At 69.5% G+C, this 111,603-nt stretch carries 112 protein-coding genes, 2 tRNA genes and 1 pseudogene (1 of these 115 only partly in view); 67 read left to right on the top strand and 48 right to left on the bottom strand.

Features of this window, described 5'->3' with window-relative positions:
- From RM1_RS09665 to RM1_RS09650, 4 genes are all read left to right on the top strand, one after another.
- Window positions 1-399 carry the 3' portion of an acyl-CoA thioesterase gene (locus RM1_RS09665; protein ID WP_072751082.1) on the top strand. 24 nt of this gene lie to the left of the window's left edge, so only the last 399 of its 423 coding nucleotides appear in the window; its start codon lies beyond the left edge, outside the window; its stop codon occupies window positions 397-399.
- Window positions 400-495: 96 nt separating this feature from the next.
- Complete coding sequence (locus tag RM1_RS09660) at window positions 496-5,385, top strand: NAD-glutamate dehydrogenase (RefSeq protein WP_072751127.1); 4,890 nt, start codon at window positions 496-498, stop codon at window positions 5,383-5,385.
- 16 nt (window positions 5,386-5,401) lie between these two features.
- On the top strand, window positions 5,402-5,854 hold the full coding sequence (locus RM1_RS09655; protein ID WP_257017437.1) for an acyl-CoA thioesterase: 453 nt from the start codon (window positions 5,402-5,404) through the stop codon (window positions 5,852-5,854).
- Window positions 5,847-6,533: a DUF8010 domain-containing protein gene (locus RM1_RS09650; RefSeq protein WP_072751081.1), complete on the top strand. Its 687-nt coding sequence runs from the start codon at window positions 5,847-5,849 to the stop codon at window positions 6,531-6,533. Before RM1_RS09655 ends, RM1_RS09650 begins: the two co-directional genes overlap by 8 nt.
- Window positions 6,534-6,549: 16 nt before the next feature.
- On the opposite strand, the gene RM1_RS09645 is transcribed toward RM1_RS09650, so the two are convergent.
- Both RM1_RS09645 and RM1_RS09640 read right to left on the bottom strand, forming a co-directional pair.
- Entirely contained in the window at window positions 6,550-8,139 is a 1,590-nt protein-coding gene (locus RM1_RS09645) for a glycoside hydrolase family 13 protein (protein WP_072751080.1), read from the bottom strand.
- A gap of 68 nt (window positions 8,140-8,207) precedes the next feature.
- Entirely contained in the window at window positions 8,208-8,603 is a 396-nt protein-coding gene (locus RM1_RS09640) for a globin (RefSeq protein WP_092667846.1), read from the bottom strand.
- A gap of 153 nt (window positions 8,604-8,756) precedes the next feature.
- Here RM1_RS09640 and RM1_RS09635 point away from each other — a divergent pair, with 153 nt between their 5' ends.
- The 3 genes from RM1_RS09635 (at window position 8,757) to RM1_RS09625 (ending at window position 10,197) form a co-directional block, all read left to right on the top strand.
- Window positions 8,757-9,419, top strand: coding sequence for an HNH endonuclease (locus RM1_RS09635; protein ID WP_072751126.1), 663 nt, complete (start codon window positions 8,757-8,759; stop codon window positions 9,417-9,419).
- Window positions 9,420-9,482: 63 nt separating this feature from the next.
- Complete coding sequence (gene ctaJ / locus RM1_RS09630) at window positions 9,483-9,740, top strand: aa3-type cytochrome oxidase subunit CtaJ (protein ID WP_072751078.1); 258 nt, start codon at window positions 9,483-9,485, stop codon at window positions 9,738-9,740.
- A complete protein-coding gene (locus tag RM1_RS09625; protein WP_027499855.1) occupies window positions 9,727-10,197 on the top strand; it encodes a DUF5130 domain-containing protein in 471 nt (156 codons plus the stop codon). The genes ctaJ and RM1_RS09625 overlap by 14 nt, the downstream gene beginning before the upstream one ends.
- A 78-nt stretch (window positions 10,198-10,275) precedes the next feature.
- On the opposite strand, the gene pepN is transcribed toward RM1_RS09625, so the two are convergent.
- From pepN to RM1_RS09605, 4 genes are all read right to left on the bottom strand, one after another.
- Entirely contained in the window at window positions 10,276-12,852 is a 2,577-nt protein-coding gene (pepN, locus tag RM1_RS09620; protein WP_072751077.1) for an aminopeptidase N, read from the bottom strand.
- Between the two features lie 81 nt (window positions 12,853-12,933).
- Window positions 12,934-14,175, bottom strand: a complete 1,242-nt coding sequence (locus RM1_RS09615; RefSeq protein WP_072751125.1) for an RNA polymerase sigma factor — start codon at window positions 14,173-14,175, stop codon at window positions 12,934-12,936.
- Between the two features lie 2 nt (window positions 14,176-14,177).
- Window positions 14,178-14,579 carry a YciI family protein gene (locus tag RM1_RS09610; protein WP_072751076.1) on the bottom strand — a complete coding sequence of 134 codons (402 nt, stop codon included), beginning with the start codon at window positions 14,577-14,579 and terminating at the stop codon, window positions 14,178-14,180.
- A 104-nt stretch (window positions 14,580-14,683) separates the two neighbouring features.
- Window positions 14,684-15,916 (bottom strand): NAD(P)/FAD-dependent oxidoreductase, encoded by a 1,233-nt coding sequence (locus tag RM1_RS09605; RefSeq protein ID WP_072751075.1) that lies wholly within the window; start codon window positions 15,914-15,916, stop codon window positions 14,684-14,686.
- 174 nt (window positions 15,917-16,090) lie between these two features.
- On the opposite strand from RM1_RS09605, the gene RM1_RS09600 reads away from it, so the two are divergent.
- Entirely contained in the window at window positions 16,091-16,744 is a 654-nt protein-coding gene (locus RM1_RS09600; protein ID WP_072751074.1) for a DsbA family oxidoreductase, read from the top strand.
- 68 nt (window positions 16,745-16,812) lie between these two features.
- Here RM1_RS09600 and RM1_RS09595 read toward each other — a convergent pair whose 3' ends face one another.
- The 3 genes from RM1_RS09595 to RM1_RS09585 form a co-directional block, all read right to left on the bottom strand.
- The gene (locus RM1_RS09595) at window positions 16,813-17,874 is read right to left on the bottom strand and encodes an alcohol dehydrogenase catalytic domain-containing protein (protein ID WP_072751073.1); all 1,062 of its coding nucleotides are present in this window, start codon (window positions 17,872-17,874) and stop codon (window positions 16,813-16,815) included.
- Entirely contained in the window at window positions 17,871-19,073 is a 1,203-nt protein-coding gene (locus RM1_RS09590; protein ID WP_245816181.1) for an LLM class flavin-dependent oxidoreductase, read from the bottom strand. Before RM1_RS09590 ends, RM1_RS09595 begins: the two co-directional genes overlap by 4 nt.
- Window positions 19,074-19,251: 178 nt before the next feature.
- A complete protein-coding gene (locus tag RM1_RS09585) occupies window positions 19,252-19,890 on the bottom strand; it encodes a TetR/AcrR family transcriptional regulator (RefSeq protein WP_072751072.1) in 639 nt (212 codons plus the stop codon).
- Between the two features lie 116 nt (window positions 19,891-20,006).
- On the opposite strand from RM1_RS09585, the gene RM1_RS09580 reads away from it, so the two are divergent.
- Complete coding sequence (locus tag RM1_RS09580; RefSeq protein ID WP_072751071.1) at window positions 20,007-20,312, top strand: hypothetical protein; 306 nt, start codon at window positions 20,007-20,009, stop codon at window positions 20,310-20,312.
- Here RM1_RS09580 and RM1_RS09575 read toward each other — a convergent pair.
- A complete protein-coding gene (locus RM1_RS09575; protein ID WP_425528702.1) occupies window positions 20,309-21,181 on the bottom strand; it encodes a M48 family metallopeptidase in 873 nt (290 codons plus the stop codon). The two genes, RM1_RS09580 and RM1_RS09575, sit on opposite strands and share 4 nt — an antisense overlap.
- Before the next feature lie 62 nt (window positions 21,182-21,243).
- Between RM1_RS09575 and RM1_RS09570 the strand changes: the two genes are divergently transcribed.
- Window positions 21,244-21,717, top strand: a complete 474-nt coding sequence (locus tag RM1_RS09570; protein ID WP_072751070.1) for a ribose-5-phosphate isomerase — start codon at window positions 21,244-21,246, stop codon at window positions 21,715-21,717.
- Complete coding sequence (locus RM1_RS09565; RefSeq protein WP_072751069.1) at window positions 21,718-22,515, top strand: Fpg/Nei family DNA glycosylase; 798 nt, start codon at window positions 21,718-21,720, stop codon at window positions 22,513-22,515.
- 71 nt (window positions 22,516-22,586) lie between these two features.
- On the opposite strand, the gene RM1_RS09560 is transcribed toward RM1_RS09565, so the two are convergent.
- Together RM1_RS09560 and RM1_RS09555 are read right to left on the bottom strand one after the other, a co-directional pair.
- Complete coding sequence (locus RM1_RS09560; protein ID WP_072751068.1) at window positions 22,587-23,414, bottom strand: GA module-containing protein; 828 nt, start codon at window positions 23,412-23,414, stop codon at window positions 22,587-22,589.
- A 97-nt stretch (window positions 23,415-23,511) separates the two neighbouring features.
- Window positions 23,512-23,922, bottom strand: a complete 411-nt coding sequence (locus RM1_RS09555; RefSeq protein ID WP_072751067.1) for an SRPBCC family protein — start codon at window positions 23,920-23,922, stop codon at window positions 23,512-23,514.
- Between the two features lie 83 nt (window positions 23,923-24,005).
- Here RM1_RS09555 and RM1_RS09550 point away from each other — a divergent pair, with 83 nt between their 5' ends.
- From RM1_RS09550 to dinB, 3 genes are all read left to right on the top strand, one after another.
- Complete coding sequence (locus RM1_RS09550; protein WP_092667847.1) at window positions 24,006-24,815, top strand: helix-turn-helix domain-containing protein; 810 nt, start codon at window positions 24,006-24,008, stop codon at window positions 24,813-24,815.
- Window positions 24,816-24,900: 85 nt separating this feature from the next.
- Window positions 24,901-25,491, top strand: a complete 591-nt coding sequence (locus RM1_RS09545) for a GNAT family N-acetyltransferase (protein ID WP_072751065.1) — start codon at window positions 24,901-24,903, stop codon at window positions 25,489-25,491.
- Between the two features lie 96 nt (window positions 25,492-25,587).
- On the top strand, window positions 25,588-26,826 hold the full coding sequence (gene dinB, locus RM1_RS09540; protein WP_072751064.1) for a DNA polymerase IV: 1,239 nt from the start codon (window positions 25,588-25,590) through the stop codon (window positions 26,824-26,826).
- Between the two features lie 90 nt (window positions 26,827-26,916).
- Here dinB and RM1_RS09535 read toward each other — a convergent pair whose 3' ends face one another.
- The 5 genes from RM1_RS09535 to RM1_RS09515 form a co-directional block, all read right to left on the bottom strand.
- On the bottom strand, window positions 26,917-27,753 hold the full coding sequence (locus RM1_RS09535; RefSeq protein WP_072751063.1) for an ABC transporter permease: 837 nt from the start codon (window positions 27,751-27,753) through the stop codon (window positions 26,917-26,919).
- Window positions 27,750-28,550: an ABC transporter ATP-binding protein gene (locus tag RM1_RS09530; RefSeq protein ID WP_072751062.1), complete on the bottom strand. Its 801-nt coding sequence runs from the start codon at window positions 28,548-28,550 to the stop codon at window positions 27,750-27,752. The genes RM1_RS09535 and RM1_RS09530 overlap by 4 nt, the downstream gene beginning before the upstream one ends.
- A 36-nt stretch (window positions 28,551-28,586) precedes the next feature.
- Window positions 28,587-29,429 carry a DUF4097 family beta strand repeat-containing protein gene (locus RM1_RS09525; protein WP_072751061.1) on the bottom strand — a complete coding sequence of 281 codons (843 nt, stop codon included), beginning with the start codon at window positions 29,427-29,429 and terminating at the stop codon, window positions 28,587-28,589.
- A 66-nt stretch (window positions 29,430-29,495) separates the two neighbouring features.
- Window positions 29,496-30,008 carry a YlcI/YnfO family protein gene (locus RM1_RS09520; RefSeq protein WP_072751060.1) on the bottom strand — a complete coding sequence of 171 codons (513 nt, stop codon included), beginning with the start codon at window positions 30,006-30,008 and terminating at the stop codon, window positions 29,496-29,498.
- Between the two features lie 344 nt (window positions 30,009-30,352).
- Window positions 30,353-30,426, bottom strand: a tRNA-Gly gene (locus RM1_RS09515).
- 200 nt (window positions 30,427-30,626) lie between these two features.
- Here RM1_RS09515 and RM1_RS09510 point away from each other — a divergent pair.
- The 6 genes from RM1_RS09510 (at window position 30,627) to aroQ (ending at window position 35,725) form a co-directional block, all read left to right on the top strand.
- Window positions 30,627-30,703, top strand: a tRNA-Pro gene (locus tag RM1_RS09510).
- Between the two features lie 78 nt (window positions 30,704-30,781).
- Window positions 30,782-32,137: a trigger factor gene (gene tig, locus RM1_RS09505; protein ID WP_072751122.1), complete on the top strand. Its 1,356-nt coding sequence runs from the start codon at window positions 30,782-30,784 to the stop codon at window positions 32,135-32,137.
- Window positions 32,138-32,228: 91 nt separating this feature from the next.
- Window positions 32,229-32,873 (top strand): ATP-dependent Clp protease proteolytic subunit, encoded by a 645-nt coding sequence (locus RM1_RS09500; protein ID WP_072751059.1) that lies wholly within the window; start codon window positions 32,229-32,231, stop codon window positions 32,871-32,873.
- A 46-nt stretch (window positions 32,874-32,919) separates the two neighbouring features.
- Window positions 32,920-33,582, top strand: coding sequence for an ATP-dependent Clp protease proteolytic subunit (locus tag RM1_RS09495; protein ID WP_072751058.1), 663 nt, complete (start codon window positions 32,920-32,922; stop codon window positions 33,580-33,582).
- A 309-nt stretch (window positions 33,583-33,891) separates the two neighbouring features.
- Complete coding sequence (gene clpX, locus RM1_RS09490; RefSeq protein WP_027499881.1) at window positions 33,892-35,172, top strand: ATP-dependent Clp protease ATP-binding subunit ClpX; 1,281 nt, start codon at window positions 33,892-33,894, stop codon at window positions 35,170-35,172.
- Between the two features lie 88 nt (window positions 35,173-35,260).
- Complete coding sequence (gene aroQ, locus RM1_RS09485) at window positions 35,261-35,725, top strand: type II 3-dehydroquinate dehydratase (protein ID WP_072751057.1); 465 nt, start codon at window positions 35,261-35,263, stop codon at window positions 35,723-35,725.
- Here the strand turns inward: aroQ and RM1_RS09480 are convergent.
- From RM1_RS09480 to RM1_RS09460, 5 genes are all read right to left on the bottom strand, one after another.
- On the bottom strand, window positions 35,705-36,109 hold the full coding sequence (locus tag RM1_RS09480) for a DUF302 domain-containing protein (RefSeq protein ID WP_072751056.1): 405 nt from the start codon (window positions 36,107-36,109) through the stop codon (window positions 35,705-35,707). The two genes, aroQ and RM1_RS09480, sit on opposite strands and share 21 nt — an antisense overlap.
- Window positions 36,110-36,138: 29 nt before the next feature.
- Complete coding sequence (locus RM1_RS09475; RefSeq protein WP_072751055.1) at window positions 36,139-36,369, bottom strand: YgaP family membrane protein; 231 nt, start codon at window positions 36,367-36,369, stop codon at window positions 36,139-36,141.
- 26 nt (window positions 36,370-36,395) lie between these two features.
- Window positions 36,396-38,576, bottom strand: coding sequence for an MMPL family transporter (locus RM1_RS09470; RefSeq protein ID WP_072751054.1), 2,181 nt, complete (start codon window positions 38,574-38,576; stop codon window positions 36,396-36,398).
- 119 nt (window positions 38,577-38,695) lie between these two features.
- Window positions 38,696-39,541, bottom strand: coding sequence for a formate dehydrogenase accessory sulfurtransferase FdhD (gene fdhD / locus RM1_RS09465; RefSeq protein ID WP_072751053.1), 846 nt, complete (start codon window positions 39,539-39,541; stop codon window positions 38,696-38,698).
- On the bottom strand, window positions 39,541-41,853 hold the full coding sequence (locus RM1_RS09460; protein ID WP_072751052.1) for an FdhF/YdeP family oxidoreductase: 2,313 nt from the start codon (window positions 41,851-41,853) through the stop codon (window positions 39,541-39,543). The genes fdhD and RM1_RS09460 overlap by 1 nt, the downstream gene beginning before the upstream one ends.
- A gap of 105 nt (window positions 41,854-41,958) precedes the next feature.
- On the opposite strand from RM1_RS09460, the gene RM1_RS09455 reads away from it, so the two are divergent.
- Window positions 41,959-42,963 (top strand): iron-siderophore ABC transporter substrate-binding protein, encoded by a 1,005-nt coding sequence (locus RM1_RS09455; protein WP_072751051.1) that lies wholly within the window; start codon window positions 41,959-41,961, stop codon window positions 42,961-42,963.
- Between the two features lie 25 nt (window positions 42,964-42,988).
- On the opposite strand, the gene RM1_RS09450 is transcribed toward RM1_RS09455, so the two are convergent.
- Entirely contained in the window at window positions 42,989-43,990 is a 1,002-nt protein-coding gene (locus tag RM1_RS09450) for a zinc-binding dehydrogenase (protein WP_072751050.1), read from the bottom strand.
- A gap of 85 nt (window positions 43,991-44,075) precedes the next feature.
- On the opposite strand from RM1_RS09450, the gene RM1_RS09445 reads away from it, so the two are divergent.
- Entirely contained in the window at window positions 44,076-44,405 is a 330-nt protein-coding gene (locus RM1_RS09445; RefSeq protein WP_092667845.1) for a DUF6412 domain-containing protein, read from the top strand.
- 123 nt (window positions 44,406-44,528) lie between these two features.
- Window positions 44,529-45,476, top strand: a complete 948-nt coding sequence (yidC, locus tag RM1_RS09440; RefSeq protein ID WP_083576620.1) for a membrane protein insertase YidC — start codon at window positions 44,529-44,531, stop codon at window positions 45,474-45,476.
- Between the two features lie 27 nt (window positions 45,477-45,503).
- On the opposite strand, the gene RM1_RS25880 is transcribed toward yidC, so the two are convergent.
- A complete protein-coding gene (locus RM1_RS25880) occupies window positions 45,504-45,695 on the bottom strand; it encodes a hypothetical protein (RefSeq protein ID WP_169922297.1) in 192 nt (63 codons plus the stop codon).
- A 425-nt stretch (window positions 45,696-46,120) separates the two neighbouring features.
- Between RM1_RS25880 and RM1_RS09430 the strand changes: the two genes are divergently transcribed.
- Window positions 46,121-46,492: a TMEM165/GDT1 family protein gene (locus RM1_RS09430; protein WP_439958206.1), complete on the top strand. Its 372-nt coding sequence runs from the start codon at window positions 46,121-46,123 to the stop codon at window positions 46,490-46,492.
- A 784-nt stretch (window positions 46,493-47,276) separates the two neighbouring features.
- Window positions 47,277-47,845 (top strand): annotated as a pseudogene (locus tag RM1_RS09420) (ISL3 family transposase); the annotation flags it as partial.
- Between the two features lie 46 nt (window positions 47,846-47,891).
- On the opposite strand, the gene RM1_RS09415 reads toward RM1_RS09420, so the two are convergent.
- Window positions 47,892-48,269 carry a VOC family protein gene (locus RM1_RS09415; protein ID WP_072751047.1) on the bottom strand — a complete coding sequence of 126 codons (378 nt, stop codon included), beginning with the start codon at window positions 48,267-48,269 and terminating at the stop codon, window positions 47,892-47,894.
- 396 nt (window positions 48,270-48,665) lie between these two features.
- Between RM1_RS09415 and RM1_RS09405 the strand changes: the two genes are divergently transcribed.
- Complete coding sequence (locus RM1_RS09405) at window positions 48,666-50,306, top strand: HNH endonuclease signature motif containing protein (RefSeq protein ID WP_169922301.1); 1,641 nt, start codon at window positions 48,666-48,668, stop codon at window positions 50,304-50,306.
- Window positions 50,307-50,318: 12 nt separating this feature from the next.
- On the opposite strand, the gene RM1_RS09400 is transcribed toward RM1_RS09405, so the two are convergent.
- Complete coding sequence (locus RM1_RS09400) at window positions 50,319-50,660, bottom strand: DMT family transporter (protein WP_072751045.1); 342 nt, start codon at window positions 50,658-50,660, stop codon at window positions 50,319-50,321.
- Window positions 50,657-50,983 (bottom strand): DMT family transporter, encoded by a 327-nt coding sequence (locus tag RM1_RS09395; RefSeq protein ID WP_072751044.1) that lies wholly within the window; start codon window positions 50,981-50,983, stop codon window positions 50,657-50,659. The genes RM1_RS09400 and RM1_RS09395 overlap by 4 nt, the downstream gene beginning before the upstream one ends.
- 56 nt (window positions 50,984-51,039) lie before the next feature.
- On the opposite strand from RM1_RS09395, the gene RM1_RS09390 reads away from it, so the two are divergent.
- The 10 genes from RM1_RS09390 to proB all read left to right on the top strand — a co-directional run bounded on the left by RM1_RS09390 (window position 51,040) and on the right by proB (window position 63,694).
- Window positions 51,040-51,651, top strand: a complete 612-nt coding sequence (locus tag RM1_RS09390) for a GNAT family N-acetyltransferase (protein ID WP_072751043.1) — start codon at window positions 51,040-51,042, stop codon at window positions 51,649-51,651.
- Between the two features lie 74 nt (window positions 51,652-51,725).
- Window positions 51,726-54,398 (top strand): valine--tRNA ligase, encoded by a 2,673-nt coding sequence (locus tag RM1_RS09385; RefSeq protein ID WP_425528704.1) that lies wholly within the window; start codon window positions 51,726-51,728, stop codon window positions 54,396-54,398.
- A complete protein-coding gene (folC, locus tag RM1_RS09380) occupies window positions 54,395-55,831 on the top strand; it encodes a bifunctional tetrahydrofolate synthase/dihydrofolate synthase (RefSeq protein WP_072751041.1) in 1,437 nt (478 codons plus the stop codon). The genes RM1_RS09385 and folC overlap by 4 nt, the downstream gene beginning before the upstream one ends.
- A complete protein-coding gene (locus tag RM1_RS09375) occupies window positions 55,828-56,262 on the top strand; it encodes a DUF4233 domain-containing protein (protein ID WP_072751040.1) in 435 nt (144 codons plus the stop codon). Before folC ends, RM1_RS09375 begins: the two co-directional genes overlap by 4 nt.
- An 18-nt stretch (window positions 56,263-56,280) precedes the next feature.
- The gene (gene ndk / locus RM1_RS09370) at window positions 56,281-56,700 is read left to right on the top strand and encodes a nucleoside-diphosphate kinase (RefSeq protein WP_027499900.1); all 420 of its coding nucleotides are present in this window, start codon (window positions 56,281-56,283) and stop codon (window positions 56,698-56,700) included.
- Window positions 56,701-57,179: 479 nt separating this feature from the next.
- A complete protein-coding gene (locus tag RM1_RS09365) occupies window positions 57,180-60,149 on the top strand; it encodes a translation initiation factor IF-2 N-terminal domain-containing protein (protein ID WP_425528703.1) in 2,970 nt (989 codons plus the stop codon).
- A gap of 207 nt (window positions 60,150-60,356) precedes the next feature.
- Complete coding sequence (gene rplU, locus RM1_RS09360; protein WP_027499902.1) at window positions 60,357-60,668, top strand: 50S ribosomal protein L21; 312 nt, start codon at window positions 60,357-60,359, stop codon at window positions 60,666-60,668.
- 43 nt (window positions 60,669-60,711) lie between these two features.
- Window positions 60,712-60,975: a 50S ribosomal protein L27 gene (gene rpmA, locus RM1_RS09355; protein ID WP_027499903.1), complete on the top strand. Its 264-nt coding sequence runs from the start codon at window positions 60,712-60,714 to the stop codon at window positions 60,973-60,975.
- Between the two features lie 137 nt (window positions 60,976-61,112).
- The gene (gene obgE / locus RM1_RS09350; RefSeq protein WP_072751038.1) at window positions 61,113-62,573 is read left to right on the top strand and encodes a GTPase ObgE; all 1,461 of its coding nucleotides are present in this window, start codon (window positions 61,113-61,115) and stop codon (window positions 62,571-62,573) included.
- Entirely contained in the window at window positions 62,573-63,694 is a 1,122-nt protein-coding gene (gene proB / locus RM1_RS09345; RefSeq protein ID WP_072751037.1) for a glutamate 5-kinase, read from the top strand. The genes obgE and proB overlap by 1 nt, the downstream gene beginning before the upstream one ends.
- A gap of 4 nt (window positions 63,695-63,698) precedes the next feature.
- Here the strand turns inward: proB and RM1_RS26380 are convergent, their stop codons facing one another.
- Together RM1_RS26380 and RM1_RS09340 are read right to left on the bottom strand one after the other, a co-directional pair.
- Window positions 63,699-63,866, bottom strand: a complete 168-nt coding sequence (locus tag RM1_RS26380) for a hypothetical protein (RefSeq protein ID WP_169922300.1) — start codon at window positions 63,864-63,866, stop codon at window positions 63,699-63,701.
- A 9-nt stretch (window positions 63,867-63,875) separates the two neighbouring features.
- The gene (locus tag RM1_RS09340; protein WP_072751036.1) at window positions 63,876-64,724 is read right to left on the bottom strand and encodes a Sir2 family NAD-dependent protein deacetylase; all 849 of its coding nucleotides are present in this window, start codon (window positions 64,722-64,724) and stop codon (window positions 63,876-63,878) included.
- 68 nt (window positions 64,725-64,792) lie between these two features.
- Between RM1_RS09340 and RM1_RS09335 the strand changes: the two genes are divergently transcribed.
- Window positions 64,793-65,260: a VOC family protein gene (locus RM1_RS09335; protein ID WP_072751035.1), complete on the top strand. Its 468-nt coding sequence runs from the start codon at window positions 64,793-64,795 to the stop codon at window positions 65,258-65,260.
- Window positions 65,261-65,308: 48 nt separating this feature from the next.
- A complete protein-coding gene (locus RM1_RS26375) occupies window positions 65,309-65,482 on the top strand; it encodes a hypothetical protein (RefSeq protein ID WP_169922299.1) in 174 nt (57 codons plus the stop codon).
- Here the strand turns inward: RM1_RS26375 and RM1_RS09330 are convergent.
- Window positions 65,476-66,399 (bottom strand): D-isomer specific 2-hydroxyacid dehydrogenase family protein, encoded by a 924-nt coding sequence (locus RM1_RS09330; protein WP_072751120.1) that lies wholly within the window; start codon window positions 66,397-66,399, stop codon window positions 65,476-65,478. The two genes, RM1_RS26375 and RM1_RS09330, sit on opposite strands and share 7 nt — an antisense overlap.
- Window positions 66,400-66,501: 102 nt before the next feature.
- Here RM1_RS09330 and RM1_RS09325 point away from each other — a divergent pair, with 102 nt between their 5' ends.
- Window positions 66,502-66,930 (top strand): nuclear transport factor 2 family protein, encoded by a 429-nt coding sequence (locus RM1_RS09325; protein WP_072751034.1) that lies wholly within the window; start codon window positions 66,502-66,504, stop codon window positions 66,928-66,930.
- A 66-nt stretch (window positions 66,931-66,996) separates the two neighbouring features.
- Here the strand turns inward: RM1_RS09325 and RM1_RS09320 are convergent, their stop codons facing one another.
- From RM1_RS09320 to RM1_RS09295, 6 genes are all read right to left on the bottom strand, one after another.
- Window positions 66,997-67,395, bottom strand: a complete 399-nt coding sequence (locus tag RM1_RS09320; RefSeq protein WP_072751119.1) for an ectoine synthase — start codon at window positions 67,393-67,395, stop codon at window positions 66,997-66,999.
- Window positions 67,396-67,408: 13 nt separating this feature from the next.
- Entirely contained in the window at window positions 67,409-68,671 is a 1,263-nt protein-coding gene (ectB, locus tag RM1_RS09315) for a diaminobutyrate--2-oxoglutarate transaminase (RefSeq protein WP_072751033.1), read from the bottom strand.
- Complete coding sequence (gene ectA / locus RM1_RS09310; RefSeq protein WP_072751032.1) at window positions 68,668-69,204, bottom strand: diaminobutyrate acetyltransferase; 537 nt, start codon at window positions 69,202-69,204, stop codon at window positions 68,668-68,670. The genes ectB and ectA overlap by 4 nt, the downstream gene beginning before the upstream one ends.
- A gap of 121 nt (window positions 69,205-69,325) precedes the next feature.
- The gene (locus RM1_RS09305; protein WP_072751031.1) at window positions 69,326-71,434 is read right to left on the bottom strand and encodes a RecQ family ATP-dependent DNA helicase; all 2,109 of its coding nucleotides are present in this window, start codon (window positions 71,432-71,434) and stop codon (window positions 69,326-69,328) included.
- 34 nt (window positions 71,435-71,468) lie between these two features.
- Complete coding sequence (locus RM1_RS09300) at window positions 71,469-72,335, bottom strand: ribokinase (protein ID WP_072751030.1); 867 nt, start codon at window positions 72,333-72,335, stop codon at window positions 71,469-71,471.
- A 9-nt stretch (window positions 72,336-72,344) separates the two neighbouring features.
- Window positions 72,345-73,031 carry a helix-turn-helix transcriptional regulator gene (locus RM1_RS09295; RefSeq protein WP_072751118.1) on the bottom strand — a complete coding sequence of 229 codons (687 nt, stop codon included), beginning with the start codon at window positions 73,029-73,031 and terminating at the stop codon, window positions 72,345-72,347.
- Between the two features lie 88 nt (window positions 73,032-73,119).
- Between RM1_RS09295 and RM1_RS09290 the strand changes: the two genes are divergently transcribed.
- Complete coding sequence (locus tag RM1_RS09290) at window positions 73,120-73,554, top strand: DoxX family membrane protein (protein ID WP_072751029.1); 435 nt, start codon at window positions 73,120-73,122, stop codon at window positions 73,552-73,554.
- 29 nt (window positions 73,555-73,583) lie between these two features.
- Here RM1_RS09290 and RM1_RS09285 read toward each other — a convergent pair whose 3' ends face one another.
- Window positions 73,584-74,978, bottom strand: a complete 1,395-nt coding sequence (locus RM1_RS09285) for an amino acid permease (protein ID WP_072751028.1) — start codon at window positions 74,976-74,978, stop codon at window positions 73,584-73,586.
- 70 nt (window positions 74,979-75,048) lie between these two features.
- Between RM1_RS09285 and RM1_RS09280 the strand changes: the two genes are divergently transcribed.
- The 11 genes from RM1_RS09280 to RM1_RS09230 all read left to right on the top strand — a co-directional run bounded on the left by RM1_RS09280 (window position 75,049) and on the right by RM1_RS09230 (window position 86,371).
- Window positions 75,049-76,356, top strand: a complete 1,308-nt coding sequence (locus RM1_RS09280; RefSeq protein ID WP_083576618.1) for a glutamate-5-semialdehyde dehydrogenase — start codon at window positions 75,049-75,051, stop codon at window positions 76,354-76,356.
- Window positions 76,357-76,403: 47 nt separating this feature from the next.
- Entirely contained in the window at window positions 76,404-77,282 is an 879-nt protein-coding gene (locus RM1_RS09275) for an AAA family ATPase (RefSeq protein WP_072751027.1), read from the top strand.
- A 29-nt stretch (window positions 77,283-77,311) separates the two neighbouring features.
- Window positions 77,312-78,754 (top strand): vWA domain-containing protein, encoded by a 1,443-nt coding sequence (locus RM1_RS09270; protein WP_072751026.1) that lies wholly within the window; start codon window positions 77,312-77,314, stop codon window positions 78,752-78,754.
- Between the two features lie 101 nt (window positions 78,755-78,855).
- The gene (gene nadD, locus RM1_RS09265) at window positions 78,856-79,530 is read left to right on the top strand and encodes a nicotinate-nucleotide adenylyltransferase (RefSeq protein WP_027499922.1); all 675 of its coding nucleotides are present in this window, start codon (window positions 78,856-78,858) and stop codon (window positions 79,528-79,530) included.
- Window positions 79,530-79,964: a ribosome silencing factor gene (gene rsfS, locus RM1_RS09260; RefSeq protein ID WP_027499923.1), complete on the top strand. Its 435-nt coding sequence runs from the start codon at window positions 79,530-79,532 to the stop codon at window positions 79,962-79,964. Before nadD ends, rsfS begins: the two co-directional genes overlap by 1 nt.
- The gene (locus RM1_RS09255) at window positions 79,961-80,629 is read left to right on the top strand and encodes a histidine phosphatase family protein (RefSeq protein ID WP_072751024.1); all 669 of its coding nucleotides are present in this window, start codon (window positions 79,961-79,963) and stop codon (window positions 80,627-80,629) included. The genes rsfS and RM1_RS09255 overlap by 4 nt, the downstream gene beginning before the upstream one ends.
- On the top strand, window positions 80,619-81,392 hold the full coding sequence (gene octT, locus RM1_RS09250; RefSeq protein ID WP_027499925.1) for a diglucosylglycerate octanoyltransferase: 774 nt from the start codon (window positions 80,619-80,621) through the stop codon (window positions 81,390-81,392). Before RM1_RS09255 ends, octT begins: the two co-directional genes overlap by 11 nt.
- Before the next feature lie 4 nt (window positions 81,393-81,396).
- Window positions 81,397-82,299 carry a DegV family protein gene (locus RM1_RS09245; protein WP_072751023.1) on the top strand — a complete coding sequence of 301 codons (903 nt, stop codon included), beginning with the start codon at window positions 81,397-81,399 and terminating at the stop codon, window positions 82,297-82,299.
- A 69-nt stretch (window positions 82,300-82,368) separates the two neighbouring features.
- On the top strand, window positions 82,369-83,244 hold the full coding sequence (locus RM1_RS09240) for a ComEA family DNA-binding protein (protein WP_072751022.1): 876 nt from the start codon (window positions 82,369-82,371) through the stop codon (window positions 83,242-83,244).
- Window positions 83,245-85,602, top strand: coding sequence for a ComEC/Rec2 family competence protein (locus RM1_RS09235; protein WP_072751021.1), 2,358 nt, complete (start codon window positions 83,245-83,247; stop codon window positions 85,600-85,602).
- Window positions 85,603-85,633: 31 nt separating this feature from the next.
- The gene (locus tag RM1_RS09230; RefSeq protein ID WP_072751020.1) at window positions 85,634-86,371 is read left to right on the top strand and encodes a TetR/AcrR family transcriptional regulator; all 738 of its coding nucleotides are present in this window, start codon (window positions 85,634-85,636) and stop codon (window positions 86,369-86,371) included.
- Here the strand turns inward: RM1_RS09230 and RM1_RS09225 are convergent.
- Window positions 86,350-87,348, bottom strand: a complete 999-nt coding sequence (locus tag RM1_RS09225; protein ID WP_072751019.1) for an AurF N-oxygenase family protein — start codon at window positions 87,346-87,348, stop codon at window positions 86,350-86,352. The genes RM1_RS09230 and RM1_RS09225 overlap by 22 nt on opposite strands.
- Window positions 87,349-87,535: 187 nt before the next feature.
- On the opposite strand from RM1_RS09225, the gene holA reads away from it, so the two are divergent.
- Both holA and RM1_RS09215 read left to right on the top strand, forming a co-directional pair.
- On the top strand, window positions 87,536-88,510 hold the full coding sequence (holA, locus tag RM1_RS09220; RefSeq protein ID WP_072751018.1) for a DNA polymerase III subunit delta: 975 nt from the start codon (window positions 87,536-87,538) through the stop codon (window positions 88,508-88,510).
- Entirely contained in the window at window positions 88,507-89,280 is a 774-nt protein-coding gene (locus RM1_RS09215) for a class I SAM-dependent methyltransferase (RefSeq protein ID WP_072751017.1), read from the top strand. Before holA ends, RM1_RS09215 begins: the two co-directional genes overlap by 4 nt.
- Before the next feature lie 60 nt (window positions 89,281-89,340).
- Here the strand turns inward: RM1_RS09215 and rpsT are convergent, their stop codons facing one another.
- The gene (gene rpsT / locus RM1_RS09210) at window positions 89,341-89,601 is read right to left on the bottom strand and encodes a 30S ribosomal protein S20 (protein ID WP_027499933.1); all 261 of its coding nucleotides are present in this window, start codon (window positions 89,599-89,601) and stop codon (window positions 89,341-89,343) included.
- A gap of 218 nt (window positions 89,602-89,819) precedes the next feature.
- Between rpsT and RM1_RS09205 the strand changes: the two genes are divergently transcribed.
- Together RM1_RS09205 and RM1_RS09200 are read left to right on the top strand one after the other, a co-directional pair.
- Complete coding sequence (locus tag RM1_RS09205; protein WP_027499934.1) at window positions 89,820-90,596, top strand: aquaporin; 777 nt, start codon at window positions 89,820-89,822, stop codon at window positions 90,594-90,596.
- Between the two features lie 121 nt (window positions 90,597-90,717).
- Window positions 90,718-91,125, top strand: coding sequence for a DUF3224 domain-containing protein (locus tag RM1_RS09200; protein ID WP_072751016.1), 408 nt, complete (start codon window positions 90,718-90,720; stop codon window positions 91,123-91,125).
- 24 nt (window positions 91,126-91,149) lie between these two features.
- Here the strand turns inward: RM1_RS09200 and RM1_RS09195 are convergent, their stop codons facing one another.
- Complete coding sequence (locus RM1_RS09195) at window positions 91,150-91,707, bottom strand: type II toxin-antitoxin system PemK/MazF family toxin (protein WP_072751015.1); 558 nt, start codon at window positions 91,705-91,707, stop codon at window positions 91,150-91,152.
- 82 nt (window positions 91,708-91,789) lie between these two features.
- On the opposite strand from RM1_RS09195, the gene lepA reads away from it, so the two are divergent.
- The 3 genes from lepA (at window position 91,790) to RM1_RS09180 (ending at window position 95,705) form a co-directional block, all read left to right on the top strand.
- Window positions 91,790-93,673 carry a translation elongation factor 4 gene (gene lepA, locus RM1_RS09190; protein ID WP_281252132.1) on the top strand — a complete coding sequence of 628 codons (1,884 nt, stop codon included), beginning with the start codon at window positions 91,790-91,792 and terminating at the stop codon, window positions 93,671-93,673.
- A gap of 46 nt (window positions 93,674-93,719) precedes the next feature.
- A complete protein-coding gene (locus RM1_RS09185; RefSeq protein ID WP_072751014.1) occupies window positions 93,720-94,649 on the top strand; it encodes an NAD(P)H-dependent flavin oxidoreductase in 930 nt (309 codons plus the stop codon).
- A gap of 69 nt (window positions 94,650-94,718) precedes the next feature.
- Window positions 94,719-95,705 (top strand): ABC transporter substrate-binding protein, encoded by a 987-nt coding sequence (locus tag RM1_RS09180; protein ID WP_072751115.1) that lies wholly within the window; start codon window positions 94,719-94,721, stop codon window positions 95,703-95,705.
- Between the two features lie 22 nt (window positions 95,706-95,727).
- On the opposite strand, the gene RM1_RS09175 is transcribed toward RM1_RS09180, so the two are convergent.
- Complete coding sequence (locus RM1_RS09175) at window positions 95,728-97,671, bottom strand: glycoside hydrolase family 15 protein (RefSeq protein WP_072751114.1); 1,944 nt, start codon at window positions 97,669-97,671, stop codon at window positions 95,728-95,730.
- Window positions 97,672-97,796: 125 nt separating this feature from the next.
- Here RM1_RS09175 and RM1_RS09170 point away from each other — a divergent pair, with 125 nt between their 5' ends.
- From RM1_RS09170 to RM1_RS09135, 8 genes are all read left to right on the top strand, one after another.
- Complete coding sequence (locus RM1_RS09170; RefSeq protein WP_072751013.1) at window positions 97,797-98,003, top strand: hypothetical protein; 207 nt, start codon at window positions 97,797-97,799, stop codon at window positions 98,001-98,003.
- 84 nt (window positions 98,004-98,087) lie between these two features.
- Complete coding sequence (locus tag RM1_RS27165) at window positions 98,088-98,228, top strand: Ms4533A family Cys-rich leader peptide (protein ID WP_369693532.1); 141 nt, start codon at window positions 98,088-98,090, stop codon at window positions 98,226-98,228.
- Window positions 98,229-98,404: 176 nt separating this feature from the next.
- On the top strand, window positions 98,405-99,451 hold the full coding sequence (locus tag RM1_RS09160) for a sulfate ABC transporter substrate-binding protein (RefSeq protein ID WP_072751011.1): 1,047 nt from the start codon (window positions 98,405-98,407) through the stop codon (window positions 99,449-99,451).
- 16 nt (window positions 99,452-99,467) lie between these two features.
- Window positions 99,468-100,373 (top strand): sulfate ABC transporter permease subunit CysT, encoded by a 906-nt coding sequence (gene cysT, locus RM1_RS09155; protein WP_027499943.1) that lies wholly within the window; start codon window positions 99,468-99,470, stop codon window positions 100,371-100,373.
- A 26-nt stretch (window positions 100,374-100,399) separates the two neighbouring features.
- On the top strand, window positions 100,400-101,176 hold the full coding sequence (cysW, locus tag RM1_RS09150; RefSeq protein ID WP_425528705.1) for a sulfate ABC transporter permease subunit CysW: 777 nt from the start codon (window positions 100,400-100,402) through the stop codon (window positions 101,174-101,176).
- Complete coding sequence (locus RM1_RS09145) at window positions 101,173-102,165, top strand: sulfate/molybdate ABC transporter ATP-binding protein (RefSeq protein WP_027499945.1); 993 nt, start codon at window positions 101,173-101,175, stop codon at window positions 102,163-102,165. The genes cysW and RM1_RS09145 overlap by 4 nt, the downstream gene beginning before the upstream one ends.
- A 165-nt stretch (window positions 102,166-102,330) precedes the next feature.
- The gene (locus RM1_RS09140; protein ID WP_072751010.1) at window positions 102,331-102,675 is read left to right on the top strand and encodes a YciI family protein; all 345 of its coding nucleotides are present in this window, start codon (window positions 102,331-102,333) and stop codon (window positions 102,673-102,675) included.
- A 5-nt stretch (window positions 102,676-102,680) separates the two neighbouring features.
- Window positions 102,681-103,937 (top strand): RNA polymerase sigma factor, encoded by a 1,257-nt coding sequence (locus tag RM1_RS09135; protein ID WP_072751113.1) that lies wholly within the window; start codon window positions 102,681-102,683, stop codon window positions 103,935-103,937.
- Here the strand turns inward: RM1_RS09135 and RM1_RS09130 are convergent.
- From RM1_RS09130 to RM1_RS27160, 6 genes are all read right to left on the bottom strand, one after another.
- Entirely contained in the window at window positions 103,934-104,698 is a 765-nt protein-coding gene (locus RM1_RS09130) for a sirohydrochlorin chelatase (RefSeq protein ID WP_072751112.1), read from the bottom strand. The genes RM1_RS09135 and RM1_RS09130 overlap by 4 nt on opposite strands.
- 40 nt (window positions 104,699-104,738) lie before the next feature.
- Window positions 104,739-106,022, bottom strand: coding sequence for a sulfate adenylyltransferase subunit 1 (locus RM1_RS09125; protein WP_072751009.1), 1,284 nt, complete (start codon window positions 106,020-106,022; stop codon window positions 104,739-104,741).
- On the bottom strand, window positions 106,022-106,957 hold the full coding sequence (cysD, locus tag RM1_RS09120; RefSeq protein WP_027499950.1) for a sulfate adenylyltransferase subunit CysD: 936 nt from the start codon (window positions 106,955-106,957) through the stop codon (window positions 106,022-106,024). The genes RM1_RS09125 and cysD overlap by 1 nt, the downstream gene beginning before the upstream one ends.
- Window positions 106,954-107,676, bottom strand: a complete 723-nt coding sequence (locus RM1_RS09115) for a phosphoadenylyl-sulfate reductase (protein WP_072751008.1) — start codon at window positions 107,674-107,676, stop codon at window positions 106,954-106,956. Before RM1_RS09115 ends, cysD begins: the two co-directional genes overlap by 4 nt.
- The gene (locus tag RM1_RS09110; protein ID WP_027499952.1) at window positions 107,673-109,370 is read right to left on the bottom strand and encodes a nitrite/sulfite reductase; all 1,698 of its coding nucleotides are present in this window, start codon (window positions 109,368-109,370) and stop codon (window positions 107,673-107,675) included. Before RM1_RS09110 ends, RM1_RS09115 begins: the two co-directional genes overlap by 4 nt.
- A gap of 121 nt (window positions 109,371-109,491) precedes the next feature.
- Window positions 109,492-109,575 carry an Ms4527A family Cys-rich leader peptide gene (locus RM1_RS27160; protein WP_354581628.1) on the bottom strand — a complete coding sequence of 28 codons (84 nt, stop codon included), beginning with the start codon at window positions 109,573-109,575 and terminating at the stop codon, window positions 109,492-109,494.
- A 143-nt stretch (window positions 109,576-109,718) separates the two neighbouring features.
- Between RM1_RS27160 and hemW the strand changes: the two genes are divergently transcribed.
- Complete coding sequence (hemW, locus tag RM1_RS09105; protein ID WP_072751007.1) at window positions 109,719-110,915, top strand: radical SAM family heme chaperone HemW; 1,197 nt, start codon at window positions 109,719-109,721, stop codon at window positions 110,913-110,915.
- 87 nt (window positions 110,916-111,002) lie between these two features.
- On the opposite strand, the gene RM1_RS09100 is transcribed toward hemW, so the two are convergent.
- On the bottom strand, window positions 111,003-111,296 hold the full coding sequence (locus RM1_RS09100; RefSeq protein WP_072751006.1) for a hypothetical protein: 294 nt from the start codon (window positions 111,294-111,296) through the stop codon (window positions 111,003-111,005).
- Between the last annotated feature and the right edge of the window lie 307 nt (window positions 111,297-111,603).

Raw genomic sequence — 111,603 nt, 5'->3', positions numbered from 1 at the left:
GAGGTCGAGGTGCGCTGGGGCGATTCCGATCGCCTCGGCCACGTCAACAACACCCTCTTCCTCGAGTACGCACAGGAAGCGCGGGTGAAGTTCTTCCGCGACCGGGTCTTCCCCGCGGGCGTCCGCCCCACTGCGATGGTGGTGCGCAAGATGGAGATCGAGTTCCTCAAGCCCATCACCGACGAGTCGGGTCCGGTCACCGTCGACGTGTCCGTACTCGCGGTGGGGACCTCCTCGTTCGGGATCCGGCACGTGATCCGCGACGTCCACGGGGTCACCTGTGGCGTCGCGGACGCGGTCCTCGTGCGCTTCGACGTGAAGACCGAAACGTCGGTTCCGCTCCCGGAACTGGAGCGATCGGTGTTGTCGGAGTACGCGATCACGGAAACGGTGCGCTAGAAGGCGCCGTCAGTTCACCTCTCGTCCCGCTCCCCGCGGTTAGGCTCGGACGTGCACACCCGTCACGTCAGTTCGACCAGGGGAGTGGGCCGCGAGATGACCAGATCTGCCGATCGCTTCGACCACGGGGCCACGATGGGCCTGCCAGCGGACCTCGCATCCCATCTCGACGGGATCCGCGAGGTGTACTTCCGGAACATCGACTGGGCCGGGTCGTCGGGTCGCCCGAGTGCCGACGCCGAGACGGTGTTCGGCAGCCACCTCGAACTGGCCACACGCCGCCCTTCCGGGCAGGCGGTGTCGCGGGTGCTCGAGCCGCTGCCCGGCCAGCCCGCCGTCCAGATCGTCACCGACGACATGCCACTGCTCGTCGAGTCGGTCATGGCGCTGTTCGCCCGCCTCGGTATCACGGTCACGGAGCTGATCCATCCGGTCTTCCAGGTCCGCCGCGATGCGGACGGCAGCCTCCTCGACGTGCTCGCCAACGGCACGGCGACAGGAGAGGGGGTGCTGACCGAGTCCTGGATGCTCGTTCTGCTGCATCCGACCACCGAGCAGGAGGTGCTCGGCCAGGTCGGGGACGCGGTCAGGGACGTGCTGTCCGACGTGCGTCAGGTGATCGCCGACGCGGACGCGATGCGTTACGGCCAGTTGGTGCTCGCCGAGCAACTCGACGAGCTCGCGGACCGCGAACCGCAGGGGTACCGGGCGGTCGACATCAGGGACACCGCGGCGCTGCTGCGCTGGATGTCGGAGGGGCATTTCATGACCCTCGGCTACCGGCGCTATGAGTTCCGGGATCCCGGCGAACACGGGCGCCCGATCGCCCACATCGTGCCCGAGAGCGGGCTCGGGGTGCTCGGTGCGGCGTCGGTGGCCGACCACCGAATCGACCTGCCCGCACCCGAATTCAGTGTCGACCGGCCCATCCTGCTGCTCGCGCAGGGTGCGGCGCCCGCCACCGTGCACCGATCGGTGTACCCGTTCTTCGTCTCCGTCACCGGGCTCGACGGTGACGGCGCGATCACCGGCGAGCACCGCTTCGTCGGTGTGTTCACGGTGACCGCGCTGCACGAGAACGTGCTCGACATCCCGGTGATCGAGCGGCGAGCGCGCACCGTGATCGAACGGGCCGGATTCGACATCGGTTCCTTCTCCGGCCAGCGGATGCTCGAGGTCATCCAGTCCTTCCCGCGTACCGAACTGTTCTCCAGCGACACCGAGACCCTGTACGAGACCATCACCTCCGTGCTGGCCATCGGCATGCGCAGGCAGGTGCGGCTCTTCCTCCGGGACGATCAGTTCGGCGGATTCACCTCCGCGCTGGTCTACCTGCCCCGGGACCGCTACACCACCCGGGTCCGCCTGGCGATGCAGTCGATCCTGCTGCGGGAACTGGGCGGGGGCACGCTGGAGTACAGCGCGAGGGTCACCGAGTCGGACCTCGCCATGGTGCACTTCACCATCCGCAAGGAGCCGGGGGCGGCCCCGTCGTCGGCGCAGATCTCGGCCGGCGGCCGCGACCGGATCGAGGCGATGCTGGCGGCGGCGACCAGGGCGTGGGAGGACGACCTCCTCGACGCCGTCGCGACCGAGCCCTCGGTGACCTCGGTGACCGCGCAGCGCTTCGCCGCCGCGTTCCCCGAGGCATACAAGCAGGACTTCGACGCCGCGCGGGCGGTCAGGGACATCGCGCGTCTGGAGGCCCTTGCCGGCGAGGCAATCGATCTGAAGCTGTACCGGCACAAGGACGCCCGACCGGGGCAGTGGCGTTTCACGCTGTACATCAGCGGTGCCGGGGTCTCGCTCAGCCAGGTGCTGCCCGTGCTGCAGAGCCTTGGCGTCGAGGTGCTCGACGAGCGGCCGTACCGGGTGGTTCGTCCGGACGGGCTGCCGTGCTGGATCTACGATTTCGGGCTTTCCGCGGCTCGCGAACTGGTCGACGCGACGGTCGGGGAGAATCTGGACTCGGAGCTGGACGAGGTGGACAGGAGCATCGAGTCGACGAAGGCGATCGCCCTCCAGCACCGGTTCACCGATGCCTTCACGGCCGTCTGGTACGACCGGTCCGAACCAGACCGGTTCAACGAGCTGGTGCTACGGGCCGGGCTCGAGTGGCGACAGGCAACCGTGCTGCGCGCCTACTCGAAGTACCTGCGCCAGGCGGGATTTCCGTACAGCCAGTTCCACATCGAGGGTGTGCTGATCGAGCACGGTCAGACGACAGGGCTGCTGGTCGAGTTGTTCCACTCGATCTTCGACCCCGACCAGGCCTCGGCGCCGCGGGCGGAGGAACTCGCGGCCGAGCTGCGCGCGCGGATCAACGAGGTGGTCAGCCTCGACGCCGATCGGATCCTGCGCGGGATGCTCGGACTCGTCCTGGCCACGCTGCGGACGAACTACTACGTCACCGACGAGGACGGCAATCCCCGCGACATCCTGGTGTTCAAACTCAACCCCCAGCAGATCGTCGAATTGCCGAGACCGCGCCCTCGTTTCGAGGTGTTCGCCTACTCGCCGCGGGTCGAGGGCGTGCACCTGCGATTCGGTCCGGTGGCCAGGGGTGGGTTGCGCTGGTCGGACCGGCGGGAGGACTTCCGGACGGAGATCCTCGGCCTGGTGAAGGCGCAGGCGGTGAAGAACGCCGTGATCGTGCCGGTCGGCGCGAAGGGCGGGTTCGTGGTCAAGCGGGCGCCTGTGCCGACCGGGGACCCGGCGGTGGATCGACAGGCGCTCCTCGCGGAGGGACAGTCCTGCTACCAGCTGTTCGTCTCGGGTCTGCTCGACGTCACCGACAACGTCGAACCCGCGACCGGGGTCGTGCTGCCACCGGACCGCGTGGTTCGCCGGGACGGCGACGACACCTACCTCGTCGTGGCCGCGGACAAGGGCACCGCCCAGTTCTCCGACCTCGCCAACGACGTGGCGGCGCGGTACGGCTTCTGGCTCGGTGACGCCTTCGCGTCCGGCGGTTCGGTCGGCTACGACCACAAGGCCATGGGGATCACGGCCAAGGGCGCATGGGTGAGCGTGCGCAGGCATTTCAGGGAGATGGGGATCGACACCCAGACGGAGGACTTCACCGTCGCAGGCATCGGCGACATGAGCGGCGACGTGTTCGGGAACGGGATGCTCCTCAGTCCGCACATCCGGCTGGTCGCGGCGTTCGACCACCGGCACATCTTCCTCGACCCCGATCCGGTCGCCTCGAGGTCCTTCCTCGAACGGCAACGGCTCTTCGCGCTGCCGCGATCCTCGTGGGCGGACTACGACCCGGCACTCATCAGCGCGGGTGGCGGGGTGTGGGACCGCTCGCGCAAGTCGGTACCGCTGACCGCACAGGCGCGCGCGGCGCTCGGCCTCGACGAGGACGTCACCGAGCTGTCGCCGCCGGAGTTGGTGCGTGCGATCCTGCGCGCGCCGGTCGACCTGCTCTGGAACGGCGGGATCGGCACGTACATCAAGGCCACCACGGAGAGCCATGCGGATGTCGGCGACAAGTCGAACGATCCGGTGCGGGTCAACGGGAGCGAGGTGCGCGCCAAGGTGATCGGCGAGGGCGGCAACCTCGGGGTGACGCAGCGGGGCAGGATCGAGTACGACCTCGCGGGGGGCCGGATCAACACCGATGCCCTGGACAATTCGGCGGGCGTCGACTGTTCCGACCACGAGGTCAACATCAAGATCCTGCTGGACACCGCCGTCAGTGGTGGCGCTCTGCCCAAGGCCGAGCGCAACGGTCTGCTCGCCTCGATGACCGATGAGGTGTCGCGGCTGGTGCTGCGGGACAACATCGACCAGAACGACCTGATGGGCACCTCGCGCGCCGACGCCGTGGCGATGTTGGGGGTGCACGCGCGCCAGCTCGCCGACCTCGAGGCCCGTCGCGGGCTGGACCGGGAGATCGAGGCCCTGCCAGGACCCATGGAGATCGAGGAGCGACTGCAGGAGGGTGTCGGCCTCACCTCTCCTGAGCTGGCCACACTGCTCGCCCACGTCAAGCTCGCGGTCAAGGACGACCTGCTGGCCAGCGAGCTGCCCGACAGCGACACCTACGCGGTGCGGCTGCCCAGGTATTTCCCGCGGCCGCTGCGCGAGCGGTTCGCCGGGGAGATCAAGTCGCATCGCCTGCGTCGCCAGATCGTGGCCACCATCCTGGCCAACGAGGCCATCGACTTCGGCGGGATCAGTTTCGCGTACCGGCTCGCCGAGGAGGCAGGCGCGAGCAGCACCGACTCGATCAGGGCCTTCACCGCGGGGACCGAGATCTTCGACCTGCGCTCGGTGTGGAGCGACATCCGCGAGGCGCCGGTCGCCTCGTCGGTGGCCGACGAGCTGATGCTGGAATCGCGCCGGATGCTCGACCGCGCGGCGCGGTGGTTGCTGTCGAACCGTCCGCAGCCGGTCGCGGTGGGTGCGGAGATCAACAGGTACGCCGCGCGGGTCAGGGCGATGACCCCCAAACTCCCGAACTGGCTGCGCGGACATCACGTCACCGACCTCGTCACCCGGATGGCCCACGTGGTCGAGCACGGCTGCCCCGAGCCGCTCGCCCGGCGGGTGTACAGCCTGCTCGACGGGTTCCCGTCGCTCGACATCATCGACATCTCGGACATCAGCGATCGCGAGGTCGAGGAGGTCGGTGAGCTGTACTACGCGCTCGACGAGCGCCTCGGGATCGACGGATTCCTCACCGCCATCTCGGGTCTCGAACGCGGCGACCGGTGGCATTCGCTGGCCAGGCTCGCGTTGCGCGACGACCTGTACAGCTCGTTGCGCTCGCTCACGCTCGATGTGCTCGCGGGCGGTGAACCGGACGAGACGGCCGAGGAGAAGATCCTGGACTGGGAGTCGTCGAACTCGTCACGGCTGAGTAGGGCAAGGGCAGCGCTCGGTGAGATCGCGGAGTCTGGGACGCTTGACCTCGCGACGCTCTCGGTGGCGGCGCGTCAGGTTCGCAGCATGGTGCGCGGAGCGGGCACCTGATCGGAAGGGATCGAAGTTGAGCGTCGAAACGTCAGGGTCGGTGACCGCGGCCGCGGTCGGCTTCCACACGAAGGTGGGTGTGCGCTGGTCGGATATGGACGTCTTCCAGCACATCAACCACGCGAGGATGGTGACCCTGCTGGAGGAGGCGCGCATCCCGTGGCTGTTCGAGGACGGCAGGCCGACGGTCACGCTCCGGGACGGCGCGGTGATCGCCGACCTGCACGTGCGCTACCGCGGCCAGCTGCGGCACGACGACGGCCCCCTTGACGTGCTCATGTGGATCGAGTCGGTCCGTGCCGTGGACTTCACCATCGGGTACGAGGTGCGCGCGGGCGGCGCGGCGCCGGACTCGGCTCCGTCGATCGTGGCGTCGACGCAGATCGCCGCGTTCGACATCGACACCCAGCGACTGCGCAGGCTGACCGCGCCCGAGCGCGAGTACCTGGAGCAGTGGAAGCGTGCATGAGCGGGTCCTGACCATCCCGGACGCGGGCGAACGGGAGAACCTCGCCACCTTCCTCGCCAAGGCGATCCGGCTGGACGAGGCGGTGATCGTCCGGATGCGGCAGCGGGACGAGGGGCAGCTGGTCGCCTTCGTGCCGACGGGATTCGACGCGCTGGCCGCGCGGGTCGTCTCCGGGCGGATCAGCCCGGACGACACTTCCGCCGCGGGTGACGGACTGCTGAACGGCCTGACGGCCGCCGCAGGCGCCGACATCGACCCCGGCTTCTCGATGGACTCGGCGTGGCGGGGTGCCCTGCCGCCCGAGGCCGGGTTCGCGCACATCGACGACGTTCCGGCGCGGGTGCTGATCGACCTGGCTCAGCAGGGCGCGGCGCTGGCCAAGGAGCACGGCAGCAGCCACGGTCCGCCCGCCTCGCTGCTGGCGCAGGAGGTGCTGAGCGTCGAGGGCGCGGGCGAGGTCGTCGGGGTGTCGATGCGCACGGTGTTCGCTCTGGCCGCAATGGGATTCATTCCGCACGTCGGGTCGGATCCGATGACCGCGGCCGTCGATCTCGAGCGCATCGACGCGTCCGAGATGGTGCGGGTGCGCGCGACCAGGACCTGGCTGCGCCTGGACGCGCGCTTCGGCACCGTGTTCAGCAGGCGCGGCGGCGAGATCGGGCTGACCGTGCGCCGCTGACGCCCGTCGGCGGCGGTCAGACCAGCCAGGCCGCCGCGTTCGGGGGCAGCTCCCCGTTCACCAGCGGGGCGCTGGCCAGCAGCAGTTCCCCCGGCGGCAGCGGGATGGGCGCATCAGTGGCGTTGAGCGCGCACACCAGCCCGCCGCGCCGTCGGAATGCCAGGCAACCGGACGGGCTTCCGTACCAATCGATCTCGTCGCCGGAGAACTCCGGTCGCAGGGCCCGCAGCTCCAGCGCCGACCGGTACAGCGACAGCGTGGACGTCACGTCCTCGATCTGCGCCTCCACGGTGCGATCGGCCCATTCCGGCGGCATCGGCAGCCACGACGTCTCCGCCGAGCTGAAGCCGAACGGCGGGGCAGAGCCCTCCCACGGCACCGGGACCCGGCAGCCGTCGCGGCCGCGTTCGGTGTGGCCCGACCGCTCCCACACCGGATCCTGCAGCGCCTCGTCCGGGAGTTCGACGTTCGGCAGCCCGAGCTCGGCGCCGTTGTAGATGAAGACCGCCCCCGGCAGTGCGAACTCGACGATGGCCATGGCGCGGGCCCTGGCCAGGCCGATCTCGCCGCCGCCGTAGCGGGTGACCTCGCGCGCGACGTCGTGGTTCGACAGCGTCCAGGTGGGGGTGCCGCCGACAGCGGCCACCGCACCGAGCGAGTTCTCGATGGCCTCACGCAGGCTGTCGGCGCCGAACTCGGCCTCGGCGAGCCGGAAGTTGAAGCCCAGGTGCAGTTCGTCGGGCCGGATGTATTCGCCGAAGCGTTCGTTGTCGCGCACCCAGATCTCACCGACGGCCACCGTGTCGGGGTACTCGTTCATCACCTTGCGCAGGCCGCGATGGATCTCGTGCACGGCCGGGTTGTTGAACCTCGGGTCGTTGTCGTCGTTGCTCAGGAGCCGATTGGATTCCCAGTCGTAGTCCGGCAGGCCCTCCGGCTTGGCCATGCCGTGCGCGACATCGATCCGGAAACCGTCGACGCCGCGGTCCAGCCAAAACCGCAGCGTGGTCGCGAGGTCCTCGGCGACCTCGGGGTTGTCCCAGTTCAGGTCCGGCTGCTCGGGGGCGAAGATGTGCAGGTACCACTGGCCGGGGGAGCCGTCCGGCTCGGTGACCCGGGTCCAGGCCGGCCCGCCGAAGATGCTCGGCCAGTTGTTCGGCGGCTCGGCGCCGTCCGGGCCGAGACCGTCGCGGAAGTGGTAGCGAGCCCGCTCGGGGCTGCCCGGCTCGGCCGCGAGCGCGGCCGCGAACCACGGGTGCTCCTCGCTGGTGTGGTTCGGGACCAGGTCCATGGTGACCTTGATCCGCCGCGCGTGCGCCTGCGCGATCAGCGCGTCCATCACCTCGAGATCGCCGAACAGCGGATCGATGTCGCGCGGATCCGAGACGTCGTAGCCGTGGTCGGCCATCGGTGAGCGCATCACCGGGCTCAGCCATATGGCGTCGACGCCGAGCAGCTCGAGGTACCCGAGCCGGTCGCGGACGCCGCCCAGGTCGCCGACGCCGTCGCCGTTGGAGTCGGAGAACGAACGCGGATAGATCTGATAGAAGACCGCGTTCGTCCACCAGGGAACTGTTGTCTCCGGCCCGGCCTCGTCAGTGGTCACAGGGACACATAGTGCCAAACCCGTGCGGACAGCACGACTTCGAAGGGCATGTGTCCGGTTTGCGCCGATCAGACGGGCGAGTTCACCATCGAGGCGGCGGCCATGTCCATGTAGTCGATGAGGGCGCGGCGGTGCGGCTCGTCGAGGGTGGCCTCGTCGATCGACGCGATCGCGATGTGCATGCAGCGCAGCCACGCGTCGCGCTCGAGCGGACCGATACGGAACGGCTGGTGGCGCAGCCGCAGCCGGGGGTGTCCGCGCTCGTCGGAGTATGTTCGCGGGCCGCCCCAGTACTGCTCGAGGAACATCCGCATGCGGCGTTCGGCCGGCCCGAGGTCCTCCTCTGGGTAGAGGGGCCGGACGATCTCGTCCTTGGCCACTTCCTCGTAGAACCGCGCGGTCAGTTTGCGGAACGTCTCGGCTCCGCCCACTGCTTCGTAGAAGCTCACTTCGGCATCAGTCATGTCGGCGTCCATTGTGCCCGTACTCGCGCCGTGACGTCGACGCGCTCGTGTTGTCATCGGTTGTTCACCGAAAGTCCTGCATCTTTGTACCAAATGGACGTGCGCGAGCAGGCCATCCGTGGTCAACTTGGGAGCAATCTTCCCGGAGGTCGCATGAAGAACTCGCACACCGCCCGAGCGCACCGACAACTCCAGCCCACTGATGCCCGCCTGCCGCGGGGATCGGGGGCTTCTTCGCTGCAAGTGATAGACGAGGGTCTGAGACCCTCGACCCCAGGTGAGGACGACGCGGTTCCCTCCTGGGTCAAGCGCCGGGTGCTGCTTCTGAACGCCACCTACGAGCCACTGACCGCGCTTCCCGTCCGCCGGGCGGTCGTCCTGCTGGTGTGCGAGAAGGCCAGCGCCGTCCACGAGGACCCGGACGGGCAGGTCATCCATTCCGCCGACTGGTCCGTGCAGGTCCCCTCCGTGATCCGGCTCCGCAACTACGTGCGGGTGCCCTACCGGGCCAGGATCCCGATGACCAGGGCCGCGTTGATGCACAGGGACCGCTTCCGGTGTGCGTACTGCGGCGACAAGGCCGAGACCGTTGACCACGTCATCCCGCGCAGCCGGGGCGGCGGACATTCCTGGGAGAACTGCGTGGCCTGCTGCGCGCCCTGCAACCACCGCAAGGCCGACAAGCTGCTCAGCGAGTTGGGCTGGACGTTGCGGGCTGCTCTGGTGCCGCCAAAGGGGCAGCACTGGCGGCTGCTGGCCAGCACCAAGGAGCTCGACCCGGTGTGGTTGCGCTACCTCGGCGAGGGCGCTGCGTAAACGTCCGATCTCGACGTGGCCCCGACGGCACAATTTTCGGCGGTCTGGGCTACGGTTTGGGGCGTGAGCATTCTTGAGACATCGCTGATCTTCGTAGGGATCCCTGCGCTCATCACGGCGATCATCGCGGGGCTGTGCTACATGGCCAAGCCGGTGGCAGGAACCACCCCCGCGCACTACTCGCTGGACGAGGAATGGACCCACAAGCCGGTGCTGTGGTCCGCGGTCGACGAGGTGACGGTCGGTCACCACGGCGCGCACGCGGCCATCGAGTCCGGATCCGCAGATCTGATCGGAGGTTCGGCAAGTGGCAAGTGGTAACCGTTTCCCGGCGGTGATCGAGTCCGAGCTCCCGGTGGGCTCGGTGGTGACCGCGAGCGGCCGCGTCTCGAGCGTGCACCGTGTCGGCGATCCCTACGACGATCTGCCGTTCAGCGTCGACGAGCTGGTGGCCCTCGACGACGCGCTGACCGACGCGACGCGGTCGACCAAGGTGCGCTTCAACGCGTACATCGGTGACCTCGGCGAGGACACCGCGGCCGGCGTCGAGGCGCTTTTCCCGAAGACCCCCGAGGCCGAGCGTTCGGTGCTGATCGCGGTCTCCCCGAACCAGCGCGCCATCGAGATCCGTTCCGGACGCAAGGTGGCCGATCGGGTCACCGACCGGGTCGCACAGCTCGGTGTGACCGCTGCGGTGTCGTCCTTCGGTGAGGCCGACCTGATCGACGGCCTTGTCAGCGCGGTCCGCGTGATGAGCGCCGCCATCGCGGTGCGTTAGCCCGACTTCGCTTCAACTGGAGGTGCCCCTCCCGCGGTCCGCCGCGGGAGGGGCACCTCCAGTCGTCTGTTGGGCAGGTCAGCCTGCGTCGAAGGCCCGCGCATTCAGAGCGCGCACGATCCCGGCCTTGCCCTCGACCACCAGCCTGCGCAGCGCGGGCGGATGGTCACCGGCCAGGAAGTCGTCGGCGGCCGCGACCGAGGCCTCGGTGATCGACCACGCCGGGTACAGCCCGACGACCACGGTCTGCGCCACCTCGCTGGAGCGGCGCGCCCAGACGTCGGGGATCTCGGCGAAGTACCGGGCGACATACGGCTGGAGCAGCTCGCCCTGACCCGGCGCCGCGAAGCCGGCGATGATCGCGCGGGCGGTGATGTTCGGGACGGAGTCGTCGCCGACGACCGTCGCCCAGGCCGCCTCCTTGACGGCCGCCTGCGGTCGGATCGCACGCGCGGCCGCCGCCTGCCGGACGCCTGCCGCGGTCGGATCCCGCTGCGCCTCCGCTTCGATGAACGGCGACTCGGAGCCGTCCGCGTCGACCTCGCCCGCTGCCGCGAGCGCCTGCACCAGCCGCCAGCGCAGGTCGGTGTCGACCACCAGCCCCGGCAACCCGACGGTCGCCGGATCGGCGTCGAGCAGCTCCTGCAGCACCTCGGTGTGCCAGGGCTGCAGGCGCGCCGCGGTCAGCGAGTTGAGGAAGGCCAGCTGGTGATCAGACCCCGGCTCGGCCTCCCTGGCCAGCTCGAGCAGCCGGTTCGCGAAGCCGGGCCACCCGGTGTCGTTCGCCCAGCCGGGCTCGGCGTAGCTGCCGAGCGCGGCGTGCGCCTGCATCAGCAGCCGCGACGCGACCCCGACCTCGGTCTCCGCGCCGACGCCGCGCTGCACCAGCTCGACGAAGTCCCTGGCCTTGAGCTCGGCCTGCCGCGTCATCTCCCATGCCGCCGACCACGCCAGCGTCCTCGGCAACGGTTCGGCGATGTCGCCGATGCGCTCGATCAGCACCGCGAGCGAATCCGGGTCGAGCCGCACCGAGCAGTAGGTGAGGTCGTCGTCGTTGACGAGCACGAACTTGCCGCGGGCCACCCCGACCAGCTCGGGCACCTCGGTCCGCGGTCCGTCGACGTCGAGCTCGATGCGCTCGGTGCGCACCAGCTTGCCGTCCACGTCGTCGTAGATGCCGACGGCGAGGCGGTGCACGCGGTACTCGCCCGCGCCCGGCTCCGCGCGGCCCTGCAGCACGGCGAAGGACGAGAAGGTGCCGTCCTCGGCGACCGTGAACTCCGGCCGCAGGATGTTCAGCCCGGTGGTCTTGAGCCACTGTGCGCCCCAGTCGGACAGGTCCCGGCCGGACGAGTGCTCCAGCGCGGCGAGCAGGTCGTCGAAGGTGGCGTTGCCGAACGCGTGCTCCTTGAAGTAGGCGCGAAGGCCGGCCAGGAACGGATCGAGCCCGACATACGCGACGAGCTGCTTGAGCACGCTCGCGCCCTTGGCGTAGGTGATCCCGTCGAAGTTGACCTCGACCGCGGCGAGGTCAGGGATGTCGGCGGCGATGGGATGGGTGGACGGCAGCTGATCCTGTCGGTAGGCCCACGACTTCTCGGCGTTCGCGAACGTGGTCCAGGCGTTGACGTACTCGGTGGCCTCGGACTGGCACAGCACCGACGCGAAGGTCGCGAAGGACTCGTTGAGCCACAGGTCGTCCCACCACGTCATGGTGACGAGGTCGCCGAACCACATGTGCGCCATCTCGTGCAGCACCGTCTCGGCGCGGCGCTCGTAGGACGCCCGGGTCACCTTGGAACGGAACACGTAGTCCTCGAGGAAGGTCACCGCGCCCGCGTTCTCCATTGCGCCGGCGTTGAACTCGGGGACGAACAGCTGGTCGTACTTGCCGAAGGCGTAGGGCACCTCGAAGTTGCGGTGATAGAAACCGAAGCCCTGCTTGGTCTCGGTGAACAACCGCTCGGCGTCCATGTGCTCGGCGAGCGAGGCGCGGCAGTAGATGCCGAGCGGGATGTGGCCGTGCTCGTCGGTGTAGCTGTCGGTCCACCGCGCGTACGGCCCGGCGATCAGGGCAACGAGGTAGGTGCTCATCTTCGGGGTGGTGCGGAACTGGTGCAGTCCCGGTGTGGCGGCGAGGGTTTCGACCACGGCCGAGTTCGAGATGACCTGCCAGTCGGTTGGCGCGGTCACGGTGACATCGAAGGTGGCCTTGAGGTCGGGCTGGTCGAAGCAGGCGAACATCCGCTTGGCGTCGGCGGTTTCGAACTGCGAGTACAGGTAGACCGAGCCGTCGGTGGGATCGACGAAGCGGTGCAGGCCCTCGCCGGTGTGCGAGTACTCGCAGTCCGCCTCGATGATCAGCTCGTTGCGCTCGGCCAGGCCGGTCAGCGCGATGCCGGTGGACTCGTCGTACCCGGAGACGTCGAGGGCAGCGCCGTTGAGGGTGGCGCTGCGGATGGCGGTCGCGATCAGGTCGACGAAGGTGTCGCCGCCCGCCGTCGCGCCGAAGGTGACCGTGGTGCGGGAGGAGAAGGTGTGCTCGCCGGGCTTGCCGTCGCCGTCGGTCAGGTCCAGCTCGATGCGGTAGTTGTCGACGCTCAACAGCGCGGACCGCTGTGCTGCCTGCTCGCGGGTCAGGTTCGGTGGGGCCACGTCGGACGCTCCTCGTGATCGGGGACAGATGTGTGTCGAGGCTTGACCTCTCGGGTCCATCCCATCACGAGATGCGCGCGCTCACGACCGGTCAGCCCCGACTTCGCCGCGCAGGCGGGCAGCGCGCAGGATGAGGTAGTCCCGCTCGGCGACGCTGGGGGTGCCGTTCGCGGCGAGGGTGTAGTCGGCGACGGCACTGGTCGTGTCGCCGGCCATCTCGTGCAGGTGGGCGCGGACGGCGGCCAGCCGATGGGTGCCGGCCAGCTGGTCCTGGTGGGCGGCGATCAGGTCCAGGGCCGCCGCCGGTCCGTGCACCATGGCGGTGGCGACCCCGAGGTTCAGGGTGACAAGTGGATTCGGCGCGACGCGTGCGAGCAGGCGATAGAGCGACAGGATGCCGTCCCAGTCGGTGTCCTCGGTGCTGGCCGCCTGGGCGTGCAGCACGGCGATCGCGGCCTGGATTCGATATGGGCCCGTCAGCCCGTGCCCGATCGCCGCCGTGGTCAGCCGGACTCCCTCGGTGATCGCCTCGCGATCCCACAGGCTGCGATCCTGCTCGGCGAGGGGGACCAGTTCCCCGCGCGGGCCGGTGCGTGCGGCGCGGTGCGCATCGGTGAGCAGCATCAGCGCGAGCAGTCCGGTGACCTCGGGATCGTCGGGCAGCTGGCGGTGGATCGCCCGCGTCAGCCGGATCGCCTCCGCCGACAGGTCCGCACGACGCACCTCCGGACCGGATGTGCTGGCGTGGCCCTCGGTGAAGATCAGGTACAGCACGTGCAGGACCGCGCCGAGGCGGTCGTGCCACTGCCCGGACCCCGGCACCGCGAACGGGCGATCCAGGGCGGCGACACGCTTCTTGGCGCGGGTGATCCGCTGTGCCATGGTCGCTTCCGGCAGCAGGAAGGCCCGCGCGATCTCGGCGGTGGTCAGTCCGCCGACGGCCCGCAGCGTCAGCGCGATCGCCCCCGCGGGCGGCAACGCCGGGTGGCAGCAGAGGAAGAACAGGGTGAGTGTGTCGTCCCGGTCGGGCGTGGCGATGTCGGGCACGAGGGTCGGCTCCCGCCCGGCGGCGACGGCCTCACGGTTCCGGCGGGCCGCGTCGGCGCGGATGGCGTCGGTCATGCGGCGGTGGGCGACCTGGATGAGCCAGCCGCGTGGGTTGTCCGGCACGCCGTCGGTTGGCCAGTGGGTGGCGGCGGCGACGAGCGCCTCCTGTAGTGCGTCCTCGGCGGCGGCGAAGTCGCCGAACCTGCGGACGAGGGCACCGAGGACCTGCGGCCGGAGTTCGCGCAGCAGGTCCTCGGTGTCGTCGGAGGGCGGCAGGGTCACAGGTCGGTGGGCGGGGCACTCATGATCGCGCGCACCTCGATGTACTCGCCGATCGGCTTGCCGCCGGGTCCCGGCGCCGCCGAGGCCTGCGCGGCGATCTCGATGGCGCGCTCGGCGCTGTCGACGTCGACGATCCAGTACCCGGCCAGGAATTCCTTGCTCTCCGGGAACGGTCCGTCGGTCACCACCGGCGCGGAGCGGCCGTCGGAGCTGACGATGCGCGCCTGGTCCGGGCCTGCCAGCCCCTGCGCTTCGACCAGCTCGCCGGATGCGGCCAGTTGCTCACCGAGCACGCGCTGGAAGTCGATGTGTGCCGCGATGTCCTTCGGCTCCCACGCGGTCATCGGGGTGTCGCAGTACGCGGCCTCGCTGTAGGTCTTGACCAGCATGTACTTCATTGTCGGCTCCTTCGATCGGGTGCGCCCCCGGGGCGCTCTCATGGTTAGGACGGAGCCCGGCCGGCTCTCACTACACACTTGTCCGCATATCGATGTGATTCAGGTCACAGGATCTGGTCCAGTGGTGTCGACGGGTCGGCCAGTCGGGCCGGGTCGACGGGTTCGCCCGCGGTGATCAGCTGCTTGACGGCGTCGGTCACGTCCCAGACGTTGACGTTCATGCCTGCCAGCACCCTGTTGTCCCTGCCGAGCCAGAACGCGACGAACTCGCGCCGGGTCACGTCGCCGCGCACGACGAGGCTGTCGTACCCGCCGGTCGGTGCGTACCCGACGTACTCCATGCCCAGGTCGTACTGGTCGGTGAAGAAGTAGGGCAGGTTGGCGTACTCGGCCGGCTTGCCGAGCATCGTCGCCGCGGCGACGGCGGGCTGGTTGAGGGCGTTCGCCCAATGCTCGACGCGAATCCTGGTGCCCAGCACCGGGTGCTGCTGTGCCGCGATGTCGCCGACCGCGACGATGTCGGGGTCGCTCGTGGTCAGGGCGGCGTCCACGAGCACTCCGCCGTCCACCGCGAGCCCGGCCTGTTCGGCGAGTTCGACATTCGGTTGGGCCCCGACCGCGACCAGCACGGCGTCGGCGGGCAGCACATCGCCGATCGCGAGGCGGACCCCGGTGGCCCGCCCGGCGTCGGTGGTGATCTCCTCAACGGTGGCCTCGAAATGCAGGTCGACCCCGTGCTCGCGGTGCAGTTCCGCGAACACCGTGCCCATCTCGGGGCCGAGGGACCCGAGCAGCGGCAGCGGCGCGGCCTCGACGACGGTGACCACGACACCGCGCTCGCGGGCCTGCGCGGCGACCTCGAGCCCGATCCACCCGGCGCCGATCACGACCAGCCGAGAGCCCGCGGCGAGTGCGCCGATCAGGCCGTCGGACTCCTCGATGGTTCGCAGATAGTGCACGCCTGCGGCGTCGGAACCGGGGATCGGCGGTCGCCGTGAGCGCGAACCGGTGGCGAGCGCGAGCTTGTCGTAGCCGAGGGTCGAGCCGTCGGGCAGCCGCACCTCGTGGGCGTCGCGATCGAGGGCGGTGGCGGTGGTGCCGAGCCGCAGGTCGACGTGGTGGTCGCGATACCAGTCGCCGTGGTGGACGGTGAAGTCGGCGAGCGCCTTCTTGCCGGCCACGTGCTCCTTGGACAGTGGTGGCCGCTCGTAGGGGAGGTGGTCCTCCTCGCTGAGCAGGACGATCGAGCCGTCGAAGTCCTTCTCGCGCAGGGCTTCCGCGGTCTTTGCTCCGGCGAGCCCGCCGCCGACGATCACGAACGTACGGTTCGGTGACATGTCATCAACACTCCGTTCGAGACACTGCATGGTGACGAAAACGGTCCTGGATGTGGCTGCTGTCGACCCTACTGCCGAGCACCGGCCGGTAGGGGCCTTCTCGGCCGGGAAGCATTCGGTCCGGTCGGTGGTTGGCTACGAATGGACCCGTCGGTTGCGGGTCCCCACCAGACGATGCGCGCCGACAGCCGCGACGAGAAGACAAGGGAGCAGCCCGTGAGCGAAACCAGGGACACCGCCGATTTTTGGTTCGACCCGCTCTGCCCGTGGTGCTGGATCACCTCGCGCTGGATCCTCGAGGTCGAGAAGGTCCGTGACATCGAGGCGAATTTCCACGTCATGAGCCTTGCGGTCCTGAACGAGGGGCGCGATCTGCCCGAGCAGTACCAGGAGATGATGGAGAAGGCGTGGGGTCCGGTCCGGGTCGCGATCGCCGCGGCCAAGGAACACGGCGACGAGGTCCTGCTGCCGCTGTACACCGCGATGGGCACCCGGATCCACGATCAGGACAACAAGGACTTCCCGGTCGTGATCGCGGAGGCGCTCGCCGAGGTGGGCCTGCCGGCCGACTTGGCGTCCGCGGCCGACACCGACGCACACGACGAGGATCTGCGCCGCAGCCACAAAGCCGGCATGGATGCCGTCGGCCCCGATGTCGGCACCCCGACCATCCACGTCAACGGCGTGGCCTTCTTCGGCCCGGTGCTCTCCCGCATCCCGCGCGGCGAGGACGCGGGTCGGGTGTGGGACGGCACTGTCGCGCTGGCCTCCTATCCGCACTTCTTCGAGCTCAAGCGCACCAGGACCGAGGACCCCTCCTTCGAGTAGGCGCTACGCGCCTGTGCGCGGTTGACGAGTCTCTGCACTCGTCAACCGCGCACGGGCGGCGGAGCCGCCTAGGGCAGCACCAGGATCTTCACGTGCTCCTCGGGGTCACGCAGCGCGGTGAAGGCCTCCGCAACGCCGTCGAGGCCGACCCGGCCGGTGATGATGGACTCGGCGTCGATCTCGCCGTCGGCCAGCCGCTGGAGGGTGATGTCGTACGCGTTCTCATACGGGCCGTGACCGAAGTTGATCGCGATCCGGCGGAACTGCCCGACCACGGGGATGATCACCTCGTCGCCGAACGGCGCCGCCAGCACCTGGATCCGTGAGTTGAACGGCATCGTGTGCATCAGGGTGCCGAGGATTCCGGCCCGGCCGCTGCACTCGTAGGCGATGAGGATGCCCGCGCCCGCCTGGCCCACCAGGGTGTTGCCCTCCGCGACCATCTGGTTCCACAACGCGATGGGGTCCTGCTCATTCGGGTCGACGACGATGTCGGCGCCCATCTTCGCCGCGAGCTCGCGCCGTTTCGGCGACGGCTCGGACGCGATCACCAGCTGCGCCCCGCGGGCCTTCGCTGCGACGATGGCGCCCAGTCCGATGGTGCCGCAACCGATCACCAGTGCGGAGTCGGCAGGGGTGAGGCCGGACTGCTGCATGTGCATCTCGCCGACGTGCAACGGTTCGGCCAGGGTGGCGTGCTCGAGCGAGAGTCCATCGGGGACGTGCCGGACCCAGAACGCGTCTACGACGATCTGCTCGCCGAACGCGCCGTGGTACTCGTTGGAGTATCCGATGATCTTCGGGATGCCGGTCGCGGTGTCGGTGGCCAGCCCGATGCCCGCCACCCGGTCGCCGACGGCGAAATCGGTGACGGCCGAGCCGATCTCGGACACGATGCCCGCGTACTCGTGGCCGAGGACGACGGGCCGGTCGGTGTCGAAGGTGGCCAGCGGGTAGCCGGCGTTTTCGGCGACGTGCACGAACCGGCACGGGTCCTTCGACATGCTCAGGTCGCTGCCGCAGATGCCGCAGGCGGTGACGTCGATGCGGAGCTGAGCGGGCGCGAGCGAGGGTGCGTCCGGGACGTCGGCGACGGTGAACGCGCCGTTGCTGAACTGTGCTGCCTTCATGCCTGTGCTCCTGCGGTCTCGGCGGGCTGGCCGTAGTAGTCGGTGTGTGCCTTGGTGATCGCGCCGACCAGGCCGCCGATGAGGTAGTCGCGGTTGTCCTCGGCGAACTGGAGGCTGGCCTCGCGGCCGCGGTTGCGGTTCTTGAAGTGCGGGATCACCTCGGAGGCGAACAGGTCGTAGCTGCGCTTGGTGTCCTCCCAGTTCGCCATGTCGACGTGCAGGATCAGCATGGTTCCGAAGCCGCCGGTCTTCTCGATCAGGCGCTCGATCTGGGCGATCGCCTCCTCGGGCGTGCCGATGATCGCCTGGCCGAACTCACCGAGGGTGTCGTTGCGCCATTGGTCGATGATGCCCTTGGGCGTCTGCGCCCAGTCCGGGTTCTGCCCGGTCTGCCGGTTGACGTAGGCCGCCATCGAGTCGATTCGTCGGCTCACCGCGCGCTCTGCGTCCGCCCGCGTCTCGGCGAGGAACATCGGGTTGACCAGCCGCCAGGTGGACCGGTCGGCAATATGGCCGTGCTCGGCACAGACCTTCTCGTAGACGCCCCAGTTGCGGTCGAGGACGTCGAAGCCGCTGGGGGAGCTGGCGGCGAGCGACAGCAACGAGAGGCCGTGGGTGCCGGCCAGGACCGAGCCGTTGGGTGACATCGTCGATGCGGTCGCGATCTCGATGCCCGCCGGGTTGTAGGTGGGCAGCTGGGCGCGGGCGTCGCGCAGGGTGAACCAGTCCGTCTCCATGTTCACGACCTCGCCGCGCAGCAGCGGCAGGATCGCCTCGAGGGCCTCGCCCTGCATCCGGCGCTGGTCCGAGGGGTTGATCCCCATCATGTGCGCGTCGAGCGGGATCTTGCCGGGGCCGGTGCCGAAGATCAGCCGGCCGCGGGTCTGCAGGTCCAGCTGCGTGATCCGGTCCGCGGTGACCAGGGGATGGTGGTACGGCAGTGAGGTGACCCCGGTACCGAACCGGATCCGTTCGGTCCGCTCGGCGGCCGCCGCGATGAACATGTCAGGGGCCGGCACGATCTCGGCGCCGGTGGAGTGGTGTTCACCCATCCACGCCTCGTCGAATCCGAGGTGATCGAGGTGTTCCATGAGGTCGATGTCGCGGCGCAGTTGCAGCGCGGGATCGGCGTTCAGCGGGTGGTACGGCGCGAGGAAGGCGCCGAAGTTGATCGAATCGGTGGTCCACACGAGCGTCATCTCCTTGACAGGTGGTGCCGGCCCTCGGGAGAGGCATCGAGGGTGATCGGCGTTCGAAAGTGAGCGGCATCACATCCGCCTGTCGACAGTTCTATCACCGAACTGGATCAACTGATCCAAAAATCTCCCGCTGAGTGGACACTCTCGCGTGGGAGCGAATTTCCGGTTCCCGGCTGGGTCAGGAACCGAGCAGTCGGTCGACGCCGCCGACGACGAAGAGGACGAGGTCCTCGTAGAAGGCGGTCAGGTCCTCGGGGGAGAGGCGGCCCGCGCCGTGGCTCCACTCGTCGGCTCGGCTCAGAGCCTGGAGGAACCCCATCACGGAGATCGCCCAGCGCAGCGCGAGGCGGTCCTGGTCCGATTCCGGATACACGCGGCGAACCTGGTCGAGCAGGCTCTCCGACAGGTGCTGGCCCGCGGCCTCGAGGGCCGGGTGGCCCTCCTGGGAGATCTGCGCGATGATCTTGACCCATCGCATGCCCCGGACCCGTTGGCGCAGTAGGAGTTCGAGGTAGGGCCCCGTGACGGCGCGGACAAGGGTGTCCGCGGTGGGCGGGACGGGAGATGCGGCGAGCCGGTCGACGTTGACCCGGATCTGGTCGCGGACCGCGCCGCCGAGATCGAGGAGAACCGCCGCCAGCAGGTCGTCCTTGGTGCCGAAGTGATAGTGCACCGAGGCCGGCCCGAGCCCCGCGGCCGAGTTGACGGACCGGACCGACACGGCGTCAACGCCCTGGGCGGCGAAGAGCTTCTCGGCCGCCTTCACCAGGCGCATTCGGGTGGCGTTGCCCTGACGGTTCTGGATCGGGGTGGACATGTCGGAAGTTTCGCACACCCACCCTTGACGGGGCCGGGGTCATGGCATCAAATAGATCGAACGATTCAATCAACTGATCCGATTGTGGATCGGTCCCTGGAAGAGGCGGGTGCGAGATGCAGCTCGAGGTGGACCTTCGTGAGGCCGAGGCGACGGTGGAACTGACGGGTGTCGACGAGTTCACCAAGCTGGCGGTCACCGTGCGGGGCGAATGCGACCGAGAACGGGCCGCCGCCGCGCTCGACGGCGACCACGTCTGGCTCGACATCGGCGCCCTCGAGGGCGCGGTGCGCAGCCACCCCATGCGCAGCGAGGGTTGGCTGCCCCGGTTCGTGGCGATGATCGAGTACGCGGAGTCCAAGGGCTGGGTGGATTCGGATCACCGCAGGGTCCGCGCGCACTGCGAGCAGGTCGCCGGTTAGAACACCCGCCCGTGGCGGGAGCGGTCCCGCAGGGCGGCGGCACGCCAGGTCAGCACCGGGTGGCTGGACAGGATGTTCACCAGCCAGGGGAAGAAGCCGCGCTCGGTGCGGGCCCGGTCCGCCATCTCGTCGAACCCGACCAGGCTCATCAGGTACTTGCCCGCGGCGAGCACGCCGATCGCGCCCGGCGCCCCGTACGGTCGGTTGCACAGCCCGTGGTTGTCGGCGGTGTACTCCTGCGCACGCGAGAGCGAGGACCCGATCACCGGGATGTAGTTGGATGCGAACATGCCGAGCTGGCGCCAGTACGAGGCGTGGCCAGCCGCGATGTGCCCGACCTCGTGTCCGATGATGAATGCCAGCGCGTCGGGATTGCGTGCCTGGCCGCCGATCTCGAACATGTCGCTGTAGATCACCACGTACCGCCGGAATCCGTGACCGGAGGCGAACGCGTTGATCTGACCGTTGCCGAGGATGACATAGCCGTCGGGTACCTGCGGCATGCCGAACCGCGCGGCCGCCTCGACCAGCAACTGGTAGCCGTCGGGGAACTGGGTCGGCGTCATCTTCACGCCGTTGACGCGCTGCGCGGCGTACATCTGGCCGCGTGCGAAGAAGAGCAGGATCGGCGCGAGCAGCACGAGGACCACCCACGGCTCCAGCGCGCCCGAGGCGATCAGCGCGATCGACACCAGGTAGGTCACCACGGTGGTCGCGATCGACAGCACCAGCAACGGGATCTCGAAATGGTGCCGGATCGGCATGCCCCACGGGGAGAGTCCCCGCGGCGGGAGCATCTGCGGCGGCGCGAATCCGGGGGCCGGGTGGGCGGGCGAATCATGCGTGACCGTTGGTGGGAACTGCTCCATGTGGACAAACCCTATTCGTGGTCGGGTCCGGGGCCGCCGCGCCGACCTGTCAGAATCGACACATGCGCGTATACCTAGGTGCCGACCACGCAGGCTTCGAACTCAAGAATCAGATCAAGGACCATCTCACCGCGAACGGCCACGAGGTGGTGGACTGCGGCGCTCACGAGTACGACGCGCTCGACGACTACCCGGCCTTCTGCGTCGACGCCGCGCGCCGCGTGGTCGAGGACGAGGGCAGCCTGGGCATCGTGCTCGGCGGCAGCGGCAACGGCGAGCAGATCGCCGCGAACAAGGTGCCCGGCGCCCGCTGCGCCCTGGCCTGGAGCGTGGAGACCGCCCAGCTCGCGCGCCAGCACAACAAGGCCCAGCTCATCGGCATCGGCGGCCGCATGCACTCGAAGGAAGAGGCGCTCGCCATCGTCGACGCGTTCCTCGAGACCCCGTGGTCGGGCGAGGAGCGGCACCAGCGGCGCATCGACATCCTGTCGGAGTACGAGCGCACCGGCGTGCCGCCGGCCCTGCCCGAGGCCTGAGTGCCAGAGGGACACACTCTCCACCGCCTCGCACGGGAGCACCAGCGACACTTCGCCGGTGCTCCCGTTCATGTGTCCAGCCCGCAGGGCAGGTTCGAGTCCGGCGCCGCGCGCGTCGACGGCAGGGTCCTGCTCCGGGCCGAGGCCTGGGGCAAGCACCTGCTGCACCACTACGAGTCGGGCCTGATCGTGCACGTGCACCTCGGGCTGTACGGCAAGTTCACCGATCTCCCGCTGCCCATGGGCGCGCCGGTGGGGCAGGTTCGCATGCGAATGGTCGGGGCCGAGATCGGCACCGACCTGCGCGGGCCGACCGCCTGCGAGATCTATGACGAGCCCCAGCTGCGCTCGCTGGCCGACCGGCTGGGTCCCGACCCGCTGCGTCCCGATGCGGATCCCACCCGGGCGTGGCGTCGGATCTCCAAGTCGCAGACCGCGATCGGCGCACTGCTGATGGATCAGGCGGTGATCGCCGGGGTCGGCAATGTCTATCGGGCCGAGCTGCTGTTCCGGCACGGGATCAACCCGAACCGCCCCGGCGCGCGGCTGGGCGCGGCCGAATGGGATGCCATGTGGCTCGACCTCGTCGCGCTGATGAAGGTCGGTGTCCGGCGGGGAAAGATGCACGTGGTGCGCCCCGAGCACGACAACGGCGAACCGGCGTACGCCAAGGACCGCCCGCGGACCTACGTGTACCGGCGAACGGGATCGGCGTGCCGCGTGTGCGGTACGCCGGTCGCCCACTCGGTCATGAAGGCGCGCAACCTGTTCTGGTGCCCGACCTGTCAGCCGGTCTGAGGCGCAATACGAGTTCGGCAGGATCTCGCCCGGAAAGCGGGTGAAATCCTGCCGAAATTCGTCAACCGGGCCTAGAAGCCGCCGAAGTCGCCGCCACCGAAGTCGCCGCCGCCGAAATCGCCACCGCCCCAATCGCCACCACCGGCGTCGCCACCCCAGTCGCCGCCGCCCGCGTCGCCACCGCCGTCGGCGCCGGCATCTCCACCGGCGTCGCCGCCCGCATCGCCACCGCCGTCGCCGCCGGCGTCGCTGCCGTCGCCCGCGCCGCTCGCGAAGGCCTGGGCGTCATACGGCACCCCGGCCATGCCGCCGAACATCGCGGAGAACAGGAACATCGAGCCGACGCCCCACGCGCCCGCGACGAGCGCCGGCTTCCACCAGGGCTCGGAGTACCAGCCGGCCGGGACGGGCCGACCCGCGACGCGACCGCCCGGGTAGTAGTTGGGCGTGCGCGGGGACGGGCTGGGGGAAGCGGAGACCTGACGGCCCTCGAACTCGATGTCGCGGTTCTCGGTCACCTCGCCCGCGGCGCGCTGGCCGTCGATGCTGGGAACCTCGGGTCCCGGGTCCATTCCCATCGCCAAACGCGCGGCACGGATGTAGTAGAGGCCTTCCAGCGCAGTCTGTTTCGCGAGTCGGGCCTGCGCGGGGCTGTTTGCCTGGTCGATCTGCGAGCCGGCCGCGATGTGGCGCTCGGAGGCGTCGGCGAGGGCCTGCTTCGAGGCCGTGTCGGAGCCGGTCAGGTTGTAGACCTGGCCGCCGAGCCGCTCGATCGCCTGGCGAGCGTCTGCCTTGGCGTCCTCGAGTTGGGTGGCGGTGTGGCCGACGGAGCGCTTCTGGCTTTTCATCACCAGGAACACGACGACACCGATGACGGCGAGGATCAGGAGGAGTTCCACTGGGGGCCTTCCCATGGGGACAAATCGGACGACTCCCAGCCTACCGGCGATCCGGAGGTGCCCGCCGTCCGCGGAACCGCCGCCTCGACCCCGTCGGTTAGTCGCCGCGCACCCGGTCGCCCTCGAGGGTTCGGCGAATCGCGCTGGTGCCGAGCTCCATCATGGCCGCGGTGCGGTCCGCCAGTGCATCCGGCAGCACGTCCGCGATCCAGACGAATCGGGTGCGGCCATCGCTCTCGGCGAACACCTGGGCCGACCCGTTGTGATGCTCGTAGGGCCCGCCGACGATCGACCACGACAGGCGCCGGGTCGCCTCGTCCAGCGCGACCAGCCGTTCGCGGACGACCGAGCCGTCGCTGAACGTGACGATCCGGTCGGCCCCGTCGAGGGTGGTCTCCGTGACGAACCCGACGGCCAGGCGCTCGTGCAGGGCACCCCAGTCGCGGAGCGCATCCCATGCGCGCTCGGGGGTGGTGTCGACGAGTGTTTCGGTACGTATGTATGCCATGACCCGAGCGTGCCCCTCGCCTTGCCGCTGGTCTTGAACATTCTTGCGGACCCGTGTCGGTGGCCGCGCGTAGCGTTTTCCTCATGCAATCGGCGGCGCGGATCGCAGAACTGCCCCAGTTCAGTGCCTGGGCGGTGACCTGTGCGGGCGAGCACGCCCCATGGTCGGATCCGGAGTGCCATGACGATCACCGGCTGGTGCTCGTGCGGGCGGGACGGTTCATGCGACGGGCCGACGGGGTGGAATCGGTGCTGGACCGGACCACCGCCTACTTCGGCAGGCCGGGCCAGGAAGAGCGGTTCGCGCATCCGGTCGGCGGCGACGTCTGCACCTCGATCGACATCGGCGCCGAGCTGTGGCACTCGATCGCGGGGGACAAGGGCGCGCCACCCGCCACGGATCTCTACGTCGACGCCCGGGTGGAGCTGTGGCATCGGCGACTGCTCCTGGCTGCGGGAAGTGGCGATGTCGGGTTCGCGGTCGCGGAGGAATTGGTGGGCCTCGTGGGGGAGACGGTTCAGCGCGTGGTGGGCGACGCGGGACCGGCGCGGACCCGGTCCGGCCCGCGAAGCCGGGCGCTGGTGGCAACGGTCAGGGAGGCGATCCTCGAGGACGCCCCCGGATCCGACGGCTTGATCCCGCTGGCCGACGCGCTGGACGTGTCGCCGTTCCTGCTGAGTCGCACCTTCACCGCGGTGACCGGAGTCTCCCTCACCCGCTACCGCAACCGGGTCCGGCTGGGCCGGGCGCTGGCGCGGCTCGAGGAAGGGGAGCGGGACCTAGCCTTCCTCGCCGCGGACCTCGGGTTCGCCGACCAGGCCCACCTGACCAGGACGATGCGCGCACACCTGGGCCGGACGCCGGGTGCGGTGCGGGCGCTGCTGTCGGCCTGACGGGCACGCGGGCCGTGGCGCTCCGTCGCGCCTAATGTCCGAATAATCACTTTCGTCGGGACCGGGTGTCGTGATGAAGTGCCGTATGCACATCTCGATTCGGCCATTGGCTGCAGAAGATCTGGACCGCGCGGCGGCCGTACTCGGGGAGGCTTTCGCCGACTATCCGTGGACGAACTGGTGCGTCCAGGCTGACTCGCATCAGGAGCGGGTGACCGGGCTGCAACGGTTGTACCTCGAGCACATGGCCGTGCCGCACGGCCTCGCGTACACCGACGCCGATCAGAACGGTGTGGTCGCCTTCATTCCCCCCGACGTGCCTGCTCCGGCCGAATCGGTTTTCGCGACGATTGCCGAGCTGCATGGGGACCGGTTCGCGCGGATGGTGGAGGCGGAAGCGCAGCTGTCGACGATGGGCGCCTGGGATGACGCATGGCTTCTGGCGACGATCGGGGTGGCCCGCAGCGCGCAGGGGCGTGGGTTGGGCGGCGATCTGCTCGCCGCCGGGCTGGCCGAGGTGGACCGCAGGGGTCAAGCATGTTGGCTGGACACGGCGACCCGCCGAAACCTGCCGCTGTACGAGCGTCACGGGTTCTCGATCGCAGGACACATCGCCATCGATGACGGACCCGAGGTGTGGCGCATGCATCGCGAGGCCGGGTCGGCACGGCAGTGAGATGAGCCGGGCCCGAGCGGGGTGCGGGCGCTGCTGTCGGCCTGACGCGTATCGGGTGCCGTGGGGCTTCCGACTGTCGGCGTTCGATGCGAACATATGTTCGTGTCCGATCGTGCAGCGTTTTCATCCCCGCCCTCCGAACCGGCCAGGGCCGAGGCCACGATCCTGCATGCCGATCTCGACGCCTTCTATGCCTCGGTCGAGCAGCGGGACGATCCGTCGCTGCGGGGGCGGCCGGTGATCGTCGGCGGGGGAGTCGTCCTGGCCGCCAGCTACGAGGCCAAGGCCTTCGGTGTCCGCACGGCGGGCAGTGGGGCGCAGGCGCTGCGGCTGTGTCCGCAGGCGGTGGTCGTCCGGCCGCGGATGTCCGCGTACGCGGAGGCGAGCCGCGCCGTGTTCGAGGTGTTCCGGCAGACCACCCCGCTCGTTGAGGGGGTGTCGATCGATGAGGCGTTCCTCGACGTCGGGGGATTGCGGCGGGTCTCGGGAACCCCCGTCGAGATCGCCACCCGGCTCCGGGCGGAGGTGCGCGAGCGGGTCGGGCTGCCGATCACGGTCGGTGTCGCGAGGACCAAGTTCCTCGCCAAGGTGGCCAGCGCTGTGGGCAAGCCGGACGGGTTGCTGGTGGTGCCGCCCGACCGAGAATTGGCCTTCCTGCATCCGCTCCCGATCGAGAGGCTGTGGGGTGTCGGCGCCGTCACCTCACGCAAGCTGCGCGACTACGGGATCGGCACCGTCGGGCAGATCGCGGAGATCCCCGAACGCGAACTGATGTCGGTGGTCGGGCAGGCGGCGGGCAGGCACCTGCACGCGCTCGCCTGGGCCCGCGACCCTCGACGTGTCCAGGTCGGGCTTCGCAGGCGGTCGATCGGCGCGCAGCACGCGCTCGGGCGTAGGCCGAAGTCGCCGGAGGACATCGAGGCGTCGCTCGTCGCGCTGGTCGATCGGGTGGCGAAGCGGCTGAGGGCGGCGGACCGGGTCTGCCGGACCGTGGTGCTGCGGCTGCGTTTCGACGATTTCACCCGGGTGACCCGCTCGCACACCCTCGGCCAGGCCACGTCGCAGACCGCGGTGCTCCAGGCCGAGGCTCGTGGTCTCCTGGCCGCGGCGATGCCGACCATCCGCGATCGTGGCCTGAGCCTGGTCGGGGTTGCGCTCGCCAATCTGGAGGAGGGTGGGGCGGAGCAACTCGCGCTGCCGTTCGGCCCGCTCTCGAGCAGTTCCCTCGACACCACCCTGGACAGCCTGCGGGACCGGTTCGGTTCGGCCGCCGTCACCAGGGCGGTGCTGCTCGGCCGCGATCAGGGGGTCACGGTGCCGATCCTGCCCGACTAGGGGTGGGAGCAACCTTCTCGACCCACGGCCGTCAGGGCCACACCGGGGCATATACCGGTGTGGCCCTGAAAGCCGTGGGTCGATGGGCGCTCAGAGACGACGCTCGCGGCGGTAGAGCGAGCGCGCCCAGGCATATCCGCCGACGCCGATCGCCACGGTCCAGCCGACCGCCTGCGCAACCACCGCGGCCTCCAGGCCGGCGCCGCCGGCGAGCAGCCCGCGCACGGTCTCGATGATCGGCGTGAACGGCTGGTACTCCGCGAACCAGCGCACCGCCGTCGGCATGGTCTCGACCGGCACGAACCCGCTACCGAGGAACGGCAGCAGCAGCAGGATCATCGGGGTGTTGCTGGCCGTCTCCACGCTCCGCGCGTTCAGCCCCATCGCGACGCACAGCCAGCTGAGGGCGAGACCAAGCAGAACGAACAGGCCAAGCAGCGCGAGCCAGTCGAGCGCGCCCGCGTCGGGACGGTAGCCCATCGCGAGTGCCGCGCCGAGCACGAGCACGATTGCCGCCAGCGACTGGAGCACCGTGCCGAGCACCTGCCCGGAGAGCACGGACCCCGGCGAGATCGCCATGGTCTTGAACCGCGACATGATCCCGCTTGCGGCGTCCATGGCGGCGCTGATGGCCACGGACTGTCCCGCGCCGACGATGGTGAGGATGAACAGCGTCGGCGTGATGTAGTCCAGGTACGCCGCCCGCCCGTCGGCGCCGGGGGCGACCCCTGGCATGACGCCTGCGCCGAGGGCGCCGCCGAAGATGTACACGAACAGCACGAGCATCACCAGCGGGCCTGCGACGAGGAACATGGTGAGCCCCGGGTAGCGCACCGCGCGCAGGAGGTTGCGGCGCAGCATCGTGAGGACATCCGTCGCCGGGCGCGAGCGCACGGTGGCGGGAGCGGTGGTGGCGATGGCGGTCATCGGACGTTCTCCTTGGTGGTGGCGGGGCCGGTCTCGGTCTCGGTGGGCGGCTCGGTGAGGGCGAGGAACACGTCGTCGAGTGAGCCGGTGTCGTGCGCGGCCTTGAGCTCGGCGGGGGTGCCCTCGGCGACGATGCGGCCTTCGTTCAGGACGGCGACCGAGTCGGCGAGCTTGTCGGCCTCCTCGAGGTACTGCGTGGTGAGCAGGATCGTGGTGCCCGCGGCGACGAGCGTGCGCACCTCGTCCCACAGGACGCGACGGCTGCGCGGGTCGAGGCCCGTCGTTGGCTCGTCGAGGAACACGACGGATGGTGCACCGACGAGCGTCATCGCGAGGTCGAGCTTGCGCTTCATGCCGCCGGAGAAGGTCGCCACGGGCTTGCGCGCGGCGTCGGCGAGGCCGAAACGCTCGAGCAGTTCGGTGATCCGGCGGCGCCCCTCGGCGCGGCCGAGGTGATTGAGGTCGGCCATGAGCCGCAGGTTCTCGGTGGCGTTGAGCAGCTCGTCGACGGCGGTGATCTGGCCCGTCACGCCGATCGACGCGCGCACCGCCTCGGGCTCGCGGGCCACGTCGTGGCCCGCGACACGGACTGTGCCCGCGTCGGCGGCGAGCAGGGTGGACATGACGCCGACGGCAGTGGTCTTGCCTGCCCCGTTGGGGCCGAGCAGGGCGGTCACGGTGCCGGCGGGCACGACCAGGTCGACGCCGTCGAGCACGACTTGCTCGCCTGCCTTCGACCGGTACGACTTGCGCAGGCCGGCGACCTCGATCGCGGGACCGCGGACGGTGGTGGTCATGGGTTCTCCTTCGATGGTGGTGGGTCGGGCTCTTGGTCAGGCGTGCGGACGTCGGACGACGATGTCGCCGTAGCTGGAGCCGGCGCGAACCTCGGCGGTCCGGTCGCTCTCGTCGGGGCCCGCGGCGTCGTGCAGGAGGTTGCGGACCTTGCCGTGCTGCGTGGTGGCGTCGAGCCAGGCCGCGGTGCCCTCGGGCACCCCGATCTCGATCGCGCCGGTCGAGCTCTCGAGCTGGACCCGGCCGCTGGTGGCCTGCTCGATGCGGATGTTCCCGTGCGCGGTGCGAGCGGTGGTGTCACCGAGCGACCGGTCGATCGAGATGGGCCCGTGGGCTCCGTTCACGCGCAGGGTGCCGGTCGCCTCGCCGATCTCGGTCGGACCGTTCGGGTTCTTGATGCTGGCGTCCCCGGCGAGCTCGCGGATACGCACGCCGCCTGCGGTGACGACGATCTCGGTGGAGCCGAGGGCGCGTCCGACCACGACGGAGCCCGCGCTCGCGCGGAGGTCGAGCCTGCCGCCGACCTCGTCGACTCGAACGTCACCGGCACGGCTCGTGAACGAGCAGGTACCGAGCCTGCCCTGGGCGAAGAGGGGGCCGAGCGCACCGCCCTGCACGGAGGAACCCGTCGGCAGCTCGATCGTGAGGTCGACGGAGGACTTGGTGAGGTACTTCCACCTGGTGCCCGTCTGCACGGTGAGGGTGCCGTCGTGGAAGTCGACGCGGGTCTCGTCGGCGGCCTTCACGTCGCCGGACTTGTTCGGGTCGTTGGGGCGGACGGTGACCACGGTGTCGGAGCGATCGCTCGCGACGAGATTGACGGCGCCGACGGCGATGTCGACGGAGACGGTGATCGGCTCGGGGGTCGCGAAAGTAGGCATGGTGAGTCCTCGGTTCTGTGTCTGCCCCTCTTTGCGGGGCGCGGGTGTGTGATTCGGGGAGGTGGATCAGCGCACCCAGCCGGAGAGCCGGCCGGAGGTGCTGGATATGCGCGCTGTTGCGCTGGACGGTGTGGCGGGCCGGACGGCGGCAGCGACCGCGCGCACGAGCCAGGTGTTGAGGGAGACGCCCTCGCGGGCCGCCGCCGCCTCGACCTGCGCCTTGAGCTGGTCGGGCAGGCGGAGTGTGGTGCGGGAGGTGCTGACGTCGTCGGGGTCGAGAGCCGCGGGCGGCGCGGGCTCCACGGTCGCGGGCCCGGCGTCCTCGAACGCCGAGGATGGGGCGGGGGTGACGACGAACTCCGGGTCGCGGCCCTGGAGGCGCACATCGACGGAGCCGGGGGCGAGCTCGGCCGTGATCTCGTTCGCCGCGGCCGAGAGGGCCTCGAGCAGCATGAGTCGGACGGCGGCGTCGAGCGGGGCGGTCAGGCGCTCGGCCAGCTCACGTGCCTCGTTTCCGCCTGCTGCGGCTGCGGTGGCGAGCTGGTGCTGCAGCTCGTCGACGTATCTCGTAAGTTCCATGACACCACTATGACACCAAAGAGGTGTCAGCGCAAGAGGTGTGGCCACATTTCTGGTGGCATGGTGGTGTCAAAATGGTGCAAAATGGGTGAATCTGCAGGTCAGGGCGATGCTGTGTCCATGTGGCGAGCCCAAAGATGTGCCGCCACGGATCTCTTTCGGGGAGTGTCGGGCCGTGGCGACGTCGCCGGTGGCCACCGCGACACCATTGGTGGTCACGACGACACCACCGGTTGTGGGGTGGATCCCTGCGGGCACTCGACCTGTCGTGGGGGCCAGAGTGCAAACCGCACCCGGGCACGAAAAAACCCACCCGGCGAAGGCCTGGGTGGGCTGGTGGATCGTGGAGGGGATGACGGGAATCGAACCCGCATCATCTGCTTGGAAGGCAGAGGCTTTACCACTAAGCTACATCCCCGTGCACACGACAACTTGGGATCGCCATCGATGTCGTCTGCGTTGAGAGACTGTACCCAACCCAGTTCTGGATTCGCCAATCGGGTGGCGGGCGATCCGTCAAAAAGGGTGGCCGGGAATTTCACGAACGGGTGACCCGTAGGATTCAGCACGGCGGTAGCCACGCGGATCTTTCGCGCGGCCGCCGTGTCGCGGACCTAACGGGGTGTAGCGCAGCTTGGTAGCGCATCCGCTTTGGGAGCGGAGGGTCGCAGGTTCAAATCCTGTCACCCCGACCAGGGACAACGTCATAACAGCGCGGAACTGAAGACCAGGGCCGCGACGCAACGAGCAAGACCACACGAAGGAGCATGTCCGTGAAGAGCACCGTCGAGCAGCTGAGCCCGACGCGGGTCCGTATCAACGTTGAGGTGCCCTTCGAGGAGCTCAAGCCCGATTTCGACAAGGCGTACAAGGCCCTCGCGCAGCAGATCCGTCTCCCCGGCTTCCGTCCGGGCAAGGCCCCGGCCAAGCTCCTCGAGGCTCGCGTCGGCCGCGGCGCCGTGCTCGAGCAGGTCGTCAACGACACCCTTCCCGGGCGCTACTCGGAGGCCGTGACCACCGCGGGCGTCAAGGCGATCGGTCAGCCCGAGATCGACATCACCAAGATCGAAGACGGCGAGCTGCTCGCGTTCACCGCCGAGGTGGACGTCCGTCCCGAGATCGACCTGCCCGACTACAGCACCCTCGCGGTCACCGTCGACCCGGTCGAGATCACCGATGAGGCCGTCGAGGAGCAGCTGCTGTCGCTGCGTCAGCGTTTCGGCACCCTCACCGGTGTCGAGCGCGCGGTTCAGGACGGCGACTTCGTGTCGATCGACCTGTCGGCCGCCATCGACGGCGAGGCCGTCCCGGAGGCGACCGCGTCCGGCCTGTCCCACGAGGTGGGCTCCGGCCAGCTGATCGAGGGTCTCGACGAGGCGATCGTCGGACTCAAGGCCGGCGAGTCGAAGGACTTCACCACCAAGCTCGTCGCCGGTGAGCACGCCGACAAGGAGGCCGTCGTGACGGTCACCGTCGGCACCGTCAAGGAGCGCGAGCTGCCCGAGGCCGACGACGAGTTCGCCCAGCTGGCGAGCGAGTTCGACACCCTCGACGCGCTCAAGGACGACCTGCGCGAGCGGGTCGGCCGGGTGGCCAAGGTCGAGCAGGCCGGCCAGATCCGCGACAAGGTCCTCGAGACGCTGCTCGAGACCATCGAGGTCCCGCTGCCCGAGACCGTGGTCAAGGCCGAGGTCGACGCCCAGCTGCACGAGGCCGTGCACGGCCTCGACCACGACGAGGAGCAGCTCAACGCCCTCCTCGAGGCGCAGGGCACCAGCCGCGAGCAGTTCGACAAGGACGCCACCGAGGCTGCCGAGAAGTCGGTGAAGACCCAGCTGCTGCTCGACGCGATCGCGGACGAGGCGGGCACCGAGGTCGGCCAGCAGGAGCTGACCGAGCGGATCATCTTCCAGGCGCAGCGCTACGGCATCTCGCCGGACCAGTTCATCCAGCAGGTCCAGCAGGCCGGTCAGCTCGGCGCCGTGTTCGCCGATGTCCGTCGCGGCAAGGCGCTCGCGACCGTCGTCGACCAGGTGACCGTGACGGACACCTCCGGTGCGGCAGTCGACACCGCGGAGCTGTTCGGCACCCCGGAGTCGGACGAGGCCGAGGCCGCGGACGAGAGCTAGATTTCACGCCAATAGCGAACAGGGACGGCACCGGGACTCCGGGGCCGTCCCTGTTCGTTAGTGTCAGTGTCAAGAACCATCGAATTCAGTTATGGAGAAGGCAGGTACCGTGACTTCACAGAACCCGGGGGCTTCGTTGAGCCCCGCCATGACTTCAGCCACCTCTGGTCTGAATCTCAGCGACTCGGTGTTCGAGCGCCTGCTTCGGGAACGCATCATCTTCCTCGGTACCCAGGTCGACGACGACATCGCGAACAAGCTGTGCGCGCAGATCCTGCTGCTGTCGGCAGAGGACCCAACGCGGGACATCAACCTGTACATCAACTCGCCGGGTGGTTCGGTGACGGCGGGCATGGCGATCTTCGACACCATGCAGTTCGCCGAGTGCGACGTCGCGACGTTCGGCATGGGCCTGGCCGCGTCGATGGGGCAGTTCCTGCTCTCGGCAGGCACCAAGGGCAAGCGCTTCGCCCTGCCGCACGCGCGGATCATGATGCACCAGCCGTCTGCCGGTATCGGTGGAACCGCGTCCGACATCGCGATTATGGCCGAGCAGTTCGCGCACACCAAGCGCGAGATGGCCGAGCTCATCGCGGAGCACACCGGTCAGACCGTCGAGCAGATCACCGCCGACTCGGACCGTGACCGTTGGTTCACCGCCAAGGAAGCGCTCGACTACGGCTTCGTCGATCACGTCATCACCCGCGCACGGCAGGCCGGCGGCGCGGGCAACTGACCCGCCACCGCCTCCGACCTCTCGTCCACACCATCTTGGAGAACTGATGACCAACCTCTTCGATCCCCGTGCGCTCGGCGGCCAGGCGCCGGCCGGCGCTCAGTCGCGCTACATCCTGCCCTCGTTCATCGAGCACTCCAGCTACGGCGTCAAGGAGTCGAACCCGTACAACAAGCTGTTCGAGGAGCGCATCATCTTCCTCGGTGTGCAGGTGGATGACGCGTCGGCCAACGACGTGATGGCGCAGCTGCTCGTGCTCGAGTCGCTCGATCCGGACCGCGACATCACGATGTACATCAACTCGCCCGGCGGCTCGTTCACGTCGCTGATGGCGATCTACGACACCATGCAGTACGTGCGCGCCGACATCACCACGGTGTGCCTCGGCCAGGCGGCCTCGGCCGCGGCCGTGCTGCTGGCCGCGGGCACTCCCGGCAAGCGCCTCGCGCTGCCGAACGCGCGTGTGCTGATCCACCAGCCGGCTACGGGCGGCATCCAGGGCCAGGTCTCGGACCTCGAGATCCAGGCCGCCGAGATCGAGCGGATGCGCAGGCTCATGGAGTCGACGCTGAGCAAGCACACCGGCAAGGACGCCGAGGTGATCCGCAAGGACACCGATCGCGACAAGATCCTCACGGCCGCGGAGGCCAAGGAGTACGGGATCATCGACGACGTGCTGGAGTACCGGAAGCTCTCCGCTCAGAAGTAGCGGTCTGTCGGCCTCTTCGGGTCGACGGGAGACGGTCGGGCTCGCGACACGCCGCGTTCGTAGGGATGCGGCGTGTCCGGGTGCCGACCGGTCAGGCTGGGACCCCCGGTCGGAATCGGGGTACACGGTCGTCGGAGCTTCGCCTCGGCTGCGCGCCGGGTCGAATCATCGGCAACTGGTCGACCTCGTTCCGGAACTACGGGTACGGTCACATCAGGGGCTTTTGTCCGCCCAGGGATGTGGGTCGTGACGACTCACACGCGGGTGGGGATGGTCACCACGCTGAGAAGGAAGTAGGGACCTGACGAGATGGCACGCATCGGTGACGGCGGCGACCTGCTGAAGTGCTCTTTCTGCGGCAAGAGTCAGAAGCAGGTGAAGAAGCTCATCGCGGGACCAGGGGTCTATATCTGCGATGAGTGCATCGACCTGTGCAACGAGATCATCGAGGAAGAGCTGGCCGAGTCGAGCGAGGTCAAGCTCGACGAGCTGCCCAAGCCGGCCGAGATCCGCGACTTCCTCGAGAACTATGTGATCGGTCAGGACGCGGCCAAGCGCACGCTCGCCGTCGCGGTCTACAACCACTACAAGCGCATCCAGGCCGGCGACAAGGGTCGCGACGCCCGCGGCGAGACCGTGGAACTGGCCAAGTCGAACATCCTCATGCTCGGCCCGACCGGCTGCGGCAAGACCTACCTCGCGCAGACGCTCGCGAAGATGCTGAACGTGCCGTTCGCCATCGCCGACGCGACGGCGCTCACGGAGGCGGGCTATGTCGGCGAGGATGTCGAGAACATCCTGCTCAAGCTGATCCAGGCCGCGGACTACGACGTCAAGCGCGCCGAGACCGGCATCATCTACATCGACGAGGTCGACAAGATCGCCCGCAAGAGCGAGAACCCGTCGATCACCAGGGACGTGTCCGGCGAGGGTGTGCAGCAGGCACTGCTGAAGATCCTCGAGGGCACCCAGGCGAGCGTGCCCCCGCAGGGTGGGCGCAAGCACCCCCATCAGGAATTCATCCAGATCGACACGACCAACGTGCTGTTCATCGTGGCGGGTGCGTTCGCGGGGCTCGAGCGGATCGTCTCCGATCGGGTCGGCAAGCGTGGCATCGGTTTCGGGGCGGAGGTGCGTTCCAAGGCGGAGTTGGACACCCAGGACCACTTCGCCGAGGTGATGCCCGAGGATCTGATCAAGTTCGGCCTGATCCCGGAGTTCATCGGCCGTCTCCCGGTCGTGGCCTCGGTGACCAGTCTGGACAAGGACTCCCTCGTACAGATCCTGTCGGAGCCGAAGAACGCGCTGGTCAAGCAGTACACGCGGCTGTTCGACATGGACGGGGTGGAACTCGAGTTCTCGCCGGACGCGCTCGAGGCGGTGGCGGATCAGGCGATCCTTCGAGGCACCGGTGCCCGCGGCCTGCGCGCCATCATGGAAGAGGTCCTGCTGCCGGTGATGTACGACATCCCGAGCCGCGACGACGTCGCCAAGGTGGTCGTGACGGCCGAGACGGTCAACGACAACGTGCTGCCGACGATCGTCCCGCGTAAGCCCGAGCGGCCGGAACGACGCGACAAGTCGGCGTAGTCCGCACAACGACACAGGAGAACGGCCGGTGGGATTCCCACCGGCCGTTCTCCGTCTGTCGGGGTCGCCGCGAGCTAGCGTGTCCCGTATGGCGACCGCAGGCCCGATCCTCGTGCTCAACGGACCCAACCTGAACCTGCTCGGACAGCGGCAGCCCGAGGTGTACGGGCCCGCCACCCTCGACGATGTCGTGGCCCTGTGCCGCGAGGCGGCCGCCGGGTACGGCCGCGAGATCGATGCCCGCCAGTCCAATCACGAAGGCGTACTGATCGATTGGATCCACGAGGCCCGCGAGGGGGCCTCGGGGGTGGTGATCAACCCGGGCGGCTACTCGCACACCTCGGTCGCGCTGCGCGACGCACTCGCCACGCTCGGGGTGCCGGTGGTGGAGGTGCACGTCAGCAACATCCACGGTCGCGAGGTGTTCCGGCACCGGTCGCTCGTGTCGCCGGTCGCCGACGGTGTGATCTGCGGTCTCGGGGTGGACGGCTACCGCGCCGCCGTCGACTGGATCTGTCGACGGCAGCGGGGCTCAGGAAGCGTCGCCGAGTGAGGCGATCGCGGCCCGCAGGCGGGTGCCCGCCTCCTCGGCGACGGCCTCGAGCGCGGGTTCGCCCGTGACCTGCACCATCAGCTCGGGATTCATCGCCTCCACCGTGACGGTGCCGCCGGCGGCCGGATCCGAGCGAACGATCACGTTGCACGGCAGCAGCAATCCGATCTGCCGGTCGATGGTGACGGCGCGGTGCGCAAGCGGCGGGTTGCAGGCCCCGAGAATCAGGTAGTCCTCCATGTCCACGTCGAGCTTGGCCTTGAGGGTCGCGCGCATGTCGATCTCGGTGAGCACGCCGAAGCCCTGTTCCTGAAGGGCCTTTCGGGTCTTCTCGACCGCATCGGCGAAGGAGGTCTGCAGTGTCGTCGACAGTGCCAGGTTCATGAGTTGTCTCCGTTCTGGATCGGGGGTGTTCACATTCGGTTGTCGAGTCGCCGCACGCCCAGTCGCTGCATCAGCAGGCTGGCCGGGCACCAACCGACGGCCGCGTAGAGGAGCAGGTTCGCGGCGACGAACCCGGTGAGGATCAACCACCACGACGACAACGCGAGGGTGAGCGCGACGCTGAGCAGGACCATGGTGCCGCCCAGGAGCGGAACCAGTCGCTCGACCGTCCAGCCGCGGTGGCGGGGGAGTGTTGACATGTCGGGTTTCCTTCCGTGAAATCGGGTCAGCCGTGGGAGAAGCTGATATTGGGCAGCACCCTGCGCAGCCAGGCGGGGGACCACCAGGCGGCGTGCCCGGTCAGCCGCAGCAGCACCGGCAGCAGGACGAGGCGGATGAGGACCGCGTCGAGCAGGACGGCGACGCCGAGGATGATGCCCATCTCCTTCGGTGGGAGGGGGTCGGCGAGCGCGAAGGTGAAGAACACCGCCACCATCACCGCCGCGGCGGCGGCGATCACCCGGCCCGAGTGCGCGAGGCCGTCCACATGCGCGACCTTCGGATCGCCGGATCGCTCGTAGTGCTCCTTCGCGGTGGACAGCAGGAACACCGTGTAGTCCATCGCGATGGCGAAGATCATCGCGAAGAAGAACACCGGCCCCCAGCCGTCGAGGAACCCCTGCGGGGTGAAGCCGAGCAGGCCGGCCCCGTGCCCGTCCTGGAAGATCAGCTTGGCGACCCCGAACGCGGCGGCGGTCGAGAGCAGGCTCACCACCGTGCCGAGGACGGCGATCAGCGGGGCCTGCAGCGCGACCAGCAGCAGCAGGAAGCCGAGGGCCAGGATGATGCCGACGATCAGGGGCAGGTAGTCGTTCAGCGCCTGCTGCAGGTCGAGGTTCTCGGCAGGCGCGCCGCCGACCAGGGCCTGAGAGGGCAGCTCGGACCGCAACTGGGTGAGGATCGACCCCATCGCCTCGTCGGAGGGATCGACACCCGGGATCGCCTGCAGCATCACGTGATCGGAGCCGTCGATCGCCTGCTGCGGTGGGGTGACCATCGCGATCCCGTCGACGGCGGCCGCGGCACCCGCGGTGGCCTCGGCCTCGGACGCCGGGGCGATGATCTGCAGCATTCCCGGCGCGCCTTCGCCCAGCTGTGCCTGGACGAGTTCGTAGCCCTGGCGGACCGGCGCATCGGAGGGGACCACCTCGATCGACGGCATCGCGACCTTCAAGCCGAGTACCGGCAGGGACAGCGCGATCAGGATCAGGAGCGAGCCGATCGCGAACGGCCACGGGTGCCTGTGCAGGAGGTTGCCCCACGCGGCGAAGCGGGGGGAGCGGTGCTGCTGTCGCTTGGCGTAGGGGAGCGAGCCGGCGTTCACCTTGGTGCCGAGCTTGCCCAGCACCGCGGGCAGCAGGGTCAGGGTGGCCGCGAGGACGAAGGTGACGGCGAGCATGATGCCGACGGCCATCGTCCGGACCGCGGGCGCGGGGACCAGCAGCACAGCGGACAGGCTCACGAGCACGGTCAACCCCGACAGGACGACGGCCTTGCCCGCGGTGTCCATCGTCTCGGCGACCGCCGCGCGCGGGTCGCCGCTCTTGCTCAGCGCATCCCGGAATCGCGCCACGATGAACAGCGCGTAGTCGATGCCGAGAGCGAGGGCGAACATCATCGCGAAGTTCATGGCCCACACCGAGATCGGCGTGACCGTGTTGAGCAGGACCAGCCCGCCCGCGGAGGCGATCAGGCCCGCCATGGTCAGCAGCAGCGGCAGTCCCGCAGCGACCAGTGACCCGAAGGCCAGCACCATGATCGCGAGCGTCACCGGCCAGGAGAGCATCTCCGCCTGGATCATCGCGTCGTGATTGGCCTTGTTGAAGTCGCTCCAGAGCGCCGACGCGCCGGTGGGGTAGACCTCGATCTCGTCCGTTGACAGCGCGCCCAGTTCTCCCTTGAGCTCGTCGACGGCCTTGACCATGTCGTCGGTACTCGCGTTCGCACCCGCGATCAGGATGCCGGTGTGCCCGTCCGGGCTGATGGACATGCCGGGCTGCGGGGCGATGACCTCGCCGAAACGCTGATCGTCGGCGAACACCGCTGTCGCGTCGGCGAGGACCTGCTGCACCTGCGGATCGGCGACCGCGAGAGTGTCCGAGTGCACGACGACCTGCACCGCGGCGGAGGAGTTCCCGCCGAAGTGCTCCTCGGCGAGCTCGCGGACCTGCACGGATTCCGAGCCGTTGGCCTGCCAGCCTGCACCGGCCAGCGACGTGAACACCGACGGCGCGGCGGCGCCGAGCGCCACCAGTGCGATCAGCCAGATGCCGAACACCCAGCGTGCGCGCCCGACCATCGTGGCGCCCAGTCGGCCGAGGATTCCCCCAGTCGACGCCGGCGGCGGCGGGCCGTCGGCAGCCGCCACTGACCGGGTTTTGTCCACCTCGGCTGTGTTGCTCGTCATGCGTATCTCCTCGATATGCCCCAGGGGGTATCCGTTCGGTATGCAACGACCATACCCTAGGGGGTATATGAAAGGGTGCGAGAAGCGTCACAGGGGTGGTGCCTTGGCGGAGCTTGGCGTCAGGCCGGCGTGATCCGGGCCTCGCCGCTGTAGACGTTCATGGTCTCGCCGCGCAGGAAACCGACCAGGCTCAGCCCGGACTCGGTGGCGAGATCGACGGCGAGCGACGACGGGGCGGACACCGCGGCCAGTATCGGAACCCCCGCGACCACGGCCTTCTGCACGAGTTCGAAGGAGGCGCGCCCGCTGACCGCGAGGATCGCCTCGCGCAGCGGTACCCGGTCGGCGGTCAACGCCCAGCCGAGCACCTTGTCGACGGCGTTGTGCCTGCCCACATCCTCGCGAATCGCGAGCAGGGCGCCGTCGGGGGTGAACAGTCCGGCGGCGTGCAGGCCGCCCGTCGAGTCGAAGACCCGTTGGCGCGCGCGCAGGGTCGTCGGCATCGACGCCAGGGTCGACGCCGTCACCACCGGGTCGGGAGCCGTGAGGTCGTAGCGCGAGCGGACCCGGACCGCCTCGAGCGAGGCCTTGCCGCAGACGCCGCAGGCCGAGGTGGTCAGGAACTGGCGATCGGCGCCGGTCGGCGGTGAGACGCCGGGCGCGAGCGCGACGTCGAGGACGTTGTAGGTGTTGGCGCCGTCGCTGTCGACGCCGTCGCAGTACCGGATGACCGAGACGTCGGACGCCGAACCGATGATGCCCTCGCCCAGCAGGAACCCGTGCACCAGGTCGATGTCGTCCCCCGGGGTGCGCATGGTCACCGAGAGCGATCGGCCGCCGAGTCGGATCTCCAGCGGTTCCTCCACGGCCAGGCTGTCCGGCCTGCGCACGGTGGTGCCGCCGGTGGAATCCCCGCTCGGCCCGGTGATCCGCAGCACCGGACGGCGCGCGGTGACCCGACCCATCAGTGCGCCCCCGCCGGTTCGAGCCGCACCAGCACCGCCTTGGAAACCGGTGTATTCGATTTTGCGGCAACGTGATCGAGCGGGATGAGGGGGTTGGTCTCCGGGTAATAGGCGGCGGCGTTGCCCTTGGGTGTGCTGTACTCGACGGCCTTGAAGTCCCGCACCCGCCGCTCCTGGAGCACGCCGTCGGGGCCGGTCCACTCGGAGACGATGTCCACGGACGCGCCGTCGGCGATGCCCAGTTCCGCGAGGTCGGCCGCGGACACGAAGATCACCCGGCGGCCGCCCTTCACTCCGCGATAGCGATCGTCGAGCCCGTAGATGGTGGTGTTGTACTGGTCGTGACTGCGCAGGGTCTGCAGGATCAACCGGCCGGGGGGAGTGGGCAACCACTGCAGCGGACTCGCGGTGAAGTTGGCCTTGCCGGTGCGGGTGGGGAACTCACGCCGGTCGCGCGGCGGGTGCGGCAGCTGGAATCCGTCGGGCCTGCGGACCCGCTCGTTGTAGTTCTCGCAGCCGGGCACCACCCGCGAGATCGAGTCGCGGATGCGGTCGTAGTCCCCCTTGAATCGCGCCCACGGCACCGAGTGGTCGGCGCCGAGCAGGTTTTCCGCGAGCTCGCAGACGATCGCGACCTCGCTGCGCAACTGGTCGCTGACCGGTGTGAGGTTGCCCCGGGAGAGGTGCACCATGGACATCGAATCCTCCACGGACACCATCTGTTTCCCGCTCGCCTGGATGTCCTTGTCGGTACGGCCGAGGGTGGGCAGGATGACCGCGGTGGCGCCGGTGACCACGTGGGAGCGGTTGAGTTTGGTCGAGACCTGGACGGTCAGCGCGCACGAACGCAGCGCGGCCTCGGTCGCCTCGGTGTCCGGGGTGGCCCGGATGAAGTTGCCGCCCATCGCCATGAACACGGAGCCCTTGCCGTCACGCATGCCGCGGATGGCGGCGACGGTGTCCCAGCCGTGCTTTCGGGGGCTGACGATGGAGAACTCGCGGTCCAGAGCGTCGAGGAACGAGTCCGGCATCTTCTCCCAGATGCCCATCGTGCGGTCACCCTGGACGTTGGAGTGCCCGCGCACCGGGCAGACGCCCGCGCCGGGCTTGCCCATCATGCCGCGCATCAGCAGCAGGTTCGTGATCTCCTGGATGGTCGCGACCCCGTGGGACTGCTGGGTCAGGCCCATCGCCCAGCACGCGATCGTCCGTTCGGAACGGGCCAACGCGTCGGCGGTCTCGCGCAACTGCGTCATCGTGAGGCCGGTGGCCTCGAGGACGACGTCGAGATCCACAGCGCGCACGTTCTCCTCGTACTCGGCGAAGCCCGCGCAGTGTTGCTCGACGAACGCGCGGTCCACCACCGAGCCGGGGTCCGCGTCGTCGGCCTCGAGCAGCAGTCGCCCGAGCCCCTGGAACAGGGCCATGTCGCCGCCGAGGCGGATCTGCAGGAACTCGTCGGCGATGTCGACGCCGCGCCCGATCACACCGCCCACCTTCTGCGGGTCCTTGAACCGGCGAAGCCCGGCCTCGGGCAGCGGGTTCACCGCGATGATCTTGGCGCCGTTCGCCTTTGCCTTCTCCAGGGTGGAGAGCATGCGGGGGTGGTTGGTGCCGGGGTTCTGGCCTGCGATGAGGATCAGGTCGGCGTACTCGAGGTCCGGCACCGTCACCGAGCCCTTGCCGATCCCGATCGATTCGGTCAGTGCGCTGCCGGACGACTCGTGGCACATGTTGGAGCAGTCGGGCAGGTTGTTGGTGCCGAAGCTGCGGATCATCAGCTGGTAGAGGAAGGCGGCCTCGTTGCTGGTGCGACCGGAGGTGTAGAACACCGCCTGGTCGGGGCTGGGCAGCGCGCGCAGGTGGTCGGCGATCAGCCGGTAGGCTTCGTCCCATTCGATCGGCGTGTAGTGGGTCGCGCCCTCGCGGAGCACCATCGGGTGCGCCAGGCGCCCCTGCTGTCCGAGCCAGTAGTCGGTCTTCTCGGCCAGCTCCGCCACCGAGTGCTCGGCGAAGAACTCGGTGCCGACGCGGCGCAGCGTCGCCTCCTCGGCCACGGCCTTGGCGCCGTTCTCACAGAACTCCGCGGGCCTGCGGTGTCCAGGCGTCTCGGGCCAGGCGCAGCCGGGGCAGTCGAAACCGTGCCGCTGATTGAGTCGGGCCAGGGTCCGGGCGGTGCGGACGGCGCCCATCTGTTCGAGACCGCGTTGCAGGGACACCAGGACCGCGGGGACGCCCGCCGCGTGGTCCTTGCTGTGCGTGACGACCAGCTCGGATTCGTCGATGTCGCGTTCGGGTCCCTTGCGAGTCATGCCTACATAGTGGCCCTGCGACGGGCCCGCCGACAGCGGGGTGACCCACTCTGCCTACTATTTCGGCTAGCCTTACCTAGCTTTGGTGACGATGGAGGAGAGTCGATGGCAGACGTCGGGAAGTTGACGCGGCGGGGATTTCTGATCGGAACGTCGGGCGCACTGCTCGCGTTCGCCGCTGCCTGCAGCAGTGACGGTGACGGCGGATCGGCGTCGGCAGGCACCGGCGCGACCATCGGCAACAAGTACGGCGAGACCCAGGTGCCGCTCGACCCGCAGCGCGTGGTCAGCGTCGGGTACAACGACCAGGACGCGCTCCTGGCGCTCGGCTCCACCCCGGTCGGCGTCTTCGACTGGTACGGCAACTACCCGAACGCCGTGTGGCCATGGGCGCAGGGACTGCTCGCCGGGGCGACCCCCGCGATCATCGGCAGCGCGAACACCGGGATCGACGTCGAGAAGGTGGCCGCCACCGGTCCGGATCTGATCGTCGGCACCTACTCGGGCCTGACCAAGGACCAGTACAACAAGCTCAGCGCGCTCGCGCCGACCGTCGCGCAGCCCAAGGAGTTCGCCGACTACGGGGTGCCGTGGCAGGACCAGACGCGGATCATCGGCGAGGCGCTCGGCAAGCAGGACAAGGCGAAGGAGCTGGTGGCCTCCGTCGAGAAGCAGTTCACCGATGTCGCCGCCGCGAACCCCGCCTTCGCGGGCAAGACGGTGATCGTGGGCGCGCTCAAGGGCCCTGGCCAGTTCGGGGTCTACGGCCCGGAGGACCCGAAGGTTCGCTTCTTCACCGAGCTCGGCTTCGTCAATCCGCCTGTCACGCAGCAGATCACGACGACCAACTTCGCCCCGATCAGCACCGAGCAGCTCTCGCTCGCCGATGCCGACCTGCTGGTCTGGTACGCGGGTGGCGGCTACGGCGACAAGCTGCGGGCCGAGCTCGACAAGACGCCGGTCTACCAGGAGCTGAACGTCGTCAAGGACGGCCGCACGATCATCCTCGAGGACGAGGCCGCCGAGGCGATGACCTGGAGCACCGTCCTGTCGCTGCCGTACGCGCTGGAGAAGATCCCGCCGCGGATCGCTCCGCTGCTCACCAAGTAGTCCTAACGAGAGTTCGCCCGACGCGCTAGGGGACCAGCACGACCTTTCCGACGTTGCGACGTTCGGTCAGGATTCGATGGGCCTCTGGCGCGTTGGCGAACGGGACCGCGTCGGACACCACTGGCGCCACGACGCCGTTCTCGATCAGCTCGCGCAACGGGGTGATCCAGGGCTCGAGGGTGCCGCGGTCGTCCCACAGCCGCAGCATGTTGAGCCCGATCACCGCCTTGGACTCGCTCATCTGGTCGATGAGGTTGAAGCCCCGCATCATGCGCAGGGCCTGCGGCGCGGCCCTCAGCAGGTTTCGCTTGTCGCCCGCGACCACCGAGCTGGCCCCGAAGGCGACGAGCCTGCCGCCGGGACGCAACAGGCCATAGCTTCGTCGCAGCGACTCGCCGCCGATCGCATCCATGATCACGTCCATCGGCGGAAGTCCGCTGTCCCACCCGCGTTTCCGGTAGTCCAGCGCCACGTCGACGCCGAAGCCGCGGATGGCATCGTGCTTGCCCGGCGAGGCGGTGCCGTAGACCTCGGCGCCGCGGTGCTTGGCGATCTGCGTCGCCGCGATCCCGACGCCACCGGCCGCCGCCTGGATCAGGACCCGCTCTCCCTCAAGAAGGTTCGAGTAGCCGACCAGGCCGGCCCACGCCGTCGCGTAGTTGACCGGGATGGCGGCGCCCTGCTCGAAGCTCAGCGAATCCGGCAGCGCGATCACGTCTCGGGCATCGGCAACCACCTCCTCGGCATACCCGCCGAATCTCGTGCCCGCGACCACCCGGTCGCCGACGGTGAGGCCGACCACGTCCGGGGCGACCTCGCCGATCGTCCCCGCGACCTCGTAGCCGACGATGCTCGGCAGCGGCGGGGCGTCGGCGTACAGGCCGAGCCGGGCCATCACGTCCGCGAAATTGACGCCTGCGGCCCGGACGTCGATGCGGACCGCACCGGGGCGGAGCGGCGGCGAAGGGCGTTCCTGGACCTGGAGGACGTCGGCGTCCCCATGCTTGGTGATCACGACTGCGCGCATAGGGGGAAGGTTAGTACCGATCGGCGTGTGGCTCTCGGGATGCGACAAGCTGTATGCGCGGGGTTCACTCGGTACGCTTTGTCGCATGGCATGGATGTGGTCACTCCTCGCGCGGAGGCTGAACCTCGTTCAGCTCACGTGGGTGGCCATGCTGACGTTGGTGATTGCCACGGCAACAGCGATGGATGGGCCGACCGCGGTTGTCGGCGCGGCGATTGCGATCGTTCTTCTGCTCGCGGTGGCTGGACAAGGCTCGCTGTCCCAACTGCGCTCGCTGACCGAGCCGACCACGGGCCCATCACGGGACGAGCAGCGCCTGCGGGGCGCGTTCCGTCGTCAGAGCGCCCCGGACACCCCCGGTCGGCCCCGCCGACCTCGAGCACCCGGACAGGTCCTGGCCGCCGCGCTGCACTGACGCTGCGCGAGCGCCTCGGTCGACCGTCCTTCCACGCCGGAGCGATCCGCAGAGGATCCGGGCGTGAACTCCCACTCGCACGATGCCGTGTGACGCTGCGTCGTGCAGCAAAGAGGTACTCGAATGCTCGACTTCATCTACTACCCCGTATCCGCGATCTTGTGGTTCTGGCACAAGGCGTTCGGCTCGGTTCTCGGCCCCGACAACGGATTCGCTTGGGCGCTGGCCGTGGTGTTCCTGGTCTGCACCCTCCGTGTCTTGCTGCTCAAGCCCGCAATCAAACAGGTCCGTACGACCCGCCAGATGCAGGAGTTGCAACCGCAGATCAAGGCCCTACAGAAGAAGTACGCCGGCGACCGGCAACGCCAGGCGACCGAGATGCAGAAGCTGCAGAAGGAGCACGGGTTCAATCCGCTGATGGGGTGCCTGCCCGCACTGGTTCAGGCACCGGTGTTCCTCGGGCTCTACCACGTATTGCGTTCGTTCAATCGAACCGGAACCGGACTGGGCAACCTCGGGATGACTCCCGAGGCCGACGCAAACACTCCGAACTATGTCTTCAGCGCCGCTGATGTGCAGTCGTTTTTGAGTGCTCGCCTATTCGGTGCACCGATCTCCGTGGCGGTCACCAGTCCGCAGAGCACCTTGGCGTCGTTTGCTCCGTACGGCGGAGTCCCGACGGTGGCCACGATTGCCGCGGTGGCGATCCCCCTTATGGTGCTCGCGAGCCTTGCCACGCATTTCAACGCGCGGGCATCGGTGAAGAGGCAGAGTGCGGAAGCTGCAGCCAACCCGCAGTCGGCGATCATGAACAAGCTGATGCTGTGGGTTTTCCCACTCGGTGTCCTGGTCGGCGGGCCATTCCTGATGATCGCAATCTTGCTGTACTGGGTGAGCAACAACATCTGGACCTATGGCCAGCAGCACCTCGTGTTCACTCGCATCGACAGGGAAGAAGCCGCGAAACAGCGAGAGGTCGCCGAACAGCGCGTGATCACTGCGCCCAAACCAGGTGCTCGACCGGCCACCCGGCCGAAGCCTGCGCAACAGAAACGGAAGCGGCGGAAGTAGCGACCGATGCTGACCCCGTTGCCGCCCTCAAATAAACCTCGGCGGCAACGGGGTCACGATCGTCAACCGGGACGACGCTTTGTCGGCGGGAACGTCAGGTGTGATCTTCAGCAGGTCACCGATCCGGCCACGGAAGGACCGGACCTTGGTGACGCGCGAGCCGACGATGAACTTGAGCCCGGCCTCGTCCAGAGACTTGAGGTTGCTCGCGGAGAGCATGCCTGCGTCAGCCGTGGCCCGGACTTGGCCCGGACCTGCCTGCTGAACGTCACTTGACGAGGGTAAACCGGCCGCGTTAGTGCGTGAAACCGCCACATTCGAGACACGAATACCCAGGTCAAGTCGCCGGACCCCGATTTCTCACTCAGAGGTGAGTCAGGTTAGGTCGGATCACCAAACGTATTGGGCCACTTAGCTTTCTTGGCCGATCATGAATACTGTCGGATTCACGAAGGGGAGTAGCCCCCAATTGAGCAGTCGACTTACTGGCAAAACCCACCAGTCGTTCCACGAGCTGACGTCCGCCCGGCTGCCCGAACCGGTTCCCACCGGTGGGCGAGACCTTCGGTCGTCGACGCACCCGCGTCGGGGACCGGAGGACCGTACCCGGACATCCTCCGATCACCACGAACGGAGGACCGATCTTGCTCGCCGCCCTGCTGCTGAGCTTCGGCGTCATCTGCGTCGCCGAACTCGGCGACAAAACGATGCTCGCGACGATCACGCTCGCCGCGGACAACGACTGGGTCGGCGTGTGGATCGGCTCGACCCTGTTCCTGGTGTTCGGTGTGCTGCTGCTGCTCGACGGCATGTTCCCCGGCAACCCGGCCGGCCCGATCGCCGCCGGCGCGATCCTCGCGGTCGCGTTCGTCGCCGGTGTGGTGCACCGGGCGCGGTCCCGGCGGTCCGCGGCCCGTCGAGGGGCCGCGGACCCCTCGGCAGGTGAGCGGTCAGGAGCCCGAGTCAGCTACCGAACGGCTCCCCATAACTCGTGCTCCCGAAGGGTCCTTCCTTGAAGTCCCGGTACCCCTGCGTGTTCCCCGTCGCCACCCATCGCGCCGACGCGGAGTCGGTGCCGGTGAACGCAATCCGACTGGTGCTATCGCCATCCACATCGGTAACGGTGTAATCCAATTCGAAGACGAGGTAGCCGGACGAGGTGTTGTCCTTCGGTATCGTCCAGCCGCCATCGGGTGCCATGACCGTGACATTCCCGGTTGCGGGATCCACCACAACGCCCGGGTCCAGTTCCCTATTACCCCCGGTCTTCACGGTGGCTCCCGTGAACTCAAACCCACTCGGAACTTGGTGGGTGAGACTGGTGACGACCATGGGGTGCAAGACGTCGCGGGACCCAATGAAACTCACCCTGAAAGATGTTTCGTCACCGGGCGCGGCACGATCAGTTCCGGAGTAAGTCAATTCGGTGTCACCGACCCATGTAGTGGACCCGAAACGCTCACCGTCGCAGAGCACCCCCGAATCCACGTTCGAACAGAGCGGCTGGCCGTATTTGCTGCTTCCGAGGCCTGCCCCCGCGGTTCCCACCCCCAACCCCAGCCCACCCCCAGCAATCGTCAGCACCGCGAGCACCGCCCCACCCACACGCCCCACGTGTCCACCCATCGATCATGTCCCCTTCACCAGTTGACGGGACCGGCCCCTCGCCCGCCCCGACTACCGGCGACTGTAGACGGCAAAACAGACCGCCACTTCGAAACCGACGGGCTATTTTCCGCAGTTCAAAGCGTTAAATGGGCTCTTCCTGATCGGAACCGCACCTCCACCGCCGAAGCTCGACCTGCGGCGAGGGCGGTGATGGACCCGTTCCACGTGGTGCACCTGGCGGCGGAGAAGCTCACCCTCTGTCGGCAACGCGTCCAGCAGGCCACGCGCGGGCATCGCGGCCGGGTCGGTGATCCGCTCGACGGGATCCGCCGGATCCTGCTCACCCGGAACGGTCTGCTTACCGACAAGCAGAAGGACAAGCTCGCCACCGCACTCGACGGCGAGGACGGCATCTGCCGGTGGAGGTGACGGCGTGGTGCTATCAGGATCTGATCGTCGCCTACGGCGACACCGACAAGCGTGTGGGGAAGTTGACGATGTTCAAGTGTCTCAAGCGAATTCGAAATGGACTTGGGCCGGGGTTGGAGGAGTTGGCGCAGCTCGGCCGCAGCCTTTGGAAACGCCGCGCCGAGATCCTGGCCTACTTCGATGTCGGGGTGTCGAACGGTCCGGTGGAGGCGATCAACGGACGTCTCGAGCACCTGCGTGGCATCGCCCTCGGCTTCCGTAGCCTCGACCACTACATCGTGCGGTCATTGATCCACTCGGGTCAGCTTCAGGAACGAATCAACGCACTCTGAATGAGGAAGAGTCCGTTTCCCTTTGGTGTTTCGTCAATCCGTGGGGTTACCCGGTATCGCAGTTGTAGTACTGAACGATGCAGAACTCGTGATCCTCTGGATCGTGCATCACCATCACGGTTCCATCGTCGTAGTCGTGACGCACGCCGGCCCAGCGGCCGCCCAGGCTTTCGACACGGTGGCGGCCTGCGTCGATATCTTCGACCTGAACGTCGAGGTGAATGCGGACCTTGCCGGTTTTGGGTTCTGGAACTCGTTGGAAGGTCAGGCGCGGCTGGCCATCAAGGCGAGATCCCACGGTGGCCCATCCGCTGTCGTCACCGTGATCGTCGGACTCCGCAATGTCGAGCATTGCGCTCCAGAACGATGCCAGCCGTGCGGGGTCCGCGCAGTCGATCGTGATTCCAACCAACCGATTCGTCATGCCTACAGCATCTACGAGCCAGTCGAAAACTCAATGATGTTGACGTCCTTTCTCCGCTGTTGGCCGCGCAGCGGAACCGTTGGAGGTGTCAGTCCCAGTGACGGCGAACGCGCCGGTAGCGCTCGTAGATCGCGCGCGAGCCGTACGTCCTGATCTCGAGCAGGGTCGAGCGGCACGCTTTCGGCGACCGGCGGCAGGAACGGCGTGCCGCCACCGATGATGACCGGATTGCGGTCATGGGTCCCGAGGAAGTCGTATCCAAGCTATCGAGGCGTCGGCGCCATCATGCGATTCCAACAGTCCGGAGTTCCTCAAACCCCGTGCGCGCGGGCCGTTCTCGAGTAGAATCGTACATATGTTCTATTAACCCGGGGGGTGATGGACTTGGCTGACTCGATGGTGACCGATCATGAACGGTGCCTGCTCGACGCGATCGCCGAGACCTCGCGCGCCGAGAATGCGGCGGCGGCCCGGCTGATCGCGCAGATCATGGACTACACCAGCTCTCGTGGCACCTTCGACCATCGGGCTCCCGGTGCCGGATTCGATACCGAGCAAGCGGAGCGGTCCGCGATCGCGGAGGTCGCGCTGGCGTTGTCGAGCACCTTCAGGTCGGTGTCGTCGCTGATGCGCCTCGGGTTCACCCTCGAGCGGATGCCCGAGTTGCGGGAGGCCTTCGCCGCCGGGGAGGTGTCGCTGGCGAAGATCCGGGTGATCGACGAGCACACCCGTAAGGCCGCCACCGCTGCGGCGCTGCGCCTCGACGCCGGCATCCTCTCCGCCGCACGACGGCTCGCACCGACCCCGCTCGGAATCGAGATCGACAGGTTGCTGATCGAGGACGACGCCGCCTGGGCGCAACGCTCCCGCGACGAGGCCGAGGCCAAACGCAAGGTTCGCTCCCGTCGCCTACCTCACGGGATGGGTGTGCTGTCGGTGACGTTGACGGCGACTCAGTTGGCGGCGGCCACGGGCCTGATCGTGAAGGTTGCCAAGACGGCGTGCCGGGCCGATCCGCGCCCCCTCGATGTCCGGTGTGCGGACGCGTTCATGGTGCTGATGCGCGGCGGGAGCGTCCTGGCCTGCGAATGCGGCGACCGGAATTGCGCGGCCACCCGCAACTGTGAACCCGAAGGCGCACAGGTCAATCTGAGGATCTCGTGCGGGCTGGAGACGCTGCTCGGTCTCGCCGACAATCCCGCCTATCTCGAGGGATACGGATATCTCGATGCCGCGCAGGCCCGCGTCATCGCCGGGGACGCCACCTGGCAGGCGATCATCGACTGCGCCACACAGGCGCTCGACCGCCTGCAACACGAGTTCGGCGACGACGGCGATCGCACTGACGGCGCCGACGGCATGACCGAATCCGCCGAGGGGTCAGGCGTGGCGCCCGAGTCGGTCAACGCGGAATCGGACCACTCGCCAGCCGGCGACCGGGCGGCACCCGAAGCGCACGAACCGGACCCGCCAGATCCAACCGGCCCGCCGGACCCGCGCACTGCCGCGGACGCCGAGACCGAGCCGACTCTCGAAACCGGCCTGCTGGTGCGCGCGAGCCGGACCCTGTCCGCGGGCGCAATCGCCTTGCCCGCCCGCAGACTTCCACAGCCGGGGATCGTCTCGTCGGCCGACGCCATCGAAGGCCTGTGTCGCACCATCCAGAACGACCCCACACGGCTCGTCGCAGCGTTCCCGGACGGTCACGGCGGATTCACGCAGCCGCCACCGGGGGCCTTGACCTACCGACCCAGCGACCTCCTCGCCGCCGCCGTTCGGCTGCGGGATGGCACCTGCCGCCATCCCGACTGCCTGATCGCCGCCGCCGACTGCCAGATCGACCACGTCGTCCCGTTCAGCAGGGGTAACCCGATCCACGGTGGCTGGACCATCCTCACCAACCTGCAGTGCCTGTGCGTCCTGCACCACCAGCTCAAGACCGCCGGACTCTGGCGTCACGAGATGCTCGCCGGGGCGATCATGCACATCCACAACGCGATCGGACAGCACGCCCTTACGCTCCCCACGCGGAGGTAGGGCGGCGGATCGCTACTCGGGCGCCGGCTGCTTCATGTTCAGGATCACCACGCCCGCGATGATGAGCGCGAGCCCGAGGAACTTCGCCGCCGATGCCTGTTCGCCGAGGAACGCGATGCCGATCATCGCGACCGTTGCGGTCCCGATCCCGGACCAGAGCGCGTACGCCAGGCTCACCGGCAGCGACCGCAGCGCCTGGGCCAGGCAGGCGAACGAGATGGCGTAGCCGAGCAGAACGGCGATCGTCGGCAACGGCCGACTGAACTCCTCGGTGCTGCCGAGGGACACCGTGGCGAGGATCTCGCAGGTGATCGCCGCGGTGAGGAAGGCCCACGCCCGCCTGCGGTCGCTCATCCGACACCGCCCAGGTTGAGCGCGACCACGCCGGCCACCACGAGGGTGATGCCGAGTATTCGGCCTGCGGACCGGGGTTCGCGCAGGACCAGCATCCCGATGGCGGCGATCGCGGCGGTGCCGACACCTGCCCAGACGGCGTACGCCACACCGACGTCGAGGCTGCGCAGGGTCAGCGACAGGCAGTACAGCGCCACGCCGTACAGGCCGAGGACGACCGCGGTCGGGCCGGGCCTTCGGAAGCCCTCCGTCCGGGTCAGCAGACTCGTCGCGAGTACCTCCGCGCAGATGGCCACCGCCAGGAACATCCATGCCGCCGTCATGCCTACAACGTACGGACCGGCCGGACAGCCGCCGTCCGGGGCGGTAGCGTCACGGCATGGCCGCCGTTACGGTTCGACCCGCCACCCGCTCCGACGTCGCCGCTGCCGGGGACGTGCTGGCCGCGGCCTTCGAGGACGACCCGGTCATGGAATGGATGTGGCCGGATATCGGCTCGCGCCGGGCCGGGCTGCCGCGGCTGTTCGAGACGCTCATCCGGCACCATCACTTCCCGCTCGGCGGCGTCGAGGTGGCGCTCGCGCCGGACGGGTCGGTGGCCGGGGCCACCATGTGGGACCCGCCGGGACGCTGGCGGCAGTCGGCGCTGAGCCAGTTGCGCGCGCTACCCGGACTGATCCGCGCTTTCGGCAACCGGATCATGGTGGGGGCGGAGTTCGCCGGGACGGTCGAGAAGGCACACCCGGAGGAGCCGCACTGGTACCTCAGCACCATCGGTACAGACCCCTCGGCGCGTGGCGCTGGTCACGGCAAAGCGCTGATGAACTCCCGCTTGGCCCGGTGCGACGCGGAGCACGCACCCGCCTATCTGGAGTCGAGCAAGGAGTCCAACGTCCCCTATTACGAGCGATTCGGCTTCGAGGTGACGGGCGAGATCGTCATCCCGAACGGTGGCCCGACGCTGTGGGCGATGTGGCGGGCGCCGCGCTGACCGGACGGCGGTGTCGGGGGAGCCCGCGGGTTCTCTAGAATCACCGGGTGACCAGTGCCGTGCCGCAGGACCCCATGAACCCCGCCGACGCCCTCCCGAAGAGCTGGGACCCCAGCGCGGTAGAGCAGGAATTGTACGAGGGTTGGGTGGACGCCGGCTACTTCACGGCGGACCCGACCAGCGACAAGCCCGGCTACTCGATCGTGCTCCCGCCGCCGAACGTGACCGGCAGCCTGCACATGGGCCACGCCCTCGACCACACCCTGATGGACGTGCTCTCGCGTCGCAAGCGCATGCAGGGCTTCGAGGTGCTCTGGCTGCCCGGCATGGACCATGCGGGCATCGCCACCCAGAACGTGGTGGAGAAGCAGCTCGCGGCGGACGGCAAGACGAAGGAAGACTTCGGACGCGAGCTGTTCATCGACAAGGTCTGGGACTGGAAGCGCGAGTCGGGCGGCACCATCGGCGGCCAGATGCGCCGACTCGGCGACGGCGTCGACTGGAGCCGCGACCGGTTCACCATGGACGAGGGCCTCTCGCGCGCCGTCCAGACCATCTTCAAGCGGATGTACGACGCGGGCCTGATCTACCGGGCCGAGCGCCTGGTCAACTGGTCGCCGGTGCTGCAGACCGCCATCTCCGACATCGAGGTCAAGTTCGAGGACGTCGAGGGCGAGCTGGTCTCGCTGCGCTACGGCTCGCTCGACGACAACGAGCCGCACGTGATCGTGGCCACCACCCGCGTGGAGACGATGCTGGGCGACACCGCGGTCGCGGTGCACCCCGACGACGAGCGCTACCAGCACCTGCTGCGCACCACCCTCGAGCACCCCATCACCGGGCGGCAGATCCCGATCATCGCCGACGACTACGTCGACCCGGAGTTCGGCACCGGCGCGGTCAAGATCACCCCCGCGCACGACCCCAACGACTTCGAGATGGGCCTGCGGCACAACCTGCCGATGCCCACGATCATGGACAAGACCGGCAAGATCGCCGACACCGGAACGCAGTTCGACGGCATGGACCGGTTCGAGGCCCGCGTGAAGGTGCGTGAGGCACTGGCCGAGCAGGGCCGCGTGGTCGCCGAGAAGCGTCCCTACCTGCACAGCGTCGGACACTCCGAGCGCAGCGGCGAGTCCATCGAGCCGCGGCTCTCGCTGCAGTGGTGGGTCAAGGTCGAGGAGCTCGCCAAGGCGGCGGGCGACGCGGTCCGTAACGGCGACACCACGATTCACCCCGCCAGCCTGGAGCCGCGCTGGTTCGGCTGGGTCGACAACATGCACGACTGGTGCATCTCGCGTCAGCTGTGGTGGGGCCACCGCATCCCGATCTGGTACGGCCCCGAAGGGGAGGTCCGCTGCGTCGGACCCGACGAGACCGCGCCCGAGGGCTGGGAGCAGGACCCCGACGTCCTGGACACCTGGTTCTCGTCCGGGCTCTGGCCGTTCTCGACGATGGGCTGGCCGGAGAAGACCCCGGAACTCGAGAAGTTCTACCCCACAAGCGTTCTCGTCACCGGTTACGACATCCTGTTCTTCTGGGTGGCCCGGATGATGATGTTCGGCACCTTCGTCTCCGAGGACGACGCGATCACCTCGGGCGAGGGCAAGAGCGGTCCGCAGGTGCCGTTCAAGGACGTGTTCCTGCACGGCCTGGTCCGCGACGAGCACGGCAGGAAGATGTCGAAGTCCAAGGGCAACGGCATCGACCCGCTGGACTGGGTGCGCGAGTTCGGCGCCGACGCGCTGCGCTTCACGCTGGCCCGCGGCGCCAACCCCGGCAGCGACCTCTCCGTCGGTGAGGATCACGCGAAGGCCTCCCGCAGCTTCGCCACGAAGCTGTTCAACGCCACCAAGTTCGCCCTGATGAACGGTGCTGCACCCGCGCCGCTGCCCGCCGAGCTGAGCGATGCCGATCGCTGGATCCTGGACCGGCTCGAACAGGTTCGGGCTGAGGTCGACGCCGCGTTCGACCGCTACGACTTCGGCAAGGCCTGCGACGCGCTCTACCACTTCGCCTGGGACGAGGTGTGTGACTGGTACCTCGAGCTGGCCAAGGTGCAGTTCGCGGGCCCCGAGGCCGAGGGCACCAAGGCCGTGCTCGGCAACGTCCTCGACGCGCTGCTGCGCATGCTGCACCCGGTGATGCCGTTCGTCACCGAGACCCTCTGGAAGGTGCTGACCGGCGGGGAGTCGGTGGTGATCGCCCAGTGGCCGACCACAACCGGTGCGGGCGCCGATGCCGTTGCCGCGCAGCGCATCGCGGACGTCCAGCGACTCGTCACCGAGATCCGCAGGTTCCGCAGCGATCAGGGTCTGAACCCCGGTCAGAAGGTGGCGGCGAGGCTCGGCGGGATCGCGGAGGCCGACCTGGACGGTAAGCAGAACGCGGTCGCCTCCCTGGTCAAGCTGACGGACCCGGCCGACGACTTCGCGGCCACCGCGTCGCTGGAGGTCCGGCTCAGCCGCGGCACCGTCACCGTCGAGCTGGACACCTCGGGCACCGTCGACCTGGTCGCCGAGCGCAAGCGACTCGAGAAGGACCTGGCGGCGGCCGAGAAGGAGCTCGCGGGCACCGCGGCCAAGCTGTCGAACGAGGCGTTCCTCGGCAAGGCGCCGGACAACGTGGTCGACAAGATCCGTGCCAGGCAGACCCTGGCCGCCGAGGAGGTCGAGCGGATCACCGCCCGGCTCAACGCTGCTGACATGAAGGACGCGGATCTGAAGGGGCAGGCGCAGGCGTGAACGCCGAGACACCCGAGCGGTGGGACGGGGGATCGCAGCCCTCGCCCGTCGATCTGGCCGAGCTAGCGCTCGTCGAGGCAGAACTCGACAAGCGTTGGCCCGAGACCAAGATCGAGCCCTCCACGGCCCGCATCGCGGCCCTGATGGACCTGCTCGGCTCGCCGCAGCAGAGCTATCCGGCCATCCACGTCGCCGGCACCAACGGGAAGACCTCGGTCACCCGGATGATCGACGCGCTGATGACCCGCCTGCACCGTCGGGTCGGGCGGACCACCAGCCCGCATCTGCAGCTGGCCACCGAGCGGATCAGCATCGACGGCAAGCCGATCTCGCCGCGCCTGTACGTGGACACCTACCGCGAGCTGGCGCCGTACATCGAGATGATCGACACGCAGTCCCAGGCGGCGGGTGGCCCCGCGATGAGCAAGTTCGAGGTGCTCACCGCGATGGCGTTCGCGGCCTTCGCCGAGGCGCCGGTGGATGTCGCGGTCGTGGAGACCGGGCTCGGGGGCCGTTGGGACGCAACGAATGTCATCGACGGCCAGGTGGCGGTGATCACGCCCATCGGGCTCGACCACGTCGAGTTCCTCGGCAGTGACATCGCCGGGATCGCCGCCGAGAAGGCCGGGATCATCAAGAAGGCGCCCGAGTCGCTGGTGCCGCGCGACACCGTCGCGATCCTCGCGGAGCAGACCCCGGAGGTGACCGAGGTCCTGCTGCGCCGGGCCGTCGAGGCCGACGCAGCGGTGGCCCGCGAGGGCTCCGAGTTCAAGGTGCTGGCCCGTCGGATCGCCATCGGCGGACAGCAACTGGAACTGCAGGGTCTGTCCGGGGTCTACAGCGACATCTTCCTGCCGCTGCACGGCGAACATCAGGCCCGCAACGCCTCGCTCGCGCTCGCCGCGGTGGAAGCGTTCTTCGGGGCAGGCGCGGACCGCCAGCTCGACGTCGACGCGATCCGTGAGGGCTTCGCCTCGGTGACCAACCCCGGACGCCTCGAGCGGGTGCGCAGCGCGCCGACGGTCTTCCTGGACGCCGCGCACAACCCGCACGGGGCGAAGGCGCTGGCCGCCGCGCTCGTCGCGGAGTTCGACTTCCGCAAGCTGGTCGGCGTCGTCGCGGTGATGGGGGACAAGGACGTTGCCGGGATCCTGACCGCGCTGGAACCGGTGTTCGACGAGATCGTCGTGACGCACAACGGATCGCCGCGCGGCATGGATGTCGAGGAACTCGCCAACCTGGCGGTGGCCCGGTTCGGCGACGAACGCGTGGTGGTGGCGCAGACGCTCCCTGACGCGCTCGAGACCGCCATCGGGCTGGCCGAGGAGGTCGCCGAGCCCGGTGAGGCAGTATCGGGGGCGGGCGTCGTGGTCACCGGATCGGTGGTCACCGCGGGCGCGGCCCGCACCCTGTTCGGAAAGGACCCGGCGTGAGTACACCTGAGGGATCGAGCACACCCGAGGGCGACGCGGAAGGCGGCGCCCCGCGCTTCCGGCCGCCGGTCACCGACCCGTGGAAGGGTTTCAGGGGGGTGTGCGCAGGCACCCTGATCCTGGAGGCGATCGTGGTGCTGCTGGCGCTGCCGGTGGTGGCGACCGTCGGTGGCGGCGTCACCTGGCTGTCCGGCCTCTACCTGGTCGGACTCGCGGTGCTGATGGTTCTCGGCGGCGGTGTCCAGGGCAAGCCGTGGGCGATGGGGTACAACTTCGCGTTGCAGGCCGCACTGATCGCCGGCTTCGCGGTGCACCCCGCCATCGGCGCGGTGGGGCTGCTGTTCAGTGCCGTGTGGGCCTACCTGCTGTATCTCAAGCGGGACCTCACCGAGCGGATCGAACAGGGTCTGCTTCCGGGCCAGCGAGACTGACCCCTTAAGCTGTCCGCCGTGACTGAGCGGACCCTGGTACTGATCAAGCCCGATGGCGTCGCGCGCCGATTCGTAGGAGAGATCCTCTCCCGTGTCGAGCGCAAGGGGCTGTCCATCACGGCCCTCGAGATGAAGTCCGCGGACGAGGCGCTGGCCGGCCAGCATTACGCCGAGCACCTGGGCAGGCCCTTCTACCCGGGTCTGATCGAGTTCATCACGTCCGGGCCCCTCGTCGCAGCGGTGCTCGAGGGCCCGCGCGCGATCGCGGCGTTCCGGCAGCTCGCGGGCGGCACCGACCCGGTCGAGAAGGCCGTCCCCGGTTCCATCCGCGCCGATCTGGCGTTGGACGGCCAGCAGAACCTGGTGCACGGCTCCGACTCCGTCGAGTCGGCCGAGCGGGAGATCGCGCTCTGGTTCCCCGAGCTCGCCCGCGGCTAGTCCGCATCACCCACGACCACCCGTAAGAGGTCCGAACACGCCACGCTGGACCCACACCGGTGCGCCGTTGGCGTGGTCGGGCCCACCGGTGTGGGATACTGATGGCGGTCGACCCGCGATGTGTTCCATACGGGCCCGATCGGATGACACCACGGTTCGATGCCCGATCATCGCTGCCACGGCGCGCAGGAAATCCCTCGCGATCCCAGGCACGCTGGATGATCAGGCGCACGGACCACGGAGTACGGCCATCCAGCCAGGCGCCGTGCGAGCTGGCAGTGATTTAACGGGTCACTGCGAGACGTGCGGGGCGAGACCAGACAATCTCATGCCCACCGGTATGAGTACACAATCAGCGCCCTCGCGTGGCCGCTTCACACCCAGGACGACCTGGGTGGACGCGCCCGGGGGTCCGAGGAGACTACGTGGCCGATCAAGCGCCGCCCGAAAATTCACAGACTTCAGCCGCAGCGAATGCGGTGCCTACCTTCCCGGACAAGATTCGGGTGCACGCGCTCGCCAAGCTGCTGGGACTGACCAGCAAGCAGGTGCTCGCCCAGGTCGCCGAGTTCGGTGCCGAGGTGCGCAGCGCGCAGTCCAGCGTTGACCGCGCCCTCGCCGAGCGGGTGCACGCCGCACTGTCGCCCGCCGCCGAGGCGGAGCCCGAGGCCGTCACCCCTGCGCAGCCGGAGCCGGAGGCCGTCGCCCCGGTCGAGAAGGCCGCCGAGCAGGCCCCCGCATCGCTGTTCACCAACGTCGCCGAGCCCGAGGTGCACGTCGTTCCCGACGTCACCCCCGTGTTCCAGGCTCCGCTGTTCCTGCAGCCCGACGCGGCCGCCGCGGAGGCCGCACCCCGGCGTCGCCGCGCCCGCCGCGTGGCAGCGGCGCCGAGCGAGGACGCACCCATCGAGGTGACCACCGCCGCCCCGCACGAAGAGCGTCACGAGGAGCGTGCGGTCGAGGAGGCCGACACCTCGGTGACCGAGGAGGCCGCCGCGGCCGAGGTCGAGTCCGACGAGGACGGCGGCGAGTCGCAGAGCCGCCGCAGGCGTCGCGGTCGTCGTGGTCGCGGTCGCGGCCGGGGCGAGCAGGCTACCGACGAGGACCAGAACGAGCCCGAGGGTGGTGCGGCCGAGGCCGCCACCGAGGTCACCGAGCAGGCCGAGACCACCGAGCCGGAGGCCGAGGCGGCCGAGCCCGAGGAGTCGGAGGAGGCAGGCGAGGCCGGGGACGGATCGAGCCGTCGCCGTCGTCGTCGCCGCCGCCGCAAGGGCAGTGGCGATGGTGCGGAGGCAGCCACCGAGGACGACGGCGTCACCACCGTGGTGCACGAGCGCGAGCCGCGCACGAAGGCCCGCGTCAAGGACGAGGTCCAGGGCATCTCGGGCTCGACCCGGCTGGAGGCCAAGCGTCAGCGTCGCCGCGACGGGCGCGACGCCGGCCGCCGCCGCCCGCCGATCCTCACCGAATCGGAGTTCCTGGCGCGCCGCGAGGCCGTCGACCGCGTGATGGTGGTCCGCGAGAAGACCGGCGCGCACGCGGAGGGCCTGACGCAGGTCGCGGTGCTCGAGGACGGCATCCTCGTCGAGCACTTCGTCACCAGCTCGGCGTCCGCGTCGATGGTCGGCAACGTCTACCTCGGTCGCGTCCAGAACGTGCTGCCCTCGATGGAGGCCGCGTTCATCGACATCGGCCGCGGCCGCAACGGCGTGCTGTACGCGGGCGAGGTCAACTGGGAGGCCGCAGGCCTCGGCGGCAACAGCCGCAAGATCGAGCAGGCCCTCAAGCCGGGCGACCAGGTCCTGGTCCAGGTCAGCAAGGATCCGGTCGGGCACAAGGGTGCCCGCCTGACCACGCAGATCTCCCTGGCCGGGCGATTCCTGGTGTACGTGCCCGGTGGCAGCTCGACCGGCATCAGCCGCAAGCTGCCCGACACCGAGCGCAAGCGCCTCAAGGAGATCCTGCGCGAGATCGTGCCGCCGGAGGCGGGTGTCATCATCCGCACCGCGTCGGAGGGCGTGAGCGAGGAAGAGCTGGCCCGCGACGTCAAGCGTCTGCAGACCCAGTGGGACGACATCGAGAAGCAGGCCGCGGCCGCGGACAAGGGCAAGTCGGGCAACCCGAAGGCCCTGTACGAGGAGCCGGACCTGCTGGTCAAGGTCGTCCGTGACCTCTTCAACGAGGACTTCGCCAAGATCGTCATCGAGGGCGAGAAGTCCTGGTCGACGGTCGAGAACTACATCAAGACCGTCGCGCCCGACCTGCTGCCGCGGGTCGAGAAGTACGAGGGCAACGGCGGCCCCGACGTGTTCGAGGCGAAGCGGATCGACGAGCAGCTGGCCAAGGCGCTCGACCGCAAGGTGTGGCTGCCCTCGGGCGGCACCCTGGTGATCGACCGCACCGAGGCGATGACCGTCGTCGACGTCAACACCGGCAAGTTCACCGGCGCGGGCGGCAACCTCGAGGAGACCGTCACCAGGAACAACCTGGAGGCGGCCGAGGAGATCGTGCGTCAGATGCGGCTGCGCGACATCGGCGGCATGATCGTGGTCGACTTCATCGACATGGTGCTCGAGTCGAACCGGGACCTGGTCCTGCGTCGACTGACCGAGGCGCTCGGCCGCGATCGGACCCGCCACCAGGTTTCCGAGGTGACCTCGCTCGGCCTGGTCCAGATGACCCGCAAGAAGCTGGGCACCGGACTGGTCGAGGCGTTCTCCACCAACTGTGAGCACTGCCACGGCCGCGGCATCATCGTGCACGCGGAGCCGGTCGAGGTGCGCACCTCCGAGGACGCCGGACGTTCGGGCGCGCCGAAGGGCGAGTCCGGCGGCCGCAAGAAGCGGGGACGCGACAAGTCCGGCGCCGCGGAGCCCGCCGCACCCAAGAACGGACAGGCGCCGGCTGCCGAGGTCGACGCGACGGTCAAGCGCGCCCACCCGGTGGCGCTCGCGATGGCCGCGCATCACCACGACGACGAATCCGCCGAGCACCAGCCGGAGCCCGCCGAGGCCACTGCCGCCACGCCGGAGCCGACGGTGGCCGAGGTCGCCGCCCAGCCGGCCGTCGAGGTTGCCGTCGATGTCGTGGCGGAACCGGAGGCGCAGGCCACGCCTGAGCCCGCTGAGGCCCCCGCGAAGGGCAGGCGTCGTTCCCGGCGTGCGTCCCGGGCCACCGCCGCCCCCGCGACGGAGACCCAGGAGGCCGCTGAGGCCGCCGTGGTCGTGATCGAGGCAGCGCCCGAACCGGCCGAGCCGAAGGTCGTCGAGAAGAAGATCGTCGAGAAGAAGGTCGTCGAACCCAAGGTTGTCGAGCCGGCGAAGGCCGCGGAGACCACCGTGGCGCAGGAACCGGTCGAGGGGGACGGCGCACCCGCGGCACCGGCTCGTCGGCCGCGTCGCCGGGCCGCAGCCAGGCCCGCGGGACCGCCTGCGGACGTCGACGCCTGACCGACGGCCGGTCGAGGGGGATCGGAGACCGCCAGTTTGACCCTGCGGTTCTCCATCCCGTAACCTTGACCGGTCGCTACCCGGCGATATGGCTCAGCTGCGCCCGCGAGGGCGGCGGCGGGCCTGCCCGAGGTAGCAAGCACACCAGACCAGTCGCGCGGCTCAAGCCGCGCGAGCACGTTCGAAGAAGCAAGGGGTAGCCCTCCGATGGCAACGTACGCGATCGTCAAGACCGGCGGAAAGCAGTACAAGGTCGCTGTCGGCGACCTCGTCAAGGTCGAGAAGATCGAGGGTGAGCCCGGCACTGCTGTCTCGCTGGCCCCGGTTCTCGTCGTCGACGGTTCCGAGCTGACCACCGACGCCGCCAAGCTGGCCAAGATCACGGTCACCGGCGAGGTCGTCGAGCACACCAAGGGTCCGAAGATCCGCATCCACAAGTTCAAGAACAAGACCGGCTACCACAAGCGTCAGGGCCACAGGCAGAAGCTGACGGTCCTCAAGGTCACCGGCATCAAGTAACTAGCGCTTCTTCAGCTGATTTCACCCGAGGAGGGTCAACAACATGGCACATAAGAAGGGTGCATCCAGCTCCCGTAACGGTCGCGATTCGAACGCCCAGCGACTCGGCGTGAAGCGCTTCGGCGGCCAGTCCGTCAGCGCAGGCGAGATCCTGGTGCGTCAGCGCGGAACCCACTTCCACCCCGGCGTGAACGTCGGCCGTGGCGGCGACGACACCCTGTTCGCGCTCGCCGCCGGTGCGGTCGAGTTCGGCACCAAGCGTGGACGCAAGACCGTCAACATCGTCCCGGCCGCGGCAGAGGCCTGATTCTGCCGCGACTTTCGCCCGATCGTTTCTCGGTCGAGGCGTGACGCGTTCTAAGCTCCCCAATAGGGGCGGGCCAGGGTCTCATACCCGGCCCGCCCCTATTGCTTTTTTCCAGACTGAGGAAGGATCCGGCAGTCATGTCCCGATTCATTGACCGCGTGGTGCTGCACGTCAGCGCCGGAAAAGGCGGCAATGGTTGCGCCTCCGTTCACCGCGAGAAGTTCAAGCCGCTCGGCGGACCGGACGGCGGCAACGGCGGGCGTGGCGGTGACGTGGTGCTCGTCGTCGACGAGAACGTGCACACCCTGCTGGACTTCCACTTCCACCCGCACGCCAAGGCGGGCAACGGCAAGCAGGGCGCCGGCGGCAACCGCGAGGGCGCGAACGGCTCGGACCTGGTCCTGCGCGTGCCGGACGGCACCGTGGTCCTCGACTCCGACGGCAACATCCTCGCCGACCTGATCGGCACCGGGTCCCGCTTCGACGCGGCCCCCGGCGGCCGCGGCGGCCTCGGCAACGCGGCGCTGTCGTCGAAGGCCCGTAAGGCCCCCGGCTTCGCCCTGCTCGGCGAGGAGGGCGTCGAGCGCGACCTCGTCCTCGAGCTCAAGTCGGTCGCCGATGTCGGACTCGTCGGCTTCCCGTCCGCGGGCAAGTCGTCGCTGGTCTCGGTGCTCTCGGCCGCCAAGCCGAAGATCGCGGACTACCCGTTCACCACGCTGGTGCCGAACCTGGGCGTGGTCTCGAGCGGCGACACCACGTTCACCGTCGCCGACGTGCCGGGACTGATCCCGGGCGCCAGCGAGGGCCGAGGCCTCGGCCTGGACTTCCTGCGGCACATCGAGCGCACCGCCGTGCTTGCGCACGTCGTCGACTGCGCCACCCTCGAGCCGGGCCGTGACCCGGTCTCCGACGTCGACGCGCTCGAGGCCGAGCTCGCCGCGTACAAGCCCGCGCTGTCGGGCGACGCGAGCCTCGGCGACCTCGCCGACCGTCCCCGGATCGTCATCCTGAACAAGGCCGACGTCCCCGACGCGGCTGAGCTCGCGGAGATGATCACCCCCGAGTTCGAGGCTCGTGGCTGGCCCGTGTTCACGATCTCGGCGGTCAGCCGGGAAGGGCTGCGCCCGTTGACCTTTGCTCTGGCGAAGATGGTCGAGGAGTACCGTCTCGCGCACCCGAAGGCCGCGCCGAAGCGTCAGATCATCCGCCCGGTTGCCAAGGACGAGACCGGCTTCAGCGTCATCGCCGATCCGGAGACCCCCGGTGGCTTCATCGTCCGCGGTACCCGGCCGGAGCGTTGGATCCGTCAGACCGCGTTCGACAACGACGAGGCCGTCGGCTACCTCGCGGACCGGCTCGCCCGGCTCGGTGTCGAGGACGCGTTGGTCAAGCAGGGCGCCGAGCCCGGTTGCTACGTCACCATCGGCGATGTCAGCTTCGAGTGGGAGCCGCAGACCCCGGCGGGCATCGACCTGACCCGCACCGGCCGCGGCACTGATCCGCGACTCGACCAGGTGGACCGCATCGGTGCCGCCGAACGTAAGCACGCGCACCGGATCCGGCGTGGCCTCGAGGGCCTGGATCCCGAAGAACAGTGATGGACGACGCGGTCCGTTCGCTCTCGGAGACCCGCGCCACCATCGCGACCGCGCGCAGCGTGGTCGTGAAGATCGGGTCCTCCGCGCTCACCAGCATGGAGTCCGGCATCGACCTGCGGGCGCTGAACGCCCTCGCCGACGCGATCGAGGCCAGGATGCGCGCCGGCTCCGACGTCGTGGTGGTCTCCTCCGGCGCGGTCGGGGCCGGCATCGCCCCGCTCGGGCTGACCAAGCGGCCACGGGATCTCGCCACCAAGCAGGCGGCGGCCAGTGTCGGGCAGTTGGCGCTCGCGCATGCGTGGGGCACCTCGTTCGCGCGGTACGGGCGCACCGTCGGCCAGGTGCTGCTCACCGCCGACGACATCGCCCGGCGCACCCAGCACCGCAACGCGCAGAGCACCCTCGACCGGCTGCGTGCCCTCGGTGCCGTCGCGATCGTCAACGAGAACGACACCGTCGCGACCACCGAGCTGCGCTTCGGGGACAACGACCGGTTGGCCGCGATGGTCGCGCACCTCGTCGGGGCGGACGCGCTTGTCCTGCTCTCCGACGTCGACGGCCTGTACGACGGCGACCCCCGAAAGGGCGGCGCGACGTTGATCTCGGAGGTGACCAGCCCCGAGGATCTCGACGGCGTGGTCGCCGGATCCGGGGGAGCGCTCGGCACCGGCGGGATGGCCTCCAAGCTGTCCGCGGCCCGGCTCGCGGCCGACTCCGGCGTGCCGGTGCTGCTCGCCGCGGCCACCGATGCCGCCGATGCCCTCACCGGCGCAGGCGTCGGCACGGCTTTCGCGGCCCGGCCGACCCGGATGTCGGCGCGCAAGTTCTGGGTGCGGCATGCCGCCGACACCAGGGGCGGGCTGCATCTCGATGCGGGTGCGGTGCGGGCGGTGGTCGACCGGCGGCGGTCGTTGCTGCCCGCCGGGATCACCGGCGTCGACGGCCGGTTCTACGGCGGGGACGTGGTGTCGCTGTTCGGTCCCGACGGTTCGCCGGTCGCGCGCGGTGTGGTGGCGTACGACTCGACCGAGCTCGGTGAGATGCTGGGCCGTTCAACGGTCGAGCTGCCGTCCGAGCTGCAGCGGCCAGTGGTGCACGCCGACGACCTGGTCCGCCTCTGACGAGTCAGGGGGCCTTCGGCTTCTCCTGCGGATCGCCGATGACCTTGGGTGGTCCCTCGGGATGGAGTGCGCCGCCCTCGTTCACCCAGTCGGAGATGTCGGCGGCATCCTCCGGGGTGACGGGCTTGCGCCTGCTGAAGAGGGATTTCACCTTGTCGCTGAACTTCGACATGCCCGGAGTCTACCGATCCGGTGTCAGTGCGGTCAGGACCTCCGAGCAGCCGGCATCCAGTTTGAGTGTCGCGAACTCATCGCCCCTTGTCGGTCCTCGGTTGACGATGACAACCGGGATGTCGTCCTTGGCGGCGCGGCGGACGAAGCGCAGGCCGGACATGACGGTCAGCGAGGACCCGAGCACCAGCAGTAGTTCGCACTCGGCGACCATCGCGAACGCCGCCTCGACCCGGGGTTTGGGCACGCTCTCGCCGAAGTAGACGATGTCCGGTTTGAGGATCCCCCCGCAGTGCTCGCAGTCGACCATCACGAAGTGTGCGGTCTCCTCGATCACCGCGTCGGCATCGGGCGCGATCTCGACTCCCGTTGCCGCGGAGACGGATTCGGCGAACCCGGGATTCGCGGCATCGAGCCGCTGCGCGAGGGTGAACCGCGAGATCAGGGCTTCGCACCCCATGCACCGCACCTGTGCGTAGCTGCCGTGCAGGTCGATGACCCTCCTGCTGCCCGCCTTGGTGTGCAGCAGGTCCACGTTCTGGGTCAGCACGCCGCCGACCACGCCCGCCCGTTCCAGTCCGGCGAGCGCGCGGTGGCCGGCATTGGGGCGTGAGGCGTCCATGTGCCGCCAGCCGAGGTGGTTGCGGGCCCAGTAGTGCCTGCGGAACGCGGCGTCGCCCATGAACTGCTGGAAGGTCATCGGGGTGCGCGGCGGGGAGTCGGGACCCCGGTAGTCCGGGATGCCCGAGTCGGTGGACATCCCCGCGCCGGTCAGCGCGACCACCCGGCGGCCGCTCACCAGGTCGGCCAGGCGCGCACTGTCCTCGCTTGCCGGGGTCTCGAGTGGGGGAGCGGACATGGCTTCCAGGCTAACCGTGTCGCGAATGTTCAATCCCGCATCGGGTGCCTCGCTCGACACTGGTTGGCATGAGCACAGTGAACCCCATTCCCGCCGGATACCGGACCCTCACGCCCTACCTCGCCGTCAAGGACGGCCAGGTGGCGCTGGACTTCTATCGTCGCGGCCTCGGCGCCGAGGTCGTGGACGCGATGAACGCCCCCGACGGCGGCCTGATGCACGCCGAGCTGAGGATCGGCGACTCGATGCTGCAACTGTCCGACGACATGCCCGACTACGGACTCAAGGCGCCCGAGCAGGGCTGGGTGCACAGCTCGGTGGTGGTGTACGTCGAGGACACCGACGCGTTCGTGGACCGGGCGGTTCGCGAGGGCGCCACCCTCGTCAGCGCCGTCGCGGACACGTTCTCCGGCGACCGGCACGGGGTCTTCCTCGATCCGTTCGGGCATCGGTGGGCGGTCTGCACGAAGATCGAGGACGTACCCGCCGAGGAGGTGGCCCGGCGCGCCCGTGAGCTGTTCTACCCGGCGGAATGACCATGAGGATCCGGGCGGACCCGGAGCGCCGCGAGTACGGTCGATCGCATGGGAGTTATCGGTGAGCTGTTCCCGGGGAAGAAGCTCGAGGACGACGGAAGCCAGGACGGCGACGGGCAGACGTATCAGCCGCGCCTCGAACTCGACCTGGATGCGGGCGTGATCCGGGTGTCGCCTGCGAAGCCCGCCGTCACCCCGGACGAGGAGTCAGGGGCTCAGTAACCCGCGACCGGGTCGATCCGCGCCAGCAGCTCCTCGCCTGCCACGAAGCGCCGTACGTTCGTCGCGACGTGGTCGGCGAATGCGGGCGGCCGGACCGACGGCGGGTTCGAGCAGTGCGGGGTGATGATCGCGTTCGGCAGGCTCCACAGCGGATGCCCGTCCGGCAGTGGTTCGGGGTCGGTGACATCGAGCCCGGCGCCGCCGATCGCCTTGTCCCGGAGCGCCTTCACGAGGGCGTCGGTGTCGACGAGGGAGCCCCGTGCCACGTTGATCACCCACGAGTGGGCGCCGAGCCGGCCGAGTTGCTCGGCGCCGACCAGGTGCCGTGTCCTGGCCGTCGCGGGCGCCGCGACCACGACGTGATCGGTGCGGTCCCAGACCTCATCAGTGCGGTCGGCGGGCAGGGTCTCGGCGGCGCCGGGAACCGCCAGCCCCGAGCGGGTGACCGCGAGCACCTTCGCGCCGACCGAGCTGAGCATCGGGATCAGCGCTCGCCCGATGCCTCCCGCGCCGAGGATCGCCACCGTGCTCCCGCGCAGCGTTCCGACCTTGCCGAAGAACTCCTGCTGCCGCCAGCTGGTGGCAGCGAGTTGCTCGGGCAGTGCCCGGACCCCGGCCAGCAGCAGCGCGAAGGCGTGCTCGGCGACGGTCGCGGAGAACGCGCCCGCGGCCGAGGTGAACACGACCCGTGGGTGGCGCGCGATGATCCCGGCCGCGAACCAGTCCTCGACCCCGGCGGAGTACAGCTGCACCCACCGGACCGACTCCGGCAGTTCGTCGGGGAACCGGTCGGGGTCCGCCGCCCAGACCAGTGCCTGCGCGTCGACCATCGGCGCCCATTCGCCTCCGCCCGAGGCGATGGCCTCCATCAGCATGGGGTCGGCGTGCGGGCCGAGGGCGATGGGCACTGGCGTCATGTCGGTCTCCTCGGGCGCCGGTTCGGGCGGGGTGTTCACCCATAGTGGTCTGCGACCCGCCTATCTTCCAACGGGACAGTTTCTTCGAGCGAGGAGTGATCGATGGCAAGTGAGTGCTCGTCCGAGGCGATCCGATCGCTCGTCGCGCGGATTGCACATCTGGCCGACGAGGGAACGGTCGACGACTACGTACAGCTCTATGCGGAGGACGCGGTCTGGGAGATGAAGGGGGCGGGCCCGACCGTCGCGATCGCACCACAGATCGTCGAGGGCCGGAGGGCGATCGCAGACAGTGCCCGCCGTCGACGGGCCGACGGCATCGCCGGTCCCGGCTCGGCGACACGACACGTGAGCAGCTGCGTGTCCATAGCCTTCGATTCCGAGGACTCCGCCCGCGTGCAGTCGGTCTGGCAGTTCTTCGTCGACACCACCACCGCGCCGAGACTCTCCGGCATCGGGACCTACCGTGATGTCTTCCAGAAGGTCGACGGACAGTGGCTCCTGGCCAGGCGCTCGATCACGACGGGCTGAGCCGCCTGTGCGCGGTTCACGAGTCCCTGCACTCGTCAACCGCGCACGGGCGCGCAGCGCCTACGGCTAGCCGGGGATCTCGATCAGCGGATAGACGCCGTTCTCGTCATGGACCTCGCGACCGGTGACCGGGGGGTTGAACACGCACAGCATGCGCATCTCGGTGACCGGCTCGACCCGGTGCCGCTCGTGGCCGTCGAGCAGGTACATCGAGCCGGGGCCGAGCTGGTGCACGACGCCGTTGTCCAGGTCGGTGAGAATGCCGTCGCCCTCGATCAGCCAGACCGCCTCGATGTGATTGGCGTAGTGGAACTCGTTGACGGATCCGGCCCGAATCGTGGTCTCGTGGAACGAGAATCCGACGCGATCCGCGCCGAGCACGATGCGCTTGCTGCGCCAGTTCCCGTCGGCGCTGGTGATGTCGCGCTCGGTGCCGGTGATCTCTTCGGTGGTTCGGACGATCATCTTCGGTCCCTCCTCAGGCACAGACCTTGGCGGTGGCCTCGGCGAGAATGCTCAGGCCGTGGTCGAGTTCGGCGTCGGTCATCGTCAGCGGCGGCAGGAGCTTGACCACCTCGTCGGAGGGGCCGGAGGTCTCGGCCAGCAGGCCCTCGTCGAACGCGAGCCCGCACACCTTGACCGCCCTGCCAGGATCGTCGAACACCAGGCCCTGGACCATGCCGCGGCCGCGGGTGCTGACCCCGTCGAACTGGTCCGACAGGTTGGCGAAGATCTGCGCGATGCGCTTGCCCTTGGCGGCGGTGGAGCGCTCCAGCGTGTCGTCGGTCCAGTACTGCTCGATCGCGGCCGTCGCCGTCACGAATGCGGGGTTGTTCCCGCGGAAGGTGCCGTTGTGCTCGCCGGGCGCCCACACGTCGAGTTCGGGTCGCATCAGCGTCAGGGCCATCGGCAGGCCGTAGCCGCCGATCGACTTCGACAGCGTGACGATGTCCGGAGTGATCCCCGCGATCTCGAAGGAGAAGAACGGCCCGGTTCGCCCGCAGCCCATCTGGACGTCGTCCACGATGAGCAGGATGTCCCGGCTCCGGCAGAGTTCGGCGAGCGCACGCAGCCACTCGGGCCGCGCGACGTTCACCCCGCCCTCACCCTGCACGGTCTCCACGATGACCGCGGCGGGACGGTTCAGCCCACTGCCGGAATCGTCCAGCACGCGCTCGAACCAGTGGAAATCCTCGGTGGCGCCGTCGAAGTAGTTGTCGAAGGGCATCGGCGTGGCGTGTACCAGCGGAACCCCCGCACCCGCACGCTTCATCGAGTTGCCGGTGACCGACAGTGCGCCAAGGGTCATGCCGTGGAAGGCGTTGGTGAAGTTGATGATCGACTCTCGGCCGGTGACCTTCCTGGCCAGCTTGAGTGCCGCCTCGACGGTGTTCGCGCCGGTCGGCCCGGGGAACTGGACCTTGTAGTCGAGCCCGCGCGGTTCGAGGATGTGCCGCTGGAAGGTCTCGAGGAACTGCCGCTTCGCCACGGTGGACATGTCGAGGCTGTGGGTGATGCCGTCGCCGACGATGTAGTCGACGAGCGCCTGCTTGAGCACCGGGTTGTTGTGGCCGTAGTTCAGCGCGCCCGCGCCTGCGAAGAAGTCCAGGTAGTCGCGGCCGTCCTCGGCGCGCATCCAGGATCCGGACGCCGAGCTGAACACGGTCGGCCAGCTCCGGCTGTAGCTGCGGACCTCGGACTCGAGGGTGGCAAAGATGCTGTTGTCTTCCGGGGTGGTCATTGCTCTCCTCCGGTGGTGTCATCGCCGATGATGTAGAGCTCTTCGGATTCGTGCTGATCGGGAAAATGCTTGTTGGTGAACAGCTCTCGCTTGGTGAGGTCGGCGTATCGCATCCGAGCCACCGATGAGAACAGGGCTCGGGACGCCTCGTTGCCCGGACCGATCGTGGTCTCGAGCCTGGTCACGCCCTGGAGGGCGAGGTGATCGAGCAGGTTGTTCAGCATCGCCGCGGCCACTCCGCGGCCGCGCAGCGATTCGTCGACCGCCACCTGCCAGACGAAGACCGTCCGCGGGTCTTCCGGTCGGACGAAACCGGTGACGAAACCGCCGACGCGGCCGTCCTGCTCCGCGACCACGGAAGTGTCACGGAAATCCCTGCACCACAACAGGTATGCATAGCTTGAGTTCAGATCGAGCACCTGCGAATCGCGGGCAATCTCCCACATCCGCACGGCGTCATCGATATCGGGCTGCCTTGTCGTCACCGCTCCGGGAGCGGTGGTCGGGGTCGCACTCTCTGTAACGGGGCTCATCTGTCGAACGAACGTAACAATGGGCGCAACGGATTACAGCTACCCCGGGCGATTCCGCATGCGCTGACCCCGCTCCCGTACTGGTGAGCCCGACTGTGTGAGCCTGGTCACACAGGGGGTGTCAGCTGACGCTCGCCAGGGCAAACGGCAGGACGGCCGGGGCGCCCGCCATGCGGAGTTCGCGGGCCGCCATCGTGAGCGTCCAGCCGGTGTCGGCGAGGTCGTCGAGCAGCAGGATCGGCCCGTCGGCGCCACCCAGATCCGGCGCCAGCCAGGCCCCCGTCAGCCCCGCAACGCGGTAGGCGGAATTGGCCGCGGACACCGGCGGACGCTCGGGGTTCCTGGTGAGGGTGCCCAGGTTGCGGAGCCTGCCGACCTGCGCGAGCCGATCGGCGAGCGAGGCGATCAACTGGGGACGGGTCGCCGATTCGAGGGCCATCACCGCCGTCGGTCGCTGCTGCCAGTCCCATGCGGCCAGCACCTTGACGCAGGCGTCGACGATCGCGTCCGGCACCGGGCCGTCGGGCTCGTCGAACAGCGCGCGCAGGCGCTGGCCCCAGCCGAGGTCGGACAGGCGGCCGAGCACCCGGCCCGTCTCGGGTCCGTCGGTGATCTTGCCGGACAACGGCACGCCCAGCTTGGCGAGGCCGGTCGGCCACTGCTTGCGCGGGGCCAGGTCGACGCCGGGTCGGTCCAGCCTCGCCCGCGCCCGCGCGATGGCCTCCTCGTCCACCTCCGCGGAGTGGGCGGAGCCCGCGCAGTTGTCGCATCGACCGCACGGCTGGGGGTCGGCGGACAGGCCGGGGTCGTCCAGCTGTCGCCGCAGGAACTCCATGCGGCACATGGGGGTTCGCTGGTACTCGACCATCGCCTGCTGCTCGGACTCGCGGGCCTGCTCGAGCCTGCCGTATCGTTCCGCGTCGTACTCCCACGGCTGCCCGGTGCTGATCCAGCCACCGCGGACCCGCTTGACGGCGCCGTCCACGTCCAGGACCTTGAGCACCATCTCCAGGCGGTTCCTGCTGAGTTCGACCAGCGGTTCGAGGGCCTGGGTGGACTGCGGCCGTTCGGCGTCGAGCACCTCGATCACCCTGCGCACCAGGTGTTCGCGCGGGAATGCGATGCTGGCGAAGTAGCTCCAGATCTGCCGGTCCTCGAACCCGGGCAGCAGGACCACCTCGGCTCGGTCCGTGGAGCGGCCGGCGCGGCCGACCTGCTGGTAGTAGGAGATGGGGGAGGATGGGGCGCCGAGGTGGACGACGAACCCCAGGTCGGGCTTGTCGAATCCCATGCCGAGCGCCGACGTCGCGACCAGGGCCTTGACCCGGTTCTCCAGCAGGTCTGCCTCGAGGCTCTCGCGTTCGGCCGGGTCGGTCTGGCCGGTGTAGGCGGCCACCTCGTGGCCCTGCTCGGAGAGCAGCCCGGCCAGGTCGCGGGCGGCGGACACGGTGAGGGTGTAGATGATGCCGGACCCGGGCAGCCGGTCCAGCTGCTGGCCGAGCCAGGCGGCGCGCTTGCTGGCCTCGTCGATGTGCACCACCGACAGCCGCAGCGACTCCCGCTCGAGGCCGCCGCGCAGCACCAGGGTCTCGGAGCCGCCGACACCGAGTTGTGCGGACACGTCGGCCACCACCCGGTCGTTCGCGGTCGCGGTGGTGGCCAGCACGGGAATGCCCTCGCCCAGCTCGCCGATCAGCGTGCGGATCCGCCGGTAGTCGGGGCGGAAGTCGTGGCCCCAGTCGGAGACGCAGTGCGCCTCGTCGACCACGACCAGGCCCGCGTCCGCGGCGAGCGAGGGCAGTACCTGGTCGCGGAAGTCGGGATTGTTCAGCCGCTCCGGGCTGACCAGCAGCACGTCCACGGTCCCGTCGGCGATGGCGGCGTGGATCTCGTCCCATTCGGTGACGTTGCCGGAGTTGATCGTCGCGGCGCGGACCCCGGCCCGCTCGGCGGAGGCCACCTGGTTGCGCATCAGAGCGAGCAGGGGGGAGACGATCACGGTGGGTCCGTGCCCGCGCGCCCGCAGCAGCTTCGCGGAGATGAAGTAGACGGCGGACTTGCCCCAGCCGGTCCGCTGCACCACCAGCGCGCGCTTGCGCTGCACCACCAGCGCCTCGATCGCCGTCCACTGGTCCTCGCGCAGCGTGGCGTCGGGGCCGGCGAGCTCGCGCAGCAACCGTTCCGCGTCGGCACGGAGATCGAGGGTCGCGGGCTCGGTGGCTGTGGTCATGGCTCCCATGGTGCCCGACGGCTACGACATCGGGTCACCGCCGCCCGAGCGCGGCGTCGACCTCGGCGCTGGTCGGTGCCGAGGCCGCCCCCGCCCTGGTGGTGGCGAGGGCCCCGGCGGCGCACGCCCGCGCGAGCGCGACCTCCCGCCCGAGGTGCCAGCACGCGGCGAGGGTCCCGGCGAAGGCGTCGCCTGCGCCTGTGGTGTCCACCACCTCGACGGCGGGCGGCTCGCTGCGTAGCTCCACGCCGCCGGGACCGCGCAGGGTGGCGCCCCGCGCACCGAGGGTGGTGACCACGTCGGGTACCCGTGCCAGGGTCGATGCGCCCAGTTGCGCGGCCTCGGTCTCGTTCACGACGAGCACGTCCACGCACTCGAGCAGCTCGTCCGGGAGTGGCGCCGCCGGTGACGGGTTGAGGATCACCGTGGTCCCGTTGGCCCTGGCGTGGCGGGCGCCGGCGGTCACGGAGGCCAGCGGCAGCTCCAGCTGGGACAGCAGGAGGTCGGCGGCGGCGATCGCGCCGAGGTCGGCGGCCGTCGGTGCGCGCATGGCGGCGTTGGCTCCGCTCACGACGACGATGGAGTTCTCGCCGGAATCGTCGACCGAGATGACGGCGACCCCGCTCGGCCCCTCGGTCTCGCGCAGCAGGTCGGCGTCCACCCCCGCACCGACCAGCGCGGTCCGCAGTTCCGGCGCGAAGGCGTCGTCGCCGACCGCGCCGAGGAACCGCACCTCGGCGCCCGCGCGGGCCGCGGCGACGGCCTGGTTGGCGCCCTTGCCGCCCGGTCCGGTCGAGAAGCCGTGGCCGAGGATGGTCTCGCCGGGAGCGGGCAGCCTCGGGGTGGTGGTGACCAGGTCCATGTTGATGCTGCCGAGGACGGTGATCCGGGGAGCTGACATGTGCCGAGGCTAGCGGGATTCCCGGTCCGCGGCCGGTTCGATCCGGACGCAGCAGTGTCCCGCGGTGGGGGCCAGTCGGGCGCGGCGCCCCGAGCACTCGGCCCTGGTGAGCAGCCCGCCGATCAACGCGAGGTTCATCCCGCACACCATCTCGGTGTGCCGCTGGGCGAGGGCGTGGAAGGGGCAGTTCACCAGGGCGATGTCCGTGCCCTCCGTGCGCGGCTCGTAGCCGCACCGTTCGAGAACCGCGAGGACCTCGGCGTCGGTCGCGCCCGCGCCGGCGCCGAGGGCGAGCCCAAGGTCGGTCGCCCGCCTGCCGAGGGCGGCACGTGGCGACTCGCCCGTGCGCTCGGCGTCGTCGACGGCCTGGGCGAGCAACTGCCCGGCCAACTCGTAGGAGCGCTCGGGTAGTTGCACCGCCACCTCGCGGTCCGAACGCCGGTACAGCTTGGCCGGCCGGCCCGCGCCGGGGCCGGAGCGGCCGCTGCGCCGGGCGAACTCGACCGTCAGCAGGTCCGCGTCGACCAGCTTGTCGAGGTGGAAGGCGGCGGTCTGCCTGGCGAGCCCGAGTGCCTCCGCGGCCTGGTCGCGGCTGACCGGCTCTCGGTGCCTGCGGACGAAGTCGTACAGCCGTCGCCGGGCCGGTTCGTCGAGCGAGGAGACGGCCGAGATGTCCGAGTGCGGGGTCGGATCCATGATCGACATTGTAAAACCAATCATCGTTGACGAAATTCCGCGAACGGTTCTATAGTCAACTTACATTGATTTTAGAAAGGAGGGCGTCATGACGACCGACTCGAAGGGGCAGGTCAGCGGGGTCTCGGCCCGGCTCTCCGACCCCGGCTATCAGGCGTTCTTGGCGTTGCGGGCGGTCTTCACCGTGGCACCGATCCTGTTCGGTCTCGACAAGTTCACGAACCTGCTGACCGACTGGCCGCAGTACCTGGCGCCGTGGATCGACGACATCCTGCCCGGGACCGCGCAGCAAGGGATGTACGTCGTCGGTGTGATCGAGGTGGTGGCCGGCATCGCCGTAGCCGTGGCACCCAGGTTCGGCGCGTGGCTGGTCGCGGCCTGGCTGGCGGGGATCATCGTCAACCTGCTGACCCTGTCCGGGTTCTACGACATCGCCCTGCGGGACTTCGGGCTGATGGTCGCGGCGATCGCGCTCGCCCGGCTCGCCGTCACGTACACCGGCCCCGCGCGGGTGTCCGGATGAGCGCCTGATCCGCGTGAGGAGCGGGGCTTTCAGTTGGTGTCGGCGGGCACACGCGCGCGCAGCAGCGCGTATCCGCCGCACACCGCGGCCCCGAACACGACGCCGACGATCAGCGCGGTGCGACCGGTCGAGGTGAAGAAGAGCAGCACCACCACCATGGCCAGGAAGGCGAGGGCCAGCCAGTTGGTCACCGGCGCCCCTGGTAGGCGGTACTCCGCGGCAGGCAGCCGGCCGGCCCGGACCGCAGCCCGGAACTTGAGGTGGCAGACCAGGATGGTGCCCCATACGAAGATGATGCCCACCGTGGACACCGAGGTGATGTAGAGGAAGGCGCGATCGGGGGAGACGATGTTGACGATCACGCCGATCACCATCGCGCCCGCGGACAGCGCGATGCCCGCGAACGGGACCGATCGCTTGCTGAGCGCGCCGAGCGCGGCCGGGGCCTCGTGGCGCTGCGACAGGCTGCGCAGCATCCTGCCGGTGGAATAGATGCCCGAGTTGCACGAGGACAGCGCCGCGGTCAGCAGCACGAAATTCATGATGCCCGCCGCGGCCGGGATGCCGATCTGCTGCAGGACCTCCACGAACGGGCTCATGCCCGCGTGGAAATCGCGCCAGCTCGCCACCGAGAGGATCACCACCAGCGAGCCGATGTAGAACAGGCCGATCCGGAACGGCAGGGTGTTGATCGCCTTGCGCAGCGTCGGCCTCGGGTCCTTCGCCTCGCCCGCGGTCACGCCGACCAGCTCGACGCCGACGTACGCGAACATCACGATCTGCAGGCTCATCAGCGCGGCCCCGAACCCGTTGGGGAACACCCCGCCGTCCGCCCACAGGTTGGTCACCGTCGGGTTGGTGGCGTGACCGAAGCCGAGGGTGAGTACGCCGATGCCGATCAGGATCATGCCCAGGATCGCGGTGATCTTGATGGCGGAGAACCAGAACTCGGCCTCGCCGAACAGCTTGACCGAGATCAGGTTGGCGCCGAACAGCACGACCAGCACCACCAGCGCCGTCAACCACGTCGGCACGGACGGCCACCAGAACTCGACGTACTTGCCCGCCACCGTGATCTCGGCCATGCAGGTGGCCACCCACACCGCCCAGTAGGTCCAGCCGGTGACGAACCCGAAGAAGCGGCCGAGGAACTCCTCCGCGTACTCGCCGAAGCTGCCCGAGACCGGGCGGTAGCTGAGCAGCTCACCGAGCGCGCGCATGATCACGAAGATCACCAGCCCCGCCGCGAGGTAGGCCAGGATCAGCGACGGTCCGGCCTCCTCGATCGCGCCGCCCGCGCCGTAGAACAGGCCGGTTCCGATGGCGCCGCCGAGTGCGATCATCTGGATGGTCCGAGAACTGAGTCCGCGGCTGTAGCCCTCGGACGGTTCCTCGGTGAGCACCTCGGTATGGGTCTGGGTCATGGACCTGATTTCCTCTGTTAACTACTTGGGCTGAACGATTATGCGCCGGGCCGGTCGTTACCCTGTACTCATGACCGCGGTGAGCAAGACGGTGGAGACGAACGGCACTGCCAAGGGCGATGACGACGGGCGTGGGGACCCGGCCCGTGCGGCCGTCCACGAGGCCGCTCGCAACGCCCGCGTGGCGTCGCGGATCCTGGCCCAGCTGACGACGGCGCAGAAGAACGCGGCCCTGCACGCGGCGGCCGATGCCGTGCTCGCCGCCACCGATGCCGTGCTCGCCGCCAACGCCCTCGACATCGAGGCAGCCAAGGCCACCGGCACCGAGGAGAGCCTGCTCGACCGGCTGCGCCTGACCGCCGACCGCGTCGGGGGCATCGCGGCCGGCCTGCGCCAGGTCGCCGGGCTCGCGGATCCGGTCGGCGAGGTGGTGCTCGGCGCGACCCTGCCCAACGGCCTGGAGATCCGTCAGGTGCGGGTGCCCCTCGGCGTGATCGGCATGGTGTACGAGGCCCGCCCCAACGTCACCGTCGACGCGTTCGGACTCGCGCTCAAGTCCGGGAACGCCGCGCTGCTGCGGGGCTCTTCGTCCGCCGTGCACTCCAACGCCGCGCTCGTCGAGGTGCTGCGTACCTCCCTCGCCGCGCAGGACCTGCCCGCCGACGCCGTGCAGTTGCTCTCCAGCGAGGACCGCTCCAGCGTGACCCACCTGATCCAGGCCCGCGGCCTGGTGGACGTCGTCATCCCGCGCGGCGGCGCGGGGCTGATCAACGCCGTCGTCCGCGACGCGACCGTGCCGACGATCGAGACGGGCGTCGGCAACTGCCACGTCTACGTGCACGCCGCGGCCGACCTCCCGATGGCCGTCAAGATCGTGCTGAACTCCAAGACCCGCCGCCCGAGCGTGTGCAACACCGCCGAGACCGTGCTCATCGACAAGGCCATCGCCGAGACCGCGTTGCCCGCCGTGACCCAGGCACTGCAGTCGCAGGGCGTGATCATCCACGGCGACCTGCCCGGGCAGGTGCCTGCCACCGAGGCCGACTGGGCAGAGGAGTACCTCTCGCTCGACGTCGCGCTCAAGGTCGTCGACGGGATCGACGACGCGATCGACCACATCAACCGCTACGGCACCGGTCACACCGAGGCCATCGTGACCGCGGATCTGGCCGCGGCCCGCGAGTTCACCGCCCGGGTCGACGCGGCCGCCGTGATGGTCAACGCCTCCACCGCGTTCACCGACGGCGAGCAGTTCGGGTTCGGCGCGGAGATCGGCATCTCGACGCAGAAGCTGCACGCGCGCGGTCCGATGGGCCTGCCCGAGCTGACCTCCACCAAGTGGACCGTCTGGGGCGACGGGCACACCCGACCGGTGTAGTTCCGCCAAGCAGAACTGACAGACACCGACAAGCACAAGGAGCGAGTGTGGACCGCGCACTTCCGACGACGCCGCCGATCTTCGCGAGCGTCGATGAGGTGATCACCCGGCTCGCCGAGACCGGGTACCTCTCCGACAAGGCCACCGCGACGGCGGTGTTCCTCGCCGACCGGCTGGGCAAGCCGCTGCTCATCGAGGGGCCCGCAGGCGTCGGCAAGACCGAGCTGGCCCGGGCGGTCGCGCAGGTCTCGGACGCGGAACTGGTGCGCCTGCAGTGCTACGAGGGGGTCGACGAGTCCCGCGCGCTGTACGAGTGGAACCACGCCAAGCAGATCCTGCGCATCCAGGCGGGCAGTGACAACTGGGATTCGACCAAGCAGGACGTGTTCTCCGAGGAGTTCCTGCTGCCGCGTCCGCTGCTCACCGCGATCCGGCGCGAGGACCCGACCGTGCTGCTGATCGACGAGGTCGACAAGGCGGACGTCGAGATCGAGGGCCTGCTGCTCGAGGTGCTCAGCGACTTCGCGGTGACCGTTCCCGAGCTGGGCACCATCGTGGCCAGCCGCAAGCCGTTCGCGGTGCTGACCTCGAACGCGACCCGCGAGCTCTCCGAGGCGCTCAAGCGCCGCTGCCTGTTCCTGCACCTCGACTTCCCGGACGCCGACCTCGAGCGGCGCATCCTCGCCAGCCGCGTTCCCGAGCTGCCCGAGGCGGTGGCCGAGCAGCTCGTGCGGACGATCAGGGTGTTGCGCGGCATGCAGCTCAAGAAGCTGCCGTCGGTGGCCGAGACCATCGACTGGGGTCGCACGCTGCTGGCGCTCGGCATGGACACGCTCGACGACGATGCGGTCCGCGCCACGATGGGCGTCATCCTCAAGCACCAGTCCGATCAGGTGCGGGCCGCGGCCGAACTCCGTCTGAACTAGCTCGTCCGAACCGAGAGGACGGAACCGACATGGCCGCAACGCCCCACACACCCGGTGCCCTCGCGTCGCCGCACGGGCTGCCCGGCCACCTCGTCGAGTTCGTCGAGGCGCTGCGCAAGCGGGGGATCGCGGTCGGACCCTCGGAAACCGTCGACGCCGGTCGGGTGATGGCGGTGCTCGACCTGCTCGACCGCGAGTCACTGCGGGAGGGCCTGGCCTGTTCGCTCCTGCGCAGGCCCACCCACCGCGCGACCTTCGACGCGCTGTTCGACCTCTGGTTCCCCGCCGGGGTCGGGCTGCGCGCGGACGGCGGTGCCGAGGTGTCGATCCCGCGCACCCCCGAGGGCGAGGTGGACTTCGACGCCCTGCGGGAGCTGATCGCCGGACTGCTCGCCGACGGATCGCCGGAGTCGCTGGCGATGACCGAGCTGCTCACCGGGCAGCTCGTCGAGGAGCTCGGCAAGTACGAGTCGTCCAAGGGGCCCTCCTTCTCCGCCTACCAGGCGCTGCGCGACGTGGCGCCGGAGACGCTGCTCGCCCGGATCCTCGACGGGCTGATCGGCAACAGCGTCGACGGCGAGCACCCGGACGGCGACTACGCCACCGAGGTCGCGCGCAGGACCGCCGCTCAGCGGATCGCGGACTTCCGCAAGATGGTCGAGGTGGAGACGCGCCGCCGGTCCGCCGAACAGCTCGGCAAGGACCGGGTGGCGACCTACGGGGTACCCCGGCTCGCCGAGGAGGTCGACTTCCTCCGGGCCTCGGACTCCGAGCTCGTGGCGCTGCGCCGCAGCGTGAGCCCCCTGGCGCGCAAGCTGGCGAGCCGGCTCGCGGCCAGGCGCAAGCGCAGCAGGGCGGGGTCCATCGACCTGCGCAAGACGCTGCGCAAGTCGATGTCGACCGGCGGGGTGCCGATCGACCTCGTGCAGCGCAAGCCGCGGCCGGCCCGGCCGGAGCTGGTGGTGCTGTGCGACGTCTCCGGTTCGGTGGCGGGCTTCAGCAACTTCACGCTGCTGCTCGTGCACGCGCTGCGGGAGCAGTTCTCCCGGGTGCGGGTCTTCGCGTTCATCGACACCACCGACGAGGTCACCCGGTTCTTCGACGCGGGAGCCGACCTCGGCGCGGCGATGTCGCGGATGATCCGCGAGGCCGAGCTGATCACCTACGACGGCCACTCCGACTACGGCAATGCGCTCGGTGTCTTCGCCGAACGCTTCGCGCACAGTCTGACCAGCAAGAGCTCGCTGCTGATCCTCGGCGACGCGCGCAACAACTACCGCGACCCGAACATCGCCGCGCTCACCCACCTCGCCGCGGTCGCCAAGCACACGCACTGGCTCAACCCGGAGCCGCGCGGGCAGTGGGGCAGCGGCGACTCCGCGGCCTTCGTCTACGCGGACGCGGTGACCATGCACGAGTGCCGGTCGGCGCAGCAGCTCGCCGCGGTGGTCGAGGGTCTGCTCCCGGTGTGACGGCGCTCGGTCGGGTCGCGCCGCGGCAGCCAGTAAGCTCGACACTCGTGCAGCAGGAACCAGGAGCAGCCCCGAGACGGCGACCGCGCCGTCTCGGTGTGATGGGCGGCACCTTCGACCCGATCCACCACGGCCACCTGGTCGCGGCGAGCGAGGTCGCGGACCGGTTCGCGCTCGACGAGGTGATCTTCGTGCCGACCGGGCAGCCGTGGCAGAAGGCCGCGCGCACCGTCAGCCCGGCCGAGGACCGCTACCTGATGACCGTGATCGCGACAGCCTCGAACCCGAGCTTCTCGGTCAGCCGGGTGGACGTGGACCGCGAGAAGGCCACCTACACCGTGGACACCCTCCGCGATCTGCACCGCCAGCATCCCGATGCCGAACTGTTCTTCATCACCGGCGCGGACGCGCTGGAGAGCATCCTGTCGTGGCAGGACTGGGAGGAACTGTTCGAACTCGCGAAGTTCGTCGGCGTGAGCCGTCCTGGCTTCGAGCTCGGCGTCGGGCACCTGGCCGAGCATTTGGAGGGCCTGCCGGAGGACGCGGTCACGCTGATCGAGGTCCCCGCGCTGGCGATCTCCTCGACGGAGTGCCGACTCCGGGCCGCCGAGAACCGTCCCGTCTGGTACCTGGTGCCGGACGGGGTCGTGCAGTACATCTCGAAACGCAATCTGTACCGACCGCACGATTCCGAGCGCCTCGACGGCGCCGTCACCGTGTCGCAACCGGCACCGCACAAGATCAGTACCCATCCGCAGAACCGGGAGAACACGTAGTGAGCGCAACCGCCGAAGCCCTTGAAATGTCGCGAATCGCGGCGCTGGCAGCAGACGAGAAACTGGCGAGCGATGTGGTGGTGCTCGACGTCTCCGAGCAGCTCGTCATCACCGACTGCTTCGTCATCGCGTCGGCGGCGAACGAGCGCCAGGTCAACGCCATCGTCGACAACGTCGAGGAGAAGCTGCGCGAGGCAGGCCACAAGCCGGTCCGCAAGGAGGGCACCCGCGAGGGTCGCTGGGCGCTGCTCGACTACGTCGACATGGTCGTCCACGTCCAGCACGACGAGGAGCGCAACTTCTACGCCCTCGAGCGGCTGTGGAAGGACTGCCCGGTGGTCCCGGTCGACGGCATCGAGCCGCGTTCGAAGATCGCAGGCACCCCCGAGGACGAGGCCGTGGAGTCCCCCGACTACCCGGAGTCCGCTCAGTGACCGAAAGCCCCACCGCCGGCCCGTCCGTCCGGCGCTTGATCCTGCTCCGGCACGGCCAGACCGAGTACAACGCAGGCGACCGGATGCAGGGTCAGCTCGACACCGACCTCTCGGAACTCGGTCGGGTGCAGGCGAAGTCGGCGGCCAGGGTGCTGGCCGAGCGACGCCCGATCGAGATCGTCTCCTCGGACCTGCGGCGGGCCCACGACACGGCCACCGCGTTGGGCGAGCATGCGGGCCTCGAGGTCGCACTCGACGAGCGGCTGCGCGAGACCCATCTCGGCGAGTGGCAGGGACTGACCCATACGCAGGTCGACGAGCGCGACCCCGGTGCCCGGATGGCCTGGCGCGCCGACGCCGGGTGGGCGCCGCCCGGCGGCGAGAGCCGGATCGACGTGGCCCGACGCTCGAAGCCGGTGGTGACCGAACTGGTTGCCCGGCAGGAGAGCTGGGGAGACGAGCCGATCGTGCTGGTCGCGCACGGCGGGCTGATCGCCGCCCTCACGGCCGCGCTGCTGGACCTGCCCGTCGACCGGTGGTCGGTGTTCGGTGGCCTCGGCAACACCAGCTGGGTGCAGCTGAGCGGGCACGGGGACCCGGACGCGCCGAGCTGGCGGATGGACGTGTGGAACGCCTCGGCGACGGTGGCCAGCGATGTCCTCTGAGCTCGCGGTCGAACCGCCCGCCGAACCCGGCCGCCCGGTCCTGTTGGTGCTGGCCGATTCGTTGGCCTACTTCGGGCCCAAGGGCGGGCTGCCCGCCGATCACCCACGGATCTGGCCGAGCATCGTCGCCGCCGAGCTCGGCTGGGATGTCGAACTGGTCGCCCGGATCGGCTGGACCAGTCGAGATGCCTACTGGGCGTTGATCCAGGATCCGCGGGTGTGGGCCACCGTGCCGCGCGCGGGGGCCGTCGTCTTCGCCGTCGGCGGCATGGACTCGTTGCCCTCGCCGCTGCCGACCGCGCTGCGTGAGCAGATCCGGTACGTGCGGCCGCCCGCGCTGCGGCGCGTGGTCCGGTCCGCCTACGGCTGGCTGCAGCCGCGGTTGTCGCCGCTCGGCTGGCCGGTCGCGCTGCCCCCGAAGCTGAGCGTCGAGTACCTCGAGAGTGCAAGGAACGCATTGGAATACATGCGCCCCGAGCTCCCGGTGATCGGCACCCTTCCGTCCGTCCACGACTGCGACGCCTACGGCAAGGTGCATTCGGGGCGACCTGGAGCCGTCCGCGCGCTCGAGCAGTGGGGTGCGGAGAAGAACGTGCCGCTCGTCGACCTCGCCGAGGCGGTCAGGGAGAACGTCTTCTCGGAACACGGCAATCCGGACGGCATCCACTGGGGCTGGGAGGGGCACGAGCGGGTCGCTGCCGCCATGCTCAGCGCGATCCGCGCAGCGGTTCCCGGCCGGGAACCGCTGGAGGGCATACGGTAGGCCTGTGCCCGTCGTCGTCGTCACCGATTCCTCGGCCTGTATCGCTCCCGAAGTGGCCCAGCGGTACGGGATTCGCATCGTGCCCCTGCATGTCCTCGTCGACGGCAGCGATGTCAGGGAGGGTGTCGACGAGATGCCCCAATCGCTCCCGCAGGGCGCCGCGATCACCACGTCGGGGGCCTCTCCCGGCGAGCTGACCGAGGCGTACTCGCGGGCACTGGACGAGAGCGCGGGCGACGGCGTGCTCGCCGTGCACATCTCGCGTCAGCTCTCCGGTACCTGGGAGGCGGGACGGCAGGCCGCCGAGGAGTTCGGCGGGCACGTGCGCATCGTCGATTCACAGTCCACGGCAATGGGATTGGGCTACCCGGCACTGGCCGCCGCCCGGCTCGCGAAGGCAGGCGGCGATCTGCGGGCGGTCTACGAGCGCGCCGTGGACGTCGCGAACCGCGGCCGGCTGCTGATCATGGTCGATCGGCTCGATCACCTCCGCAAGGGCGGCCGGATCGGCACCGCCGCGGCGTTGCTCGGGACCGCGCTGGCCATGAAGCCGGTGCTGCACCTGGTGGACGGCAAGCTGGTGCTCAGGGAGAAGACCCGTACCGCGACCAAGGCGCTCGCCAAGATCGTCGAGAGCGCGGCCGAGTACGCGGGGGAGGGCCCAGCCGCGGTGGCCGTGCACCATCTGCAGGCACCGGAGCGGGCCGAGGAGGTCGCGGACGCGTTGCGGGAGCGGATCCCGTCGATCAGCGAGATGGTGGTCTCGGAGATCGGCACCGTGATCGGCACGCACGTCGGACCCGGTGCCATCGGCGTGCTGGTCTGCCCCGGCGGCGCCGACGCCGAGAACATCGCGACGGAGCCCGCGGCGCCGGGCGACGGCGCTCATCCACAGCCCGAGAACTGATCCACAGCAGGCCCGAACGCGGGGTCTGCCGGACTGATCCGGGCGGATCGCGGTCCTAGCGTCGCTGTCATGCGCAGCACCGACGAGACCCGTGACCGGATCAGGCAACGACTCGAGGCGATCGCTGCCGGCGGCCGGGTCGACAGGCCCGCGACCGCATGGGGCCGCGTCGAGCAGGCGGAACCCGTGCCGGATCCCGGTGACGACGATCCCGGCCTGCACGCACCCGAGTGGCTGACCGAGCAGGCGGCCCCGGCGCGCCCGCGGCTGTCGCCCGGCCGCGGCGGGGTCATGGCGTTGGCGGCGGTGGCGCTCGTCGCTGCGGTGATCGGTGGCCTGATGGCCTGGCGGGACCGGCCCGTCGCGCGGGCGGTCGAACCGGTGCCGGTGGTGTCCACCGAATCCCCTGGGCAGCAAGGGGACGCGCCGACTCCGGCGCCGACACCGGCGGAACCCGCGGCCGCGCCACCGCCAGCCGAGCTGGTGGTCAGCGTCGTCGGTCTGGTGCGGACCGCGGGTCTGGTGCACCTGCCTGCCGGCGCCCGGATCGCGGACGCGCTCGCGGCGGCGGGCGGCGCAAGGGACGGCGCCGACCTGCTGGGCCTGAACCTGGCACAGCGCCTCAGCGACGGCGACCAGGTCCTGGTCGGGCTGGCGCCCCGCGACGGGGAGCCCGTCACGGTGGGCAGCGCCACCATCGGAGCGGGCCCGGCCGCGGCGGGCACGGCCCGTCCGCCCGGCCAGGCGGCTCCCGGCAGGGTGAACCTCAACACGGCGACCGAGGCGGAGCTGGACGGGCTGCCGGGGGTCGGTCCGGTCACGGCGGCGGCCATCACCGCATGGCGGCAGGCCAACGGGCGGTTCACCGACGTCGAACAGCTCGGCGAGGTGGACGGGATCGGCCCGGCCCGGCTGGAGAAGTTGCGCGCGCTGGTGGCCGTGTAGATGGCGACACCTGGTGGCCCGGCTCCCGACGGGCGAGCGCTCGATCTACGGCTGCTGCCGTCGGCGGGGATGTGCTGGGGCGCAACGCTGGTCGGGATCGAGCTGGGATGGCGGGCCGCGCTGTGGACGGCGGTCGGCGCGCTGGCCGCGGCGGCCGTCGCCGTGGTCGTCGCGGTGGCGGGCATTCGCCGCGCGGCCGCGGGTGTGCTGATCGCCGCGCTGCTGATCGGCGCCGGCTTCGCGGTCGCCGTCGCGGCCCGCGAGCGCGCCGTGGCCGAGCACCCGCTGGCCGCGGTCGCGTCGCGGGGAGGGCACGTGAGCCTCACGGTCGTGCCGGTGGACGACCCAAGGCACGTGCGCTCTCCGGCCGGCGACACCGTGATGGTGCGGGCGTCGCTGCGGTCGATCGACGCGGGAGGATCCGGGGCGGGCGGATTCGCCGTCGGCGGTTCGGTGGTGATCTTCGCTCCTGCACACGGCTGGCAGGAACTGCTGCCGGGGCAGCGGGTGAGCCTGCGCGGCAAGGTCAGCCGCCCGATTCGCCGCGATCTCACGGTCGCGACGATCCGCGCGACCGGGGCGCCGCTGCGCGTCGAACCGGCGCCATCGACGCAGCGGGCGGCCGACGCGGTCCGCGACCGCTTCGCCGCGGCCGCGCGATCGGCGCTGCCGCCCGACGCCGCAGGCCTGTTGCCGGGACTGGTGGTGGGGGACACGTCCGCGCTGCCGGGCGGGGTACGGGACGATTTCAGAGCCGCCGGGCTGTCGCACCTGACCGCGGTCTCCGGGGCGAACATCTCGATCCTGATCGGCGCCGTGCTGCTGCTCATGCGGGCGTTGGCGCTCGGGCCGCGCGCGTCGGCGGTGCTGGCGGCATCGGCGTTGGCGGCCTTCGTGATCCTGGCCCGGCCGTCGCCGAGCGTGCTCAGGGCCGCGGTGATGGGCTCCATCGGGCTGCTCGCCCTGATGACGGGCAGGCGCAAGCAGGCGATGCCTGCGCTCGGGGCGGCGGTGATCGTGCTGTTGGCGTTGTTTCCCGCGTTGGCAGTCGATTTCGGGTTCGCCTTGTCCGTCGCGGCGACCGCGGCGCTGGTGCTGCTCGCGCCCGGGTGGGCGCGGTGGCTTCGGGAGCGCGGCTGGCCGCGTGCGCTGGCCGAGGCGGTGGCGGTGGCGACCGCCGCGTACATCGCGACGGTGCCGATCGTGGCGGCGATGTCCGGGACTCTCAGCACGGTGGCGGTCGTCGCCAACGTCGCGGTCGCCCCTGTGATCGCGCCGGTCACCGTGGTCGGCGCGATCGGGGCCGCGGGTGCCGCGGTGTGGCTCCCGCTCGGCGAACTGATCGTGCGGGCGACCGGGCCGCCGCTGTGGTGGTTGTTGCTGGTCGCCGAGTGGTCCGCGGGCGCACCCGGCGCCACGGTCGCGGTTCCCGCCGGCCTCGGTGGCGCCGTGGCGGTGGCGGGGATCGCGGTCGGCCTGCTGCTCGCGATCCGATCCCGCTGGCTGCGGCGGGTGCTCGCGGCCGCGGTGCTGGGGCTGGCGCTGGTGTGGGTGCCCGTCCGGGTCCTGTGGCCGGGCTGGCCGTTGCGGGACTGGGTGCTGGTCGCGTGCGCCGTCGGGCAGGGCGACGCGCTGGTGCTCGACGCGGGCGACGGCACGGCGGTGGTGATCGATGCGGGCCCGGAAGCGCGACTCGTCGACGGCTGCCTCGACAGGCTGGGCGTGCGGACGATCGTGGCGGTGGTGCTGACGCATCTGCATGCCGACCACATCGACGGCCTGCCAGGGGTGCTGCGGGGACGGCGGGTCGGTGCCGTGGTGCTCGGCCCGATGCACCAGCCGCAGAGCGGTTTTCGCCAGGTGAGCACGCAGACCGCGGCCGCGGGCGTTGCGATCAGGGAGGCGCGGGCGGGACAGCAGCTGCAGCTGGGGGCGCTGACCTTCCGGGTCCTCGGGCCGACGCTTCCTGTGCCACGCAGCCCGGCCGCGGGCGCGGAGATGGCGAACGACCAATCGCTTGTGCTGTCGGTGGACACCGTCGCTGGACGGATCCTGCTGACCGGGGACGTCGAGGCGGACGGTCAGCGGGATCTGCTGCGGGATCGGGTTCCGGTGGCCGCGGACATCCTCAAACTGCCGCACCACGGCTCGCGCACCACCACCGAGGAGTTCCTGCGGGCGGTCGGGGCGAACCTGGTCGTGGTCTCGGTCGGGGAGGGAAACACCTTCGGCCACCCCAACCCCGGCATCCTGCGTGCCCTGCAGGAGATGGGCGCGACGGTCGCCAGGACCGATAGGGGCGGCGACGTCGCGGTCGGCAGATCCGGTGGCGGGGCCATCGCCGTCGGACGACCATGATGACCTGGCCCCCGATCGTTAGACTCGGCCCATGTCGATCACCGCGAAGCGGTCCGAGGAGTCTCGCTCCGCCAGTGGGCACGAGGCCCGCTGGGAGCAACACAATCTCGAGCGGCAGACGCGGATCCTCGAGGCGGCGGTCGCGATGCTCGAGGAGAGCCCGGCGGGCGCGGAGATCCCGGTGCAGCAGATCGCGACTCGTGCCGGGCTCGCCAAGTCGGTGGTGTACCGACAGTTCGACGGCCGCGAGGACCTGGATTGCCGGGTACGGGCGTATCTCGTCGACGAGTTCTCCCGCACCCTGGATGCCCAACTCGACATCTCCACCGGGTCGGTCGAGGAGATCCTCGTCCGGACCATTCGCGCCGTGGCGGACTGGATGACCGACCACCCGCGCCTGAACGAGTTCGCCCGCACCGGGCCGATCGCCGTCGGTGCGGACATCGACGCGGTGAGCGGTCTGAAGGTGCGGATGTCGGACCGGGCCAGGGAGCTCATCTCGTCGATCGCCACGCTCATCGACGTCGACGACAGCGCCTTCGACGCCGTGCCGTTCGCGGTGGTGACCATGGTCGAGGGCACCCTGACGCAATGGGTCGGCGATCCCGAGCCCACGCGGGACCGGTCGGAGATCGTGGCCGACCTCGCGAGGCTGGCCTGGTTCGTGCTGGACGGCGCCGCGCGCTCGGCGGGCGTGACCGTCGACCCGACGGCGGAGCTGTCCGCGGTCATCGCGCAGCTGTCGGGTCAGGCGGCCTGCCGGGCCTGACGGTCGGGCTCGCTGCGGTAGCGAGAGGGCGGTCCGTCGATGTGCAGCCGCCGCCACAACCGCGTCGTGACCGCGTTCATCAGGCCCAGTTCCTCGGCGAGCGCGCGCATGTCGCCGAAGTAGCCCCGCAGGATGGCGCGGGAGTGCTCGCTGCGCCAGAACGCCTCCTTCATCACCGCGCGCGGGATCCCGAACTCCTTGGCGAATGCCTTTGGCGGGGTCATGATCTCGCCGGCGAGCCAGCGCATGGCGAGGGGGAAGCTCACCGCGCACACGGCCTTGGAGGCGGCGCTCATCGTGCCGACGTGGGCCTTGAGGAACTCGTTGGCGAAGGAGATGTGCCGCGCCTCCTCGGCGATGTGGATCTCCATGGTGCGCAGCATCGCGGGCGGGATGTTCGCCCCTTCGCGGATCAACGCCTTCTGGTAGTGGTCGATCGGCTCCTCGCCGCCGAGGATGCCGATGAAGAGGATCACGTGCGCGTAGCCGCCTGCCACCCCGATGAACGGGGACAGCGCGCGGAAGGGTCGCCGCATGCCGGGGACGTCGACCCCGATCCGGTTGACGAGCTCCTGGAACATCTGGATGTGGTTGCACTCCTCGGTCATCTCGTGGAGGCAGTAGCGGAACTCCGGCGACCGGTTGGGCAGCTTCATGATGTACTGCATCATTCCGCGGATCAGGATGCTCTCGAATGCCGCGCCGACCTTGACCGAGTTCGCCTGGCGCCACCTCCCGATCGCGATCTGTCGTTCCAGCGGCTGCTCCCGATACCAGCGGGTGGCGCCGAGCGGATCGATCTCGGGGGAGAGGACCCAGCGCGGATCTGCCGGGTCGATGGCGAATTCCGGTGCATCCCAATCGATATCGAGATAGGGATCGAAGCGGCGGTGGACGGATCCCTCGGAAAGCGTCTGCAGCAGTTCGCGATAGGCGGGATCGAGCAACTCGGCTGGGGGTGTCGTTGACGTCGCCATCGATGGTCTCCCTGGTCGTGGTTCGGTGCGGTTCGGCGAGTGCGTGCGTCCGGGCCTGACCGGCTCCGTGGTGCCGCCTCAATTTACTGAGACTCCGCGTCCCATGCAAGACCCGGGTCGGGTTCGCGGCAGGCGCAGGTACGACTCCGCGCCGCGCGGTGTCGGCGCATCGTGGGACCATCGTCGGGTGAGTCCCGCATCCCCCGCTCCCGCGCCGCTCCACCTGGTACTCGGTGACGAGGAACTGCTGATCGATCGCGCGGTCGCAGGCATCGTCTCCGCGGTCAGGGCGAACTCGGCGAACGCCGAGGAGCTGCCCGTGACCAGGCTCCGGGCGGGTGACGTGAGCGTCGCGGAGTTCGCCGAGCTGCTCAGCCCCTCGCTGTTCGCCGAGGACCGGGTGATCGTGCTCGAGGCCGCCGCCGAGGCGGGCAAGGACTCGGTCGCGCTGGTCCTCGATGCCGCGGCCGCACCCCCCGAGGGATTCGTACTGGTGATCCTGCATTCCGGTGGCGGCCGCGCCAAGGCGATGGTGGGGGCGTTGCAGAAGTCCGGCGCCGTCGTGCACGACTGCGCCAAGCTCAGCAAGCAGGGCGAGCGCGCCGATTTCGTGCGTGGCGAGTTCCGCGCCGCGGGCGTCCGGGTCTCGCCGGAGGTCATCCAGGCGGTGATCGACGCGGTCGGGTCCGACCTGCGCGAGCTGGCCGCGGCCTGCTCGCAGCTCGCCGCCGACACCGGCGGACTGATCGACGCGGCCGCCGTGCAGAAGTACTACACGGGCAAGGCCGAGGTCTCGGGCTTCGACGTGGCCGAGCTGGCGGTCTCGGGCGACCGGACCGGCGCGATGGAGGCGCTGCGGTGGGCCATGCTGCGGGGTGTCCCGCACGTGCTGCTCGCCGACGCCCTTGCCGACGCCGTCCACACCGTCGCCCGGGTGGGCTCCGCCGGCCGCGGCGACCCGTTCCGGATGGCATCCGAGCTGGGCATGCCGCCCTGGAAGATCAAGAAGGCGCAGGGGCAGGCGCGCGGCTGGGGTACCGAGTCCATCGGTGAGGCGCTCGGTGTCGTCGCCCAGCTCAATGCCGACGTCAAGGGCGCGGCCGCGGACCCGGACTACGCCGTGGAGTTCGCGGTTCGCCGCGTCGCCGAGCTGTACCGGTGAGTCCCGCGCCCGACGACGGCGAGCGTGCGCTCGAGCGGGCGCGCGCACTGCTCCGTCCGGACGAGCTACGTGCGTCCGCGCGCACCGACGCGGGCTATCTCGACCTGCTCCGGGACGAGGGCTCGCCGCGACCGACGGCGGCCCAGCATGCGATGAACAATCGACTCGTCGCCGCCGTGTACGAGCGGGCCTGGCGTCCGGTCTGGACCGCCGTGATGGGGGCCAACGGACTGTCGGCGGGCGGCGAGCGAGCGAAGGCGGCCGCCGACCTCGGCCTCGGCGGTGAGCAGCGGGTCCTCGATGTGGCGTGCGGGCCGGGCAACTTCACCCGCTACTTCGGCGAGCGACTCGCCGGGGAGGGCATCGCGGTCGGGTTCGACATCTCGCGGCACATGCTGGATCAGGCGGTGCGCACGGGCCGCGGCCCGCACGCCGCCTACGTTCGCGGAGATGCCAGGCGGTTGCCGTTCGACGACGGGACTTTCGATGCCGTCTGCTGCTACGCCGCGCTCTACCTCGTCCCGGAACCGATGACCGTCGTCGACGAGATGGTCCGTGTGCTCGCGCCTGGCGGCCGGATCGCGGTGATGACCAGCTACGGCCGCGAGCACCCGCTGCTGCGGTCGGCGCTCGGGTTGGCGGCGGGCACCCTCGGCGTGCGCATGTACGACCGCGCGACCCTGCCGGACGCGTTCGCCGCGGCGGGCCTGGTCGACGTGGCGCAGCAGATCCGCGGGGTCACCCAGTTCGTCAACGCCCGCAGGCCCTGACGCGGGAACGCGAAAAACCGCCCGGTCGTGGACCGGGCGGTTCTTGCGAGACGGTTTACGTCAGAGCTTGTTGGCGGCCAGCGCGAGGGCCGACTTCTTGTTGGCGGCCTGGTTGGCGTGGATGACGCCCTTGCTGGCTGCCTTGTCGAGCTTGCGGCTCGCGACCAGGAGGAGCTCGTCGGCCTTCGCCTTGTCGCCCGAGGACGCAGCCTCACGGAAGGAACGGATCGCGGTACGCAGCGAGGACTTCACCGACTGGTTGCGCAGTCGCTGGCGCTCGTTGGTAGCGATCCGCTTCACCTGGGACTTGATGTTGGCCACGCGTAGAATCCTGTCGTTTTCGCTCGGTTTCTTGTCTAAGAAGCTTTGGGCGCACTTGGGCGCCGACGGTCGAGATTACCAGGGATGCCGCTGTGAACCCAAACCGGCATGCGTTCCCCGAAACGGCCTCGATGTCGTTGTGCAGGGTACCGGCCTCGCGTAGCGTCCGGCCCGAGTCCTTGTGATACGCCCTGAACCGATCTAATCGAAGGTGGCACATGTCTCCAACTGCGCAGGAAATCGCCGAGAAGGAACCGATCTCGGACGCCAAGAAATACATCGCCGAGGGCATCGGCACGTTTGTCTTGGTGTTCGCCTCCGTTGGCACCGCGGTGATCGCGGGCGACAAGGTCGGCAACCTGGGCGTCGCCCTGGCGTTCGGCCTCACCCTGCTGTTCCTCGTCTACTCGATCGGACCCATCTCGGGTTGCCACGTGAACCCGGCCGTCACCTTCGGGCATTTCCTGCTCGGCCGGATCGCCGCAGCCAAGGCCGGTCTGTACGTGGTGGCCCAGTTGCTCGGCGGCGTGCTCGCGGGCGTCGTCCTCTATTCGGTGGCCAAGTCGCTGCCCTCCTACAACCGCGCCTCGGCGGGGCTCGGCGCGAACGGGTGGGGAGCGCACAGCCCGTCGGCGATCAAGGGGCCACTCGGCATCGGGGTGCTGGAGAACGGCTACGGCCTCGCCGCGATGATCGTCATCGAGGTGCTCCTCACCGCGCTGCTGGTGTTCGTGGTCATGGCCTCGACGGACCAGATCTCGGACGTGCCGCTGGCCGGCATCTCCATCGGTTTCACCCTTGCGGTGATCCACCTGGTGTCGATCCCGATCGACAACACCTCGGTGAACCCGGCCCGCAGCATCGCGGTGGCGCCCTACCAGGACGGCGCGCTCGGCCAGCTGTGGGCGTTCATCGTGTTCCCGCTGATCGGCGGCGCCCTCGGCGCGCTGGCCTACCGCGGGGTGTTCGGTCGATACGACCGGATCAACATCTAACGGTCCGGACAACACGGTCCGAGGGACCCCCGGCGCGGATCGCGCCGGGGGTCCTTTCGTCTGTGTCGTGACGTCGCGTTTGTTCAATCGCGGTGTCGGGGGCCGGTCCTACCCTCGTCTCATGCAGGCAGACAGCACCTTCTCCGTGACCTCGTTCGAGCCGACCGAGTACACCTCGCCGATCCAGACCGGACTCGACGTCGGGTACACCTACATGACCAAGACCTTCACCGGCGACATCGAGGGCACCTCGCGGACCCAGTTCACCTCCGCGTTCTCCCAGGAGGCCGGCGTGGGCACCTACCTCGCGATGGAGTCCTTCGAGGGGTCGATCGGCGGGCGCCTCGGCACCTTCAACTTCGCGCACATGGCGACAACGGACGGCACCGAGCGCACCCATCACCAGCTCGTGGTGGTCCCCACCAGCGGGACCGGAGAGCTGGCGGGGATCAACGGGACCGGCGAGCTGTTGGTCGACGCCGACGGAACCCATCGGCTGCGGCTGGACGTCGAGTTCGCCGGGAACTGATCCGCGTCGCGGGCCCGGCGGGCCTCAGCTCCAGCTGAAGTCGGACCGCAGGCGGCTCGCGACCTGCTCGAAGCGGCGCTGATCGAGGATGGCGCCCTCACGGCGGATGCCGGACTCGGGGACGTCGAGCACCCGGTCGAGGCGCACCCAGCTCGGGCGGCCCGCGCTGTCCCACGAACCGGAGCCGACACCCATCCAGTTCCGGTCGCCGTCGCGCTCGGCGTTCGAGGACAGCATCAGGCCGAGCAGGGTGTCGCCGTCGCGCCCGACGACCAGGACCGGCCGGTCCTTGCCCTGGTGGGCGTCCTCCTCGTAGGTCACCCAGGTCCACACGACCTCGCCCGGGTCGGCCCGGCCGTCGAGGTCGGGGGAGTACTCGACCCGGCGGGCGCGGTGCGCGGTCGGCACCGCGGTGGAGGACACCGGGCGGCCGGGGGTGATGGTCTGCCGCTGTGGTTTCGGCGCGGTGCGCGCCTTGCCGGAAAGGACGCCCGACTTCTGCAGTTCCTTCAGAAGTCGGGGTGCCTGGGTCATCGCCAGGGCGCCGAGTTGTTTGCCGATCGAGGTCCAGCTTCGTGCCATGTGTCCAACCTATCTGCCCGTCCGACGGAGCCCGGCGCCGCTTGGATATCCTCTGAGGTGACAGTGACCCGAATTCGGGTCGGTGCCAGTCCAGCTAAGGGGCCCCGAAATCAGCAGCTTCGCCGACACGACGTTCACGGATCCCGCACGGATCCGGAACTTCTGCATCATCGCGCACATCGACCACGGCAAGTCGACGCTCGCGGACCGGATGCTGCAGCTGACCGGAGTGGTCGATCCGCGGCAGATGCGCGCCCAGTACCTGGACCGGATGGACATCGAGCGCGAGCGCGGCATCACCATCAAGGCGCAGAACGTGCGGTTGCCCTGGGTCGTCGAGAACGAGGACGGCACCAAGGAAGAGATCGTCCTGCACCTGATCGACACACCTGGTCACGTCGACTTCACCTACGAGGTCTCCCGCGCGCTGGAGGCCTGCGAGGGTGCCGTGCTGCTGGTGGACGCCGCGCAGGGCATCGAGGCGCAGACGTTGGCGAACCTGTACCTGGCGATGGAGAAGGACCTCACCATCATCCCGGTGCTCAACAAGATCGACCTGCCCGCGGCCGACCCCGACCGCTACGCCGCGGAAATCGCGCACATCGTCGGCTGTGAGCCCGACGACGTGCTGCGGGTCTCGGGTAAGACCGGGGTCGGGGTCAAGGAACTGCTCGACGAGGTCGTCAAGCAGGTGCCCGCGCCGGTCGGCGACGCCGATGGCCCGGCGCGCGCGATGATCTTCGACTCGGTGTACGACGCGTACCGCGGCGTGGTCACCTACGTGCGAGTGGTGGACGGCAAGATCCGTCCCCGCGAGAAGATCACGATGATGTCGACCGGCACCACCCACGAACTGCTCGAGGTGGGCATCATCTCGCCCGAACCCAAGCCCACCGTCGGCCTTGGCGTCGGCGAGGTCGGCTACCTGATCACCGGCGTCAAGGACGTCCGCCAGTCGAGGGTCGGTGACACCGTCACCACCTTCCGTAACGGCGCGACCGAGCCGCTGGTCGGCTACCGCGACCCCAAGCCGATGGTGTACTCGGGCCTGTACCCCATGGACGGCTCCGACTACCCGGTGCTGCGCGATGCGCTCGACAAGCTGCGGCTCAACGACGCCGCGCTGGCCTACGAGCCGGAAACCTCTGTGGCCCTTGGCTTCGGCTTCCGCTGCGGTTTCCTCGGGCTGCTGCACATGGAGATCACCCGGGACCGGCTCGAGCGCGAGTTCGGCCTCGACCTGATCTCGACGGCGCCGAACGTGGTGTACCGCGTGACGATGGAGGACGGCACCGAGCACGAGGTGACCAACCCGTCGTACTGGCCGGAGGGCCGGGTGCGCGAGGTGTACGAGCCGATGGCCAAGTGCACCGTCATCGCGCCGAGCGAGTACACCGGCGCGATCATGGAACTGTGCCAGAGCCGTCGCGGTGAGCTCGGCGGCATGGACTACCTCTCCGAGACCCGGGTCGAGTTGCGCTACACGCTGCCGATGGGCGAGATCATGTTCGACTTCTTCGACGCCCTCAAGTCGCGGACCAAGGGCTACGCCAGCCTCGACTACGAGCCGACGGACGAGCAGCAGGCCGCGCTGGTGAAGGTGGACATCCTGCTGCAGGGCGAGGCCGTCGACGCGTTCAGTGCGATCGTGCACAAGGACGCGGCGTTCGCCTACGGCAACAAGATGACCACCAAGCTGCGCGAGCTGATCCCGCGCCAGCAGTTCGAGGTGCCGATCCAGGCCGCGATCGGCGCGAAGATCATTGCGCGCGAGAACATTCGCGCGATCCGCAAGGACGTGCTCGCCAAGTGCTACGGCGGCGACATCAGCCGTAAGCGCAAGCTGCTCGAGAAGCAGAAGGAGGGCAAGAAGCGGATGAAGACCATCGGTCGTGTCGAGGTCCCGCAGGAGGCCTTCGTGGCGGCGCTGTCGAACGAGTCGGTGGCGGACAAGCCGAAGAAGTAGGCGCCGCGCGCACAGTCGGCGTAGCCGCGACAGGAGAGGATTCGGCATGCTCGAGACCTGGCTGACCAGGGAACTGCGGATCGAGGTGCCGATCCTCGGCGCGCCGATGGGCGGCAGGGCCGGCGGCGAACTGACCGGCGAGGTGTCCAAGGCGGGCGGCCTCGGGCTGCTCGGCGCGGCGCGGTACGCGACCCCGCAGTGGGTGGCCGAGGAGGCGGCGGTGGCCCGCCGCATCGGCGGTCGGTTCGGCGTCGGGCTGATGACGTGGGCACTCGACGACGACGACACCCTGCTCGACGCGGCGCTGGCGGAGGAGCCGGTGCTGGTGTCGCTGTCCTTCGGCGACCCGGCAGCCTACGTGCCGCGGGTACACGCCGCGGGGATCCCGGTCGTGTCCCAGGTGAACACGCTCGACGACCTGCGGGTCGCCGAGCGGGCCGGGGTGGATCTGGTGATCGCCCAGGGCGGCGAGGCGGGCGGGCACACCGGCCAGATCGGCACCCTGCCGCTGCTGCAGGAACTGCTCGACGCGACGGACCTGCCGGTGGTCGCGGCAGGCGGCATCGGGACGGGGCGGGGGCTGGCGGCGGTGATCGCCGCGGGTGCGGAGGGCGCGCTGATCGGTACCGCCCTGCTGGCCAGCCCGGAGACCATCGGACCCGGCTACGCCCGCGAGCGGGTGGTCGAGGCGGGCAGCGCCGACACCGTGTACACCTCGGTCTTCGACCAGGCCCGCAGCCAGCCGTGGCCGAGCCGCTGGGGCGGCCGGGCGATCGCGAACGAGTTCACCGAGGCCTGGCACGGCGCCGAGGGGTCCGAGGAGACCCTCGCAGAGGCCTACGACCCGAGCGACCCCGACCTCGGCGTGGTGTACGCGGGTGAGGCGGTCGGCCTGGTGCACTCGGCCCGTCCCGCGGGCGAGGTGGTGCGGAACATCGCGGCCGACGCGGAGCGGCTGCTGCGCCGGTTCGCCTGACGAACCCCTGGCGCCACCCCTCGAAGTGTGTGAAGGTTAGCCTTCGCTAACTTCGAAGGGGTGATGTGGGTGCGCGCGGTGAGGCTGGTGGCGGCGACGCTGCTCGGGGTGGTGGCGATCGCAACCGCGGGTTGCGGCACGGACGCCGGTGCCGACGACGGCGCCGATCGGACGACGACGATCGAGCACAGATTCGGTTCCACCACGGTCGAGGGGACCCCGACCCGGATCGTGGCTGTGGGCAGCCAGTGGCTGGACGCGCTGCTCGAGTTCGGCGTGCAACCGGTGGCCTACCTGGCCGCGGGGGATCGGGGCGACGAGCGCGGCCTCTACCCATGGGAGGGCTCGCTTGACGCATCGGCGGTGGAGCTCGACCGGGCCGTCCTCGGCCAGCTGGGCGCCTCCCTCCCGGTGGAGGAGATCGCCGCGCAGGACCCGGACCTGATCCTCGGATCGTTCGTGGCCGGCCAGAGCGACTTCGACCGCGTCAGCAAGATCGCGCCCACCATCGGCGAGATCGGCGACGCGCAGGTCGACTCATGGGAGGACCAGGTGACGGCGCTCGGCCGGATCCTCGGCAGGCAGGACAGGGCCGAGGAGATCATCTCCGCCACCAACGGCGAGATCGACGCGCTCGCCGCGCGGCTGCCGGGATTGAAGGGCAAGACGGCGGTGCTGTCCCAGTTCGTCTTCAAGACCAACCAGCTGGTCGTCGTCGCCGACCCGAAGGACGGTGCCAGCCAGACGTTCGCCCGGCTCGGAATGACGGTGCCGCCGCGCCTCGTCGAGGAGGCGGGGGCGACGGGAGGTCGGCTGCTGCTCAGCCCCGAGCGGGTCGATGCCCTCACCGCGGACCTGGTGGTGATGCTGCCCAACGGCGGCACCCGAGACGACCTGATGAAGCTCCCAGGGTTCGCCGCGCTGCCGTCGGTCGGCAGCGGCGGCCTTGCCGTCGAGGACTACCCGACGGTGGTCGGCTTCAACACCCCGTCGAGCGCGTCGCTGCGGTACGCGCTCGGCCGGATCACCCCGCAACTGGAGGCGATCGGCCGCTGACGCGGGGGTGACCCGCGGCGCCTCAGGTGGGACCGTGCGCGGGCTGGAACGCGCCGGTGTCGCCCGCCTCCTCGGCCCGGATCACGTGCACCACGGCGTTGATCAGCGCCAGGTGGGTGAAGGCCTGGGGGAAGTTCCCCAGGTGCCTGCCGGTCCGCGGGTCGATCTCCTCGGCGTACAGCTTGAGGGGGCTGGCGAACCCGAGCAGCCGTTCGCACAGCCGCTTGGCGCGGGGCAGTTCGCCGATCTCGACCAGCGCCGACACCAGCCAGAACGAGCAGATGGTGAAGGTGCCCTCCTCGCCGGACAGCCCGTCGTCGGTGGTCTCCACCCGGTACCGCAGCACCAGGCCGTCCTCGGTCAGCTCGTCGGCGATGGCCAGCACGGTCGCTCGCACCCGATGGTCGTGCGGGGGCAGGAACCGCAGCAGCGGGACCAACAGCAGCGAGGCGTCCAGCGAATCGTCGCCGTAGCGCTGCGTGAAGACCCCCCGGTCGTCCACCCCGTGTTCGAGGATGTCGTTCTTGATCTCGTCGGCGATCCGCGCCCATTGCTCGGCATACGCCTTCTCGCCGTGCAGGATCGCCAACTTGCTACCGCGGTCGAGGGCCACCCAGCACATCACCTTCGAGGAGGTGAAGTGCTGCGGTTCGCCGCGCACCTCCCAGATCCCCCGGTCGGGCTGACGCCAGTGCTCGATCGCCTCCTCGACCTGCCGCTTGAGCAGCGGCCACAGCGATTCCGGGACCCGGTCGCGCGAGCGCACGTGCAGGTACACCGAGTCGAGCATGGTGCCCCAGATGTCGTGCTGGTTCTGGTTGTAGGCGCCGTTGCCGATGCGCACCGGTCGGGCCCCGTCGTATCCGGACAGGTGGCCGAGTTCCTCCTCCTCGAGGGTCTTCTCGCCGCCGATCCCGTACATCACCTGCAGCGGGTTCGGGTGACCGTCCTCGGACCTGGACACGTCGTAGATGAACGAGAAGAAGTCGTTGGCCTCGCGGTCGAGGCCGAGCGTGTACAGGCCCCACAGCGCGAAGGTGGAGTCGCGCACCCACGCGTACCGGTAATCCCAGTTGCGCTCGCCGCCAGGGGTTTCCGGCAGGGAGGTGGTACAGGCGGCGAGCAGGGCACCGGTCGGGCTGTAGGTCAGGCCCTTGAGGGCGAGCGCGCTGCGCTGCAGGTAGCCGCGCCACGGGTGGTCGGGGAAGCGCCCGATGGTGATCCACTGGCGCCAGCACTCCGCGGTCTGCCACATCTTGTCCGCGGCTTCCTCGAAGGTACCGGGCGGGGGCACGTCGGCCCATGACAGCGCGACGAAGCCGTTGTCGCCCTCCCGCATCCGGGTGCGGATCCGTGCCTCGCGGCCCTCGAGACCGAGCTTGAAGTTGGTGGTCAGCCGCAGGGTGGGGTGCGCGCCGAGAGCGCTCCCGTCGCAGGTGGCGGTGGCCTCCTCGTAGACCTTGCCGGTGTACTCCCAATTCGCGGCTGCGCGGTGGTAGTCGAAGGCGGGTTCGCAGCTCATCTCCAGTTCGATGGTCCCGCTGACGCATTTGATCGTGCGCAACAGGATGCCCTCGGCGTCCCAGTCGGTCGGGGTCCGACGATGGGTCTTCGAGCGTTCCTGGATGTTGTGCCACGGGCCCATCACCAGGGCGTCGCGGACGATCAGCCAGCCGGTCTCGGTCTGCCACGTGGTCTCGACGATCAGCCCGCCGGGCAGATAGCGGCGGGCGGCCGGGACGTTCTGGCCGTAGGGGCCGATCCGGAAGTGGCCGGCGCTGCGGTCCAGCACCGCGCCGAACACGCTCGGCGAGTCGGGCCGGGGGAGGCACATCCACTCGACGGAGCCGTTGCGGGCGATCAGGCAGGTGGTCTCACAGTCGGAGAGGAAGGCGTAGTCGTCGATGGGCGGGAAGGTGCTGCGGTGCTCCAGATCGATGAGCGCCGGCAGGTTCGCGGGCACCATCTCGCCATCGGTGAGCTGCTCGGTGTCATCGAGTGGGGCCGTCTGATCATCGAGTGGGGCCATCTCATCATCATCTGCCCGAAGGGCGTGGTCGTCCACCGGAGTGGGGGCGATAGGCTGACCGCGTGACGCAGATTGCCAGCTGGTGGGACGGACTCGAGCTCTGGGTGATCGGGCTGCCCTTCATTCCGCAGCTGATCCTCGTGATGGCGGTGATGATGCCGCTCGCGATCGGGATCGCCACCGGAGCCGATCTGCTGCTCGCCAGGATTTTCGTGCTGCTCGGCCGGGACTCGGCCGCGACCGTCGCAACCGAGGAAGGTGCCCGCTGATGCCCCGCTCCCGCGTCACCCTTGCGCTGATCGCGCTGATCCTCCTCGTCCTGATCGGCTGGCTGCTGACCAGGTAGTGGAACGGTGCTCGGCTCCGGTTCGATCCGGGCCGAGCGCTCTGCTACATTCGTGCGCGTGTCTGCAACAGCCGTGCACCAGGTCCGCCATGAACTGGCGTTGATCGCTGTCGGCATGCTTGCGGTCGCCGATATCGACTGTTGTTGATTGCGGTAGCCGCGCGAGCCATCGAGCCGCGGCCGGTCCGCCCCACGTAGCGGGCGACAACCCCCATTCTGTGTCACCGTGAGACCGCGCCGTCGCCGGCAGTGGTCCCGCGCTGCGGTCTGAGGACCGGACACCACCTCCTTGCCCTCGTGGCACACCTGTGAAAGGCAATTCACATGAGCGCGCGCTCTCGTATCACCCGTTCCGGCCTCCTGCTGGCCGCCGCCGTCACCGCCGCATCGGTCGCACTGACCGCGTGCAGCGGCGGTTCGAGCGACACCGTCGGCGCCGAGGGCGGCACGAGCGACGGCAGCGGGGGCACCATCAGCCTGTTTGCCTACGCGGTCCCCAAGCCCGGCTACGACAAGCTGATCCCGGCCTTCAATGACACCGACGAGGGCAAGAACGTCGAGTTCCAGCAGTCCTACGGCGCCTCGGGTGACCAGTCCCGCAAGGTCAAGGACGGCGCCCAGGCCGACTTCGTCAACTTCTCCGTCGAGCCGGACATCACCCGCCTCGTCGACGCGGGCCTGGTGAGCGAGGACTGGAACAAGGACGCCTACAACGGGATCCCCTTCGGCTCCGTCGTGACGGTGGTGGTCCGCGAGGGCAACCCGAAGGGCATCAAGGACTGGGACGACCTGCTCCAGCCCGGCCTCGAGGTGGTCACGCCCAACCCGTTCAGCTCGGGCTCGGCGAAGTGGAACCTGTTGGCTCCGTACGCCGCCAAGAGCGACGGCGGTAAGAACCCGCAGGCCGGACTCGACTACCTGAACACGCTCGTCACCGAGCACGTGAAGGTCCAGCCGAAGTCCGGCCGCGAGGCCACCGAGACGTTCCTGCAGGGCACCGGCGACGTGTTGCTGAGCTACGAGAACGAGGCCCTGTTCGCCGAGCGCAACGGGGACCCGGTCGAGCACGTCACGCCGCCGGTCACGTTCAAGATCGAGAACCCGGTCGCCGTGATCAACAACAGCAAGAACCTCGAGAAGGCCAACGCGTTCAAGGACTTCCTCTTCACCACCGAGGGCCAGAAGCTGTGGGCCGAGGCCGGATTCCGCCCGGTCGATCCCGGTGTCGCTGCCGAGTTCGCGGCCGACTTCCCGGCGCCCGCGAAGCTGTGGACGATCGCGGACCTCGGCGGCTGGAAGGCGGTCGACGAGAGCCTGTTCAAGAAGGAGACCGGCTCCATCGCCACGATCTACGACAACGCCACCAAGTAATCTGACCGTGACCAGCATTACTGATACGACGACGGGGGGACTGGTGTCCGAGACCGTGGGACAGCAGTCGACCGAGGCCGGTCCCCCCGCTCGGCCCGCCCGTCCGAAGAAGCGCAAGTGGACCGCCGTGACCGGCACCGTTGGCCCGCTGGGCATCGGCGTCGCGATGCTCTGGCTCAGCGTCATCGTGCTGCTCCCGCTCGCGGCACTGACGGTGACCTCGTTCGAGGACGGCCTCAGCGGGTTCTGGGAGGCGGTGACCAGCCCGGTCGCGCTGGCCTCGCTCCGGGTGACCGTGACCGTCTCCGCCATCGTCGCGCTGATCAACGTGGTGATGGGCACCCTCATCGCCTGGGTGCTGGTCCGCGACGAGTTCCCCGGTAAGCGAATCGTCAACGCGCTCATCGATCTCCCGTTCGCGTTGCCGACCATCGTGGCGAGCATCGTGCTGCTGGCGCTGTACGGGCCGAACAGCCCGATCAACGTCCAGCTCAACGCCACCCAGCCCGGACTCGTCGTCGCGCTGGCGTTCGTCACGCTGCCGTTCGTGGTCCGGTCGGTGCAACCGGTGCTGATCGAGACCGACCGGGAGGTGGAGCAGGCCGCCGCGTCCCTCGGCGCGAGCAACTGGACCATCTTCCGGAAGGTGGTGCTGCCGATCCTGTCGCCCGCGATCATCAGCGGCGCGGGCCTGGCGTTCGCCAGGGCCATCGGCGAGTACGGCTCGGTGGTGCTGATCGGCGGCAACATCCCGCGCGAGACGCAGGTGACCTCGCAGTACATCCAGCAGCAGATCGAGATCGACCGGCCGGTCAACGCCGCCGCCGTGTCGGTGGCGTTGCTGGCGATCGCCTTCGTCACCCTGTTGGTGTTGCGGGTGCTCTCGAGCCGCAACCAGCGACGCGAGGAGCAGGCCCAGTGAACCTCTCGACCGGATCGAAGCTCGGGATGCGGGTCGTCGCGCTCGGCTACCTGTTCTTCCTGCTGCTGGTGCCGATCGGCGTCATCCTGTGGCGCACGTTCGAGCGGGGCATCGGCGCCTTCATCGATGCGATCTCCACCCCTGCGGCGATCTCGGCGCTGAACCTCTCGCTGCTGATCGTGGCCATCGTCGTGCCGATCAACGTGATCTTCGGCATCGTCACGGCCCTGGCGCTGGTCCGGGGACGGTTCCCTGGCCGCGGCCTGATGCAGGCGGTCGTCGACCTGCCGTTCGCGGTCTCGCCGATCGTCGTCGGCGTCTCGTTGATCCTGCTGTGGGGCGTCAACGGCTGGTTCGGCGCGCTGGACGAGGCCGGGTTCCGGGTGATCTTCGGGCTGCCTGGCATGGTGCTGGCCACCATCTTCGTCACGCTGCCGTTCGTGGTGCGCGAGGTCGAGCCGGTGCTGCACGAGATCGGCGACGAGCAGGAGCAGGCCGCCGCGACGCTCGGCGCCTCCAAGTGGCAGACCTTCTGGCGGATCACCCTGCCCGCGATCCGCTGGGGCCTGACCTACGGCGTGGTGCTCACCGTGGCCCGTTCGCTCGGCGAGTTCGGCGCGGTGATCATGGTGTCCTCGGGGTTCCCCGGCGTCTCCCAGACCCTGACCCTGCTCGTGCACTCGCGCTACATCGACGATCACAACACCTACGGGGCCTACTGCGCGGCGACGCTGCTGATGGGGATCGCGCTGGTGACCCTGCTGCTGATGACGCTGCTCGACCGCAAGAGGAGCAACACATGATTTCCGTGATCGGCGCCAACAAGAACTTCGGCGACTTCGCCGCCCTGGACAACCTGTCGCTGGACATCCCTGCCGGTTCGCTGACGGCGCTGCTCGGCCCGTCCGGGTCCGGCAAGTCGACCCTGCTGCGGTCGATCGCCGGCCTGGAGAACCCGGACTCGGGGACCATCACCATCGGCGGCAAGGACGTCACCGGCGTGCCCCCGCAGAAGCGGGACATCGGCTTCGTGTTCCAGCATTACGCGGCGTTCAAGCACATGACCGTCCGGGACAACGTCGCGTTCGGGCTGAAGATCCGGAAGCGGCCGAAGCCGGAGATCGACAAGAAGGTCAACGAGCTGCTCGAGATCGTCGGCCTCGACGGCTTCCAGCATCGCTACCCGGCCCAGCTCTCCGGTGGTCAGCGGCAGCGCATGGCGCTGGCCCGCGCGCTCGCCGTCGACCCGCAGGTGCTGCTGCTCGACGAGCCGTTCGGCGCGCTCGACGCCAAGGTCCGCGAGGACCTGCGGACCTGGCTGCGGCGGCTGCACGACGAGGTGCACGTGACCACCGTGCTGGTCACGCACGACCAGGAGGAGGCGCTCGACGTCGCCGACCGGATCGCGGTGCTGAACAAGGGGCGGATCGAGCAGGTCGGCACCCCCCGCGACCTGTACGACACGCCCGCGAACGACTTCGTGATGTCGTTCCTCGGCCCGGTGGCCAAGCTGAACGGTCAGCTGGTGCGCCCGCACGACATCCGCGTCGGCCGCGACCCCAGCATGGCGGTCGCGCAGAAGGCGGGCACCGCGGAGTCGGCAGGCGTGACCAGGGCGACGGTCGAGCGGGTGGTGCACCTCGGCTTCGAGGTGCGGGTGGAGCTGCGCAACGCCGCGACCGGCGACCTGTTCGCGGCGCAGGTGACCCGCGGCGACAGCGAGGCGCTGCAGCTCAAGGAGGGCGAGACCGTCTACGCCCGCGCCACCCTGATCCCGAACATCCCGGCCTAGGCCGCTCCGCGGCCCGTGCGCGGTTGACGAGTCCAGACACTCGCCAACCGCGCACGGGCGGCGAAGCCGCCTACTATTTTCCTGGACGTGTCGATTCGACCGGGTTCCGTTCGTCGTCATTGAGTACGGCACCTCGCCGCACGACGAGACGACAGGAGTCGAACCATGAAGTACATGATGCTGATCAACGCGGCCTCCACCGATCCGATCGCAAACGGATGCACGCCCGAGGACTGGATGGTCTACGACAAGCAGGTCACCGAGGCGGGCATCTTCGTGTCAGGGGAATCGCTTGCGGACCTGACCACCGCCACGGCGGTCCGGGTCGGTCCTGACGGTTCGCGGACCGTCACCGATGGGCCGTTCGCCGAGACCAGGGAGGTCCTTGGCGGCTTCTACGTGATCGATGTGCCGAACCTCGACGTCGCGCTCGACTGGGCCGCACGTTGCCCCGGTGCCCGCGGTGGCGGATCGGTCGTGGTGCGGCCGATCGCCGACTTCGGGGAGTGACCGCGATGGACGAGCGGGCCGCGGCCGGATCGTCCGTGGAGTCCGTGTTCCGGGAGGAACGCGGCCGGCTGCTCGCCTCGCTCGTCCGCCGGTTCGGCGACCTCGACCTCGCCGAGGAGGTCACCTCGGAGGCCATCGAGGCCGCGCTGGTGCACTGGCCGGTGGACGGCGTTCCGGCCCGGCCCGGTGCCTGGTTGATGACGACGGCGCGGCGTCGGGCGGTAGACCGGCTGCGGCGGGACCAGGCCTACGCGGCCCGGCTCGCCGTCCTGCAGGTCGAGGCCGACCGGGCGGATCCGGCCCCGCCCGCGGACGCGCTCGCGGACCTGCCCGACGAACGGCTGCAGCTGTTCTTCACCTGCACCCACCCGGCGCTCGCGGACGAGGACCGTGCCGCGCTGACCCTGCGCTGCCTTGCGGGCCTGACCACACCGGAGGTGGCCCGGGCGTTTCTCGTCCCGACCGCGACGATGGCGCAGCGAATAGTGCGGGCCAAGAAGAAGATCCGGCAGGCCCGGATCCCGTTCCGGGTGCCGGGGGCCGACGAGCTGCCGGACCGCCTGCCCGGGGTGCTCGGGGTGATCTACTCGATCTTCACCGAGGGCTACGCGGCCAGCTCGGGTCCCGACCTGCAGCGCCCCGACCTCGCGGAGGAGGCGATCCGGCTCGCCCGGATCCTGCGGCGGCTGCTCCCCGCCGAGCGCGAGGTCGCCGGGCTGCTGGCGCTGATGCTGCTGATCCACGCCCGCCGCGACGCGCGGACCGGGCCGGGCGGAGAGCTCGTGCTGCTCGACGACCAGGACCGCGGTGACTGGGACCGCGCGGCCATCGCGGAGGGGGCCGCCCTGGTGGTGGTCGCGCTGACCGGTGGCCCGCCCGGTGTGTACGGGGTGCAGGCCGCCATCGCGGCGCTGCACGACGAGGCCGCGGACGTCGCGACCACGGACTGGCCGCAGGTGGTGGCGCTCTACGACGTGCTGCTCGCGCTGGCCCCGTCGCCGGTGGTGGCGCTGAACCGGGCGGTGGCGGTGGCGATGCGGGACGGACCGGAGGCGGGCCTGACGCTGCTCGACGGGTTGGCGGGGGAGCCGCGGCTGCGCGGCTATCACCCGTACGCGGTCGCCCGCGCGGACCTGCTGCAGCGGTTGGGCCGGTACCCCGAGGCCGCGGCGGCCTACCGGGCGGCACTGGAGACGGTCGGCACCGACTCCGAACGGGAGCACCTGCGGCGCAGGCTCGACGAGGTCGAGCGGTCGGGCTAGGCGGAGAGCTCGACCCGGGCGGCGGCGAGCCGCCCGACGCCCGCGGCGTACCGGTCGAGCGCGACCTCCGCGAGCAGGGGGTGGGCGCCGATCACGTCGGCGTGCCGCGATTGCGGGGCGCAGTCCTCGGCGGACCTGCCGATCCGGTCGGTGAGCAGGCCGGGCGCGAGGAACCACGGGGCGATGACGATCGATCGCGCGCCGCGGGCCCGGAGTGCCGAGACTGCCTGTGGCAGGCCGGGTCCGGTGGTCGCGAAGCAGACCTCGACGCCCGCCCATGCGGTGCCGGCCAGCAGCCGCGGGCCGATCCGCATGGTGAGTTCGTTGGCGGCCTCCGACGACGAGCCGACCGCGGCCAGCACCACCCCGACCTCGGGATCGCCGAGAGCGGTACCGGTCTGGGCGATGCGGTCGCGCACCGCCGACACCAGCCGGGGGTCGTCGCCGAGCACGTCGGCCTGGACCAGGTCGAGCCCGGGATGCCTGCGACGGCCTGCCGCGAGCAGCGCGGGCAGGTCCACCCGCGCGTGGAAGGCGCTGCCCAGCAGCAGTGGCACCACGACGGCCGACGAATGGCCTTCGGCGGCAATCGCATCGATGGCCTGGTCCACCGAGGGGGCGGACAGGTCCAGGAAGCAGAGGCGGATGTCCAGGTCGGGGCGCGCCGCCCGGATGCCGTCCACCGCGGCCGCGACCGCCCGCGCGGAGCGGGGGTCGCGGCTGCCGTGGGCGACCGCGATCAGCGGCGCCGGGACGGGCATCGGGGAGGCGTGCGCCCCGGCCTGGACGTCGAACACGACGCTAGACGCGCGCGAGCTCGACGGCGGCGATCGCGTCGCCGACCAGACCGGCCGCGAGGGTGTTGCCACCCGCCGGGTCGATCAGCAGGAAGCTGCCGGTGTGCCGGTTGACGGTGTAGTCGTCAGCCACGATCGGCTCCGCCACGCGCACCGAGATCTTGCCGATCTCGTTGAGCTCGAGGGTGTCCGGGCTCTGCGCCGTGGTGAGGTCCTGCTCGTCGAACCGTTCCACGATGCCGCCGACGATCGCCTGCGTGGTGCGGGTGCCGTGCTTGAGCAGCAGCCGGGCGCCGGGCCGCAGCGGCTTCTCGGCGAGCCAGCAGACCGTCGCCTCGAACTCGCCGATCGGCTCGGGCGCGTCCTCGACGGAGGCGATGGTGTCGCCGCGCGAGACGTCGACGTCGTCGGCCAGGATCAGCGTGACGCTGCGCCCCGCGTTCGCGACGTCGAGCTCACCGTCGGCGGTGTCGACGCGCTCGACGGTGGTGCGGGTGCCGGACGGCAGGATCACCACCTCGTCGCCGGGGCGGACCGAACCCGCGGCCACCTGACCGGCGTAGCCGCGGTAGTCGAGGAACTCGGCGGTGCGCGGCCGGATCACGTACTGGACCGGGAAGCGCAGGCCGACGCGGTGCGGCTCGGCATCCACCGGGATCGACTCGAGGTGCTCGATCAGGGTGGGGCCGTCGTAGTACGGGGTGTTCTCGGAGCGGACGGCCACGTTGTCGCCGTGCAGCGCGGAGACCGGGATCTCCACGACGTCCTCGGATGCCCACCCCAGCGAGGTGGTCAGCGCGTTGAACTCCTCGGAGATGTCCGCGAACACCTGGGCGGGGTTCTCGACCAGGTCGATCTTGTTGACCGCGAGCACCAGCTTCGGCACGCCGAGCAGCGCGAGCACGGCTGCGTGCTTGCGGGTCTGCGAGATGACGCCCTTGCGCGCGTCGACCAGCAGGATCACCAGCTGCGCGGTGGACGCGCCGGAGACGGTGTTGCGGGTGTACTGCACGTGGCCGGGGGTGTCGGCCAGCACGAAGGTGCGGTTGGGCGTCGCGAAGTAGCGGTACGCCACGTCGATGGTGATGCCCTGCTCGCGCTCCGCGCGCAGGCCGTCGACCAGCAGCGAGAGGTCCGGGGTGTCGAGCCCACGGTCGACCGACGCGCGGGTGACGGCGTCGATCTGGTCGGCCAGAACGGATTTCGTGTCGTACAGCAGCCGGCCCACCAGTGTGGACTTGCCGTCGTCGACGCTGCCCGCGGTGGCGAGTCGAAGGAGGTCGCTCATCAGAAGTAGCCCTCTCGCTTGCGGTCTTCCATGGCCGCTTCGGAAACTCGGTCGTCGCCACGGGTGGCGCCGCGCTCGGTCAATCGGGACGCCGCGACCTCGGCCAGGATGGCCTCGTTGTCGGCAGCCTCGGACAGCACCGCGCCGGTGGTGGAGCCGTCGCCGACAGTGCGGTAGCGCACCGACAGGGTCTGCACCTCTTCGCCGTCCCGCGGTCCGCCCCAGACACCGGAGGTCATCCACATGCCGTCGCGCTGGTACACCTCGCGCTCGTGGGCGTAGTAGATGCTGGCCAGCTCGACGTTGTCGCGGGCGATGTAGCGCCAGATGTCGAGCTCGGTGAAGTTGCTCAGCGGGAACACCCGGACCTGCTCGCCGGGGGAGTGCTTGCCGTTGTACAGGTTCCACAGCTCGGGACGCTGCTTCTTCGGGTCCCACTGGCCGAACGCGTTGCGCAGCGAGAAGATCCGCTCCTTGGCGCGGGCCCGCTCCTCGTCGCGGCGGGCGCCGCCGAACACCGCGTCGAAGCGGTTCTCGGCGATGGCGTCCAGCAGCGGCACCGTCTGCAGCGGGTTACGGATGCCGTCGGCCCGCTCGGTGAGCCGCCCGTCCGCGAGGTAGTCCTCGACCTTGGCCACGTGCAGGCGCAGGTTGTACTTCTCGACCACGTGGTCGCGGAAGGCCAACACCTCGGGCAGGTTGTGCCCCGTGTCCACGTGCAGCAGCGCGAAGGGCAGCGGCGCGGGCCAGAAGGCCTTGATCGCCAGGTGCAGCAGCACCGTGGAGTCCTTGCCGCCGGAGAACAGGATCACCGGGCGCTCGAATTCGCCTGCCACCTCACGGAAGATGTGGATGGCCTCGGACTCGAGGGCGGCGAGGGTGTCGAAGTCGGTGCCGTCGAGTTGCGGTCGGATGTCGGTCAGTTCAGCAGTCATGAGGCGTGCAACCCGCATTCTGTCTTGGCGTTGCCGGCCCACCGTCCGCTGCGCGGATCGGCGCCGGGGGCCGGCTTGGCGGTGCACGGCGCGCACCCGATGGATGGATAGCCCTCGTCGACAAGCGGATTCACCAGAATCGAGTGCTTGTCGATGTAGGCCTGCATGTCGTCGTCGGACCACGCGGCGATCGGGTTGATCTTCACGAGCCCGAACGCCTCGTCGAACGAGATCAGCGGCGCGTTGGCGCGGGTCGGGGACTCGACCCGGCGGATGCCGGTCACCCAGGCCTTGTACTCGGTGAGCGCCTTCTTCAGCGGCGCGACCTTGCGCAGCGCGCAGCACCGGCCGGGGTCGCGGGCGAACAGGTCCTTGCCCTCGGCCGCGTCCTGCTCGGCGACGCTGGCCTCGGCCTGGACGTTGATGACGTTCACTCCGTACACCGCCTCGACCGCGTCACGGGTGCCGATCGTCTCGGCGAAGTGGTAGCCGGTCTCGAGGAACAGCACGTCGACGCCGGGGTGCACCTGGGCGGCCAGGTGCACGAGGACACCGTCCTGCATGTTCGACGCGACGATGTAGTCGGTCCCGAACGTGTCCTCCGTCCACTGCAGGAGTTCCTGCGCGGACGCGCCGTCCAGACTCGCCGCGCCCTGAGCGGCAAGCGCGCGGAGGTCGTCCGCGGTGGCGGTGGCCAGATCCAATTTCGCTTCGGTCATCGGAGATCCCCCTCGTCTGCGCGGACGGCCCACTCGGCGAAGCGCTCGCCCGCATTGCGGTGCTTGACGAACTGCCGGACCACCCGGTCGATGTAGTCGCCCATCTCGGTGCTGGCGACCTTGTGCTGGCGCAGCTTGCGGCCGAACGCCACGTCGAATCCGAGGCTGCCTCCCAGGTGAACCTGGAAGCCCTCCACCTGATTCCCCTCACCGTCGTCGATGAGCATGCCCTTGAATCCGATGTCCGCGACCTGCGAGCGCGCGCAGGAGTTGGGGCAGCCGTTGATGTTGATGGTGATCGGCACGTCGAGCTGCGCGTTGATGTCCGCGAGTCGCTGCTCGAGCTCGGGCACCAGCACCTGCGAGCGCTTGCGGGTCTCGGCGAACGACAGCTTGCAGAACTCGATGCCGGAGCAGGCCATCAGGTTCTGTCGCCAGTGCGACGGGCGGGCGGGCAGGCCCAGCTCGTCGAGGTCCGCGATCAGCTGATCGAGCTTGTCGTCGGCGACGTCGAGGATGATCAGCTTCTGGTACGGCGTGAAGCGGATCTTGTCGCTGCCCGCCTTCTCGGCGGCGTCGGCGACCTTCGCGAGGATGGTGCCGGAGACCCGGCCAGCGATCGGCGCGAAGCCGACGGCGTTCAGGCCGTTGCGGGTCTTCTGCACGCCGACGTGGTCGATGGGCCGCTTGGGCTGCTCGGGCGCCGGGCCGTCGATCAGCTTCCGCTTGAGGTACTCGGTCTCGAGCACCTCGCGGAACTTCTCGATGCCCCAGTCCTTGATGAGGAACTTCAGCCGAGCCTTGGAACGCAGCCGGCGGTAGCCGTAGTCGCGGAAGATCGAGACCACGGCCTCCCACACGTCCGGCACCTCGTCGAGCGGCACCCAGACGCCGACGCGCTGCGCAAGCATCGGGTTCGTCGACAGTCCGCCGCCCACCCACAGGTCGAGGCCGGGCCCGTGCTCGGGATGGTTCACGCCGATGAACGCGACGTCGTTGATCTCGTGCACGACGTCCTGCTGGCCGGAGATCGCGGTCTTGAACTTGCGCGGCAGGTTCGAGTACTCGGGCTTGCCGATGTAGCGGCGGACGATCTCGTCGATCGCCGGGGTCGGGTCGAGCACCTCGTCGAGGGACTCGCCCGCCAGCGGGGACCCGAGCACGACGCGCGGGCAGTCGCCGCAGGCCTCGGTGGTCTTGAGACCGACCGACTCGAGCCGCTTCCAGATCTCGGGGACGTTCTCGACCTCGATCCAGTGGTACTGGACGTTCTCGCGGTCGGAGAGGTCGGCGGTGTCGCGGCCGAACTCGGTCGAGATGCCTGCGATGGTGCGCAGCTGCTCGACGTTGAGGGCGCCCGCGTCGCAGCGCACCCGCATCATGAAGTACTTGGCCTCGAGCAGGTCGATGTTCTCGTCGCCGGTGAAGGTGCCGTCGTAGCCCTGCTCACGCTGGGTGTAGAGGCCCCACCAGCGCATCCGGCCGCGCAGGTCGGACTTGTCGATGCTGTCGAATCCCTGTTTCGAGTAGATGTTCTCGATGCGGGCACGGACGTTGAGGGGGTTGTCGTCCTTCTTGGCCTGCTCGTTGGCGTTCAGCGGCTCGCGGTAGCCGAGGGCCCACTGGCCCTCGGCCCGGCGCTTGGCCGGCCGCGGCGCGCGGGCGGGAGGAGGAGTGTCGACACTTTGCGACATCGGAGGCGCTCCAGAATCTTCTTCGGTGCGCCGGTCTGTGATGGCATCGCCGACGGGGAGGGCTGTCCCCGCAGGCACATCCGAGACCGGCCGGGACTGAGAGGGGGCTGGCGAATGGCGTCTACGCAGGCAAGGGCAGACAGCTACAGACACGCTTGAGATCGACGTGGCGTCGAGCCACGAGCGCAATCCCAAGTCCGGTCACCCGGCCAATTGTGCCAGATCACCTCGCCGATTCCGACATCCGGAGACCATTTCCCCCCGACTCGGGGGAAATGCGCAGGCAGGGCGGTGTGTGGCGCTCGTCACGTCGTCGTGTAATGGGACACTGGTGTGGTGAGTGGATCGATGACCGAGCCGGTGGCTGCTGCGTTTGCGCTGCCGGACCATGCCCTGGCCGGAGTGGGGTCGCGTCCGTTCGGCATCTACATCCACGTCCCGTTCTGCGCGACGCGCTGCGGGTACTGCGACTTCAACACGTACACGGCGGGGGAGCTGGGCACCTCCGCGTCGCCGCAGTCCTGGCTCGAGGGTCTGCGGCGCGAGCTGGACGCGGCGGCCGCGATGCTCGGTGCCGAGGGCGCGGTGCCCGCGGCGGAGACGGTGTTCGTCGGCGGCGGCACGCCCTCGCTGCTCGGCGGCGACGGGCTCGCCGACGTGCTGGGCGCGGTCCGCTCGAGCTTCGGCCTGGCCGCGGGCGCGGAGGTGACCACCGAATCGAACCCGGAGTCCACCTCGCCGGAGTTCTTCGGCCGGCTCCGGGAGGCCGGGTTCACCCGCATCTCGCTCGGCATGCAGTCCGCGGCGCAGCACGTGCTGCGGATCCTCGACCGCACCCACACCCCCGGACGGCCGGTGGCGGCGGCCCTGGAGGCGCGCGCGGCGGGGTTCGAGCACGTGAACCTTGACCTGATCTACGGCACGCCAGGCGAGCGCGACGAGGACCTGGACGCGTCCCTGGATGCCGTGCTCTCCGCGGGTGTCGACCACGTCTCGGCGTACGCGCTGATCGTGGAGGACGGCACCGCACTGGCCAGGAAGGTGCGACGCGGGGATCTGCCCGCGCCCGACGACGACGTCCTCGCCGCCCGGTACGAGCGGATCGATGCGCGCCTCGCCGACGCCGGGCTGACCTGGTACGAGGTGTCGAACTGGGCGAAGGAGGGCGCCGAGTGCAGGCACAACCTGGGGTACTGGGACGGCGGCGACTGGTGGGGCGCGGGCCCCGGCGCGCACGGTCACGTCGGCGGGGTGCGCTGGTGGAACGTCAAGCACCCGGCGCGCTATGCCGACCGACTGGCAGCGGGCGAGCTGCCCGTCGCGGACAGCGAGCAGCTCACCGCCGAGGATCGGCACATGGAGCGGGTGATGCTGACGATGCGGCTGCGGTCCGGGCTGCCTGCGTCGGACCTGCGCCCGAGCGAGCTCGCGGCCGCCGAGCAGGTCGTCGCGGACGGGCTGCTCTCGCGCGCCGGTGACCGCCTGGTGCTCACAGACCGCGGCCGGTTGCTGGCCGACGGCGTCATCCGCGACATCCTGAGCTGAACCCTCAGTACGCAACTCCGCCCGCCCGGGGATCCCGGGCGGGCGGAGTTGCGGCCGACTGGCTGCGGCCACGAACTGACGGGGAGCTTATGAAGACTCGTTTCCCAGCAACAAGTCGAGCAAAAGCTCCGTGTTGCTGGGACATCTCGGCCCCGCACCTGGATAGAAACACCTCCCGTCGAGAGGGCCGACGGAGCCCGCCGCCTGCCCGAGCGTCAACACCAGGGCTGCAGGCAGATCGAGGATGACGCCGTCGGGGGCGCTCACGCTGCCGAAGATTTCCGCGGCCGATGCCGTGCCCCCGCCGAGGGTCATGCCGCCGCCGAGCATGGCCGCGGCGACAAGGACGGACGCGCCACGGCGCGCCAGAGATCGTGACATGAGATTCCCTAGTTCGAAGTGTTCTTGCTTGGCGGCCCACACCCGGCCCCCGGTCGGCCAGAGTAGGGCGAGTCAGCCGGGCCGGCAGTCGAATTCGGAATGCGGCGTCGTTGCAGGTCAACCGTTAAACGGAACCGGCACGGACTGCGGGGCAATCTGGCCTCCGCGCGTCACCGACGGGTTCCCGTGAGCCGCCTGCGAACGTCGCGGGCGACGATCGCCCGCAGCAGCCGGGCCGCGACCCGCCTCCGAGAGGGCGTGTACGGGTACCGCAGCGGCACAAGTGGGCTGGTGCCCGGGCCCTAGC

It is taken from the genome of Rhodococcus maanshanensis NBRC 100610, from assembly GCF_001894865.1.
Taxonomy (GTDB): Bacteria; Actinomycetota; Actinomycetes; order Mycobacteriales; family Mycobacteriaceae; genus Rhodococcus_G; species Rhodococcus_G maanshanensis.
This window is presented reverse-complemented; position numbering and strand designations above follow the sequence as displayed.

What these genes read in the sequence shown, in the direction of transcription:
- RM1_RS09660 (WP_072751127.1), top strand. Translation starts at nt 496, where the DNA reads ATGACCAGATCTGCCGATCGCTTCGACCACGGGGCCACGATGGGCCTG.
- RM1_RS09640 (WP_092667846.1), bottom strand. Translation starts at nt 8,603, where the DNA reads ATGACTGATGCCGAAGTGAGCTTCTACGAAGCAGTGGGCGGAGCCGAG.
- RM1_RS09635 (WP_072751126.1), top strand. Translation starts at nt 8,757, where the DNA reads ATGAAGAACTCGCACACCGCCCGAGCGCACCGACAACTCCAGCCCACT.
- RM1_RS09610 (WP_072751076.1), bottom strand. Translation starts at nt 14,579, where the DNA reads ATGAAGTACATGCTGGTCAAGACCTACAGCGAGGCCGCGTACTGCGAC.
- RM1_RS09605 (WP_072751075.1), bottom strand. Translation starts at nt 15,916, where the DNA reads ATGTCACCGAACCGTACGTTCGTGATCGTCGGCGGCGGGCTCGCCGGA.
- RM1_RS09600 (WP_072751074.1), top strand. Translation starts at nt 16,091, where the DNA reads ATGCGCGCCGACAGCCGCGACGAGAAGACAAGGGAGCAGCCCGTGAGC.
- RM1_RS09595 (WP_072751073.1), bottom strand. Translation starts at nt 17,874, where the DNA reads ATGAAGGCAGCACAGTTCAGCAACGGCGCGTTCACCGTCGCCGACGTC.
- RM1_RS09590 (WP_245816181.1), bottom strand. Translation starts at nt 19,073, where the DNA reads ATGACGCTCGTGTGGACCACCGATTCGATCAACTTCGGCGCCTTCCTC.
- RM1_RS09585 (WP_072751072.1), bottom strand. Translation starts at nt 19,890, where the DNA reads ATGTCCACCCCGATCCAGAACCGTCAGGGCAACGCCACCCGAATGCGC.
- RM1_RS09580 (WP_072751071.1), top strand. Translation starts at nt 20,007, where the DNA reads ATGCAGCTCGAGGTGGACCTTCGTGAGGCCGAGGCGACGGTGGAACTG.
- RM1_RS09575 (WP_425528702.1), bottom strand. Translation starts at nt 21,181, where the DNA reads ATGGAGCAGTTCCCACCAACGGTCACGCATGATTCGCCCGCCCACCCG.
- RM1_RS09570 (WP_072751070.1), top strand. Translation starts at nt 21,244, where the DNA reads ATGCGCGTATACCTAGGTGCCGACCACGCAGGCTTCGAACTCAAGAAT.
- RM1_RS09555 (WP_072751067.1), bottom strand. Translation starts at nt 23,922, where the DNA reads ATGGCATACATACGTACCGAAACACTCGTCGACACCACCCCCGAGCGC.
- RM1_RS09550 (WP_092667847.1), top strand. Translation starts at nt 24,006, where the DNA reads ATGCAATCGGCGGCGCGGATCGCAGAACTGCCCCAGTTCAGTGCCTGG.
- RM1_RS09545 (WP_072751065.1), top strand. Translation starts at nt 24,901, where the DNA reads ATGCACATCTCGATTCGGCCATTGGCTGCAGAAGATCTGGACCGCGCG.
- dinB (WP_072751064.1), top strand. Translation starts at nt 25,588, where the DNA reads ATGTTCGTGTCCGATCGTGCAGCGTTTTCATCCCCGCCCTCCGAACCG.
- RM1_RS09535 (WP_072751063.1), bottom strand. Translation starts at nt 27,753, where the DNA reads ATGACCGCCATCGCCACCACCGCTCCCGCCACCGTGCGCTCGCGCCCG.
- RM1_RS09530 (WP_072751062.1), bottom strand. Translation starts at nt 28,550, where the DNA reads ATGACCACCACCGTCCGCGGTCCCGCGATCGAGGTCGCCGGCCTGCGC.
- RM1_RS09525 (WP_072751061.1), bottom strand. Translation starts at nt 29,429, where the DNA reads ATGCCTACTTTCGCGACCCCCGAGCCGATCACCGTCTCCGTCGACATC.
- RM1_RS09520 (WP_072751060.1), bottom strand. Translation starts at nt 30,008, where the DNA reads ATGGAACTTACGAGATACGTCGACGAGCTGCAGCACCAGCTCGCCACC.
- RM1_RS09500 (WP_072751059.1), top strand. Translation starts at nt 32,229, where the DNA reads ATGGAGAAGGCAGGTACCGTGACTTCACAGAACCCGGGGGCTTCGTTG.
- RM1_RS09495 (WP_072751058.1), top strand. Translation starts at nt 32,920, where the DNA reads ATGACCAACCTCTTCGATCCCCGTGCGCTCGGCGGCCAGGCGCCGGCC.
- clpX (WP_027499881.1), top strand. Translation starts at nt 33,892, where the DNA reads ATGGCACGCATCGGTGACGGCGGCGACCTGCTGAAGTGCTCTTTCTGC.
- aroQ (WP_072751057.1), top strand. Translation starts at nt 35,261, where the DNA reads ATGGCGACCGCAGGCCCGATCCTCGTGCTCAACGGACCCAACCTGAAC.
- RM1_RS09480 (WP_072751056.1), bottom strand. Translation starts at nt 36,109, where the DNA reads ATGAACCTGGCACTGTCGACGACACTGCAGACCTCCTTCGCCGATGCG.
- RM1_RS09475 (WP_072751055.1), bottom strand. Translation starts at nt 36,369, where the DNA reads ATGTCAACACTCCCCCGCCACCGCGGCTGGACGGTCGAGCGACTGGTT.
- RM1_RS09470 (WP_072751054.1), bottom strand. Translation starts at nt 38,576, where the DNA reads ATGACGAGCAACACAGCCGAGGTGGACAAAACCCGGTCAGTGGCGGCT.
- fdhD (WP_072751053.1), bottom strand. Translation starts at nt 39,541, where the DNA reads ATGGGTCGGGTCACCGCGCGCCGTCCGGTGCTGCGGATCACCGGGCCG.
- RM1_RS09460 (WP_072751052.1), bottom strand. Translation starts at nt 41,853, where the DNA reads ATGACTCGCAAGGGACCCGAACGCGACATCGACGAATCCGAGCTGGTC.
- RM1_RS09455 (WP_072751051.1), top strand. Translation starts at nt 41,959, where the DNA reads ATGGCAGACGTCGGGAAGTTGACGCGGCGGGGATTTCTGATCGGAACG.
- RM1_RS09450 (WP_072751050.1), bottom strand. Translation starts at nt 43,990, where the DNA reads ATGCGCGCAGTCGTGATCACCAAGCATGGGGACGCCGACGTCCTCCAG.
- RM1_RS09445 (WP_092667845.1), top strand. Translation starts at nt 44,076, where the DNA reads ATGGCATGGATGTGGTCACTCCTCGCGCGGAGGCTGAACCTCGTTCAG.
- yidC (WP_083576620.1), top strand. Translation starts at nt 44,529, where the DNA reads ATGCTCGACTTCATCTACTACCCCGTATCCGCGATCTTGTGGTTCTGG.
- RM1_RS25880 (WP_169922297.1), bottom strand. Translation starts at nt 45,695, where the DNA reads ATGCTCTCCGCGAGCAACCTCAAGTCTCTGGACGAGGCCGGGCTCAAG.
- RM1_RS09415 (WP_072751047.1), bottom strand. Translation starts at nt 48,269, where the DNA reads ATGACGAATCGGTTGGTTGGAATCACGATCGACTGCGCGGACCCCGCA.
- RM1_RS09405 (WP_169922301.1), top strand. Translation starts at nt 48,666, where the DNA reads ATGGTGACCGATCATGAACGGTGCCTGCTCGACGCGATCGCCGAGACC.
- RM1_RS09400 (WP_072751045.1), bottom strand. Translation starts at nt 50,660, where the DNA reads ATGAGCGACCGCAGGCGGGCGTGGGCCTTCCTCACCGCGGCGATCACC.
- RM1_RS09395 (WP_072751044.1), bottom strand. Translation starts at nt 50,983, where the DNA reads ATGACGGCGGCATGGATGTTCCTGGCGGTGGCCATCTGCGCGGAGGTA.
- RM1_RS09390 (WP_072751043.1), top strand. Translation starts at nt 51,040, where the DNA reads ATGGCCGCCGTTACGGTTCGACCCGCCACCCGCTCCGACGTCGCCGCT.
- RM1_RS09385 (WP_425528704.1), top strand. Translation starts at nt 51,726, where the DNA reads ATGAACCCCGCCGACGCCCTCCCGAAGAGCTGGGACCCCAGCGCGGTA.
- rplU (WP_027499902.1), top strand. Translation starts at nt 60,357, where the DNA reads ATGGCAACGTACGCGATCGTCAAGACCGGCGGAAAGCAGTACAAGGTC.
- rpmA (WP_027499903.1), top strand. Translation starts at nt 60,712, where the DNA reads ATGGCACATAAGAAGGGTGCATCCAGCTCCCGTAACGGTCGCGATTCG.
- obgE (WP_072751038.1), top strand. Translation starts at nt 61,113, where the DNA reads ATGTCCCGATTCATTGACCGCGTGGTGCTGCACGTCAGCGCCGGAAAA.
- proB (WP_072751037.1), top strand. Translation starts at nt 62,573, where the DNA reads ATGGACGACGCGGTCCGTTCGCTCTCGGAGACCCGCGCCACCATCGCG.
- RM1_RS26380 (WP_169922300.1), bottom strand. Translation starts at nt 63,866, where the DNA reads ATGTCGAAGTTCAGCGACAAGGTGAAATCCCTCTTCAGCAGGCGCAAG.
- RM1_RS09340 (WP_072751036.1), bottom strand. Translation starts at nt 64,724, where the DNA reads ATGTCCGCTCCCCCACTCGAGACCCCGGCAAGCGAGGACAGTGCGCGC.
- RM1_RS09335 (WP_072751035.1), top strand. Translation starts at nt 64,793, where the DNA reads ATGAGCACAGTGAACCCCATTCCCGCCGGATACCGGACCCTCACGCCC.
- RM1_RS26375 (WP_169922299.1), top strand. Translation starts at nt 65,309, where the DNA reads ATGGGAGTTATCGGTGAGCTGTTCCCGGGGAAGAAGCTCGAGGACGAC.
- RM1_RS09330 (WP_072751120.1), bottom strand. Translation starts at nt 66,399, where the DNA reads ATGACGCCAGTGCCCATCGCCCTCGGCCCGCACGCCGACCCCATGCTG.
- RM1_RS09325 (WP_072751034.1), top strand. Translation starts at nt 66,502, where the DNA reads ATGGCAAGTGAGTGCTCGTCCGAGGCGATCCGATCGCTCGTCGCGCGG.
- RM1_RS09320 (WP_072751119.1), bottom strand. Translation starts at nt 67,395, where the DNA reads ATGATCGTCCGAACCACCGAAGAGATCACCGGCACCGAGCGCGACATC.
- ectB (WP_072751033.1), bottom strand. Translation starts at nt 68,671, where the DNA reads ATGACCACCCCGGAAGACAACAGCATCTTTGCCACCCTCGAGTCCGAG.
- ectA (WP_072751032.1), bottom strand. Translation starts at nt 69,204, where the DNA reads ATGAGCCCCGTTACAGAGAGTGCGACCCCGACCACCGCTCCCGGAGCG.
- RM1_RS09305 (WP_072751031.1), bottom strand. Translation starts at nt 71,434, where the DNA reads ATGACCACAGCCACCGAGCCCGCGACCCTCGATCTCCGTGCCGACGCG.
- RM1_RS09300 (WP_072751030.1), bottom strand. Translation starts at nt 72,335, where the DNA reads ATGTCAGCTCCCCGGATCACCGTCCTCGGCAGCATCAACATGGACCTG.
- RM1_RS09295 (WP_072751118.1), bottom strand. Translation starts at nt 73,031, where the DNA reads ATGGATCCGACCCCGCACTCGGACATCTCGGCCGTCTCCTCGCTCGAC.
- RM1_RS09290 (WP_072751029.1), top strand. Translation starts at nt 73,120, where the DNA reads ATGACGACCGACTCGAAGGGGCAGGTCAGCGGGGTCTCGGCCCGGCTC.
- RM1_RS09285 (WP_072751028.1), bottom strand. Translation starts at nt 74,978, where the DNA reads ATGACCCAGACCCATACCGAGGTGCTCACCGAGGAACCGTCCGAGGGC.
- RM1_RS09280 (WP_083576618.1), top strand. Translation starts at nt 75,049, where the DNA reads ATGACCGCGGTGAGCAAGACGGTGGAGACGAACGGCACTGCCAAGGGC.
- RM1_RS09270 (WP_072751026.1), top strand. Translation starts at nt 77,312, where the DNA reads ATGGCCGCAACGCCCCACACACCCGGTGCCCTCGCGTCGCCGCACGGG.
- nadD (WP_027499922.1), top strand. Translation starts at nt 78,856, where the DNA reads ATGGGCGGCACCTTCGACCCGATCCACCACGGCCACCTGGTCGCGGCG.
- octT (WP_027499925.1), top strand. Translation starts at nt 80,619, where the DNA reads ATGTCCTCTGAGCTCGCGGTCGAACCGCCCGCCGAACCCGGCCGCCCG.
- RM1_RS09240 (WP_072751022.1), top strand. Translation starts at nt 82,369, where the DNA reads ATGCGCAGCACCGACGAGACCCGTGACCGGATCAGGCAACGACTCGAG.
- RM1_RS09235 (WP_072751021.1), top strand. Translation starts at nt 83,245, where the DNA reads ATGGCGACACCTGGTGGCCCGGCTCCCGACGGGCGAGCGCTCGATCTA.
- RM1_RS09230 (WP_072751020.1), top strand. Translation starts at nt 85,634, where the DNA reads ATGTCGATCACCGCGAAGCGGTCCGAGGAGTCTCGCTCCGCCAGTGGG.
- RM1_RS09225 (WP_072751019.1), bottom strand. Translation starts at nt 87,348, where the DNA reads ATGGCGACGTCAACGACACCCCCAGCCGAGTTGCTCGATCCCGCCTAT.
- RM1_RS09205 (WP_027499934.1), top strand. Translation starts at nt 89,820, where the DNA reads ATGTCTCCAACTGCGCAGGAAATCGCCGAGAAGGAACCGATCTCGGAC.
- RM1_RS09200 (WP_072751016.1), top strand. Translation starts at nt 90,718, where the DNA reads ATGCAGGCAGACAGCACCTTCTCCGTGACCTCGTTCGAGCCGACCGAG.
- RM1_RS09195 (WP_072751015.1), bottom strand. Translation starts at nt 91,707, where the DNA reads ATGGCACGAAGCTGGACCTCGATCGGCAAACAACTCGGCGCCCTGGCG.
- RM1_RS09185 (WP_072751014.1), top strand. Translation starts at nt 93,720, where the DNA reads ATGCTCGAGACCTGGCTGACCAGGGAACTGCGGATCGAGGTGCCGATC.
- RM1_RS09175 (WP_072751114.1), bottom strand. Translation starts at nt 97,671, where the DNA reads ATGGTGCCCGCGAACCTGCCGGCGCTCATCGATCTGGAGCACCGCAGC.
- RM1_RS09160 (WP_072751011.1), top strand. Translation starts at nt 98,405, where the DNA reads ATGAGCGCGCGCTCTCGTATCACCCGTTCCGGCCTCCTGCTGGCCGCC.
- cysW (WP_425528705.1), top strand. Translation starts at nt 100,400, where the DNA reads ATGCGGGTCGTCGCGCTCGGCTACCTGTTCTTCCTGCTGCTGGTGCCG.
- RM1_RS09145 (WP_027499945.1), top strand. Translation starts at nt 101,173, where the DNA reads ATGATTTCCGTGATCGGCGCCAACAAGAACTTCGGCGACTTCGCCGCC.
- RM1_RS09140 (WP_072751010.1), top strand. Translation starts at nt 102,331, where the DNA reads ATGAAGTACATGATGCTGATCAACGCGGCCTCCACCGATCCGATCGCA.
- RM1_RS09135 (WP_072751113.1), top strand. Translation starts at nt 102,681, where the DNA reads ATGGACGAGCGGGCCGCGGCCGGATCGTCCGTGGAGTCCGTGTTCCGG.
- RM1_RS09130 (WP_072751112.1), bottom strand. Translation starts at nt 104,698, where the DNA reads ATGCCCGTCCCGGCGCCGCTGATCGCGGTCGCCCACGGCAGCCGCGAC.
- RM1_RS09125 (WP_072751009.1), bottom strand. Translation starts at nt 106,022, where the DNA reads ATGAGCGACCTCCTTCGACTCGCCACCGCGGGCAGCGTCGACGACGGC.
- cysD (WP_027499950.1), bottom strand. Translation starts at nt 106,957, where the DNA reads ATGACTGCTGAACTGACCGACATCCGACCGCAACTCGACGGCACCGAC.
- RM1_RS09115 (WP_072751008.1), bottom strand. Translation starts at nt 107,676, where the DNA reads ATGACCGAAGCGAAATTGGATCTGGCCACCGCCACCGCGGACGACCTC.
- RM1_RS09110 (WP_027499952.1), bottom strand. Translation starts at nt 109,370, where the DNA reads ATGTCGCAAAGTGTCGACACTCCTCCTCCCGCCCGCGCGCCGCGGCCG.
- hemW (WP_072751007.1), top strand. Translation starts at nt 109,719, where the DNA reads ATGACCGAGCCGGTGGCTGCTGCGTTTGCGCTGCCGGACCATGCCCTG.
- RM1_RS09100 (WP_072751006.1), bottom strand. Translation starts at nt 111,296, where the DNA reads ATGTCACGATCTCTGGCGCGCCGTGGCGCGTCCGTCCTTGTCGCCGCG.